This window comes from Lederbergia panacisoli, assembly GCF_024626525.1.
In the GTDB taxonomy this organism is placed as follows: domain Bacteria; phylum Bacillota; class Bacilli; order Bacillales; family Bacillaceae_C; genus Lederbergia; species Lederbergia panacisoli.
In genome coordinates this window covers 173014-288356 of sequence record NZ_JANJGU010000002.1, presented here as the reverse complement: position 1 = coordinate 288356, position 115343 = coordinate 173014, and the positions used below count along the sequence as shown (strand labels likewise).

Here is a 115343-nt window from a genome sequence, read left to right as displayed (position 1 = left end):
CATAGCGGGCTCTCTGTATGGATTGATACAAATAATTTTTGTTCCTTTTCTTTTTGCCGCATACATATATTTTGTGGAAACAGGCTGATTATTTGCCGCAACAGAACCCCAAAAAATGAGGACGTCTGTTCCAATCCAATCTTGGTAATTGCAGCTGGAAGCACCAATGCCAAGAGATCTTTTTAATGCGGTTTTACTTGGTGAATGGCAAATTCGTGAAGCGTTGTCAATATTGTTTGTACCTAAAAATCTTGCCAGTTTTCCGCCAGTATAAAAAACCTCATTTGTAATTCCTCTTGCTGTCAAGAAAAAGGCTAGCTGTTTAGGATCGATTCTTCTAATCTTACTGGCGATTTTATTTAATGCCTCATCCCACGTAATTCTACGAAACTTCTTGTCACCTGGTTTCCTTGATAAGGGATATGGTATCCTCCCTAATTGCCGCAGTTCTTTGCTTTTCATTTTTCGAAGTTCATCAATATCACTATGCAAAACTGCTTCTTCTATAGCTGGCATCGTATTTAAACGTAAGACATTAAGCCTTGTCGTACAAAGATGTGGTCCTTTTAACGTTTGGTCGTTAAGTCCAGAAACACCAAGCGCGCAACCATCGCAAACACCTTGAGTAAGAATGCGATACGCGTAAGGAAGATTGTCGCGATTCTCCATTACGACTTTCATTGTGTCGCGAATATGTTTCGGCTTTACCTTGCCAAGACCAAAAGGAATGGGACTTACCCAATGTTTTGGATCAGGGGTTTTGGGGAGTTTCATGGGTCCAGGATGCTTCGTTTTGCCCATTAAAATCATCCTTTCATTTTTTATAGCTAATTTTCGAAAGATTGTATATTATCATTCTAGCATAGTCATGACAATACCATCACCATAATTATTTATGGCCCGGTATTATCATGTTAGAATAAAGTAAAAAGTCTTTTAACTTCCTGGGGGATACTCGAATGCTGCAATTATCAATGTTTAACTTTTTTTTCTATTGGGCTATGTCAATTATTAATGCTTTTTTTCCGTTGCTATTTCGTTATAAGGGCCTAAGTCCTGGACAAATTGGGATTGTGTTGGCTGTTGGCCCTATTGTGGCAATTTTTTCTCAACCACTTTGGGGCATCATATCGGATAAAAAGCAAACAGTAAAAAAAATCATTATTCTTTTATTGGCAGCTACTTTGGTCATTGGTTTGGCTATATTTTTTAGTCCAACTATGTTACTGTTAATCTTTTTTATGCTCATATTTCATTTTTTTATGTCTCCTATTCAACCATTACTTGATAGTTTATCTACTACGTTTGCAAAAGAAAATGGAGTGAGCTACGGATCCATTCGTATATGGGGTTCCATTGGTTTTGCGACCGCATCGTTTATTATCGGGTATATTATAGGGAAAATTGGTATTCAATATTTATGGATTATTTATACGATCATCATTGTTGGTATTTTTTTAATAGCCTTAAAGCTCTCAGATTCAAAGGCTCCTAGAAAAGCAGTTACGAAAGAGGGCTTTAAGAAGGCATTTCGCAATCCGCAATTTCTTGTTTTTTTAATTGCCGTTTTATTTATTGCCATCCCTCATAGAATGAATGATGGGATGTTGGCATTGTATTTAAAATCGTTTGGGGCAAAAGAGGGACTAATTGGACTTGCATGGACATTTTCCGCTTTAAGTGAGGCCCCGGTCGTTGGCATCATGTATATATTAATGAGAAAAATTCCACTTTTAGTACTTATTAGCATAGCAGGATGTTTTTACACCGTTCGCTGGTTTTTATATAGCCTACTTTCAGAACCAATTTTGCTCGTTTCGTCGCAAGCCATGCATAGTGTAACATTCGCTATCTTTATGGTTGCATCTCTTCAATATATTGCATCGATTATTCCAAGAGAAATGATTGCAACTGGCCAAACAGCCTATTTTGCAACATTCAATGGACTTGCTCCTATTATTGGCAGCTCTGTTGGTGGTTATTTAATGGAGAAATTTGGTGGAGACTATATGTATAGAATGGGTTCAATTTCTGCATTAATTGGAACCTTCATCGTTGTTATCTTGTTTTTAAGGGAGAGAAAAGTGGAAAATGAAAAGCAATACGCTTAACAAAGGAGCAATTTTTTGTATTACTCCTTTATAATGGTATAATTTGTGAAGTTAATATCAGGATTCATTGAAAGCAGGGGATTATAAGGTGGAAGCTGGAACAGTAGTAAAACTTCGAGTCGCGAGGGAAGTGCCTTTTGGATTTTTCTTAACAGATGGCGAAGAAGATGTATTATTGCATCATACTGAAGTAAGAGAATCGATAACGGTTGACGAGGAACTTGAAGTGTTTTTATATCAGGACCATGAAGGAAGGCTTTCTGCAACCTTAACGATTCCTTCCGTTCAAACTGGGCAGTATGATTGGGCCGAAGTTGTGGAAGTTAAAAAGAACTTAGGTGTCTTCATAAATATCGGATTAAAGAAGGATATTCTTGTTTCAATGGATGATATGCCTGCTCTTTTTTCATTATGGCCAACGGTTGGGGACAAGCTTTATTGTTCATTAAAAGTAGATAATAAAGATCGATTGTACGGAAAACTTGGAACGGAAGAGGTAATGAGGCAATTAGCGGTTCCAGCCGAACCTAGTGTTTTTAATAAAAATGTAAAAGGGACAGTATACAGACTGCTTCTCGCCGGATCTTTCATAATAACCGAAGAAGGCTATATGGGATTTATTCATGAAAGTGAAAGAAAGCAAGAACCTCGTCTTGGTCAAGAGGTAGAGGGTCGGGTCATCGACGTTAAAGAAGACGGAACAATCAACGTTTCTTTACTGCCTAGAACACATGAACAAATGGATGATGACGCGAACAAAATCTATGAGTATTTGCAAGGACGCGGCGGCTCCATGCCTTACTGGGACAAAAGCTTGCCCGAAGAAATTCAAAAACGATTTAATATGAGCAAAGGTGCATTTAAAAGAGCCCTCGGAAAACTAATGAAAGAAGAAAAGATCGTTCAAAAGGATGGCTGGACACATATAAAAAATAGGGAAGAGTAAAGGGTGCTTAGGAGCATCCTTTTTTTATTTTGTAATGAATGAGATAAATAATTTACATACAAAGCGTCCGCCTGCCACCGTTGATTTCCATTCCAGGCGGACGCTTTCCGGGGGGCGTGCGGTGAGCTTCCTCGTCGCTACGCTCCTGCGGGATCTCACCTGTCACGCTAATCCCCCAGGAGGCGCCGCCTTCCATTCCAATCAACTGGATATTCTTTTGCTCATAGTAGGGCGTTTGACTATATCTTGCCCTCAAATCTCTTTCTTTATCGAAAGTCGATACGATTTAGCCTATATATAGGACTTCAACCTGCTTTCCGGCATAATTCTGTCGGTCTTATTGCCAGCGCTTTTGAATTTTTGTAACCTACTACCTTGGTAAGGCTTCAAAGTTTGTAAAGATTCGGTATATTTACTCCTTGAAATTCCTAGAGCCTTTTTTTGCTTTTTTAAGTCCATAATGAATTAAGTCGCTAAGTTGATTGTAGCGGAAGGCGCGAGACTCCTGGTCGGCCACGTCCTGTGGCCAACGTCGTCCTGTCCGTCGCGGGAAAAAGAGTCTCCGGGAGATCCCGCAGGCACGCAGTGCCGAGGAAGCTCCCGTACTCCCCGCGGAAAGCGAGCGCCTGGAGCGGAAATCAACGTTCAATGTAGAAAATCAGGTTTTTCTTCCTAAAATCAGCCTCTAGACCGAGAAAAAAATCGAGCTCTAGCTGGTTAATGGTTCTTTCGTTTTCCTTTAAAGTTAAGTCATAGAGAACGGAAGGAGGAAAAAGTAATGAAAAAGTTTTTACTTATTACAGCAGCTGTTATATTGGCGATTATCGCGCTATCTAGCGTAGGTCACATTGTGGGGTTGGCTATCAGCCTGTTTATAGTTTACTTTTCCTATAAACAATTTATGGCAACAAATTCAACAGTCGGAAAAATCATTTGGGCAATAATTGGGTTGATAGGTTTTTCAGGTCTGCTAGGAAGCCTCCCGGCATTAGCCGGCATTGCTGCAATCTATATCCTTTATACAGGATATAAAAATTGGGATAGAAATAAAGAAACACCCCCTGTTGTAAATAATGAAGAAGATCCTTTCAAGGGATTCGAACGCGAATGGGAAAAATTAAAAAATCAAAGATAAATGAAAAGAGGGAACAAGATCATGACAAACTTTTTTGAAAAAATGAAACAATCAATTGTAGAGGATTTCCAAGGTGTAACAGAAATGAAAGTAAAGCAAAATCCAATTTCACTTCTAAACAAATATGTTCGCGACAGTGAAAAAGAAGTAGAGAAGGCAGGGAAATTGGTTGAGAGACAAAGATTGCTAAAGAATGAGTTTTATAAAGAATGGAAGCTTGCAAATGCACTAGCTAATAAGCGTAAAGAACAAAGGGATCTAGCAATCCAAGCTGGTGAAGATTCATTGGCAGAGACAGCCATTCTTTATCAGGCACAGGCAGAACAGCAAGCAGATCGTCTCGGGCAGGCTTATGAAACAGCTATTCAGCAATTATCTGAATTAGAGCAGAAATACGAAGAAATGAAATTAAAAGTAAAGGATATGCATATTAAAAGACTAGAGCTGATGGGTAAAGAAAATGTCCTTTCGATGAAGGAGAAAATGAATAAATTATTAAGTGAATCGGAATTTGGCGATGCTGCTGAAAACTTTGAAACGGTAGAATCCGATATGAAACAAAAAGAAACAAATTTTGATGACGAATATGAAATTACTATTTTCGACGCCAAGATTCAAAAGCTGGCAAAAGAACTAAATAATGCAGAAAAACAAAAACAGATTCAAGAAAACGTGGTACAATAACAGTGTTTAAGAAAGGCGTTGTATGTCGCCTTTCTTTCCACTTTCATAATAGCTTTTCGGGGAAAGGAGGAGGAATAAAATGAAGAAAATGAGCAAAACGAGTCTGATGGGCTGGTTTATGTTGATTTCTGCCATTGGTATGGGATTTGAAATTCTTTTTAATTGGCAGCTTTTTATCCCTCTAGTGATTGGCTGTTTTCTATTATATACAGCAAGAAACTCTCGTAAAAAAAGCAATGTTCGTTTGATTTTTGGTTTGATTTTAATTGCAATTCCAATTCTATCTTCTGCATTTCTAAAATTTTTTATTTTTGTAGTCGTTATATATGGATTAATAGAGTACTCAAAAACTAAAAAGCAAGCCCATAAAATAGTAGTGCAAACAATTGAACCTGATCCAAAATCGACAATATTAAAGAAAAAACAACCTTTTATTAAAAACATCTTTTTCGGAAGTCAAAAAAAGGTGAATGAAGTTTTTGAATGGGATGATATAAATATTCAATGTGGACTTGGTGATACGGTAATCGATCTTGGAATGACCATGCTTCCTCCAGGTGAAAGCACGGTCGTAATTAGAAGCCTTATCGGAAATGTCCAATTACTTGTTCCTTTTGATGCTTCTGTCGTTGTGAATCATTCGGCAATAAGTGGAAAGTTGAAAGTATTTAACGAAGAGACGGACATTTTTAATTCTAATATTATTTATCACCCAGATAGTAATGAAAAAGCGGTTCGTACAATAAAAATCATCACTAATGTTGTGATAGGCAATGTTGAGGTGAGGCGAATATGAGAATCCAAATCACATTCTCAATTTACTTTGCTTCAGCTGCCTTTATCACTTCTATTTTTGTTGGTTTTGCCCTGATTTTTTTAATTGATGCCGACTGGTATACTGCGTTGCTCAAAGAAAGTATATTTTTATTGCCTAACGGAATTTTTATTTTACTCATTTGTATTATATTTGGAGCAGTAACAGGGTGGATTATTGGGTATTCTGTGCATCAGAAAAGTGATGAGGTTGCCGCTAGTTTATTAGAGATTGAACAGGGGAATTACGAGTTCAAGCCTGAAAATAGAAAGCATCATGATGATTTTTTAATAATATGGCATAGAATAGAAGGAATTTCGCGTCGTCTTAAAGAACAAGCAATTGTACAACAAAAATTGGCTAACGAAAAAGTGGAATGGAATAATCAATTAAAAGAGGAAGTATTGACGAAAGAACGAAACAGACTTGCCCGGGAACTGCATGATTCGGTAAGCCAACAATTATTTGCTGCCACTATGCTTTTATCAGCCATTAATCAAAACCCGAATCCAACAAGCGAGACTGCTGTGAAACAACGAAAACTTGTTGAAGGAATCATTAATCAAGCACAAACCGAAATGAGAGCATTGCTTTTACATCTTAGACCCATTCAACTCGAGGGGAAAAGCTTGAAATCCGGAATAGAGGAGCTTCTTTCTGAACTAACCTCTAAGTTGCCTTTAGAGGTAATTTGGAATATTCAAGATGTTACATTAGATAAAGGCGTTGAAGATCATTTATTCCGAATTGTTCAAGAAGCTGTTTCGAATACTTTGCGGCATGCGAAGGCCAGCTTACTAGAGGTAAATTTAAAGCAAATTAATCAAGTCGTATTCTTGAAAGTAATGGATAATGGCCAAGGATTTGATGTGGAAAATGCCAAATCAGGTTCATATGGTTTAACGAATATTAAAGAAAGAGCCGCAGAAATTGGTGGGAGTGTAAAACTGATTAGTATTCTTGGAAAAGGGTCTAATATCGAAGTGAAAATACCAATTTATTTAAAAGAGGATGAGGAGTATGATTAAGGTACTACTTGTGGATGATCATGAAATGGTCCGCATCGGGGTTTCGGCTTATCTTTCGATTCAAACAGATATTGAGGTAATAGGGGAAGCCGAAAATGGGGCAAAAGGCGCGGAAATGGCATTATCATTGCGGCCAGATATCATCCTTATGGATCTCGTAATGGACGAGATGGACGGGATAGAAGCAACTAAAGCGATTATTAAGGAATGGCCAAGTGCAAAAGTCATTATCGTTACGAGCTTTCTAGATGATGAAAAGGTGTATCCTGCATTAGAAGCTGGCGCGACTAGTTACATATTGAAAACATCGACAGCCAGTGAAATTGCAGATGCCGTTAGGGCGACTCATAAAGGTCAATCCGTTCTTGAACCTGAAGTTACGGGAAAGATGATGGCGAGAATGAAGCAAGGAAATAAGCCGCAACTTCACGAAAATTTAACGAATCGAGAATATGAAATATTACTTCTTATTGCAGAAGGAAAAACAAATCAAGAAATTGCTGAAGAATTATTTATAGGATTAAAAACGGTCAAAACACATGTCAGCAATATTTTAAGCAAGCTGGAAATACAGGACCGAACACAAGCGGCTATTTATGCTTTTAAAAATCAACTTGTTAATCAATCATAATCATCATTTGAATAAACGGAGGAATTACACCTGTGAAAAAACAATTTGCGGTTATCGGACTTGGGCGCTTTGGAGGAAGTATTTGCCGTGAACTCGCGGAGCAAGGTATGGAAGTACTGGCAATGGATAAAAACGAGGATCGCGTCAATGAATTTGCCTCCATTGCTACTCATGCAGTCATTGCAGATACAACAGATGAAAATATCTTAAAGAGCTTAGGAATACGAAATTTTGACCATGTTATTGTTGCAATTGGTGAAGATATCCAATCGAGCATTTTAACGACGCTTATGCTGAAGGAAATCGGAGTAAATCATATTACAGTCAAAGCGCAAAATGATTATCACGAAAAAGTGCTTTTGAAAATTGGGGCAGATTATGTCGTCCATCCTGAAAGGGATATGGGAAAACGTATTGCCCATTATATCGTTTCCAATAATATATTGGATTACCTAGAATTATCGGATGAATATAGCATCGTTGAAATAAAAGTAAATGAATTGCTTGCAGGTCGTTCATTAGTTGAAATCGATGTAAGGGCAAAATACGGATTGAATATCGTAGCAATAAAAAGGGGATCCGAGATAATTGTTTCGCCTCAAGCGGATGATCCACTTAAAAAGGATGATATCCTTATTGTAATTGGTGCAGATAGTGATATAAATCGCTTTGAAAAGAAAGTGATGGAATAAGAAAAAGGACCGTGGAAAATTGTCTCGGTCCTTTTTATAATTATTTCACACTTCCATAATAATCGGCAAAATCATCGGTTTGCGTTTTGTCTTTTCATATAAAAATGGAGTTAATGTATCAGTAATTTCATTCTTTATTTCTGACCATTGAGACGTTTTTCGCTCCATGATTTTATTTAAATGCTTACTGATCATTCTTTGTGCTTCATTAATCAAATCTCCAGATTCGCGCATATATACAAATCCACGAGAAATTATATCTGGTCCTGCCGCAATTGTGTGATTTTCCATATCTATCGAAACGACAACAATGACTAAACCTTCTTCAGATAGAATTCGTCTATCACGCAGTACAATATTTCCAATATCCCCTATGCCACTTCCATCAATATATACATTTCCGGAAGGAATCTTTCCCGTAATTTCTGCAGTTTGATCGGTTAAGGCGAGTACATCGCCATTATCCATAATAAAGCAGTTTTCTTCACGGACATCGCACTCAATTGCTAGCTGAGCATGTGTCTTTTGCATACGAAATTCTCCGTGAATAGGCATAAAGAATTTTGGTTTCATTAGTCTAAGCATTAATTTTTGTTCTTGCTGTCCACCATGACCGGATGTATGAATATCGTTTAAGGAACCAGCAATAACATCGGCACCGGCGCGGTACAATAAATTGATTGTCCGATTAACACTAATTGTATTCCCTGGAATAGGAGATGAAGAGAAAACAACTGTATCGCCCGGCTGTATTTGGATTTGACGATGTGTCCCATTTGCAATTCTCGATAATGCAGCCATCGGTTCACCTTGACTCCCAGTACAAAGGATGGTCACTTTATTGGCGGGAAGGCGATTTAACTGCTGTGTAGATATAAATGTGTCTTTTGGAGCACGAATATATCCTAGTTCTTGTCCTATTTCTATCGCGGCATCCATACTACGTCCGAAAACAGCTATTTTTCTTCCGTTTGCCACTGCTGCATCCGTTACTTGCTGAAGACGATGAATATTAGAAGCGAAAGTCGCAAATATGACACGGCCATCTACTTTGCGGAATATATCGTGAATACTATCGCCAACTCGTCTTTCAGACATTGTAAAGTGAGGAACTTCTGCATTCGTACTGTCTGATAATAGACAAAGAACACCTTCTTTTCCTATTTCAGCCATTTTAGTCAAATTGGCTGGTTCTCCAACGGGTGTAAAATCAAATTTGAAATCCCCTGTATGAACAATGTTTCCAGGTGGTGTTTTTACAACAATCCCGTATGAATCGGGAATGCTGTGAGTTGTACGGAAAAAAGTAACCGAAGTTTTTCTAAATTTAATAACATCGTCTTCTTTTATTTCAAAAAACTTTGTTTGTCGCAAAAGCCCGTGCTCTTCTAACTTGTTTTTAATTAGGCCAATCGCTAATTTTCCTGCATATATAGGGATATTCACTTGACGAAGTAAATAAGGGATCCCCCCAATATGATCTTCATGTCCATGTGTAACAAATAAACCTTTTATTTTATCAGCATTTTTAACAACATACGTATAATCGGGAATAACATAATCAATCCCAAGCAATTCATCTTCTGGAAATTTGATGCCAGCGTCAATCATGATGATTTCATCTTGAAATTGAACGGCGTATGTGTTTTTTCCTATTTCGCCTAGTCCGCCGAGAGCAAATACTGCAGTTTGGTCATTTTTTACAAATTTCATAGTGGTACATTCTCCTGTAGTTTAAAATGCTCACTTTGCTTTTCATAATCAAGATATGAGCCTTCCAGCAATTGAACAAATTCAATATTGATAAGTTGGTTTTTTAGTAAATCGCGAACAGCGCGTTCATTGTCCGCTTCCATATACATGGATTTAGTTTTTTCGCGAACGAGCATTTCATTCTTGTTATCTTGATAATAAACTTTAAAAATCATCATAATCTCTCCTTAACTCCGTTGTCATAATTTATAAATAAAAAAACATTAGCTTTTTTAGGCACAATAAACTTTATTTGTCATTAAATCAAGGGCCTTCTATTGAAATAGCCTATTATAAAGAATAAGCCCTCCGAAAAAAACAGAGGGACCTTAATTGTTCATTAAGCAATTGTTTTTTTTCTAAGTAAATCTTTCCACTGTTTCAAAAGCTTTTTTCTTAGCTTATTAAACATTGTGGATCACTCCTTAATTTCTATTTTAACCGATACTGGTCCAAAGTAAAAGCAACTTGCAAATAGAAAATGTAAATTTGTGCATATTAATCGGTTTTATTATATGCTTTTTATGTACTCTCTATCATGAATAGAAAAATTAGACGAGGAGATAAGAAATGAAAAAAATAGTTTTCTTTGATATTGATGGAACATTGCTTGACGATGAAAAAAATCTGCCGGCTTCTACTAAGGCTGCTATTAAGACATTACAAATGAATGGTATTTATACAGCGATTGCAACGGGAAGAGCACCATTTATGGTCACTAAATTGTTAAAAGAATTAGATATGGAATCATACGTAAGTTTTAATGGTCAATATGTTGTATTTGGAAATGAAGTAGTTTATGCAAATCCTTTGGATACGCTAAAATTAAAGAAATTAATACAAGCAGCAGAAAATCATCATCATCATTTAGTATTTTTGAATGAATCTACGTTAAAATCCAATGTCAAATTTGATAGCCGCGTGGAAGAAAGTCTTAGCACGCTAAAAATGGTCCATCCTGAATATGATCCAAACTTTTTTGAAAAAACAAATATATATCAAGCGCTTCTATTTGCAAAAGAGGGTGAAGATTCTTATTTAACTGATTTTGAAAAAAACCTTACTTTTATCAGATGGCATGAGGAATCTTTGGATGTCGTTCCAAAGGGAGGTTCAAAGGCTGAAGGAATAAAAAAACTGATTGCTAGGTTAGGGTTTGAGATGGAGAATACATATGCATTTGGTGATGGTCTGAATGATATAGAGATGCTGCAAACAGTAGGAACTGGAATAGCAATGGGAAATGCACATGAGGCAGTTAAAATGCACGCAGATTTAATAACAACAAATGTTGATGAAGATGGAATAGTAAACGGATTAATAGAAGTAGGATTATTGGAAGGAAATTTTGAAACGATTAAATAAAAAGCTGTCAAGATATGTTTTTTCTTGACAGCATAAAATTATCTTTCAACAGGAATAGCACTTTCTGGTACGGAAAACGGGTTATTCCCATCAATATGATCATAAAACATAATGCCATTTAAATGATCGAGCTCATGTTGGAAGACGATAGCAGGAAGTCCTTTTAATCGTAATTTTATCTCTTTCCCATCTACATCGAATCCTTTAATCGTAATTCTAGCATGTCGTAATACAAATCCCGGAACACTGCGATCTACAGATAAGCAGCCCTCGCCTGAAGTCAAATATGCTTTTTCTACTGAATGGCTAATTATTTTTGGGTTTATCAATGAATAGTGATATTTTTTACCGTTTTCATCTTCAAGCCGAACTGCGAACATTCTTTTTTGTATATTGATTTGTGGTGCAGCAAGCCCTACGCCACCCCGTAAACCATATTTTTCACTTATCTCTGGGTCCTGGCTGTTCTTTAAGTATTCTTGCATCTTATTTAAAATGTCTACATCCTCTTTTGAAGGTGGCAAAGGGACTTCTTTTGCGATTTTCCGTAATATCGGATGATCTTCGCGAACAATATCTTTCATAAGTATCATTATTATCACTCCTGTTTTAGCAAGTATCTATTTGAAAGTAATCTTAATATGGCATCAAAATCATCTTATTTTATTTTTTGCATTATTGTCAAATAGACTATATCCCGTTATAGTTAGGATGGAACAGTTAGGAGGATTTAGATGAGAAAGGTACATACGATTGTTTTTATTTTATTATTATCGGTCATTTTATCGGCTTGTTCATCGACAGAAAAGAATATTTATCAAACGTTGGAAGAAACAGCTGCGAAGGAAGCCGATTTCGAAAAACAGCAAGAACCATTAAAGAGACTTGAAACAAACGAAAAAGACATATTTGATCAAATTATGGACTTAGGAATGAAAGAATTCGATCAAATATCTAAACTCGCCGATGAAGCCCTTGCTATTTTAGATCAAAGAGAAGAACATATGAAGAAAGAAAAACAATCCCTTGAAGAATCAAAAAAGGAATTTCAGCTTGCATCAGAAGAATTTGATAAAATTAAAGACGATAAACTTAAAAAACAAGCTGATGAGTTACAAGAATTAATGAATAGCCGCTATGAATCGTATGATAAATTGTTTTCATCTTATATGAACGGACTTGCCGAAGATCGAAAAATTTATGAAATGATTAAAAATGAAGATTTAAAAATTGAGGAATTACAGGCGCAAATAGAAGCATCCAACGAAGCCTATGATAGTGTTTATGAAGCGAATAACCAATTTAATGAGCAAACAAAAAAATTCAATGAAGCTAAACTAAAATTCTACAAAGATTCTGGATTAAATATAGAAACGAATAGCTAATGTGTATAAAAAACAGAGACGTCCCTTCCGTTTCTGTTTTTTTGTCTTTCCGCATCTAATGTATAACAGTTAAGTTAAAATTTCTTTTTTATAAAACAGATACATAGTTTAATATGGTACAGTTTATTTTTATAGGTACAGGAAAATTGCCACTCAATGTTAATTCATTGACGAACAAACTGTTTTCATGTACTCTAAATGTGGTGAAACTTTGTATTAATATTTTTTCAAAAAAGATTAGTACAGTTTATTTAATAAGATGGGAAAGTTTTTCTGTTTTTCTTCGTGAGAAATGTGGAAAACCTATACTAGTATGAAAAGACGGAACATGAATAATCTCCCGCATTTGGGCAATTTATGTCCGACATCAAATATTATGATTAGAAAGGATAGGTGGCTTCAATGGCTTCCAAAACAAAGAAGACACAATTCGATGCTGTGAAAACACTCGAAAATATTGAAAGTCAATTTGAAATGGTTCAGATCTTGAATGAAAAAGGAGAGATCGTGGAAGACGCGCTTGTTCCAGATTTATCTGATGAACAACTTACGGAATTAATGCGTCGTATGGTTTATACAAGAATTTTGGATCAGCGTAGTATTTCATTGAACCGTCAAGGTCGCCTTGGTTTTTATGCTCCTACTGCAGGGCAAGAAGCTTCACAGCTTGCATCTCACTTTGCCCTTGAAAAAGAGGATTTTATTTTGCCGGGATATAGAGATGTTCCGCAAATTATTTGGCATGGACTTCCACTTTATAAAGCATTTTTATTTTCTCGAGGACATTTCGTAGGAAATCAAATTCCTGAAGGTGTAAATGTCATTCCACCGCAAATCATTATCGGTGCTCAATATGTTCAAGCTGCAGGTGTAGCTCTAGGATTTAAAAAGCGCGGCAAACAAGCAGTAGCTGTTACGTATACAGGTGACGGCGGATCTTCTCAAGGCGATTTTTACGAGGGAATCAACTTTGCAGGTGCATATGGTGCTCCAGCAATCTTTATTGTGCAAAACAATCAATTTGCTATATCCACTCCTCGTGATAAGCAAACTGCTGCTACAACTATCGCTCAAAAAGCGATTGCGGCTGGTATTCCAGGGGTGCTAGTAGACGGAATGGATCCACTTGCAGTATATAAAGTCGTAAAAGAAGCACGTGCGCGAGCCGTTAATGGTGAAGGACCAACATTAATTGAAACTATGTGCTATCGCTACGGTCCTCATACGATGGCTGGAGATGACCCAACTCGTTACCGTACATCTGATACAGATAGCGAATGGGAGAAAAAGGATCCGCTTGTAAGATTCCGCAATTACTTAGTAAATAAAGGAATTTGGAATGAAGAAAAAGAAAACGAAGTAATTGAGCAAGCAAAAGAAGATATTAAGGTAGCGATCAAAAAAGCGGATGATACTCCGAAACAAAAGGTCACTGACTTGATTTCAAACATGTATGAAGAGCTTCCTAACAATTTACAGGAACAGTATGAAATTTATAAAGAGAAGGAGTCGAAGTAAACCATGGCGCAAATGACTATGATTCAAGCTATCACGGATGCGCTTCGCACTGAATTGCGCAACGATGAAAATGTTCTCGTGTTTGGAGAAGATGTCGGTGTTAACGGAGGGGTTTTCCGAGCTACAGAAGGATTGCAAAAAGAATTCGGAGAGGACCGAGTGTTTGATACGCCACTTGCAGAGTCGGGAATCGGTGGTTTGGCCATTGGATTAACGACTCAAGGCTTCCGTCCCGTTCCTGAAATTCAGTTCTTCGGATTTTTATTTGAAGTGATGGATTCTGTGAGTGGACAAATGGCTCGTTGGAGATACCGGACAGGCGGAACATTCCATGCACCAATTACAATCCGTTCACCATTTGGAGGGGGAGTACATACTCCGGAAATGCATGCCGATAGCCTTGAAGGATTAATGGCCCAACAGCCAGGTTTGAAAGTAGTAATTCCTTCTACACCATATGATGCTAAAGGACTTTTAATTTCCGCCATTAGAGATAATGATCCAGTTATTTTCTTAGAGCATATGAAATTATATCGTTCCTTCCGCCAAGAAGTGCCTGAAGAAGAATATACAATTCCTTTAGGAAAAGCAGAAGTGAAGCGTGAAGGTTCAGATTTGACAATCGTTGCATACGGTGCAATGGTGCATGATTCTTTAAAAGCGGCTGAAGAACTTGAAAAAGAAGGTCATTCAGTTGAGGTGATCGATCTTCGTACAATAAGCCCACTTGATATAGATACAATTATTACTTCAGTTGAAAAAACAAACCGGGCAATTGTCGTTCAAGAAGCACAAAAACAAGCTGGAATCGCCGCTCAAGTGGTAGCAGAAATTAGTGATCGTGCCATTCTTAGCTTGGAAGCGCCTGTACTTCGAGTTGCAGCGCCAGATACAGTCTACCCGTTCTCACAAGCAGAACCTGTGTGGTTGCCTAACCATAAAGATATTATCGAAACTGCAAAGAAAGTATTACAATTTTAATCACTATTATCTAATAGGAGGGTGAACACATTGTCATTTCAATTTAGAATGCCAGATATCGGTGAGGGTATCCACGAAGGAGATATTGTAAAGTGGTTTGTAAAACCTGGTGACAAAGTCGCGGAAGACGATGTACTTTGTGAAGTTCAAAATGACAAAGCCGTTGTTGAAATTCCGTCTCCCGTTGCTGGTACTGTTGAGGAAATCCTTGTAGAGGAAGGTACAACAGCTACAGTAGGAGATGTATTAATAAAATTTGACGCACCTGGATATGAAGATCTCCAATTTAAAGGTGATCATGGTGAAGAAACGACTGAAGCAAATGTTCAATCTACAGCAGAAGCCGGACAAGAGATTAATAAAGAAGAAGTAAAAGCTGAAAAAGCCGGGGAAGCAAAAGCGGAAACTACAGGTGCTGGAGCACAGCCTGAAAAAGAGGCGGATCCAAATCAACGTGTAATTGCTATGCCTTCAGTACGGAAATATGCGAGAGAAAAAGGTGTAGATATTCGTTTAGTTTCTGGAACTGGAAAAAATGACCGGATCATGAAAGAAGATATCGACGCGTTCTTAAACGGCCCAACTGTATCTGAAACAGCGGAAACTGCACCTGTTCAAGAAGAAACTAAAACAGCAGCGGCTGCACCTGTTATTCCAGAAGGTGAATATCCAGAAACTCGTGAGAAAATGAGTGGAATCCGTAAAGCAATTGCAAGAGCAATGGTAAATTCAAAGCATACAGCCCCACATGTTACGTTAATGGATGAGGTAGATGTAGAAAAACTCGTAGCACATCGTAAAAAGTTCAAGGAAGTTGCAGCTGAGAAAAATATTAAGCTAACTTTCTTGCCATATGTTGTAAAAGCACTAGTAAGTGCCTTGCGTGAATTCCCTGCCTTGAACACTTCAATCGATGATAAGACAGATGAAATTATTCAGAAGCATTATTTTAATATCGGAATAGCTGCTGATACTGAAAAAGGCCTATTAGTTCCTGTCGTAAAACGTGCAGATACAAAGTCTGTTTTCGCTATTTCACAAGAAATTAATGAACTTGCAGATAAAGCGCGCAGTGGAAAACTTGCTCCAAATGAAATGAAAGGTGCTTCATGCACCATCACAAATATTGGATCGGCAGGCGGTCAGTGGTTTACTCCTGTTATCAATCATCCAGAAGTAGCTATTTTAGGAATTGGACGTATTGCTGAAAAGCCTGTAGTTCGTAATGGTGAAATTGTGGCTGCACCTGTGTTGGCATTGTCATTGAGCTTTGACCATAGAATTATTGACGGTGCTACTGCACAGCATGCACTTAACCAAATTAAACGACTACTTAACGACCCTGAACTTTTATTAATGGAGGCGTAAAACAATGGTAGTAGGAGATTTCCCTATTGAAACAGATACAATCGTCATCGGTGCTGGTCCTGGTGGATATGTTGCAGCAATTCGCGCTGCACAGCTTGGACAGAAGGTAACCATTGTAGAAAAAGGCAGCTTGGGCGGTGTTTGCTTAAATGTTGGATGTATTCCATCCAAAGCACTTATTGCAGCATCACATCGTTATGAAAATGCAAAGCATTCTGACGATCTTGGTATTAAAGCCGAAAATGTAACAATTGATTTTACAAAGGTCCAAGAATGGAAAGCTGGAGTCGTTAAGAAATTAACAAGTGGTGTAGAAGGTCTTTTAAAAGGAAATAAAGTAGACATCGTACGCGGCGAAGCTTATTTTGTAGATGACCACAGCATTCGTGTTATGGACGAAAATTCAGCTCAAACTTATACATTTAAGAATGCAATCATTGCAACAGGATCACGTCCCATTGAACTGCCTAGCTTTAAATATTCAAAACGTGTCATTGATTCTACTGGGGCTTTGAGCTTAGATGAAATTCCTAATAAGCTTATTGTCATTGGTGGCGGATATGTTGGTACAGAGCTAGGAACAGCATACGCAAACTTAGGTTCTGAAGTTACGATTCTTGAAGGTGCAGATGATATTTTAAGCGGATTTGAAAAACAAATGACAGCTTTAGTTAAACGTAACTTGAAAAAGAAAAATGTTGAAATTGTTACGAAGGCAATGGCTAAAGGTGTAGAGGAAACAGAAAATGGTGTTAAAGTAACCTTCGATGCTAAAGGTGAAGAAAAAACAATAGAAGCTGATTATGTACTTGTTACAGTAGGCCGCAAACCAAACACGGATGAGCTGGGACTTGAACAAGTCGGTGTTAAAATGACTGAACGTGGAGTCATTGAAGTTGATAAGCAATGCAGAACAAGCGTAAGCAGCATTTATGCTATCGGAGATATTGTGCCTGGTCCACCATTGGCACATAAGGCATCCTATGAAGGAAAGATTGCTGCAGAGGCTATTTCAGGCCAGCCTTCTGAAATCGACTATCTAGGCATCCCTGCTGTAGTATTCTCTGAGCCAGAACTTGCTACAGTTGGATATACAGAAGCGCAGGCGAAGGAAGAAGGTCTTGACATTACTGCTGCTAAATTCCCGTTTGCAGCTAATGGACGTGCTTTAGCTTTAAATAATACGGACGGATTTGTTAAGCTTGTTACACGCAAAGAAGATGGTTTAGTCATTGGGGCACAAATTGCGGGTCCAAGTGCATCAGATATGATTTCTGAATTAGGTCTTGCCATAGAAGCAGGAATGACTGCTGAAGATATTGCAATGACAATACATGCACATCCTACATTAGGTGAAATTACGATGGAAGCTGCAGAAGTAGCTTTAGGAACACCGATTCATATTGTAAAATAATTTATCAAAAGGCTGTCTCATTGGAAGTTTGAATTACTTTCAAAAAGGGACGGCCTTTCATTTTCGGTAATGCAAAAGCATAAAATCAATAATATCCATACGATTTATGTAAAAACATTTCCCGAAATGACGGTGATTCAGATGGTAAAAAAATATGTAGCACTCCTACTGCAGTTAATTATTTGGAGTGGTTTTACGCTTGCTGAGTGGTTTTCAGGTAAAGATCATCTATTATCAAAAGTTATATTATTTATTGTGTTTAGTTATCTTGCCGTTTTATTAGCAAGAAAAATAGTTGAATCGAAAAAAGATACCTTCATTATTACCATTACAAGTCTATTCACATATGGTTTACTGCATACAATGCTCCATATTCTCATTTGATATCATCATTCTTGGACACTATGATTGTTAAAGATTATAATATTTTAAGAAAGCCTTAGAATTTGAAAGGGGAACCAATGAAACTACTGATCACCATGGTCGCTTCTGCAATCATTTTATCTGCATGCAGCAGCCAGTCCACACCGAAGGAAGAATCTGCAAATAACGATCAAATAGTCACTGAAGAGCCAAATTCTAATTTAGCAGAGAAAGAGAACGAACAGATTTCTGAAAGTATGGTTGAAGAGGAAAAAGTTGAGGAGCAACCACAAGCTGAACTTCCTGTTCCCAAATATAAAATGAACGCTGTTTTTTCACTTGAACCTATTAATAATGCGAATCCAAAAGTAATTTTATTAACTATTGATGATGCTCCCGATAAATATGCGCTGGAGATGGCCAAAACGTTGAAAGAATTAAATGCGCCTGCTATTTTTTTCGTTAATGGCCACTTTATTAATAATCATGAAAAAGAAGAAATCGTGAAGGAAATCTACAATCTTGGTTTTGTAATTGGCAACCATACGTTTTCACATGCAAATTTGACTACATTATCTCCCGAGGAGCAAAAAAAAGAAATCTTGTCTGTTAATGATAAGATTGAGGAACTAACAGGAGAACGTCCTAAGTTCTTTCGTGCCCCATTCGGCGCAAATACAGATATTAGTAGACAGATAGCAGATGACGAAAATATGCTCGTAATGAACTGGACTTACGGGTATGATTGGGAAAATGATTATATGTCAAAAGATAAAATAGCTGATATTATGGTTAATACGGAATTGCTAGGGAACGGTGCAAATTTACTTATGCATGATCGAGAATGGACAAACGCTGGATTGGAGCAAATTGTAAAAGGTTTAAGGGATAAGGGATATGAAACATTAGATCCCAACTTAATCGAAACTCCTCAATGAGAAAAGAAGAGAGGTCCTTTAATTCGGCCTCTCTTTTTACATAATTTATTTTATTGCTTCAAATTCTTTAATTACTCTAATTGTACGCAAAGTTTCATCTTCAAGCCCCTGGACTGGCAGACCGACTTCTATGTTTTTTCTTATATACAATAGATTATCTTCTGAAATAATTTCTCCAGGTATGAAGATGGGAATGCCGGGTGGATAAACCATAATAAATTCAGCACTAATTCTCCCAGCAGATTCGTCCAAAGTAATGATTTCGGTATCAGAATAAAAGGCATCTCTAGGACTCATGGCTAAAAGAGGAATTTCAGGCAGGAATACATGATGATGGTTGGGTTCATCATCCGCTTTTCCAAATTGCTCAGACAATTTTTCTAGTGCTTCAATAAGAATGGCTGCCTCTTGTTCCGAGTCTCCCGGTGTTATAATACATAAAATATTATATAAATCAGATAGCTCAACTTCAATTTGAAATTCATCCCGAAGCCATTTTTCGGCTTCATATCCGTTTATTCCGAGATCTTTTACAGAAATAATGAGTTTCGTTGGATCGTAATCAAAAACTGCATTAGACTCTAAAATTTCTTTTCCAGGACATGATAGATGAGGAATTTCATTAACCTTTTCACGAATTGATTCAGCAATAGAAACGGCTCTTCCGATAAGATCTCTTCCTTCTGTTGCGAGTCTTTTTCTTGCAGTGTCAAGTGATGCAAGTAATATATATGATGTTGATGTTGTCGTTAGCATGCTAATAATTGATTGTACTCGCTGTGGAGATACTAGTCCTTCCCGAACATTCAGAACAGAACTTTGCGTCAAGGAGCCTCCTAGCTTATGCACGCTTGTTGCAGCCATATCAGCGCCTGCTTCCATAGCGGAAAGAGGTAATCCTTCATGGAAATGAATATGCACTCCATGAGCTTCGTCTACAAGGACTGGAACATGATATGAATGGGCAATGTCTACAATTTTCTTTAAATCGGCAGTAATTCCAAAATAAGTTGGATTTATGACTAGTAATCCTTTTGCATCAGGATGAATTTGCAATGCTTTTTCAACAGATTCAGTCGTAATTCCATGAGATATGCCTAGGTTTGGATCGATTTCCGGGTGTATAAAAATAGGAGTGGCACCAGAAAACACAATGGCTGACATTACTGATTTGTGTACATTACGCGGGACTATTATTTTATCCCCAGGCCCACAAACCGACATTACCATTGTCATAATTGCGCCACTAGTCCCTTGTACAGAGAAAAAGGTATGGTCAGCTCCAAATGCCTCTGCTGCTAATTTTTGTGCCTCTTTAATTATCCCTTTTGGATAATGCAGGTCATCTAAAGGTGCAATATTAATTAAATCAATAGACAAGGCGTTTTCCCCAATAAAATCTCTAAATTCGGGATCCATTCCTGCACCTTTTTTATGACCAGGAATATGAAATTGAACTGGATTCGATTTGGCATGTTGGACTAGCCCTGTAAATAATGGTGTTTCATATTGGGACAAAGAAATCACATCCTTTTATAACGATAGAGAGTACTTAAAACAAAAACAAATTATATCACCAATATTTTGTTTTTAAAAGAGGTTTGTATACAACAGTGTAAGTAAACTAATAATATATATAAGAGTTAAAGGAGCGGTTATAATGGAATATCAATACCCTTTTTCACTAGATTGGACTACGGATGAAATTGTGGATGTCGTTCATTTTTATCAAGCAATTGAAAAAGCTTATGAAACAGGAATTCAAAAATCAGAATTAATGAATAGGTATAGAATATTTAAAGAAATCGTAACGAGTAAAGCTGAGGAAAAAAAGTTTGATAAAGAGTTTGAAGAAGTTAGTGGATATTCTTCTTATAGAACGATAAAAAAAGCGAAAGAATCGGAAGTACATTCTTTGATTAAGATGAGAAGCTCATAATATCCGCTAATTGAAAGGACCAACTACGTTTATGAAAGTAACTAAACGGGTACAAAAAAGCTAAGCAATCATTACACATTTATTCATGCTTTTAGAGGCGATAGGTGAACACACAATTTTGTTGCATGCTTATTGCGGCAACATACAATATAATAAGTAAACCCGAAAGTTGAATAAATCTACAACCATTTCGGAAGGGGTGTTTTTCCATGAAACAAGTAATGAATGCATATAGGAAGAAAAATTTGGATAAACAAAAGCTTGCAGTACTACGTTTAGAATTAAATTACGAATTAGCTGTTCTTTTCGATGCTTTACAAGAGGATGATGATGAAATGAAAATTAAATCCAAGCGTAAACTGGAAAGAATTCGCTCAGAGTTAATAAAACTTGAAGCGTTGTGAGCTCTAAAAAATGAGGATAGTGAAATGTAAAAAAAATTGAAACGGACTCCCATATATTTAGTAGGTGGGCAGTTCGTTTTTATTCGTATCCTGCCGAAAACTTGAAAATACATATTGTTTTCTCTAAGCTAATTGTTAGGAAATGTAATGGAGGAATTATTATGGTAAATTGGACAAATGTCGACATGGCAGCTAAGAAATGGCTAAAAGAAGCCGGCCGAAACATTATTGGTTCATTTAAAACTGCTTTAAAAATAGACACAAAGGCTGATGCTAATGATTTAGTGACTAATATTGATAAAGAGATAGAACAATTCTTCATAAGTCACATCCAAGAAACATTTCCCTCTCATAAGATATTGGGAGAGGAAGGTTTTGGTGATGAAGTTAAAAACATGGATGGCGTCATCTGGATCATCGACCCAATTGATGGAACGATGAATTTTGTGCACCAACAAAGGAATTTTTTTATTTCTATTGGAATTTTTGAAAATGGAGTAGGGAAGCTCGGTTATTTATATGATGTTGTACATAATGAATTATATTATGCAAAATCAGGTGAAGGTGCTTATTGGGATGACATGAAACTTCCTCTGCTTGAAAGTGCGCAACTTAGTGAAGCGGTAATTGGATTCAGTGCCACATGGTTAACATCCGACAATCCAAAAAATTCACTTTTATCTCTTGTGAAAGATGTTAGAGGAACAAGATCTTACGGTTCTGCAGCACTGGAATTTGCTTATGTTGCAACTGGCCGGCTTGATGCTTATATTAGTATGCAGCTTTCCCCATGGGATTTTGCAGGAGGAAAAATCATTATAGAAGAAGTTGGCGGCATTGTTACAAATGTAAATGGCGAGCCGCTAAATTTACTAGAAAAAAGCCCAGTATTAGTATCAAAACCTGGACTTCATGAAACACTAGTAAATGAATATTTTCGGGTGAACTAAAGTCAAACTTTAGCTCACCTTTTTATTTATATTTGACCATTTTCTCTCATTTTTTTCTTTGTTTTAAATCCATATCCCATAATAGCTATAAATAAAATAAAGCAAACAGTCATTCCGATATAGCTTTTAACCCCTACAAAAATCCCAAAACCTACAATTGAGAATACTCCTAAAATTGCCAATAATAATAGATTCCACTTGATTCCACTCATGTATTCTGCCTCCTTAAAGGTATATTGTACAAAAAAAATTCCAAAACTTCTACAGCATGTGATATAATACTTCAGTTAATCATAATAACAAAGGCTTTTTAAATGGAGGAAACACTTTGAAACTTAGAGAAGACATCCGAAATATTGCCATTATTGCACACGTTGACCATGGAAAAACAACTTTGGTTGACCAGCTATTAAGACAATCAGGAACATTTAGAACAAATGAACAAGTGGCAGAACGTGCTATGGACTCTAATGATATTGAAAGAGAGCGTGGAATCACGATCCTAGCAAAAAATACCGCCATTCAATATAAGGATACAAAAATAAATATATTGGATACTCCTGGACATGCTGACTTTGGTGGTGAAGTCGAGCGGATATTAAAAATGGTTGATGGAGTTCTTCTTGTCGTAGACGCTTATGAAGGATGCATGCCTCAAACTAGATTTGTACTAAAAAAAGCTTTGGAACAGCAGCTGACACCGATCGTAGTTGTTAACAAAATAGATCGCGATTTCGCTCGTCCAGAAGAAGTAGTTGATGAAGTCCTTGAGCTTTTCATTGAATTGGATGCAAGTGATGACCAGCTAGAATTCCCAGTTATTTACGCTTCAGGAATTCAAGGAACAGCAAGCAGAAATATAGAGCAGGAAGATAATATGGAGGCGTTATATGAGACCATTATTGACTTTATCCCTGCTCCTTTAGATAACAAAGAAGAACCATTGCAATTTCAAGTTTCCTTACTTGATTATAATGATTACGTAGGAAGAATTGGAATCGGAAGAATTTTTAGAGGGACTATGAAAGTAGGACAGCAAGTTGCGATTCTAAAGCAGGATGGTACAACAAAACAATTTCGTGTAACAAAAATGTTTGGTTTTTTTGGCTTAAAAAGAGTTGAGATTAACGAGGCGTTTGCCGGAGATCTCATCGCAGTTTCTGGTATGGAAAATATTGATGTCGGAGATACGATTTGTCCAATTGAACATCAAGAAGCGCTTCCTCTGTTAAGAATTGATGAACCGACTTTACAGATGACTTTCTTAGTTAATAATAGTCCGTTTGCCGGTAGGGAAGGAAAATATTTGACATCACGGAAAGTGGAGGAACGCCTTCGCAGCCAACTCGAAACAGACGTAAGTCTCCGTGTAGATAACACGGATTCTCCTGACGCTTGGATTGTTTCTGGCAGGGGAGAGCTTCATCTCTCAATCCTAATTGAAAATATGCGACGCGAAGGCTTCGAGTTACAAGTATCAAAACCACAAGTCATAGTAAAAGAAATAGATGGTGTAAAATGTGAGCCGATTGAAAGGGTACAAATAGATATTCCTGAGGAACATACGGGAAGTATTATTGAATCCCTCGGAACCCGCAAAGGTGAAATGCTTGATATGGTTAATAACGGAAACGGCCAAGTGCGGCTAGTTTTCCACGTTCCTGCGCGTGGTTTAATCGGGTATACTACAGAATTTATGACATTAACAAGAGGGTACGGAATATTAAATCATACCTTTGATAGCTATCAACCAATGCAGCAAGGAAAAGTTGGCGGTAGAAGGCAAGGGGTTCTTGTATCGATGGAAACAGGAAAATCCACTACTTACGGTATCCTGCAAGTGGAAGATCGTGGGACGATTTTTGTAGAGCCTGGAACTGAAATTTATGAAGGCATGATCGTTGGAGAGCATACGAGAGAAAACGATATTACTGTAAATATAACTAAAACAAAACATGCAACTAATGTCAGGTCAGCAACGAAGGATCAAACAGCTGTCATCAAAAAGCCTCGTCTTATGTCTTTGGAGGAAGCCCTTGAATATTTAAATGATGATGAGTATTGTGAAGTGACTCCTGAATCTATTCGACTTCGTAAACAAATATTAGATAAGAGCGAACGTGAACGGGTTGCCAAAAAGAAAAAGTACGCGGAAATGGAACAATAGATGAAACAGATAGTAAACATATGCTATGCTATACTCGACCCCAGTTAAAAGGGTCGAGTTTTTCATATGGTTGAGAGAGGAACAGATTAAATGAACATATTTAATAGCTCAGACTTTGTAATAGCAGCACTTACTCGTTCAGATCTTAGGGCGATTGATAATTTTTCCCCAACATTGCGATTTTTTTATCAACTGACGAACAATGCCCAGGCAACAAATTGGTTGCTTTGGTTGACGATTACTGGACTAGCGGTCCTAGTATATAAGCTTGGTTTTGCTAAGAAATTGCCAATATTGAAATCTGCCCTTATTTATCTCTTTTTAATCGTTGGATGTTTGTTTTTTACATTTTTAGCGATATTTTTGCCAATCGCAGAAGGACTAATGGTCGCGGCGCTAATTTTAATTATTTATAAAATTAGATTGAATCGTGAGAGAAAATCAGGAGCATTAAATAAAAGCAACTAATTGAAAAACTAAAGGGTTCCGTTTTAAGCTGCTTTTCTTAAAATTCGTACCGACATAACAACTTTATTAGTGTTTAAAAAGCAAAACTCGCCATAGTAATTGGCGAGTTTCTTTATTAGGAAAACAAAACCCTTATTTATTAAGCCTCTTACTTGTGATTCGGTTCACCGTAGTACATTAAAATGAGAATCTCTTGGACTTTTTAGATAAGACTTACTTCCTTTTATCTAAAATGACTTGTTCCTAGTAGAGTAACAAAGCAAAAGTAAAATAATCGGAGATTTTCCGGTTAAATCGAGAATGAAGCTCGTTTCAGAGAAAATAAGGGAAGGTTTTCCGGTAATGCATTGAAAAATGCCCCATTTTTGCACTTTATAAGACAATAGACGGAAATTCTCCGTCTATTTTAAGCCTTTTCAATGATAGTTACTAATTAAGCGGAGATTTTCCGTCTATCTATCAGCTCGGGTACTTAACCTTAATCATCAACCGATAAGTGCTGCCCTGTACTTAGATGCGGAAATAGAATTGATTATGAAGAACAAAAGAATTGGACTTAAAATGATACTCTTTATTAAAAAACCCGTTGTTTCTGATTGATCAGAAACAACGGGTTTTAACTTAGAAATCATCATCATCTGTATTATAGCTGTACAGTTGAAAAGAACCACTTGCGAGTCTAGCTTCTGTTTTAATCTTAATACGGTCATGGCAACTTTGGCACATATACGTATGGATTGGTCTATTACGCAATTTTTTTGCCAACGAAGAATCATCTTCCAGTTGTGACAGTTGATCACATAGGACACATTGTACTCTCAATGTAAAACACCCCTGAAGAATACTACAATTAATTCTTCTTAGTATATCATGTTATGAAATGTAAATTAACTATTTTTTTCATTAGATTGTCTTTCCTGTTCTTTTTCCAGTTCTCGGTCATTTTTGTTATTCATTTGCTTTTTTGGTTTTTTAACCGCTTTTTCAGGGTTTTTCCCCATTTCTGGAGCTGGTGAATCAGGTACGATTCGCCCAACAATGTCTGATAATTCATTCATAATGCCTTGTACTGGTTTTCCTGCTCTCATATCGCTTCGTATTTCTTGTAGCCTCGCATTAATATCGGGGTCCGCTACAACAACGGCTCCAGCGCCGTGAGGATCATGTTTAAGACTTTCTGAAACCGAATACTTAATGGTTCCCACTTTTGCTCTATCTACATTAGCATCTACATCAATGCCAACAACTGCAACATTGCCGAGGACTACAGCTGTGGCTCCATTTACATTCGGAACACCAGCAGCAAGATTAGCTAGGTGGTTTGCTCGTTCCTCGTCCGTAAAGTTATTGTTTTTGTTAATGTCAACATGGCTATTTTTAACTGAAACTCCTTGCGGTATAACATCAGAATTATTATTATAGTTTGATTGTCCATTATTGTTGCTGCATGCGGAAATAAACAGCATAAGAAATATAATAAAAATTGCTTGGCGCATCAATATCCCTCCAAATATAACTTACATCTAGACTTATTTTGCTTTTATCTTCTATCTTTATTCAAGCTTTCATATATTTCATAAAATAGATTAATCCTTGTAACGTTGTTTCTCCTGACACCGGGCAATGAATATGAACATAAGATATTAAAAAGGAGCAGGAGGCATCAATTTTGACAAAAATTTACGTGTTGGATACGAATGTCTTGCTTCAGGATCCCAATGCAATCTTTTCTTTTAAAGATAATGAGATTGTGATTCCTGCTGTTGTTCTTGAAGAAGTCGATTCTAAAAAGCGATATATGAACGAAATCGGCAGAAATGCAAGACATATTGCGAAATTGATCGACAGCTTTAGAGAAAAAGGCAAGCTCCATGAACAAGTACAGCTTGAGAACGGGGGGACATTAAGGATCGAGCTAAATCATCGTTCCTTTCAGCAGCTTCAAGAAATATTTATAGAAAAAACAAATGATAATCGCATTTTAGCCGTGGCAAAAAATATAGCTCTTGAGGAAGAAACAAAGGTTGATGGCAAACCAGTCATTCTTGTTAGTAAAGATGCCCTTTTAAGAGTTAAAGCTGATGCGTTAGGATTGCATGCAGAAGATTTCCTGAATGATCGAGTGGTCGAGCTCGATCATATTTATACAGGAGTTATAGAGCATTATGTAAGTTTAGATAAAATAAGACTCTTTTATGAAAAAGGAGAAATATTACTACATGAACTTCGTGATAAGAAATTTTATCCGAATCAATTTTTAATTATTAGAGATGAACTTGGAAGTTCTGCTTCCGGAATTGGGATAATTGATTCCTCCGGTACGGTTCTTAAGAGGTTGTTAAATCAAAATGATCCGACGTGGGGAATTAAACCGAGGAACGCCCAGCAGACAATGGCGCTTGAATTACTCATTAGAACCGATATTCAACTGGTAACATTGACGGGAAAAGCCGGAACTGGAAAAACATTGCTGGCACTTGCTGCAGGATTAATGCAAACCGAGGATTTGCGTATATATAAAAAATTACTTGTTGCTCGTCCAATCGTACCGGTTGGAAAAGACATCGGTTATCTACCTGGAGAGAAAAAAGAAAAACTTAGACCGTGGATGCAACCTATTTTTGATAATTTGGAATTCCTATTTAATACAAAAAAGCCGGGTGAAATCGATGCGATTTTGGCAGGAATGAGTTCAATCGAGGTTGAAGCACTTACTTATATTAGGGGACGCAGTATTCCAGAACAGTTTATTATCATTGATGAAGCACAAAATTTAACAAAGCATGAGGCGAAAACAATTTTAACTAGAGTAGGAGAAGGCAGTAAGATTGTATTTATGGGGGATCCTGAACAAATTGATCATCCATATTTAGATGAATATAATAATGGCCTCACGTATGTGTTAGAGAGCTTCAAGGAGGAACCGACGGCAGGACATGTAAAACTCGTAAAAGGAGAAAGGTCTAGTCTTGCACAGCTGGCAGCGGACCTACTATAAAAAAATGATCCATCACAATTTCCATAGTGATGGATCATTTTTTTATTCTACTCTAAAGGCTTTTACATTTTTAATTGGGTTATCCAGGTTAGATCCATCGGGATATAAAATATGGACAGGTCCATCCTCTTTTAATGGCTTACCTTCTTTCGAATATTGAAGGATAAGATGGTAACCATCCTCCAGTGGAATTGCAATATCTTCGGTTTCTGTTTCGATTACAAGGGAACTTGCTTCCACATTTGGTTCAGCATTTTTTAAGAAGGGATCAAACATGATTCCAAACGTTCCAGTCAATATCTTTACCTTTTCAAATTGTCTTTCTGATTTTAATGTCGGGGGAGAAACAGCCCCCTCCTTGATTACTCGATCCCAATGCTTTGAAACAACAGTAAATTCTTCCTCATCTTCTTCTACTTGCTTTTCTTGAACGAAATATGTATTTAAGTCAATGCGGCGATCATCAAAAATCCAAACGCCAGCATCAAGAGTAATTGGGAACTTTACTTTCCCCTTTATGGACATGATGGTGTTCATCATTACAACTCCTTTCTTATATTGGTGTCTAGTTTCAGCGCCTATCGACTAGCAAACTTCTTGTCCTTTTCGCTTGCGTAGCCTTAATCGACTCGTCCCTAATCGTGTTTCTTTTTTTAGAAAATTGCCCTAATGCATTGCTTAAAAAATTATAACTTGAAATGATTGAAATTAAAAGTAAGAGGTCTATGAACCTATAACAAAACTACTCGTTCTACTTGCATTTTGGACATATTAGATGTAGAATTTACAGATAGTATTGTCTATTTGAATAAGTAATTGCAACAAATAGATAAGTGACCTTGATTATATTGGTATACGCGCTGTTCTAATGATAAGGGGGATTAATGTGGTGTCTGATATTCAAATTGATCATAGGGAAAAAGCCTATGCATTGCTTAAGGCGGACGCTGATAAGATTTTGCGTCTTATACAGGTGCAAATGGACAATTTAACAATGCCGCAATGCCCTTTATACGAGGAAGTGCTGGACACGCAAATGTTTGGTTTATCTCGTGAAATAGATTTTGCTGTACGTCTTGGTTTGGTTGATCAAAAGGATGGAAAAGAGCTAATGGGTTCTTTAGAAAGACAGCTTTCGGCTCTTCATGAAGCATCCTTAAAAAAATAGGGTTGTATGCAGCAACTAAAATGTATCCAAAACTCAAACAGTTTTTTTGAATTGTTTGGGTTTATTTTATAATACTGATGGTTTATCTTTAATCAAGGCCCTTTTCCCAAACATTGTTGCGATTTTTATGAAACATACATAACGAGAAATAGATATTATCCTTATAGCTGATATTAAAGTGGGAAAGAGCTATCCTTTTAATAAGAACTTCTAAACTCCTTATTAGGCGTAAAAGCCCAGTTCTAGGGCTTTTACAAGAACAAACTTTAAAAAAATAGCCTTAATCAAAGATTGGACGAGTTTTATGTTTAAAAAAATCATAAAATCCTATGACTATTCTATTATTGCCGTATACATATTACTATGTTTATTTGGACTTGTAATGGTCTACAGCTCAAGCATGGTAAGAGCAGTACAGTGGTATGAATATCCCGCCGATTTTTTTTATCAGAAGCAAAAAATAAATTTACTTATAGGATTTATTGTTTTTTTGTTCTTTGCTGTTTTTCCATACAAGGCATACCGAAATAAAACATTTCTTATGATTATGACAGGTATGGCGGTGCTGGGGCTATTTGCAGTAGCGGTAATTGGGCATACTACGAATAATGCACAAAGCTGGATTAGTGTAGGTGCTAGGAAAATACAACCATCTGAATTTGTTAAGATAAGTGTAATCATTTACCTTTCAGCTGTATATGCAAATAAACAACGCTATATCGATCATTTCAATAAAGGTGTATTTCCGCCCATTTTTTTCCTTTTATTTGTTTGTTTTTTAATAAAGATTGAGCCGGACAACGGTACAGCCTTCATTACTCTTTTAATAGGCATATCAATCATCCTTTGCTCGGGCATGAGTTTTCGTTCTATATCAAAGCTAATATTAATCGTTTTAACGATAGGGCTGGTATTTTCGCCTTTTATTGTAATGAAATTTGATAAAATTTTTACCGAGGGAAATAAGGGGCGTATAGTAGGATATTTAGATCCTTTCGGGACATATGAGAAGGAGGGGAATCAACTAGCGAACTCCTATTTGGCTATTGGTTCCGGAGGAATAACAGGACTTGGTTTAGGTCAAAGCGTTCAAAAGCTTGGATATTTACCAGAACCACATACTGATTTTATTATGGCGATCATAGCCGAAGAACTAGGGGTATTCGGTGTCGGTTTTGTCATGCTGGGACTTGGATATCTTGTATTACGAGGTATATTTATTGGGATACGAAGTCGAGATCCATTCGGGAGTATGCTTGCGATTGGAATTGCTTCGATGATTGGAATACAAGCTTTTATAAATCTTGGTGGGGTTTCAGGTTTAATCCCGATAACAGGTGTAACACTTCCTTTTATTAGTTACGGAGGTTCTTCCATCCTTGTATTATCAATTGCTATGGGCATCCTCACGAATGTAGCAATGTTCAAAAATTATGAAGAGAAATTTGGAAAGAGCAAAAATAATCCGGAACAAGCTTCCCAGCCTGTTCATCCGGCATTTCAACAAAGGTATAATCTTCGAAATTAGCATAAAAAACTTGCATAACAATTAAGTTATGCAAGTTTTTTAGTGTCTAGCTCAAATCGCCTATTGACCAACAAAATTTCTGTCCCTTTAGCCTGGGAAAGTATCCATTGACACAGACCCATATCCCATGGGCCTGTACCTCGATTATGGCGCTTGAGCATTTCTTAATGAATTATCGCCTCTGATGACTTTACCGTAGAATTGGAAGTGTTTTCGATTGTTTCTTCAGCTGTTTTATTATTATTCCGCGTAAGAAGCAATAGGAAATAGCTTAATAATCCGAATAAAAAAGAAATAAATAAAGCATGTGCAAGTGCAAAATATATATTTAAACTTGTCATTACGACAATTGCACCCGCGGCAACTTGATGTGTAACAATGACAAATGCCATTATCCAACCCCAGTACAAGACTTTTTGATGTTTGTAATGTTTTATAGATAACATCATAAGATAACCAATCCAGAGGAATATAATTCCCGCAGCTAACCGATGGCCCATTTGTATCCACTCATACATATTATTAGGAAGAGTAAAGCTTCCGTTTGTACACATTGGCCAATCCCTGCATACAAGACTAGCTTCTGTATGTCTCACCAGTGCCCCAGTATAAACGACTGCATAACTATATATGGTTAGGCTAATGATATGTTTCTTCATTCTCCCATCAATAACGAGACTCCTTGTATCGAATCTCTGATCAACTTCAAAAATAAGCAGTGTCAATAAAAAAACAGCGGCAAATGATATTAGAGATATTCCAAAATGAAGTGCCAATACAAATTTTGATTGCGGCCATAATACTGCTGCAGCCCCAATCAAAGCTTGGAGCATTAAAAATGTAATAGAGAGAATAGCAAGAGTTTTAGTTTCCTTTTTATGTCCAATAACTTTCCATGACCAAATCGCTAGAATCAAGACAAGAATTGCCGCGCTTCCTGATACGAGGCGATGAGCTAATTCAATAATGAGCTCAGAAGATATATCTTTTGGAAACCATTCTCCATTACATAGAGGCCATGACCTACCGCATCCCATTCCTGAATCCGTTTTGGTCACTAATGCACCACCCAGTAAGACGGCTAACATGACTAAAGTGGTAATGACTGAAAACCATTTTAATTTCCGGTGCAATTTTTCACCTTCTTACCTTAAAGTAATAATTTTTAAATATTAATTCCATTATCGATACTACATAAACATACTTGAAAAAACAACTGACAATATTGTTACAATAGAATTTCGCCATCTTGATTAGTTGATTAATAAGAAATTATTTGCTAAAAATGGATACATATGCACTACATGTCAATATATTGTCATTGTTTGGACATACTCTAATCACGAGGCACGTACCAAATCTATGTGAATTATGATTTAATAATTAATTGGAACGTGATAATTATCATTGCACACAGTACATTTTTTTTGCCAATATATGCTACAATATAAAGGTTAGTCTTACACTTCATACATAATGCAAATAGTGAACAAATACTGAAATTTCTGCGAAAAGTGAGAAAAGCAATGATAAATGCATTATAGTTATGTATGAACTTATATTTTTCAAAGAAAGGAGGAATAAGAATGGGAAACAGTCGTATTCTGACAACAATGGATGATACATCGAGCCCTCCAAAAATTGGCTTGAAAGATTTTACTGCACTTATTAAAATTGGTATTGTCAATTCAAATTTAATCACTACATTTACTGGTTTGTGGCTGGCCTTTTTATTTACTGGGAATCATTTTCTGCAGTCAATAGATATAGTCATATATACATTGCTGGGCTCTTCTCTCATCATTGCAGGCTCTTGTGCGATGAATAATTACATAGATCGAGATATTGATCCAATCATGAAGCGTACTCAAAATCGCCCAACAGTAACCGGTAAAATAAGTGGATCCAAAGTATTGGCACTAGGCTCTACGTTTGTAGGCACTGGGTTAATATTACTGTTTATGACGAATATCACAGCAGGTATCATTGGAATCATTGGCGTGTTTAGCTATGTTGTATTATATAGTCTATGGTCTAAACGGCTATATGTAAGCAATACTATCATAGGTAGTATATCTGGCGCAGTTCCTCCTTTAATTGGTTGGGCAGCGGTTGATCCATCATTACCGCCAATGGCATGGATGCTTTTTCTGCTTATGTTTGTTTGGCAACCTCCCCATTTTTACGCATTGGCTATGAGAAGGGTAGATGAATATAGAGCTGCCTCTATTCCAATGCTGCCGGTTGTAAAAGGATTTGCTACAACAAAGAGACATATCCTTATCTGGGTGGCTTTGCTTTTGCCTATTCCTTTTTTCATGTCCTCGCTGGGAATACCTTTTATCATCCTTGCGACTTTACTGAATATAGGCTGGCTTGTAATAGGGATTAACGGGTATAAAAACAGAGATGATAAAAAATGGGCTACCCGCATGTTTGTATATTCGATAAACTATTTGACGATTCTGTTTACAGCTATGGTAATATTGTCCGTTTTTTAGGGGAATTCTTTCTTAAATAGAAATCCATATACCGAAGACTTGGTCTTGTGACCATGAAGACACTTTATGAAAGAGGGGTTTAAATTAACTATGAAACAATGGTTGCAAAAAGGGCGTCTATTGTCAGTTTTTGCGATATTGGCGCTTGTTCTTTCTGGTTGCGGAAAGCCGTACCTGTCTGCCCTAAAACCAGCTGGTGAAGTTGCGAAAGAACAATACGATCTCATCATGTTCAGTTTAGGAATCATGACATTAGTTATTATTGTAGTGTTCGTGATTTTTACCTTGGTTATTGTGCGCTTTCGCCGTACAAAGGAAAATGAACATAAAATACCTAAACAAGTTGAAGGAAGTCACGTACTTGAACTAGTTTGGACGATCATTCCTGTTATTCTACTTATCGTTCTTGCGGTTCCAACTGTTGCTGTTACTTTTAAACAAGGGGATGTTTCTGCTATTGATAGAAAAGATGCAGATGGCAACCCGGAAGTTTTAGTTGTAGATGTTCGTGCACATCTTTATTGGTGGGAGTTTGAATATCCTGATTTAGGAATTGTGACGAGCCAGGATTTAGTGATACCAACTGATGAAAAGGTATATTTTAGATTAACATCTGCCGATATTAAGCACTCATTTTGGATTCCTCCATTAGGTGGAAAACTTGATACGAATCCTGATAACATTAATAAATTTTATCTTTCTGTAGATCAAGATAGAGCTACGGAAGTCGGAGAAATATTTTATGGGAAATGCGCTGAACTTTGTGGCCCATCTCATGCTTTTATGGACTTTAAAGTAAAAGCAGTGCCTAAAGGTGAATTTGACCAGTGGGTTGCTGACATGCAAAATGCAAAAGCACCTGCTCCGACAACAGATTTAGCAAGAAAAGGTGAAGAAGTATTTAACAATAGCTGTCTATCTTGTCACGCAATCGATCCTAGTAATGAAGCACCTGCTGCGGGAAGAATTGCTCCAAACCTTGCAAACTTTGGAGATAGGGAAAGAATTGCTGGTATTTTAGATCACAATGAAGATGAATTGAAAAGATGGATTAGAGAATCAGATACAATTAAACCAGGAAATAAAATGCCTGTATTTAATGAGGGACAGATTAGTAATGATGATTTGGATGCCCTTGCAGCATATTTAATGGAGCTAAAAGTTCAAAATAAATAATCGCTCCAAAATGAAGGAGGTTTAAATGTGAGTAGTATTGCTCAAAAAAGAGGCTTCGGTGCCACAGCTTGGGATTTTATGACGACTGTGGACCATAAGAAGATTGCGATATTATATATTGCCGCAGGTGGGTTTTTCTTCTTACTTGGTGGAATCGAAGCAATGATTATTCGTATTCAACTAGCGGTTCCAGATAGCACTTTTGTTAGTGCCGGAACTTTTAATGAAATGCTTACTATGCATGGTGTGACTATGATATTCCTTGCGGCCATGCCAATATTAATAGGTTTTATGAACTTGGTCATGCCGCTTCAGATAGGAGCACGGGACGTTGCTTTTCCATTTTTGAACTCTTTAGGTTTTTGGTTATTCTTCTTTGGAGGATTGCTTTTAAACGTTTCATGGTTCTTAGGTGGAGCACCTGATGCAGGGTGGACATCTTATGCATCATTATCACTTGAGTCAAAAACACATGGGATTGACTTTTATGCATTAGGAATACAGATATCTGGATTTGGTACGTTAATGGGAGGTATTAACTTCCTTGTTACAATTATAAACATGCGTGCCCCTGGTATGACTTATATGCGTATGCCTATGTTCTCATGGACAACTTTTGTTGCATCCGCGTTAATTCTTTTTGCTTTCCCGCCGCTTACTGTTGGATTATTCCTTCTTACATTCGATAGAATGTTTGGAGCTAACTTCTTTAATGTAGCAGCAGGAGGGAACACAATAATTTGGGAGCATTTCTTCTGGATTTTTGGTCACCCTGAAGTATATATTTTGATATTGCCTGCATTCGGTATTTTCTCAGAGATTTTCTCTACTTTTTCAAGAAAAAGATTATTCGGTTATTCTTCTATGGTGTTCGCTACTGTATTAATCGGTTTTCTTGGATTCATGGTTTGGGCTCACCATATGCTTACAGTTGGTATGGGAAATATTGCAAATGCCATTTTTGCTGTAGCATCTTTTGCGATTGGTGTTCCGACAGGTATTAAAATTTTCAACTGGTTGTTTACAATGTGGGGAGGAAGTATTAAATTTACTACTCCAATGCTTTATGCAGCCGCATTTATCCCATCTTTTGTAATGGGTGGAGTTACAGGTATCATGGTTGCTACGGCACCGGCCGATTATCAATTCCATGACACATATTTTGTAGTAGCTCACTTCCACTATGTTATTGTAGGCGGAGTTGTTTTCGCTATATTGGCGGCTACACATTTCTATTGGCCGAAGCTGTTTGGAACTATGCTTAATGAAACACTTGGAAAAATAACTTTCGTATTATTCGTTGCTGGCTTCCACTTAACTTTCTTTATTCAACATTTCTTAGGTTTAATGGGAATGCCAAGAAGAATTGCAACTTATCTTGACGGACAAGGATTAAATACTGGGAACCTTATTAGTTCCATCGGTGCCGCATTTATGGCATTGGGTGTGATTATCCTTCTATATAATATTGTTATTACTTCTATTAAAAATGTTAAAGTCGGCAATGATCCTTGGGAAGATGGAAGAACACTAGAATGGGCACTTCCTTCACCACCACCTTTTTATAACTTTAAGCAATTACCATTTGTTCGTGGTGTTGACACATATTGGATTGAAAAGATGGAAGGCAAGAAAGAAATTACACCTGCTGAGCCAGTAGGAGATATCCATATGCCTAATGGTTCTATTCTTCCAGTTTTCATTTCTTTAGGATTCTTTATCGCTTCGTTCGGCTGCATTTATCGTGTTGAAAAGCCATGGGGACTTGCAGTCTTAATCATCGGGCTTGTCGTAGCATTTGGTTCTATGTTACTAAGATCTTTAAAAGATGATCATGGTTTCCATATTCCAAAGTCGGAATTAGTGAATGATAAAGATAAGGGGGTTAGGGCATAATGCATGTTGAAGAACAATTTACACCAAAAACATGGCCTGAGGCACCCGAAAAAGCAACCTTAGAAGGTAAAAACAAATTTTTGGGTTTCTGGTTCTTCCTCGGAGGAGAAACTGTTTTATTCGCATCCTTCTTTGCCACTTATCTTGCGCTTAAAGATAAGGTACCAAAGCAAGGGGATCTTGTTTCAACGGATTTATTTGAATTGCCATTAGCTTTTATTATGACTATGGTTCTTTTAACAAGCTCAATCACAAGCGTCTATGCAATGTATCACATGAAAAACTTTCACTTTAAAAAAATGCAGACGTGGTTGTTAATTACAGTCTTACTAGGTTTAACTTTCCTTGGGTTTGAGATATATGAATTTTATCATTATACTCATGGGCTAGGGTTCGGTTACACTCATAGTGCATTTAGTTCGGCGTTTTATACGCTTGTTGGATTCCATGGTGGGCACGTAGTTTTTGGACTTAGCTGGCTCATCGCATTAATGGTGCGAAATTCCAAAAGAGGATTAAGCCTTTATAATGCACCGAAATTTTATATTGCTAGTCTTTACTGGCACTTTATCGACGTTGTATGGGTATTTATTTTCACTGTCGTATATTTAATGGGGATGGTGTGATAAAAGATGGAAAACCAACAAATTAATTCTGGTAATGCTAGAGTAGATTATGAATATCGCCGGAGAAGAAATGCAGAGGAAATGCGTCATCAAGTAATTTCTTTTGCAATCTCCATATTCTTGACACTAATAGCATTTGGTGCGGTTTTAGCTGATTTTGGTAAATGGTTTGTCATTCCGGTTATCTTATTGCTTGCTGTTGTACAGGTAATTTTCCAACTTTATTACTTCATGCATATGAGCAATAAAGGTCACGAGGCACCACAGTTATTTATATATGGAGGAGTTATTATTGGTTTTGCTACAATACTAGCCTTCATGACAGTTGTTTGGATCTAAAGAAAAGGAAAGAGCTAGCCGCTATTTGGCTAGCTTTTCTGTTTCTATAGTAAAGCTCATGCGCCTTTGCTTTTGGTTATTGTCATGAACTTGTCAATTGCCTGCATTGAAGTATGGCATATAAAAAAGGTATAATTGATGTGGGGTTTAATCCAATTCAATGAGGTGAAAGTGTTATGCCTTTAAGTATTTTTGGATTCCGGGCACTGTGGAGTCCTTATTTTATTCTATTTATTTTATTAGTAATATTTTTATATTTTTTTATTACAGTAAAGCAGCGCCATAAATTTAATGATAGTGAACCGCTTAAAGTTAGCCAAGCTATTCTATTTCTACTTGCAATGGTACTGCTTTATACGACAAAAGGGTCGCCAGTAGACTTGCTTGCCCATATTATGTTTACATTCCATATGGTGCAAATGGCTTTTTTGTATTTGATTATACCGCCAATTCTCATTTTAAGTATACCGAACTGGATATGGGTAAAAATTATTGATTTGCCGATTATTAAAGGGATCTTTAAATTTTTTACGAAGCCATTAATAGCGTTAATTCTTTTTAATGGACTGTTCTCTGTATATCACATCCCTCTTGTTATGGATGCTGTGAAAATGAATATTGTCATACATGCTGCCTATACGATTATTTTATTTATATTTGCCATTTTCCTTTGGTGGCCGTTAATTAATAAATTGCCGGGACAACACCAACTTCACGGATTAAAGAAATTAGGTTATATATTAGGGGACGGAGTGTTGTTAACTCCTGCATGCGGCCTTATCATTTTTGCACCTGTTGCGATGTATGCGACTTATACCGATGGTGAAATGTGGATGAAAGCGATGGCTCTCTGTGTACCAGGAAGCACATTGTCTGGACTATCTATAAGCGGTCCCGAATTATTTACAAATATGCCTGCAAGAGAAGACCAGCAACTCGGTGGAGTGCTTATGAAAATAATTCAGGAAATTGTATTAGGTACTATTTTAATAAAAGTACTTTTTGAATGGTTTAAAAAGGAGCAGGAAGACGCGGAGAAAATTGATGAAGCTTCATTGCTTCAAAACAACCCTCATCCTGTAGATTGATTCGGCTATCTAAATGCTTTTAGATAGCAAATACATAATATTTTTAGGGGATTGATTTAATAATATGATAGTTCCATTATTGCCGACTTTAAGTACGGCTTGTATCGTTACAAGTGCGATACTCGTAGCTATAGGATGGGGAAAAATAAGAAAGCGAGATATTAAAGGACATCAAAAGATTATGACTCTAGCTGGATTATTTGCTTTAATCTTTTTCATCATATACTCCAGCAGAACTATTTTTGTAGGAAACACTTCTTTTGGCGGGCCAGATGAATACAAGGTTTATTATACAATATTTTTAATCTTTCATGTCACGCTTGCTACCATTGGTGCGGTTTTAGGTATTATATCTCTAGTAACTGGATATAAGAAAAAACTTTCTATCCACAAAAAGCTTGGACCTTTTACTAGCATTATTTGGTTCCTTTCTGGGTTTACGGGTGTAATTGTATATTTATTGCTTTATGTGATTTACAAAGGTGGAACAACCACTTCACTTATAAAAGCGATTCTAGGAATATAAAAGGGCGCCGTTTGGCGCCCTTTTCAAATTTTAACATTTAATTTGATTAGTCCTGCTTCTTTAGCAGATTTAAATACTATGAGTATGGTTGGGCCAACAATTAATCCCAGCACTCCGAGCAATTTCAGTCCAAGGAACATGGAAATCAATGTTGCGAGTGGCGATAGTCCCATATGTTGCCCCATCACCTTAGGCTCAACTGTCCTTCTAATAACAAGTAATATAACGGCTAAGATAGCAAGCTTAGATCCAAATGCAATATTACCTGTAAAAAAGTGATACAATGACCACGGAGCTAAAATGACAATAGATCCGATAATAGGGATTAAATCAATAATCCAAATGATTAGCGTCATGATGATAGCTACCTTGGGGGCAATAAGTATAAGACCGATAAAGGCAGCAAGCATAATGATTAAGCTTACTAGAAACTGTGCTTTAAAAAAACCAAAGATAACTGAAGAGAGGCGTGTTGTCATAAATTTTACTTTTTTAGATGTTTTATCAGTCATGTACTTGTAAATACCTGCTCTAAGCCTCGGTAAATCGATCATGAACATAAATAGAGCTATCAAATAAACTAAAAAGCTTACTAAATAATTAGGAATATATGATAAGAATGCACTTATATTTTCAATCTTAAAGTGCATTTTCAAACTCAACATAAAAGACCCCAAAAAATTGTTTACTTCATCCGTAATGGCCGTTACAATTTCCTCGGGAAAGTCTTGAGCGGCATTACTGAAATATTCTTCATAATTATTCCATATTACTGTTAATTCATGAATATAACCGGGAGCATCCTCAACTAATTTAATTCCTTGAGAAATTGCTTTTGTAATGATAAAAAAAATTGCAAAGCCCAATATGAGCGTAAAGAGAGTAAAGACAATAATGATGGATAATTGCCTTTTTAGTTTCAATTTAGATTGAACCAATTTAACAATGGGCTCTAACATTAATGCGGTAATAATTGCAAAAATCAGGGGGATGGATATTGGTAGTATGTAATAAAAAAATAAGGCTATTAAAACTAGAAGTATTATCCCGATAATAAATATTCTCTTTGACATGCCTGACAAAATGAAACCCCTCTCCAAAAAACTACTTTCATACATTATAATTGGTTCTTACATAAATAAACAATTCAAAATTCACAAATATTATTTTCTCAATTATATAATATTTTAATTATTTCGGTGTCCTGGAGATAATTGCCTAAATAAAAAGACACGAACTTTATGTCCGCGCCTTTAGTTTATGTTATTCAGCAAATACTTTTGCCTCTTCATAAATTTTAGCTATCATTTTATTGCATTGTTTCACTAAATGCTCAGGGAAATATTCATCCTCTCCATATTCAACCCCGTGAGGATAATAATGTTTACCAAGAATTGGCGTCATTAATTTGATATAAGCGTCATAAGACCCTACATCTCCTTCTACCGCAAAACCTTGTATTCGCAAATAGTAAATTCCTTCTTTTATTTGGAATTTGTAATCATATGTAACACGCTCATAATCCCATTGACCTGCTCGGATCATTCCGTTATGTTCCATCACTTCATCCAAGCGAGTTAAATCGAGCGTCAATGTTTCAATACCGGTATTTTCAAATTTCACTTAGTTCTACCTCCCACTTTATTATAGGTCGATGAACGACACTATTCACTGATTTGCATAAAATTCCTCACGTATAATAATAGTCGAAAAATCACTATGTTGCAACGAAATGAAGTTATTGTTTAACACGTTCAATAAGTGTATTTTCACCATCAAATATAAAGAAAATGTATAGACTATCCTGCATTTGGTGAATATACAAATGGTGCAAGCGCCCCGTATTTAATAATAAATGGATCGGAGGATTTTTTAAATGACACAAATTCGTGATATTATGACGACGGAAGTTCAAACATGTACATTAAATGACAATGTATATGAAGTCGCTGTAAAAATGAAAGATGATGATGTTGGTGTTATACCGATCGTCAATAATGATAAACTTGTAGGTGTTATAACTGATAGAGATATTGTCCTTAGATGTATCGCGGAAAAAAATCCTCCTTCATCAAAGGTAGAAGAGGTAATGAGCAGTCATCTTGTAACAGTTACTCCAGATACAACTACACAAGAAGCAGCAAGTATTATGGCTAAAGAACAAATTCGGAGGTTACCTGTAGTTGAAGATGGAAGATTAGTCGGTATCGTAGCGCTAGCAGATTTCGCAGTAAGGGATTTAACAGATAACCAAGCTAAAATTGCTTTATCGGAAATATCCGAACCCGATGAACCCCAAGCATACCATTGACATTTAAAACCCTGAATAATCAGGGTTTTTTTAAATCTTGATTGTGGTACACAAAAGATTAAATGTTATAATGATGAAAAGTGGTTAAATTATTCAGAATCGCCATTATAGAACAAAAAGGTTGAGAAAGGAGGAATAGTACTGCGAACATTATTTCGTGCAATGGTTATTTCTGCAATTATATTTTTTATAATGATTTATTTTTATTCTGACTCGGGAACGAACGAGCCTCTGAAAGATTATAATAATGCTACTCCTCCGAAGATTGATCAATTTATAAATGATGAAATAATGGATGATACGAATCGTCCAAAAGAAGGACTTTCCGTATACATTGGAAAGTCGGTAAAGGATTTCATTGAGGATTACGGCGAACCACAAAGAAAAGATCCCTCTGCTTATGGATATGAATGGTGGATATATAAAAATTTTACCGGGACGTATATGCAGGCTGGGGTTAATAAAGGCTCTGTTGTTACTATATATGCTTTAGGTAATCAGTTAAATGTGGCTCCTTACTTGATTGGAGAGACAATTGAAGATATTTACCGCACTACCTTGCTGGAAACAGAAATTATGGTATCCGAAGATAAGAGTACGTATCGATTTGAACTTTCTGAAGAAGATTTGAATATTCGCCCTTTAGTTCAATTAGGAGATATATTTGCGCAATTATCAATTGATAAATATACGGGTACTCTTTCGAGCATTCGTTTTTTCGATAAAAAAACATTAATTACTCAGCGACCATATGAAGTTGCATACCGTGGTGATTTGATTATGCCTTCGGAAATTGATGAAGCTGATTGGAGAGAAATCGAAAAGGGAAATGAATTTCAAATCTTTGACATTACGAACGTTATTAGGAGCCGTTTTGGTATAGATGAGCTGAAATGGGATGAACAAGTAGGGCAAGTAGCATTTGGACACAGTAAAGATATGTATGAAAATGACTATTTTTCACATGATTCCCCTACGTTCGGAACACTCGATGAAAGGTTAGAGGCAGGTAATATTGAATTTCAATCTGCCGGAGAAAATATAGCCTCCGAATATATAGATGGTCCAGCGGCGGTAGAAGGATGGTTAAATTCTGAAGGTCATCGAAGGGCACTTTTAGATGGGAACTTTTCTAGATTAGGTGTCGGTGTTTATCAAAAATTTTATACACAAAACTTTATACAAACTACTGAATAATAAGACCTTTCTAGGTCTTTTTCTTATGATAAGCTATCACAATTAGCACCGTACACCCATATTCTGCATATAAGGATAAATGAATAGATGAGGTGACAAAGCTATGAAGAGTACAAGTCTACATCCGTCCGTAGAACAATTTAAGGCTTTCGTTAAAGAGCATCCAAAACTATTGCAGTTAGTTAGGAGAGAAGAATATACTTGGCAAGAATTATATGAAGATTGGTATTTACTTGGAGCGGATGACCCGAAATGGTCAAAATTTAAAAATAATATTACAGAACCAGAACAAGTTGTTACAAAACAAGAACCGGAAAAAAAATGGATGAATCAAATAACAGGAATTATTAAAAATATGGATGCAAATCAAGTGCAGCATCATATAAATCAACTAAGTCAAGCTATAGGTGCAATTCAAGGAGTGCTTACTCAATTCCAAGGAAGCAATCCGCCTCCAACAAATCAACAACCCACTAATTTAAATCCATTTTCCTTTAAAAAAGACTGAGGTTATAAAATATAAAATTTTAAGGAGGTTTAAATGATTTGAGACAAGAGATATTACAATATATATATTCAAAAAATGAGTTGAAACAATTCATTCGCGAACAGCCTTATTGGTATCGAAAACTTACTCGGGAGCCTGAAACGTTAGAACAGTTTGAAATTGCATCCTTACATTATTTTAAGAAAACCATTCCACATCAAGTTGAAAAGGTATCGAATGGGCTTCAAATGGCTTCTATGATGATGAGTATGCTACAATCTTTAAACGCGAACTAAATTTTTTTCGTATGAACCTCTTTCTTTAGTGGAAACTAGAAAAGAGGAGTGATTTTGTTGAAAAAAATAATGGTTTGCTTATTTCTTTTTGTTCTCTTAACTGGATGCAGGCATAAATTGCCCGAACCTGAATCACTGATTGCAGAAGCCTCGGATCATAGTAACCGTCCGCAAATAATGGATATTCGACATGTTGTAGAAGGGCAGAACGTAAAAATCGAATGTATTATTTCTGGTGTATCTTTTGTAAGCGGTAAGAACCAAGGTAAGGTATTGTTATATGTAGATGGGCAAAGATATGGTGAATTTAATACTGCTGCCTTTATAGTAAAAAATTTAGAACCTGGAACACATCGGTTAAAAATTGACGTTGTAAAACAAAATAACGAATCGTTTGGAATTAATCACCAATTTTTGGTTACAATCAAATAATATTGTCGCACCAATATTAAAAACATGATAAAATAACGATTGGAGGTGGGCTTATGCTTGCTACAATCGAAAGTGTCAAAATAATTGAAAAAGCTGAATGGATTAGTGAGCTTGTAATTGCTTCAGAAATTGCTGACAAGTACAGGTTTTTTTATCATAAATTAAAGAACGACAAAGAAACAAATAGGAAAATTACTGAATTTAACAAGATGAAAGAACTATATGAGGATGTACAAAGATTTGGTCGTTATCATCCTGATTATAAAGAAATTATGATTAAAACACGCGAGAGAAAAAGAGATATGGATCTCGATGAAAATGTAGCGAATTTCAGAAGGGCAGAAACGGAGCTACAGACTTTATTAGATGAAATAAGCCTTATTATTGGTAGATCGGTATCTAAAAATATTAAGGTGCCGACAGGCAATCCGTTTTTCGATTCGGGTTCTTCATGCAGCGGAGGTTGTGGAAGTGGCGGAGCCTGCGGATGTTCGGCATAATGAAGGAATGAATAAAGGGGAAAAATTATGCTTAATGGAAGACAAGGATTGATTGTTTGGCTATTTAGTTTAAAAAACGCAAAAGCACTTAGAAGATTTGGAAATGTTCACTATATTTCCAAACGAATGAAATATGTAGTCATTTACTGTGCACAAGATGAGGCTGTTTCTTTATCTGAAAAGCTGGCAGCAATGCCATTCGTTAAAAAAGTAGAACTTTCATACAAACCTTTTTTAAAAACAGAGTTTGAAAATGCCAAGCCAGATAAAGCAAAAGAATACGATTATCGAATTGGTATATAAGAAAAGCGGAAGCGCTGGAGCTGGACAATAGAAAAATGTAAAGGCTGCCTACAGCTTTTTAGGCAGCCTTTTTTCAATAAGGTACATAGTAGGAGTTATTTCATTGAAAAGAATCATTTCTTTTTTTATCATTTTAATCTGTCTTGTTGGAGCATTGCTTTTTTATCAATGGGAAGGATATTCTTCACAAACAGATGAAAAAATAAAAAATATTCAACAAACGATTAAACTAAAAACCTCGAAGGACAGACTTCAAATTGAACAATCTATAAAGGGACTTGAAGTGAAACTATATAAGATTAAGGTTCCAAAAGAAGCTATAGATATAAAGTGTATTAGTAATAAGGAGCAAGAGTGCACTATACAAAGTTCAAATCAAGTAATGCTAAAGCATGAAACAGTTACCTTTACTTATGAATTGCCTATTGTTCACAACGTTAAAAGTTTACTTTTACAAAATTATAGTGTGCAAGTTCAAGATATTGTCATTGATAAAACTAAAGTGCAATTGAGTGATTACGCATGGCGAAATGGTAATTGGATAAGTACCTCTGAAACTACAAATGTAAGAAAAATGGACTTAGTAGACTACTATGTAATGGAGGATAAAGCAAGTGAACCTGTTCTATATTGGCAACAGGAGCAACTTCATTTAACCGAACTTGATAAGAAACTCGCTATCTATTCTAATAAAAAATTACACAACGATTTATATATAAATAAAAAACAATTACCAGTTAACGGTAAAAAGCTTCATCTGCTGCTAACTGATTTACATGAAGAAATTGAAACGGACAGCTTTTTAATATTAAGCACAAAAAGACAGCCACAAGAAATAATAGAAAAATATGCATTAGCATATATTCAATCTGCATATGACTTTCCAGGTAACGAGAAATGGATAACCGCTCTCATTTCATCCTTTATCCTGAATAAGCCTATTGGTGATTCAAAATCGAGGACATTGTATAAGGAAATGAATGAAAAGTTATCAAAAGAGCAGCTCGTACAGTGGAGGGATAAAATATTAACATCTCGTCCAAAAATTAGTCATAAACAGCTTGATAAATGGCTGGAAGAGGTTACTGGCTATAGGACTTCATTTTTCACGGACAATGCTTCTAATGATAAAAAATTGGCTGCTTTAGTGTTTTTTGATTCACGGGATCTTATTGTTAAGGAAAGTAAGATAGAAAATGTGAAAATCATAATTGAAAATGGACATGCGCTGATAGAGGTTGTTCCACTATTAAAAGCGCTGCAATATGATGTAAACATTTCTGATAATGAAATATTAAAAGCAGAAAAAGGTGCGATTAAATATCGATTTTATATTGATAAACGAATTTTTGAACTAAATCAACAAAGATACGGCATGACACATGCACCCGTTGTAAGTATAGAGAAGCAGCCATTTATTCAAATGAATTTACTAAATACACTATTAAACGTACAAGTATCTGAAAAAGAAAATAAGATTGAAATCAATTGAAGAATACATAAAAAAACCCTGCATCTCCATGCAGGGCCCTTCTATTTCCGAAAAAAACGGATAGAAGGCAAAGGGAGAGGAGAAACCGGAGGAAGAACTTAAGGGGAACGTAAGTCTTCTCCGCGGTTGGCAACAACATCACTTGATGCTGTTATCGTCATTATCGCCTTAAAAGTAATTTTTATACACTCACACAATTAAGCAACATTCATTTTATTTGTTATGCCAATTTGAACTATGATAGGATGTATAGGAAAAATCTATTACAATTTGGTGACGATATGAGAGTAATTTCAGGAACTTGTAAAGGCAGGCCTTTAAAATCTGTTAGCGGAAATGGAACTAGGCCTACTACTGATAAGGTAAAGGAAACATTGTTTAATGTAATTGGGCCATACTTTTCAGAAGGATTAGGGCTGGATTTATTTGCTGGGAGTGGAGGATTAGGAATTGAAGCGTTGAGCAGGGGGCTAGATCACGTAATCTTTGTAGACAGAGATTCAAATGCAATCCAAACAATCCACCAAAACATTGCCCTTTGTAATATGGAAGAAAAATCTGAAGTATTTCGGAATACTGCTGATAGAGCACTAAAAGCATTGTTAAAAAGGGATTTACAGTTTGATTATATATTTCTAGACCCCCCATACCGGAAGCAAAAGTTAGAGGAATTGCTAAATTTCATTGAAAGTAATAAACTCATTGCATCACAAGGGACGGTTATTTGCGAACATAGTACGGATATCATACTTCCTCAAAAAATTGGTAATCTGGAAAACGCAAAAAGAGGTGAATATGGAAGTATCGGTTTAACGATTTATCATCTTAAAGAGAGTGAAATGGGGTTCTAAGTATGGCTAATATAGCGGTATGCCCAGGCAGTTTTGATCCAGTGACATTAGGACATATGGATATTATCCGTCGAGGTGCGAATGTATTTGATGAAGTATATATCGTTGTATTAAATAATTCATCTAAAAATCCTTTATTCAGCGTAGAGGAAAGAATGAACTTACTTAAAGAAGTGACAAAAGATATGCATAATGTGAAGGTTGATTCTTTTGGGGGACTGCTTGTAGATTATGCTGAAAGTGTGAATGCAAAAGCAATTATAAGGGGATTAAGAGCAGTATCAGATTTTGAATATGAAATGCAAATAACATCTATGAATAGAGTTTTAAACGAAAAGATTGAGACTTTTTTTATCATGACGAATAACCAATATTCTTTTTTAAGTTCGAGTATTGTTAAAGAAGTTGCAAAGTACCACGGAAATATATCGGAACTTGTTCCGAAAGAAGTAGAGCTAGCGTTATTAAGAAAATTTACATAAAAGGAATGGATGGATTCTACATATTATTTTGTAGAATCCATTTTTCTTATATAAAAATATATATAGGCCAATAACGATATAATGGTAACGATAGGACCCACTTTAACAAATAGATGCAATGTATTTTCCCACCATAAGTCATGCTCTTGCAAGACAACTGGGATAGCAGTATTTCCTGATACAATATGGAATTTTTCGGCAAATGGTTTCCAAAAAACATAAGTGATCCCGGCAGCAAGAAAGCCGTGAAGAATTCTGGCCATAAAAAAAGGTTTAAATTTTATATCTGTTTCAGCTATTATGCTTGCAACCTGAGCTTGAACACTAAAACCGCTAAAGCCTAAAATAAAACTTGTAATCATTACTTGCTGCATCAACGTAGCTGCACTTATTTGACTCGTCATTTGACTTCCTAACGTAAGTTCAAAAATTCCTGCTACAATTGGAACACCCAACTGTTTAGGCAAATCGAATATCATTAAAACATATTCAATAACATTGGCAAGAAGGAGTGTAATATTTAATTGATATAGCAGTTTATTTATGACAGAAAACAAGATGATAAAACCGCCGATCATGAGCAAAGTATTGATGGAAGAGATAACAGCATCCCCTAATAATTTACCGATCGGTTTTTTGTTTTTTAGCCTTGTTCTATGAAGGGCGGAAAGTGCTTGTTGGAATATCATCCATAAAGATCGTTTTTGCATATATTTCCTTGGCTCTTTTTTTCCATAAAACCTCATACAAAGCCCTACTAAAAAGTTTCCTAAATAATGAGCAATTGCTAATAAAATGCCTAGCCGTGGTTCTTTAAAAAAACCGACAGAAACTGCTGCAAAAATAAACAGGGGGCTAGATGAATTTGTAAAGGAAACTAATCGTTCCGCCTCCACCTTTGTTAGTTGTCTTTCCTGCCTTAGTCTTGTACTTAGCTTCGCTCCGGCTGGAAAGCCGGTAGCCATTCCCATCGCCCATGCAAACCCACCGACACCGGGCACTCTAAACAATGGCCTCATTAAAGGTTCCAAAAGCACCCCCATAAACTTTACGACTCCAAATCCTATCAACAACTCCGAAATGACGAAAAAAGGAAATAGGGAAGGAAAGACAATTTCCCACCACATATCTAATCCACGTATAGAAGCTTTAAAGGATTCCTCGGGGAAAAGAATCATGGAAAATGCCATTATTGTAACTCCTAATGCGAGTAAGATGGTATTGATTTTTGATAAATTCAATGATTCGACCCCCTGTCCAACATCCACATAATCAATATACTCATAGAATAGTCTTTTAGACCATAAAATGTGGTGGGGGGAGATATGTGTGAAAGCACCGAAAATTGGGCTAGCTTTAGGTTCAGGTGGAGCAAGAGGTTTCGCACATTTAGGGGTATTAAAAGCGCTCAAAGACCATTCCATACCCATCCATATGATTGCGGGAAGCAGCATGGGGGCCCTTGTTGGCTGTTTTTATGCATTTGGCCATGATTTAGATCAAATTATTAAACTCTCTACAGCATTTAAGAGAAAATATTATCTGGATTTTACAGTTCCTAAGATGGGTTTTATTGCAGGCAATAGGGTTAAAAACCTTATTGACTTATTCATGCACGGTAAAAATCTCGAAGATTTACAAATACCGGTTTGCGTCGTAGCTACTGATTTAAAAACAGGTGAAAAAATTGAATTCAAAAAAGGCCATATTGCCTCAATCGTAAGGGCGAGCATTGCCATTCCTGGTATTTTTATTCCCGAAAAGCTAAATGGGAGGCTTTTAGTTGATGGAGGAGTCGCTGACAGAGTACCGGTTTCATCCGTGAAAAAAATGGGAGCCGACCTCGTTATAAGTTCCGATGTTGCGGGAGTAAACGCAGAAGCAGAAATTTCAACTGTTTATGATGTGATTATGCAAAGTCTGGATATTTTGCAAATGGAAATTGGAACAGCAAGGGAATTTGAATCCGATATTATGATCCATCCACCTGTAGAGCTTTTCAGTGCCCGCGCTTTTAAAAATATTGATGAGATTATCAATATTGGGGAAGTGGAAACACTTAAAAAAATTCCTGAAATCAAAAAATTGATCCAGGAATTTCAATTTAAGGAGTAAATTTCACTTTTTTCCAAATAAAATTGGTGGTTGGGCAAATTCTAATTGAAGCAGCTTGGATCGTTCAGGTTCAGGCAAGGCAAGTGCATAAATATTCGTTGTCTTTAAATCAAGTAGGAACATATCATTTTGAAATCCAGATATCTTTGAAATGAGCGGCGCTTGCAGCTCTTTTTTTATGGCGCTTATATACGTTCTGCCTTGTTCATTCATCCCAAGTAATCTTATATATTGGGGAGTCCTATTTAAAGAATGGATCATTTGTTTTTTAGTATTGGTAAGAATATGTACACAAGTTCTTTGCAATCTTGTCCATGTATACCTTTTTGTTTTGACTGATTTCATAAATGATTCAAAGCTATTTGCTGACTTTGCTGCCTTAATGAGGCGATTTTCTAGCCCCTCACTGACATCATAAATATCTTTTAACTCTTCCTTTTCCATAGAGAGAAGTTTATATTGTAAAAATGGCCAGTAAAGTTCCCAAGAGTGAAAACAACCATATTGAGTAATATAATTAAGGAGTTCGATATAAGTCCCTTCTGGAACATATTCCTTGATTTTTTGTAGGTCCTTATGTAAATGAATTGATTTTCGAATAGAAGTTGCGCTTGCTATGGAGCTGCCACTTAAGAATTCATCATGGTGTTCGGCATTTTTTCTTCGGACAGTATGGAATAACATACGTGAATTTATTTTTTTTCCTGCAGCCATATAATGAAATCCAAGGATATTATTCGGTTGAGTCAGATCGATAGTCTCTCCGCCAGGTTTTAGCTCTTTATAAGCAGCTGATAAAGCGGAAGGATAGCTTATTCCCTTTTTAATATTGTTCCGTATATTACTCTCGTACTCCTCTTTGTTACGGTTGATAAATTGGACTGTTTCATCAAATTGCTCTATATCGCCGGATTCACTGCCGAAGCAAATGTTTTTGCAACCAATCGCATTTAATAATAATACGGAACCATATGCAAATATTTCCGCGTTCTGAACTGCATAAGCATACGGCAACTCTATCACAATATCTACGCCCGCTTGCAAAGCCATTTTAGTACGCGCCCATTTATTAACTAAAGCAGGTTCTCCCCTTTGGAGAAAGTTCCCGCTCATTACAGCAATCGCAATGTCAGATTGAGAAAGTTTTTTAGCCGATTGCACTTGGAATTCATGACCGTTGTGGAATGGATTATATTCAGCTACTATTCCTACACTATTCATTTGTTAATCCTCCAATTGCTACAAAGAACTTGTAGTTGATTCATTCACATCATACTTGAAAATATATAAATTGAAAATAGCTGCCTGGAATAAGAAATAGGGGCATTGCCCCCGTTTCAATGTGATTATTCACGATGCCCATGATGATGCCCATGATGATGTCCGTGATGATGGCCATGATTCCAATGGTGCCCGTGGTGGCCATGATATCCGTGATGACCATAATAGCCAGAGTGATATCCAGGATTAAACCCAACATTAATAGGGTAACCAGGATAACCGTAGGTTGGATATACCGGATATCCTACTGGATTAGGAAATACGATAGGGATTTGTCTTGAACTCTTCAAATTTTCACCCCCATGTTTGATTACTCTTACAGTGTATGCAGACGAATTGTTCAAGTATAGATACCCGCCCGAAAAGTTCTCGAAGTATTAGAATAGAAAATACGTATAATATAAAGAAGATAAAATTACGTAAAGAAGTGATAATTTATTTACCACATTTACGTAATTTATTGACAAACATATAAGTGAAAGCTATAATTACTTTTGTTGCCTAGAGGTGATCAAGATGAGATGGACAGTTTTACAACTACAAAATTTACGTGATGTTGAACTAGAAATAGACAAAAAAGTCGATGTTTCAAAGGATCTCAAACATAGGGATGCAGAAATTAGGGATGCATCGCCTATACATGTAACAGGTACAGCACATGTTGATTCACAGAAGGTTGTGTTTCAGCTTCATTTGACAGGACATTTAATATTACCATGTTCCCGTACGCTTGTAGATGTTACATATCCAATCGATATTCACTCAACGGAAACATTTATATTAAAACCGCTTGGATTTGAATATTCTCCTGGAGAAGAAGAGGACATTCATGGGCCAGATGAAGGTGTTGTAGACTTAATTCCCGTTATTGAAGAACTGATATTATTAGAAATTCCGATGCAGGTATTCTGTGAAGATGCGAAAAATAAGGAAAAACTTCAATCAGGGCAAGATTGGGAAGTCATGACGGAAGATCAGTTTAAACTTGAACAGCAAAGACCAAAGGTAGATCCCCGTCTTGCTGGTCTCGCAGCATTATTGAAAGATAAAAAAGAGTAAATAATATTTCAATCTTTTAAGGAGGTGGGAAGAATGGCCGTACCAGCTAGAAGAACATCCAAAACTGTTAAAAGAAAACGCCGCACTCATTTTAAATTACAGGTCCCAGGAATGGTAGCTTGCCCGAACTGTGGAGAAATGAAACTTGCACACCGTGTTTGCAAAGAGTGTGGAACGTATAAAGGAAAAGAAGTAGCTAAATAAACACCTAAAAAAGCGTGAAGAGTTTAAACTCTTCACGCTTTTACTATTAATTTACTAGAGCCGGATTCTATCTACCCTTATATCTGCATATACTTAGAAAAAAATAGGGGTGATACAATGACAGCTGCACGGCAGGATGCTTGGACTTCTGATGAGGATTTAGTGCTTGCGGAATTGGTGCTTGCCTATATAAGAGAAGGAAGCACACAACTTCAGGCTTTTGAGGAAGCAGGAAGAAAATTGAAAAGAACAGCTGCAGCATGCGGTTTTCGATGGAATTCTAATATTCGAAAAAAATATAAAGAAGGAATAGAGCTAGCAAAAAAGCAAAGGAATGAAAATAAAAAAGAAAAAAATGTAGAGACCGTAGAATACGTTCAACAAGATTTTAAAGAAGAAAAAACAAGTATGAATGACTCGGTTATTCTTTCAGATGCCATTCATTTTTTTCAAAAGCTCGAGAATGAACTTGCTGCGATCGAAAAATATAAGCAAGAGAACAATCGACTGAATAATGAGATTATGTTGCAAAAAGCTGATAAGGAAGAGGCTGTGAGAGCATTTACTGATATGAAAAAAGAATTTAATCAATTAAAGGATGAATATCGTTCTCTCATCACTCTTTTGGATAAAGCTAGGAAAATGGCGGGGGAATTAACAGATGCAGAGAAAATTAAAGTACCTTTTTAATTCAGGAGAAAGAGCCGTGTCGTTTCACGGCTCTTTGAAATTAGAAGTAACTTAAATATTTTCCAACTGTTCATCACTTGGTGGAGGCAGTGATGGCTTTCTGGCAAAACACATAATTCCTGCAATAAGGAAGAGTAAAGCAGGTAAGAATCCGAAGCCGATTGTTATGACACCGATTAATACGGCACCAATAATAAACATCAATCCGGCAAGCTTAGGTTTTTTATTTCCTTTGATAGCAATCACCCCGATTAGACCTAAAACAACCCCAAGGATAGCTGCAATTATTAATGCCGATCCAGCGGTTGACATCATATTAAGAATGATATTTAAATCTATACCTTCTGAATTGATTGTAGGATCGTTCAAGGATTCTTCCAATATTGGTATCATATCTTCTGATTTGCCAGCAAACATAAATAACATTCCCATTAATGCCGTTAGCGCACTTAAAATGATCCCGATAATACCTAATGTAATTTCCCCTGTTCGTTTCAAATAAAAACCTCCTGATGAAAAAATAATTGCTACAAATCATTATACGGATATACAGAAAAATAGATTCAATTTTTTTAAGTTTATCTTTAGGATAAAAGATCTAATTTAATGTTTCTGCTCCGAAACTCCAGCTGGGTACCAGACAAGCGGGTTCTCTCCCAGGTCCCGGTCCACTTCATACGTGACCGGCTTGAATCCCAGCTTTTCGAAAAACTCCCGAGAATTCATACGCGGATTTGTTTTGATTGGCATATTATAGCTCTTCGCATAATCAATTAGTTTTTGTCCATATCTTTTATTTTGATATCCTGGCAGTACTTCGAGCTTCCATATTTCTAAATAATCTTGTGGTGGTTCAAAATATTGATCGAAACGAGAATCCCTTCGATAAAGGCTCATTCGGGCGACGAGCTTATCACCAAAATATATGCCGTAAAAAGGCGAATGGGAATCATCCTCAATCATATTCGCTTCTAAATCCTCCAACATAGAAAGTTCCTGAGCACCATATTCTTTAAACTTTTTAAATTCTTCCATTGTTTTATAGTTTATTTTTAACTTTACAACCTTGGCAGTCATTATAAGCTCCCCCTTACGTATTATTTATTGATATAAGGCAATTTGAAACTTTGAAAGCAATCAATATTAGTAGAAAAAATGCAACAATCATGATGCATAACCTTAAACAATATTATATAACAAAGCACAAATTTATTCAGGGATGAAATGTATAGACAAATGGGATAGGGAGGCTAATGTTAAATGAAAACAATCGAATCACCGATCACTGGTATCGTTTTAAGGGTTATTTCCACAGTTGGCGAAGAAGTTTCAAAAGGACAGGAATTAATGGTCCTAGAATCAATGAAAATGGAAATTCCGATTGAAACGATGGAACCTGGAAAAATAAAAGAAATAAAAGTCAAAGAAGATGATTTTGTTAATGAAGGAGATATCCTTTTAGTGTTGGAATGATGATATAGACTATCGGTATTATGATTTTGTATTTCATCAAAGTCTTTTCAATAAAAGGCCGCCAAAAGAAGCTTCAGCTCTGTTATAACTGAATGTTGATTTCACTCTATTCGAAAAATAAACGGATAAATTCCGTTTAAATTAGGAAATACCCATATTTCCTTGAAAATAAAGGAAGTTTTTCCGTTTATATCATCCAAATCTTTGGATTTTGTCATATTTAGAGCAGTTAATCGGAATTTCTCCGCTTATATCTGCTTCTTTAGCTGGTTTATATACAATAGCAGGAAATTCTCCGCCTATGAATTCTCATACCTATGAGCGAAAAAATATCTCAGTTGATCTACGTTCCAGGCGGCGATTCCAGGTCGGCTAAAGACGGCCACGTCCTGTGGCCAACGCCGACACTAGGACGTCCTGTCCGTCGGGGGATTAGCGTGTCAGGTGAGACCCCGCAGGGCGCGTAGCGACCGAGGAGGCTCACCGCACGCCCCCCGGAACGCGTCCGCCTGGAACGGAAATCAACGGTAACAGGCAGACGTGATGTATGTAGATTATTTATTTCACTCAATACAGAATAAGGCAATTCTTTTATAAAAAGGAGGTCATACATTGTCTTCTGATTTTGAAAGGCTGGATGAGAGACGTAGGTTGGTTTTTAAAGGGGGAAAAGAAAAATATCATGAAAAATTAAAGCTTCAAAATAAGCTATTTGTAAGAGAGCGGCTTTCCCTTCTTTTTGAAGGTGGAGTTTATGAAGAAGACGGTCTGTTTGCCAATTTTAATTCAAATGATCTTCCCGCAGATGGCGTTGTGACAGCAATCGGAAAAGTGAATGCTCAAACTGTTTGCGTGATGGCTAATGATTCTACCGTCAAAGCAGGGTCGTGGGGTGAAAGAACAGTCGAAAAAATCATCCGCATCCAAGAAACAGCAGAAAAATTAAAGGTGCCTCTATTATATTTAGTTGATTCTGCGGGTGCAAGGATAACCGATCAACTTGACATGTTCCCAAATCGCCGAGGAGCAGGAAGGATTTTTCATAATCAAGTAAAATTATCGGGGATGATCCCTCAAGTTTGTATTTTATTTGGTCCATCTGCAGCAGGGGGTGCTTACATTCCAGCATTTTGCGATTGTGTCATTATGGTTGAGAATAATGCTTCCATGTATTTAGGCTCGCCGCGAATGGCCGAAAAAGTTATAGGTGAAAAGGTTACATTAGAAGAAATGGGCGGAGCTCGAATGCATTGTTCCATAAGCGGTTGTGGTGATATTTTAGTAGAAACAGAAGAAGAAGCCATTGTAGCAGCTAAAAGGTATCTTTCTTATTTCCCTGCAAATTATCAAGAAAAAACAGAAAAAGGAATAGTTAAACATCCTGATCAAGGAAGACCGCTTGATGCTATTATACCTTTAAACCAAAATATCCCTTTTGATATGTATGAAGGCATTAATGCGCTCGTAGATGGGGGTAGTTTTTTTGAAATCAAGAAACTTTTCGCACCGGAACTGATTACTGGTTTGGCAAGAATAGGTGGCAGAGTGATTGGCATTATTGCTAATCAACCCAAAGTAAAAGGTGGAGTCCTCTTTATTGACTCCGCTGACAAAGGAGCAAGGTTTATTCAATTATGTGACGCCTTTCATATACCACTCCTTTTTCTTGCCGATGTACCTGGATTTATGATAGGAACAAAGGTGGAGCGTGGGGGGATTATAAGACATGGGGCAAAGCTTATTGCAGCGATGAGCTCTGCAACAGTTCCCAAAATATCTGTCATTGTTAGGAAGGCATATGGTGCAGGCCTGTATGCGATGGCTGGTCCAGCATTTGAACCTGATTGTTGCATTGCATTGCCAACAGCCCAAATTGCGGTGATGGGCCCGGAAGCAGCCGTCAATGCTGTGTATTCCAATAAGATTATCGAAATTGATAATCCCAATGAACGAACAGAATTTATTAAAAATAAACAAGATGAATATAAAGAACATATTGATATTTATAAACTGGCATCTGAATTAATCGTAGATGAGATAGTAGCAGCACATGAATTAAGAGAGGTACTCATCTCTAGATTTACTCTTTATGAGACGAAAGAAATCCCGGAAATGAGACGCAAGCACCCAGTTTTTCCTGTCTGATTATTTAAAATACCCAGAATGCAAGAACTTTGCTACAATAGTCCTATATAAACAATTACTAGGTGATGATGTGAAAATTGGAATAATTGGCGGCGGCGCTGTAGGACTTCTTTTTGGGGCTTATTTTAGCCCTTATCATGATGTAACCATATTTACTAAAACGAAAAATCAGGCAATGGCATTAAATAATCAAGGCATTACATTAATACGTGAAAATACTGAAAGCAAATATGCAGTAAAAGGAAATGAGGAATTTGAAAAAGTTACAGATCAGGATTTTATTGTTGTAGCCGTGAAACAATATGATCTTAACTCTTTGGAACAAGTATTTCATATGATACCTACACATATACCACTTCTTTTTATCCAGAACGGCATGGGGCATTTGCAGCTGCTTGATACTTTGCCCCATCATTCTATTTATGTGGGGACCGTTGAACATGGAGTACTAAGAATTGATTATGGGACCATTCGGCATACGGGCATTGGAAAAACAAATATCGCCATTTTTCGAGGACTACATCACGATTTTGAAAAATTCCCAAACATGAACAAACAATATTTTCCCTTTCAAATTCAAAAAAACTATAAAAATATCCTTTATTCTAAACTAATTGCCAATGCTTTAATTAATTCTCTTACGGCCATCTTTAATGTCCAAAATGGAAGGCTTATTGAAAATCCGTATTACTATAAATGCTTCTTAATGTTATTTAATGAAATCATGCCACTTTTTCCAGAAATGAATAAAGAAGATTCATTGCATGAAGTGGAAGCGATTTGCCAAAAAACTAAGGAAAATACTTCTTCGACCCTAAAAGATTTGAAAGACGGAAGAAAAACGGAAATAGACGCAATTTTAGGATACATTATTGAGCAAGGAAATAAAAAAGGACATGCTTTACCCTTCACAAAATTGGTATTCAACATGATAAAAGGGAAGGAATTAGAAGGGGGATTAAGGGAATAATGTTAGTTTTTTTGTCCTCACTGGCGGCGCTTTTTATTATACTGCCTGTGCTTCTATATGCTCTAGTATTTTTCATCATGAAACAATGGACTAAAAGCCACCAAAAGGCTAAAAGTGCAGCCATCAACATAACTACATTTATATTAATTTTTTCGGTTCATTATTTAATTTTAGTCATTTGGTCTAAATCTTTCCTTTGGATGATTATTCTATTTATTTTATTAACAGCAATAGTATTTACATATATTTATTGGAAAGTTAAGGAAGAAATAGATTATGGGAAAGTATTTCAAGGGTTTTGGAGACTAAATTTCTTATTGTTTTCAGTCGTATACATAGGCTTGCTTTTGTACGGCGCAGCTTCACGCGCAATTGAAGCTGTAATGTTCAATTGAATATTTTTTTAAAACAACATAATATCTTTTCTTTTCAGATTTTGCTATACTAACGCTTAGAAAATACAGAAAGGAAGTACGGCTTATGAAATTTGAAAGCATAGTCATTCCAGCGACGAACGACTTTGCTTCTCTTTATATAGAACAAAAAGAACCTGTAAAAGGTTTTTTTCATTACGATATAACGGAGAACAGTGTTTACGAAAAGCGATATCGCGATCTCATGACAAAAAATATAGATAGAGCTGGTATTGCAAGAGTAATCGAGAATTATATGATGAAATTTCCGCAATCGGAAAAGACAAAGCAATCAATAGATAAGTTGAAAAGTGAGCAATCGGTTGTTGTCATTGGCGGACAGCAAGCTGGTTTATTAACCGGCCCGCTTTACACAATACATAAAATTATCTCAATTATAAAGCTTGCTGAGGAGCAGGAACATAAGCTAAATAAACCAGTCGTTCCTATTTTTTGGATTGCAGGGGAAGACCATGATTTTCTCGAAATCAATCATATCTATGCAGAAGCTGGACATTCATTAAAAAAGATTTCCTTTTCAGGCAATAACGATGAGAAAAGAATGACCTCACATATTTACTATAATAAAGACGATATGCACCACTGGATTGATACAGTTTTCATGCATTTTGGCGAAAAGGAAAATACGAAGGAATTATTATCTACATTACACACCGCAACCATGAAGTACGATTCTATTACTGATATTTTTTCATTTATCGTAATGACCCTTTTTAAAGATTACGGTTTGCTCATTATAGATTCGGCTGACCCGGGTTTACGACTTTTGGAAGAGCCATTCTTTTCTAACATAATCGAACAAAATGTAGAGATTACGCAAGCTGTATTAAGACAACAGGAAGAGATTGGGAATAACGGTTTTAAAAAGGCAATTGAGATGGATGAAAATGCCGCCAATTTATTCTATTACTTACATAATGAACGAATTTTATTGGACTATGATCCTGTAAGTAATTGCTTTTTATCGAAGAAAGCCCAACTTCAGTTAGATAAGGAAAATGTGCTTGAATTATTACAGCAATATCCCGAGAAATTCAGTAATAATGTAGTTACGAGACCATTAATGCAAGAGTGGCTATTTCCTACACTGGCCTTCATAGCTGGACCAGGTGAAATCGCTTACTGGGGTGAGTTGAAACAAGCTTTCGACATTTTAGGAAATAAAATGCCCCCTATTATTCCAAGAATGAATATGACATTTCTTGAGGCTGCTGTAGAACGGGATATAAACGATTTGGAGCTGTCTATTGATGATATCCTTAAAAATGGAGTCGCTCGAAATAAAGCTATGTTCTTGGAAAATATGGCGGATAAAGAGTTGCAAAGTATACTTGATAACGTTAAAACTTTTATGGAGGAACAGTATCATTCCATTTTCAAAAGATTAGAAGAAAGTGATCGAGGATTATTGCCTTTAGCTAGAAAAAACCTCTCGATACATTTGAATCAAATTAATTTTATGGAGCATAAGTCAAATATATCCATTGAATTGAAACATCAAACGATTTTGGACAAATACAATAGAATTGAACGTCATTTAAGGCCAAACGGCATCCCTCAAGAAAGAGTGTGGAATATTTATTATTACTTGAATGAAATGGGCGAAAGCTTTATACAGCAATTAATGGCCGAAACATATGTTTTTGATGGAACACATAAATTAATTAAAATATGAACAATTATGACTATCTTATTATTGAGCATTTCTTCAATAATAAGATAGTTTTTTTTATATTCAGATTAAAAAATGGTGGTAGAAAGTGGGGGGATGTGGTACAGTAAAATTAGAAAGTGGGGGCAAGACTATGTTCATGGGAGAATATCAACATAACATTGATACGAAGGGCCGTTTAATCGTCCCGGCTAAATTTCGTGAACATCTTGGTGAGAATTTTGTCATTACTCGCGGATTAGATCAATGTTTGTTTGGTTATCCACTCGAAGAATGGCGACTTTTGGAAGAAAAATTAAAAACTCTCCCCATGACTAAGAAAGATGCTAGAGCATTTACGAGATTTTTTTTCTCAGGTGCCGTTGAATGCGAATTGGATAAACAAGGCAGAATAAATTTGCCAACTCCACTACTTGGCTATGCTAAACTAATAAAAGAATGCGTGATTTTAGGGGTATCGAACAGAATAGAGATTTGGAGCAAGGATATTTGGGAAGACTATTTTGCAAAATCAGAAGAATCTTTTGCTGAAATCGCAGAGAATATGATTGATTTTGACATTTAGTCGATTGGTGCAGAAAGGTGACATCTAATGTTTAATCATACTACCGTGCTATTGAAGGAAACTGTCGAAGGCTTGAATATTCATCCTGATGGAATTTATGTGGACTGTACACTCGGGGGTGGGGGTCACTCTGAACTAATCCTTTCCAAACTATCCAGTGAAGGCAGATTAATTGCCTTTGATCAAGATGAGACAGCTATCGCACATGCTAAGGAAAAACTTTCGAAATACGAAAACAACTTGATTTTTGTAAAAAGTAATTTTAAATATATAGAAGAAAAAATAAACAGCCTTGGTTTACATAAAGTGGACGGGATATTATATGATTTGGGAGTTTCTTCCCCACAACTGGATACCCCGGAGAGAGGATTCAGTTACCACCACAATGCACCACTTGATATGAGGATGGATCTTCAAGGAGAAGTTTCAGCCTATGATGTTATTAACGAGTGGTCTTACGAGGATATGGTTCGGATTTTTTTCCATTATGGCGAAGAAAAATTTTCAAAGCAAATTGCTCGGAAAATTGAAGCAGCAAGGGAAAAGGCGCCGATCGAAACGACAGGTGAATTAGTAGAATTAATTAAAGAAGGAATTCCGGCACCAGCAAGAAGAAAAGGTGGACATCCCGCCAAGCGGATTTTTCAAGCAATTCGTATCGCAGTGAATGATGAACTGCACGCATTTGAAAGTTCGTTAAACCAAGCGATTGATTTGCTTAACCCTTCAGGAAGAATTAGTGTCATTACTTTTCATTCATTAGAAGATCGAATTTGTAAAACTGTGTTTAAAGAAGCGAGCGCAGGACCCAAATTGCCTCCTGGAATGCCTGTCATACCCGAAGGCTATGAACCCAAGTTGAAGCTTATTAATCGAAAACCAATCATTCCTTCTGAGCAGGAATTAAGTGAGAACAATCGGTCACGTTCAGCAAAATTAAGAATTGCAGAAAAAACATAAACCCATTTTGGCAATTTGATGTAGGGGGAAGACATTTTGAGTAATTTAGCACGGAAACAATATCAACAACATATTGAAACTGGGCAACAAACCCAAGTTCAAGTTAAGACCATTAGACGTCACGCGAAAATAACTCCCGGAGAAAAATTTTTAGCGATGCTGCTCGTTGCTTTCGTTTGTATAATGGCCGTTCAAATTATTTCCGCTCAATCGAAAATATATGAAGTGAATAAAAATATCGAAGATGTGAAATCTGCCATTTTTGAGCAACAAAAAGTAAATGGTGATTTGGAATCACAAGTAAAAGAATTAAGCAGTAATGAAAGAGTAATGAAAATAGCGAGAAAATCAGGATTAGATTTGGATGAGAATAACGTCAGGGTTGTTGAGAAAAAATGAAAAATACAAAAAAGAATATGAACATAGGAGCAGCTTTTTTCTTTATTTTCTTTAGCCTGCTCTTTTTTGTCTTGATTGTCAGATTTGTTACCATTCAGTATACGGGCGAAGCGGAAGGAAAGGTACTTTCAGCAAAAGCCGCCCAACTATATTTGCGCCAAGAAAAGATTCCTGCAAAAAGGGGAGCGATCTACGACCATACTGGTGAGGTTATTGCGGAAGATTCTGCATCATATACATTGGTCGCTATCCTTGATAAGGATTTAACGATGGATCCTGAACACCCAAGGCATGTCGTAGATCCGCAAATGACGGCCACAAAGCTTGCTGAAGAAATTGATATGAGCGAACAGGAGATTTACGAGAGACTTACGATAGAAGAAAGAAAACAAGTAGAGTTCGGAAATGCGGGAAAAGATTTGTCCCTTACTGTTAAGAAAAAAGTCGAAAATCTTAAATTGCCTGGGATTTCTTTCTTAAAAGAATCTAAACGATTTTATCCAAATGGAATCTTCTCTTCCCATTTGATTGGTTATGCTCAAAAAGAAATAAATAAAAAAGATAAGACATCTGAAATTGTTGGAAAGACAGGTCTCGAAAATAGCTACGATGAATTATTGAAGGGCAAAGACGGCTCTATTCAATATGAGGGAGATATTTGGAATTACATCTTGCCAAATTCACGTAAGCATGTTGTGGAACCTGTTAATGGGCATGAAATATATTTAACACTTGATAAAAAAATTCAAACTTTCCTTGAAGATGCAATGAATAAGGTAGATGAGCAATACCAGCCAAAAAAAATTATGGCTGTTGTAGCAGATCCGAAAACTGGAAAAATCCTTGCAATGGGACAGAGACCGACATATCATCCTGCAACTAGGGTAGGGATTGACAAATCATGGCATAACGAGATTATTGAAACTTCGTATGAACCGGGATCAACGATGAAAATATTTTCATTAGCTGCAGCGATTGAGGAGAAGTCATTTAACCCAAATGATACATTTCCTTCAGGTGAATACCGTGTGGACAACAAAAGTAAACCTATTAGGGACCATAATTACGGGCAGGGTTGGGGACGTATTACCTACCTTGAAGGGGTGCAGCGCTCATCAAACGTAGGATTTGCTTATTTGCTTGAAAAGATGGGAACTAAAGCTTGGCGAGAATATATGGATAAGTTTAAATTTGGCACTCCTACAGGAATCGATCTCCCTAACGAGGTCTCAGGGAAAATCTTATATGATTGGCCAATAGAAAAGGTAACGAGTGTCTTTGGGCAAGGAACAACTGTAACAGCTATGCAAATGGTACAAGCGATGACAGCAGTTGCTAATAATGGGAAAATGATGAAACCTTATGTAGTCGAAAAAATAGTTGATCCTAACGATGGTACAGTGAAGGAGACAAAGCCTGAAGTGGCGGGGCAGCCAATAAGTAAAAAAACTGCGAAGGAAGTACGAAACATATTGGAAACTGTTCTTACTTCTGAACACGGAACGGGAGCGAGGTATAAAATCGAAGGCTATAAAGTAGCTGGTAAAACGGGAACTGCCCAAATTCCTGATCCTAAAGGCGGCTATTTATATGGGCATAACGATTATATTTTCTCCTTTCTCGGTATGGCTCCCGCTGATAATCCGAATTTAATTATGTATGTTGCCATTGTACAACCTAATTTAAAAGAAGATGAGAATGGTTATCCGGAAAATGGAAGTGTTCCCGTTTCAATGATTTTTAATACTGTCATGAAAAGCAGTTTACAGTATTTGAATATTCAACCTGAGGAAATACCAGATACTAAAATTGCTAGCCTCCCTGATTTTTCAAAAATGAAAGTAAATGAAACGGTTGATTATTTAAAGGAAAATGCATTAGTTCCGATTATTTTAGGAAATGGTGAAAAGATAATTGGCCAATCTCCAAAAGCAGGAGTTTCTCTAATTGAAGGAGAAAAAATCGTCCTTAAAACGAATGGCAATCTCACGTTGCCGAATATGTCTGGATGGTCGAAACGTGATGTACTAAACGTCGCACAATTAGCTGATTTAAACGTGAATATAGTTGGGGACGGTTTTGCTGCAAAACAAAATATCAAAGCTGATACACCAATTAGAGAAGGTGATCATCTTGTCGTAAACTTTGAAACTCCTAAGCAAAAAATTGAACGGGAAAAAGCTAAAAAAAATAAAGAAGATGAAGATGAACCATTAGATTAAGCAGCGGCATTAGCCGCTGCTTTTCTTCGTTCTACTTAAGGAGGACAAGGCATAAGCTTAAACGAGCCAGAAAATGAGGGGGTCCTTTTTTTGAAGCGTGTTTCAACGGTTACAGTAAGAAAAAGACTGTCGTTCATTCTAGCAGCAGGTTTGTTCATCTTCTTTATCATAGATGTAAGATTAGGATATGTTCAGTTTGGGATGAGTAATGTATTAACCGAGCGTGCAAGGGATTCTTGGAGCAGAAATATTCCTTTTGAACCAGAGCGCGGAAAAATCGTTGACCGGAATGGAGTTCCAATTGCAACCAATCAAAGTGCTCCAACTGTCTTTGTGATCCCTAGGCAGATTGAAGATCCTGCTGTGGCTGCGGAAAAACTTGCAGCTACATTAAATATGTCTAAAGAAAAGCTTTATAAACAAATGGTAAAAAATTCATCGATCGAAAGAATACGTGAAGGTAGAAAAATCACCTTTGAAAAGGCAATGGAAGTACGAGAATTAAACTTAAAAGGTGTTTATATTGCAGAGGATTCGAAACGTCATTATCCATTTGGCCGTTACCTTTCACACGTTCTTGGATTTACGGGGATTGATAATCAAGGATTGATGGGGCTTGAGCTATACTACGATAAAGAATTGAGTGGAAAGAAAGGCTCAGTACAATTTTTCTCAGATGCAAAAGGTAGAAGAATGCCTGATATGTCGGATGAGTATGATCCACCAATTGATGGATATGATCTGAAATTGACAATAGACACAAAAATTGAATCAATTGTTGAACGAGAACTAGATAATGCTGAAGCTTTATATAATCCAGATGGTATTGTTACGATTGCCATGAATCCAAAAAATGGTGAGATATTAGCAATGTCAAGTAGACCATCTTTTAATCCAGCAGATTTTAGAGAGGTTCCACAAGAAGTATATAATCGTAATCTACCGATTTGGAGCACATATGAGCCTGGATCTACATTTAAGATTATTACACTGGCGGCTGCACTAGAAGAAGGGAAAGTTGATCTTGAACATGATCATTTCCATGATCCTGGATCGGTAAGAGTCGGGGGAGCTACATTAAAATGCTGGAAAAGAGGTGGGCATGGAAGCCAATCGTTTCTAGAGGTCGTTGAAAACTCCTGTAACCCGGGTTTTGTTGAACTCGGAGATCGACTTGGTAAAGAAAAGTTATTCAAATATATTAAGGATTTTGGATTTGGACAAAAAACAGGAATTGATCTTGCGGGCGAAGGGACAGGAATTCTTTTTAAAATGGATCAGGTAGGTCCTGTTGAACAAGCAACAACTGCATTTGGCCAAGGTGTTTCCGTCACTCCGATTCAACAAGTTGCTGCTGTGGCAGCGGCAGTGAATGGTGGTATATTATATCAGCCTTATATTGCAAAAGAATTAATCGATCCGATTACTGGGGAAGTTGCTATGAGGAAGACTCCAGTGGCAAAACGGAGGGTTATATCTGAATCAACTTCAAAGGAAATCCGCCACGCTCTCGAGAGTGTCGTAGCCCAGGGAACTGGGGGAAATGCATTTATTGATTCATATCGTGTAGGAGGAAAAACGGGGACTGCACAGAAGGCGAAGGATGGAAGATATTTGGAAAATAATCATATCGTATCATTTATAGGTTTTGCCCCAGCAGATGACCCACAAATCGTCGTATATACAGCAGTCGATAATCCAAAGGGAATCGTTCAATTTGGAGGAACCGTTGCAGCGCCTATTGTTGGTAAAATTATGGAGGATTCTTTAAGGGCAATGGGGGTTAAGCCGAGAAAAAATCAAATTGAAAAAGAAAAGAAATGGACAGATCCCGTTATGGTGGAAGTACCAGATTTAAAAGGAATGACGATTAAAGATATTCAACAGCAAATGTTTAACTTAAAGCTTAAAACAAGTGGCGAAGGATCAGAAGTAGTTCAACAAGTTCCAGAGCCGGGTGTTAAGGTGGAAGAAGGTTCTGTTATAAGGATATACATGAAATAGCTTCCGCAGGCGGCATGAGACTCTCATGGCCGCCTATTGTATGAATATATTTATAAAAAATTTATAAACGATGATGGCTTCATTTACAATAATTTTGTAGAATAGAAAAGAATGCTTTTATTGAAGTAAACTTGTCATCTCTTTAGAGAGGTGCCCGAAAGGACTGAATAAATTGAGATTACATACACTTTTACAATCCATTCCATTTATAAAGATGCCGGATGATAATCCCGAAATCACTAGTATTGTGAACAATAATAGAAAAGTGACCCCCGGATGTTTATTTATTTGTATAACTGGCCATGTGTTTGATGGGCATACTTTTGCAAAGGAAGCCGTTGAAAACGGGGCTGCAGCAATATTGTCCGAAAGAAACTTGGATTTAAATGTTCCAGTCATTGTTGTAAAAGATACTAAAAGAGCAATGGCAATACTGGCAGATGCTTTTTATGGGCACCCAACCAAACAGTTACATTTGATTGGTATTACCGGTACAAATGGAAAGACTACGACCAGCCATTTAATTGAATCTATATTCCGGGAATATAAGAAAGTTACTGGATTAATTGGAACTATTTATATGAAAATAGGAGATAAGACAATCGAAACAAAGAATACGACTCCTGATAGTCTTGTCCTTCAATCTGTTTTTCATAACATGGTTAATGAAAAGGTTGATACTGCTATTATGGAGGTATCGTCCCATGCTTTAGTGCAAGGAAGAGTGAATGGCTGCGACTATGATGTAGCTATTTTTACAAACTTATCACAGGATCATCTTGATTATCACCATACTATGGAAGAGTATAGACTTGCAAAGAGCCTTTTATTTTCTAAACTTGGAAACTCCTATGATAAAAATAAAAAGTTTGCTGTATTAAATGCAGATGATGAAGCCAGCAAGAAATTTATAGTCGAAACATCGGCTCATATTGTAACATATGGGATAGATTCACCGTCAGATTTTATGGCAAGTAATATTATTCTTGAAAATGGCGGTACTAGCTTTTCCCTTCACACGCCTGAAGGGGAAAAGAAAGTTACCCTTAAATTAATGGGTAGGTTTAATATATATAATGCGCTTGCTTCTATTGCAGCTGCATACGCATCGAATATTCCTCTAGATCTTATCGTTCAAGCGATTGAAAAGGCAACTGGAGTACCAGGAAGATTTGAATCAGTAAACGGCGGGCAAGATTTTTCAGTCATCGTAGATTATGCGCATACACCTGAAGCTCTCGAAAATGTACTAAAGACAATCCAACAATTTGCTAATAAGCGAATATTTGCAATCGTAGGCTGTGGAGGAGATAGAGATCCTTCCAAGCGTCAGTTGATGGCTAATATTGCCTGTAAGTATTCAACTGATCCAATTTTCACTTCTGATAACCCAAGGAGTGAAGATCCGTTAGCGATTTTAAATGATATGGAAACAGGAGCGGTAGGAAATTATCTAATGATTCCAGATCGTGCGGAAGCCATTAAGGCGGCTATTGAAACAGCAAGTAATGGCGATGTCGTATTAATCGCTGGAAAAGGACATGAAACATATCAAATTATTGGTGATCAAGTATTTGATTTTGATGATCGGATTATCGCATTAAAGGCAATAAAGGAGCGATAATTGCATGCTCACGTATCGTGATGTGGTGAAGCTTTATCCCAATACTAAAGGCGTTAAAGTAAGTACATTAATATATAGAAGCTTATCTTTTGACAGCTCGATTGAACAAGAAAAAGGATTGTTTATAGCATCAAATACGGATAGCAATCTTTTAAAAGCGATTGGAAATGGGGCTGTTTCTACAATTTGGCCCAGAAACATTCCAATCCCTGCTTATACACCTAACGATTTTCCTGTTATATATGTAGATGATTCAGTTGAAGCAATGGTAAAGCTAGTCCGCAAATATACAGGAAAAATTACTTTAAATAAATGTGGAGAAAGAGCGATAATGATGTTTTCTGAACAAAATTTACAAAAAGATAGTATTTATTATGAGATTTATTGTTTATTGAAGGAAAATGAAGTTAGTAAGGAAATGAGGAATGAGGGTCAATGATGGAAAAGGTTATATTATTTGCACTTATAATGGGTTTTCTGATTACGGTTTTACTATCACCCCTCTTTATCCCATTTCTTAGAAGGTTAAAATTCGGTCAAAGCATTCGTATAGAAGGGCCTAAATCCCATCAAAAAAAGAGTGGCACGCCTACAATGGGTGGTATTTTAATTGTAATATCTGTTATTATTACCTCTCTCGTCATGACGTGGAAATACTCGGAGCCGAGTTTGGAAATTTATTTGCTGTTATTCGTTTTATTCGGATACGGTTTACTCGGTTTTCTAGATGATTTTATTAAAATCGCCCTAAAAAGAAATCTAGGATTGACATCGAAGCAAAAACTGTTTGGTCAAATAGTTATAGCTCTCGTTTTTTATATTGTCTTAAAGATAAATGATTTCTCTACATCAATTTCTATTCCTTTTACTGATTTCTCATTAGAACTAGGTTGGGTTTATCCATTATTTGTCATTTTCTGGCTTGTTGGGTTTTCAAATGCTGTCAATTTAACAGATGGACTTGATGGTTTGTTGTCGGGTACTGCTGCAATTGCATTTGGGGCTTTTGCTATTTTAGCTTGGAGCGTGTCGCAATATGATATATCTGTATTTGCAGTAGCAGTTGTTGGAGCTGTTCTTGGCTTCCTTGTATTTAATGCTCATCCAGCAAAAGTTTTTATGGGGGATACAGGATCCCTTGCACTTGGTGGAGCTATAGCAGCAATTGCCATTTTAATAAAAATGGAATTGATACTTATTATCATCGGGGGAATTTTTGTTATCGAGACATTGTCGGTTATATTACAAGTAGCTTCCTTTAAAACTACTGGTAAACGTATATTTAAAATGAGCCCTTTGCATCACCATTATGAATTATCTGGCTGGTCTGAATGGCGTGTAGTTGTTACTTTTTGGACGGTCGGTCTTCTTTGTTCAATTTTAGGAATATATATTGAGGTGTGGATGTAGCATGTTAACAGTAAATGATTATCATTATAAAAAAGTACTTGTATTAGGGCTTGCGAAAAGTGGAGTCGTAGCTGCATCTCTTTTGCATCAACTTGGAGCTTTTGTGACCGTTAATGATTATAAACCTTTCGAAGAGAATCCCGATGCTCAGGGGCTGCTTGAACAGGGAATAAAGGTTGTTTGCGGCAGCCATCCAGTTGAACTGCTTGATGAAGGATTTGAACTAATCGTGAAAAATCCTGGGATTCCTTATTCGAATCCACTCGTTCAAGGAGCAGTGGAACTTGGAATACCGATTTTGACAGAAGTTGAATTGGCTTATCAAATATCTGAAGCAGATATTATTGGGATTACAGGGACAAATGGTAAAACAACGACTACGACTTTAATTTATGAAATGTTAGGCAAAGCAAGTCGTAATCCTTTAATCGCTGGAAATATTGGTACAGTTGCTTCTGAAGTTGCCCAGAAAGCGACTCCCGACAATACGATGGTCGTTGAATTATCATCCTTTCAATTAATGGGAATTAATACGTTTAGGCCTCATATTGCCATTGTTACAAATTTATATGAGGCTCATCTTGACTACCATGAGAGCTGGAATGAGTATGCATGCGCTAAAATGAACATTACTAAAAATCAACTTGAAACTGATTACGTTATCGTAAATGCTGATCAAAAGGAACTGATGGAGTTGATTAGCTTCACGAAAGCAAAAATCATTCCTTTTTCAACAAAGAACTATTTACAAGAAGGTGCTTCAATTAGGAACGGAATGCTTAACTTTAAGGGAGAAGATATTATAAGCTTGGATGAGATCGTTTTGCCCGGTGCTCATAATTTAGAAAATATTTTATCCGCCACAGCTGCGGTTAAGCTTCTCGATGTGGATAATGAGTCTATATGCAAGGTATTAACTACGTTTACAGGTGTTAAGCATAGAACTCAGTTTGTTGAAGAAATCAACGGAAGAAAATTTTATAATGATTCAAAGGCAACGAATATACTGGCTGCATCGAGTGCCTTAAACGCATTCGAAGAACCGGTTATACTCCTAGCAGGCGGACTTGATCGCGGTAATACATTCGAGGATTTGATCCCTGCTTTACATGGTGTAAAAGCACTCATCCTTTTTGGTGAAACAGCAGAAAAAATTGAAAAAGCCGGGACGGCGGCGGGAATAGAAACAATTCTTCGTGTCAACAATGTAGAAGATGCAGTACCTGCCGCATATGAAATATCAAATACCGGAGATGTTGTTTTGCTTTCGCCTGCATGTGCAAGTTGGGATCAATATAGAACATTTGAAGTTCGCGGTGATATTTTTATCGAGGCAGTGCATAAACTTAAAAAGAGCAGTTAATAAAAGAGCATGCAAATTGGACAAAACACCTAGAATGCTCAAATAACTCTCAAATATTGAGTATGCAGAGGTGTTAGAATTGCCCGTAAAAAAAACAGCCCCTGATTTTATATTGATTTTCTCAACGCTTTTATTATTAGCTATTGGACTTATCATGGTTTACAGTGCAAGTGCCATATGGGCTAATTATAAATTCGCCGACTCTTTTTTCTTTGCGAAAAGGCAGCTTCTTTTCGCTGGTCTTGGTTTTGCAGCAATGTTTATGGTGATGAATATAGACTACTGGGTTATTAAAAAATGGGCCAAGCCCTTATTGATCATCTGTTTTATATTGCTGGTAGCTGTATTGATCCCTGGAATTGGGATGGAAAGAAATGGGTCTCAAAGCTGGATTGGCGTCGGAGCTTTTTCTATACAGCCTTCTGAATTTATCAAACTCGCAATGATTGCTTTTTTAGCGAAGTTTCTTTCTGAACATCAACGTTATATCACAACTGTTAAAAAGGGTTTATTTCCTACGTTAGGCTTGGTTTTCTTAGCTTTTGGAATGATTATGCTTCAACCGGATTTGGGAACTGGAACAGTAATGGTTGGGACATGCGTGATAATGATATTTATCGCAGGAGCGAGAATAGCACATTTTGTTGTTCTCGGTTTTCTTGGCATAACAGGTTTTGTTGCTCTTGTAATTTCTGCTCCGTACAGGATTGCAAGAATCACTTCATTTCTTGATCCATGGCAGGATCCGCAAAATACTGGATTTCAAATCATCCAGTCCTTGTACGCAATTGGTCCAGGTGGATTATTTGGATTGGGACTTGGAGAAAGCAGGCAGAAATTTTTCTACTTGCCCGAACCTCAAACCGATTTTATTTTTGCTATCCTCGCGGAAGAACTTGGTTTTATCGGTGGAAGTCTCGTTCTGCTTTTATTTGCTCTCCTTTTATGGAGGGGAATAAGAATTGCACTCGGTGCCCCTGATCTGTTTGGAAGTTTTCTTGCTGTCGGGATTATATCGATGATTGCGATACAGGTGATGATTAATATCGGGGTTGTAACAGGGCTAATGCCTGTAACAGGAATAACATTGCCATTTCTAAGCTACGGCGGATCTTCACTGACTTTAATGCTGATGGCTATAGGGATACTTCTAAACATAAGCCGATATTCAAAAATATGATTGATTACTGAACCTTCATTAGGTTCTTTTTTTTATTCTTTTTTTATTACAATTACGTTAAGAACACTTCTTTATAGTGAAAAATATAGTAAGATAATAATTAAGTTTATTTTTTATAGATTACTGCTGATAGAGGTGGCAAAATGAAGGTCGTTGTAAGTGGCGGCGGTACAGGAGGGCATATATATCCTGCACTTGCCTTAATAAAAACAATTAAAAAACAAAACCCAAATGTTGAATTTTTATATATTGGAACAGAAAAAGGTCTTGAAGCGAAAATTATTGGACGTGAAAACATTGCTTTTAAGGCGATTAATATTACGGGTTTTCGTCGTGCATTATCATTTGAAAATGTAAAAACTATTTTTCGATTTTTAAAGGGTGTACGAGATAGTAAAAAAATCTTAAAAAGCTTTAAACCAGATGTTGTCATAGGGACGGGAGGATACGTTTGTGGTCCCGTAGTTTATGCAGCAGCAAAAAGAAAAATTCCGACAGTCATACATGAGCAAAATAGTGTGCCAGGCTTGACCAATAGGTTTTTAAGCCGATATGTAAATAAAGTGGCTATTTGTTTCGAAGAAGTTCGTCCGTTTTTTCCGGATGATAAAGTAGTGATGACAGGAAATCCACGTGCCCAAGAAGTACTAAATTCTAAATCATCTAGCATCTTACAATCTTTTGGATTAAAGGAAAATGTAAATACTGCCCTAGTTGTTGGTGGGAGTAGAGGTGCAAGACCTATTAATGAGGTTGTAATTAAATCACTATCACGACTTTCAAATAAACCATATCAAATCATCTATGCAACAGGCGAAGTCCATTATGAAGAAGTCTTGAAGGAAGCCACTTTATTAGGGACAAATGAAAATGTCGCTATCGTCCCATTTATCCATAATATGGAGGAAGTTCTTGCATCGATTGATGTTGTTGTTGGACGTGCTGGAGCGACATCACTTGCTGAAATAACTGCACTTGGAATACCTTCCATTTTAATCCCAAGTCCTTATGTAACAAATAACCATCAAGTAAAAAATGCAACTGCTCTAGTCAATAATGGTGCAGCCATAATGCTCGAAGAAAGTGATTTATCTTGCAATAGATTTATCGAAGCTCTAGATTCCATTTTATTGGACGATAATAAAAAAATAACAATGGGGGAAGCAGCAAAGAAGCTGGGCATCCCTGATTCCGCTAATAAACTATTTACTTTATTATTAGAACTTGTAAAGCATGAACGGTAATTATAAAGATATATGAGGCATAAAAGGGGTAGTGTGTATGGAAAAAGGGAAAGTTCTATCCCTAGAAGACAGGATTCCTAAAATAAAAGAACATCGAAGACGAAAGGCAAATAGGCGGCTAATTTTTTTGCTTACTTTATTCTTTCTTCTTATTGCCTGTGTAGTATATATTCAATCCCCACTCAGTCAAATCAATAAAATTGATGTGAACGGAATTGAACTAGTAACAAAAGAGGACGCCATAAATAGCTCAGCCCTACAAAAGGGTCAAAATATTTGGAAAATAAATAAGAAACAAGTTGCGAAAAAATTAATGTCTATTCCTGAGATAAAGCATGCAGAGGTTCTTATGGAATTTCCTAATAATATTGTCATCAATATTAAGGAATATTCACCAATTGCCCTCCTTAAGTCAGAAAAAGATTTTCATCCAGTGTTGGAAAACGGGACGATTCTTAAGAATAATACTAATCTTACCGATGCACCTTTACTATTTAGTTTCAAAGAAGGGGCAATTTTGGAAGACCTTGCAGCACAATTAAAAATGTTCCCATCAGAAATATTAAATTCCGTCTCTGAAGTTCATTATGATCCAAAAGAAACGGACAAGTATCATGTTTATTTATTTATGAACGATGGCTTTGAAGTAAATGCAACAATCACCACACTTGCAGCAAAAATGATTCATTATCCTTCGATTGTCAGTCAATTAGACCCTAAAGTAAAAGGGGTAATAGATTTAGAAGTTGGTTCTTTTTTCAAAGCGTATGATCTTGAAGAGGAGGAAATTAATGCAGCGGAAGAAGAAAGGTAAATATGTTGTTTTTTCTTTAGTCTTCTTAGTTTTTGGCTTCATTATTGCCTTCTCCTACAGTCAATCAAGTAAAGAAGATGCTAACTCCCATAAAATTACAGATAGACAATATGTAATGCAAAACAATTTACGAAAACAAATTATACTAGCCCAAGATAAAAACAGAGAACTCCAAAAAGATTTAAATGAAAAACAAATATCTGTTCGTAATTACGAAAAAGATTTATCTAAGGAAGAAGAAATGTTTTCCGGTTTGGCCGAAGATGCAGAAAAATATCGGATGTTTCTTGGAAAGATGAAGGTAAAAGGTTCTGGCATTGAAGTTAGTCTCGAGGATGGAGAATACAATCAAAGCGAAGATGCGAACAATTATATTGTTCATGAACACCATGTTTTCAAAGTAGTAAATGAACTGTACATAGCTGGTGCTTCCGCAATATCAATTAATGGACAACGCCTAAATCATAATTCATACATTTATTGCAACGGTCCTGTCATAACGGTTGATGGTAATCCATATCCTGCCCCGTTTAAAATTGTGGCCATTGGAGATCCCAATAATCTAATATCTGCTCTTAATATTTCGGGTGGTGTTCGGGATCAGATTGTCAATGATAACATTATTTTTTCAATAGAAAAGAAAAAGCAAATTTTATTTGAACCGGTATTAGGAGAATCATCATGATGGGTAATCAAGCTAAAATTTATATTACAGTTATAACCATAATTATTGGTTTTATGATTGCCATCCAATTTAAAACGGTTCATGAACCTACGACAAGAGATACAAGGGATTTATGGGAGCTTCGTGAAACTTTATCCAATGAAATGAAGCTTCAGTCTAGGTTGCTGGAAGAAATTCGTCTCCATGATAAAAGAATAAATGATTATGCTTCTGAAATTGAAGGAAGCAAAGAACAAGCACTAAAACAGACATTAGAGCAATTAAAAAAAGAAATAGGGCTGACAGAAGTAGAAGGACCTGGAATTGTATTAACAATTGACTCCATTGATAAGGCTTTGCTTTTAGGTCAAAGGGTAAATTCAGTATCACCTATGAATTTAAAACGCCTGATTAATGAAATAAATATGTATGGGGCAAAGGATATATCAATAGATGGTGAAAGACTAATTAATACAACGGTAATACGAGATATTAACGGTGAAACAAAGGTCGGAACCCATTCTTTAAAAACACTTCCCTTTCATATTCATATTACGACAGAAAATATGGGAGTAGCTGAGAAAATGTATAATAGAATGCAGATTTCCGCAATAAAGGATGACTTTTTTATTGATAATTTAAAGGTTGAAATATCCAAACCAAATAAATCCGTCGTTGTTCCCGCCTATGTTGATCCAATAAAAATACATGGGATGACACCAGTCGAAGAAAAAGAGGATAGCTAATATGTGGCTGCCCGTTGTAGGATTATTATTAGGAGTATTATTAGGATTAATGACAGATGTAAAAATTCCGGAAGAATATGCAAATTATTTATCCATCGCAGTATTGGCTGCCTTAGATACATTATTTGGTGGAATTAGAGCATATTTACAAAATATTTACGATAATCGTGTTTTTGTTTCGGGATTTTTCTTTAATATTATACTTGCTGCAAGTTTAGCTTTTCTAGGTGTTCATCTTGGTGTAGACTTGTACTTAGCAGCTGTTTTTGCATTTGGGGTTAGGTTATTTCAAAATATAGCTGTCATCCGCAGAATTTTAATAAATAAATGGGCTAATACTAGAGAAAATTCTAAATAAATATTATTATTAAACAGGAAAATAAAATTAGATGACGAATAATTCTTAATAAGTAAACTCAAGGATGATATGAATGGAAATTATATGCATTAGAATAAGTAATAGCAAGGTAAAAGGGGGTGCCAAAGAATGAATAACAACGAAGTGTATGTCAGCTTAGATATAGGTACGTCCACTGTTAAAGTAATCATCGGGGAAATGTCCAATCATTCGCTGAATATTATTGGAGTTGGGACCGCCAAGGCGGAAGGGATTAGAAGAGGTGCTATTGTCGATATAGACGAGACCGTTCATTCTATTAAAAAGGCAGTAGAGCAGGCTGAAAGAATGATTGGAATGCAAATACGGCAATGTATTGTCGGAATTGCAGGAAATCATATAGGATTGCAACCATGCCATGGTGTTGTGGCTGTTTCAAGTGAGAATAGAGAAATAGGTGACGATGACGTTGCAAGAGTTATCGATGCAGCTGAGGTTATATCTATTCCACCAGACAGAGAGATTATTAATATCATACCGCTTCAGTTTATTGTTGATGGTCTTGAGGAAATTACAGACCCTCGGGGTATGATTGGTGTCAGGCTTGAAATGGAAGGTATCCTCATTACTGGGTCAAAGACGGTCTTACATAACACGCTCCGTTGTGTTGAGCGCTCTGGACTTGAAATTGTCGACATTGTTCTCCAGCCATTGGCATCAGCTTCTTGTGCCCTATCAAAAGATGAACAAAATCTCGGTACAGCTCTAATTGATATGGGTGGTGGATCCACTACATTGACAGTATTTGACCAAGGACACATACTTGATACAGTCGTCATACCAGTAGGCGGGGATCATATCACGAAAGATTTGTCGATAGGACTAAGAACCGCAACAGAAGATGCTGAAAAAATTAAGCTTAAATATGGACATGCCTATTATGATCATGCTTCAGAAGATGAGGTTTTCAGCGTTCCTATAATAGGCAGTGATCAACATCAACAGTTTAATCAGGTTGAGATATCTGATATTATTGAAGCTAGAATGGAAGAAATATTTGAACTCATTCAAAAAGAATTAAGAAGAATGGGAGTATCCGATTTACCGGGAGGGTTTGTATTAACAGGCGGAGTTTCAAACATGCCTGGAGTGATGGAATTAGCGCAAGTTATTTTTCAAAATAGAGTACGTGTTGCGATTCCAGATTATATTGGAGTCAGAGAACCTCAATATACAACAGCTATTGGACTTATAAAACATTCATATAAGAATGCTAGATTACAAGGACGAAATGTTAGTGCTGTGCCTCATCAGTATTCTGATGAACCAAATGAAAAACGCCTAGTCAAGGCATCATCTCAAAACCAAAGAAAAGAGAAGCATCCGGATGAAAAAATCTCCTCAAAAGTAAAGAAGTTTTTTGGATATTTTTTCGAGTAAAAGCATCCCGGTAATTAAACAAAACAGGAGGACTTGCCATGTTGGACTTTGATACAAATTTAGATTCATTAGCAACGATAAAAGTAATAGGCGTTGGTGGTGGCGGTAATAATGCAGTGAACAGAATGATAGAACATGACGTTCAAGGAGTAGAATTTATTGCAGTTAATACCGATGCGCAAGCGCTAAATCTTTCAAAAGCTGAAATTAAAATGCAAATTGGTGCCAAACTAACGAGAGGGCTCGGTGCTGGAGCGAATCCAGAGGTTGGAAAAAAAGCTGCTGAAGAAAGCAAGGAGCAAATCGAAGAGGCACTTAGAGGTGCTGATATGGTATTTGTAACTGCAGGTATGGGTGGCGGAACTGGAACTGGTGCTGCTCCTGTTATTGCCCAAATTGCCAAGGATTTAGGAGCTTTGACAGTAGGAATTGTTACAAGACCATTTACATTTGAAGGCCGTAAACGTGCAAATCAAGCTAGTGGTGGAATTGGAGCAATGAAAGAAGCGGTCGACACACTTATTGTTATTCCAAATGATAGATTGTTGGAAATTGTCGATAAGAGTACGCCGATGCTTGAAGCATTCCGTGAAGCTGATAATGTTTTAAGACAAGGTGTTCAAGGTATTTCTGAGTTGATTGCCGTTCCGGGACTTATCAACCTTGACTTTGCTGATGTTAAAACCATTATGACGAATAAAGGATCTGCCTTGATGGGAATCGGTGTTGCAACGGGTGAAAACCGTGCGGCTGAAGCAGCTAAAAAAGCCATTTCCTCTCCATTGCTTGAGACATCTATCGATGGCGCTCAAGGTGTCTTGATGAATATTTCTGGGGGAACAAATATTAGTTTGTATGAAGTACAAGAAGCTGCGGATATCGTAGCATCGGCTTCGGATCAAGAAGTAAATATGATCTTTGGTTCGGTCATAAACGAAAACTTAAAAGACGAAATTATTGTAACTGTAATTGCAACAGGCTTTAATGAAGCTTCTCCTCAACCTGTTCCACAAAGGTCAACTTTTGGGCAGAGTAAACAAAATACTCAAGCGCAAAGTGTAACTCGTGAACCTAGAAGAGAAGAGGTTCAGGAACAAACAAGATCGAATCAATCTGTTGAAGATACGCTAGACATTCCGACATTTCTACGAAATAGAAATAGAAGAAGATAGATAGGGCGGGAGCTAGACTAAGTAAATATACCTTGAGGTGAAAAAGTAGACCTCTTTATAAGGTATTGTGTTAAAACCTAGCTGTTGGTTTCCGTTCCAGGCGGCTTCGCTTTCCGCGGGCGTGACGGGGAGCCTCCTCGGCGCATTAGCGCCTGTGGGGTCTCCTCAGCCCTGTACTCCCGCGACGGACAGGACGTCCTAGTGTCGGCGTTGGCCACAGGACGTGGCCGTCTTTAGCCGACCAGGAGTCTTCGCCGCCTCCCACTCCAATCAACGGATTTCTTACTTAGGCTCAATTTCAATAGGTATAGTTCCTTATTATTAAAGGGGCTATACCTTTTTTGCTGTTAAGTTTTTACTTTAATTTCAAACCAGTGCGTACTATGACCAAATCTTTCATTTGATGGAATAGATGGATTTTTTTACTACGACTTAGTCATAAATAGCCGTAAATGGACTTAAATATATTTAATTTATATTGTATGCAGGAGGTTGTAACTTGATTTTTAGCAGTTGCATTGATTGAAGCGGAAGGCGGCGACTCCTGAGGGATTAGCGTGACAGGTGAGATCCCGCAGGAGCGTAGCGACGAGGAAGCTCACCGCACGCCCTCCGGAAAGCGTCCGCCTGTAGCGGAAATCAACAGTATTCATGGAATTCCTTTATTAATAGAACCTTTTCAGTGACCTCCTAATGATTTTAAGGGGTATTTTTTTTGACAATTATCGAATAAAATAGTGAAAACTTCTATTTATTCCGTTACAGAAACTGACACATTCCAAAAGATATCTAATTTATACTTTTCATTAAAGCCCTTATCCTATATTTTTAACGCAAATCGGTTTGCTGGAGGAGGTATGCTTGTTTGTATATTTAGATATTATTTTAATGTTAAATTTGCTTATAGATAGCCTTTTACTATGGACTACCTCCATTTTTTTAAAAAGATCGGCACATCCTATTCGAATTATTTTAGGTGGAATATTAGGTTCTCTGCTAATTGTAATGGCAATCACTCCATATTCAACATTTGCAGCTCATCCTCTAGTTAAATTGGCAGTATCAGTCGGAATGATATTAGCAACATTTGGCTATAAAAGGTTTTCTACTTTTTTTTCAAGCCTATTAACCTTTTATTTTGCAACTTTCTTAATGGGTGGTATTTTGATTGGAGCCCATTATTTCCTTACATTTGATTTGGAACTGAAATCCGCTGTAATCATTCAAAGTATACGCGGATATGGCGACCCCGTAAGTTGGCTTTTTTTATTGATTGCTTTCCCAATTGCTTGGCATTTCTCAAAAAGAAGAATAACTGCTATGACCATTTCTAATATCCAATATGATGTACTGATTGATGTTACTATTAAAATTAACGGAATTATTTTGCATTTAAAAGGTTTGATTGATAGCGGTAATCAATTGTACGATCCCATTACAAAGACTCCGGTAATGATTATCTCTATTCATTCTATTAAAAATGAGCTGCCGGCAGAAATTATTGCTATCGCTGAGGATAAAAATAATTTTTATGAATCTGCCTCGTCCCTTCCTCCTGAATGGAGCAGTATCATGAGGTTAATACCTGCAAAGTCTATTGGCAAAAATAATCATCTTCTTTGCGGGTATAAACCAGAGGAAATAGTGTTCCATTCTGAAAACGGGAGTTCATCTATAAAAAAAGCACTCATTGTTTTTGAAAACCAAATATTATCTAAGGATGATAGTTTCCATTGTATTATCCATCCTTATATGATAGCTGGAGCGGTGGATCATCCAGCATCTTAATTTATTTATCTTCTTAGTGTGAAAGGAGGACAATGTTTTTGAAATTATTTCGATTACGTATACAGTATTATTGGTATCGATTTCTTAATAAAATTGGTATAAAATCAGATGAAATTTACTATATTGGTGGAAGTGAAGCACTGCCTCCTCCACTATCCAAAGATGAGGAAGAAGTCCTCTTAAAAAAACTGCCTAATGGAGATAAAACAGCAAGGTCCTTATTAATCGAAAGAAATTTGCGATTAGTTGTATATATTGCTAGAAAATTTGAGAATACGGGCATCAATATAGAGGATTTAATAAGTATCGGAACGATAGGTTTAATAAAAGCAGTAAACACATTTAATCCCGAGAAAAAAATAAAACTTGCTACATATGCATCAAGATGTATAGAAAATGAAATTCTTATGTATTTGCGTAGAAACAATAAAACGAGATCTGAAGTATCATTCGATGAGCCATTGAATATCGATTGGGATGGAAACGAGCTATTATTATCCGATGTATTGGGAACAGACGATGATATTATTACAAAAAATCTTGAGGCAAACGTAGATAAAAAATTACTTTTTACGGCACTTCATAAGTTGTCAGATCGCGAAAAACAAATAATGGAACTAAGATTTGGCCTTACTGGTGGAGAAGAAAAAACACAAAAAGACGTAGCAGATATGCTGGGAATTTCTCAATCATATATTTCCCGTCTTGAAAAACGGATTATCAAAAGACTGCGAAAAGAATTTAATAAAATGGTGTAAGAAAAGCGGAAGCGCCTTGCCCATCGACGTACAAACTTCAGGGCCTTCGACTGAGATAAAGGAAACACGGCGAGGAACGAGCAAGTGAAATTGGCATTTCAAATTTCACCTGATGTTGACTTACGCAAAAGAGAAGGACAAGAAGTTTGCTAGTCGATAGGCGCTGTAGCTAGACAAAGAAAAGCGGAAGCGCCTGTTCAACAGAAAAATAATTTTTAAAGAAAAAAACCAATATCAGTATTGGTTTTTTTCTCTTTTTAGGCATCTTATCTAAAAATGCAAATGCATAGATTTTCCTCCTTCGGAAATACTTAATTTTGTATCAGCTCCTGCAAGGAGGGAATAAGTTGAAGCGAAATAAAGTTGAAATATGCGGTGTGGATACTTCTAAGCTCCCTGTCCTGAAAAATGAAGAAATGCGGGAACTTTTAAGGCAAATGCATCAAGGAGATCGATCTGCAAGAGAAAAATTAGTAAACGGAAATTTAAGACTTGTGTTAAGTGTCATACAAAGGTTTAATAATCGCGGTGAATATGTTGATGATCTTTTTCAGGTAGGCTGTATTGGGTTGATGAAATCAATCGACAACTTTGATCTCAGCCAAAATGTACGATTTTCAACATATGCGGTGCCGATGATAATTGGAGAAATTCGAAGGTACCTAAGAGATAACAACCCTATTAGGGTGTCGCGGTCATTAAGGGACATAGCGTATAAAGCATTACATGTCAGGGAGCGCTTGATGGCGAAAACATCCAGGGAGCCTACATCGGAAGAAATCGCAAAAGAATTGGATATCCCCCATGAAGAGGTTGTATTTGCTTTAGATGCAATTCAAGATCCTGTGTCCTTATTTGAACCGATTTACAATGATGGCGGAGATCCGATTTTTGTAATGGATCAATTAAGTGATGAACGAAGTCGTGACAGTCACTGGATTGAAGAAATAGCACTTCATGATGGATTACAACGATTAAACGAAAGGGAAAAAATGATCATCCGTAAGCGATTTTTCCAAGGCAAGACACAAATGGAAGTTGCTGAGGAAATCGGCATTTCCCAAGCCCAAGTTTCAAGGTTGGAAAAAGCGGCAATTAAGCAAATGAATAAAAATATTCAGTGAATAAGAAAGCATGGTTTCCTATATATGGGAATCATGCTCTTATTTATTTTCGGCATTGTAAAACAGATTTTCCTCGCATACATATAGAATAAATGAAAGAAGGCGAGGAATCGAAATGGTTAGAATTTCTGAATTTCAAACTAAAGATGTTGTAAATATTTCCGACGGCCGCAAACTTGGAAATATTGGAGATATTGAAATTAACCTCGAAACTGGGAAAATTGAAACCATCATAATTGGTTATTCCGGAAAGTTACTCGGATTTTTTGGGAAAGATGAAGAAATCATTATCCCGTGGAATCATATCGTAAAAGTTGGGGAAGATGTGATTCTTGTTAGACATCAGAATCAACAGTATGTTCAACAACAATTAGAAGTACCTAAAAATTGATATTTCATTATCCGACAGGCGGCTTTTGTGGTACACTAAAGGAAAATATCTTTTCGTGAATTTTTGACAAGATCAGAAACGAAAAAGTAGGAGCTATCATTCATGAAAGTGGAAAAGAAGTTCGCTCTTATTAAAGAGAATATTGAATCAGCATGTAAAAGAGCGAATAGAAAACCTGAAGATGTTACTGTTGTGGCAGTTACAAAATATGTATCTACGGAAAGAGCCATTGAAGCATTCAATGCAGGGATTGAACATTTCGGAGAAAATAGAGAAGAGGGCCTGACTTCTAAATGGGAGATACTGGAAGGCAGGCCGATATGGCATTTTATTGGGACTCTTCAATCACGTAAGGTAAAAAATATCATTGATAAAGTTACATATATCCACTCGCTGGACAGGCTATCTTTAGCTAAAGAAATCCAAAGGCGGGCGAAAACTCGCATTAAATGCTTTGTCCAAGTCAATGTTTCGGGTGAAGATACAAAACATGGGATCAATCCAGATGAAGTTATTCCGTTTATACGCCAATTAGATTCATACACAAATATTCAAATCGTAGGGCTCATGACGATGGCGCCCAATACTAGCGATGAAGACGCGCTTCGGAACTGTTTTCGCAGCTTGAAGGAAATACAAGAAGAGGTAAAGAAAATAAATCTTGATTATGCTCCATGTAACGAATTATCGATGGGGATGTCAAATGATTATATGATTGCAATAGAGGAAGGAGCCACATTCGTCCGAATTGGAACCGCTCTTGTCGGTGAATAAAGAAGGAGGTTAAACTCGTGGGAATAAAGTCAAAATTTAAAAATTTTTTTCTGCTTGAAGATGAATATGATGACTATATTGAAGAAGAAAAAATTGTAAAGGAGAATCCGAAAGTGCCCGAACAGGAACTAAGCTCTCCAAAAACACGGAAGCAAAATGTTGTAAGCCTTCAAAGTGTACAAAACTCTTCAAAAATGATTCTTATTGAGCCAAGAGTCTATGCAGAAGCCCAGGAAGTGGCAGACCATCTTGTAAACAGGCGTGCTGTAGTTGTTAATTTGCAACGAATTCAACATGACCAAGCTGTTAGAATTGTTGATTTTCTTAGTGGTGCAGTATACGCCATTGGTGGAGATATTCAAAGAGTAGGAAAAGATATATTTTTATGTACTCCTGATAATGTTGAGGTATCGGGAAATATATCAGAGCTGATAGAAGAAAAAGATTATCATGATTCGAGGTGGACATAAGTAAAATGGATGTGATCATTAATCTCATTAGTACAGCAATTTCTTTATATTCATGGGTTTTAATTATTTATATATTGATGAGTTGGTTTCCAAACTCACGAGAAACTTCATTTGGGCAGCTTTTAGCTAAAATATGTGAACCTTATCTTGAACCTTTTAGAAGGTTTGTTCCTCCAATCGGAATGATTGATATATCACCACTTGTAGCTTTTTTTGTTTTGAACCTTGCATCAAGAGGGTTAGTCCAAGTAAGTGGATGGTTTTAACAATACGGAGTGTGAACAATGTCTGTCATTTACCAGCATTTTAGACCAGAAGAAAAAGAATTTATTGATCAAGTTGTGAGCATGCAGCATTATGTTGAAAATACATATGCGGAGAAACTGACTGACTTTCTTGACCCGCGCCAACAATATATTCTTAAATCAATTATTGGGGAGAACAATGAAATTAAGTACCTTTTTTTCGGAGGCACTGAAAATTGTGAAAGAAAAAGAGCATTAATCTTCCCCACTTATTTACAACCAAGCGATGACGATTTCACAATTACTTTATTTGAAATAGACTATCCTAAAAAGTTTGTGCAAATTGACCATCGTATGGTCTTAGGTTCGCTTATGTCCCTCGGTTTAAAAAGAGAGAAATTTGGCGATATTATCATTAATGGAGACCGTGTCCAGTTTTTTATGGCAAATGAAGTGGAGGACTATGTTATCCATCAGCTGAATTCAATCGGCAAAGCGAAAGTAAGCGTAACAAAACAAGATATGCAGAATGCGATTATTTCAGATGAAAACTGGAAAGAAAAAGAAACAACAGCAAGTTCGTTACGCTTAGATGTCATTTTGGCTGCAACTTTTAATATTTCCAGACAAAAAGCTCAAAGCTTAGTTCAGCAAGGACATACGAAGGTAAATTGGGAAACTGTGGAGCGAACAGCTTTTGAATGTGGAGAAGGAGATGTCCTTTCTGCACGAGGATATGGAAGATGTAGTTTATTATCGATTCAAGGAAAGACGAAAAAAGACAAATTACGAATAAAAGTCGGTTTATTAAAATAAATTTTTAAAAAATGAAAAGATTCTACCCATATATAGTCGGAATTTTGTATAATATAAATAAATATGTGGAAGAAAGACCGTCGTGGAGGTGGCATAATGTCGTTAACGCCAGTTGATATACATAATAAAGAGTTCAGTAGAGGTTTTCGTGGTTATGATGAAGATGAAGTAAACGAGTTTTTAGATCAAGTCATTAAAGAATTTGAACTTATTATTCGTGAGAAAAAAGAATTGGAAGATAAATTAGTTTCTTTGAATGAACGTTTAGGGCATTTCAGCACAATTGAAGATACTTTGCATAAGTCAATTGTCGTAGCTCAGGAAGCAGCCGAAGAAGTTAGAGGAAATGCACAAAAAGAGGCAAAGCTAATCATTCGTGAAGCAGAAAAAAATGCTGATAGAATCGTGAATGAATCTTTATCAAAAGCACGTAAAGTTGCACTGGAAATTGAGGATTTGAAAAAACAATCCAAAGTGTTTAGAACAAGATTTAAATTATTGATCGAGGCTCAACTCGATCTCCTCGGCAGTGATGACTGGGAACATTTAATGGAGTATGAAATCGATGCTTCAGAATTAAAATCTCTTCAAGAAGTTGAAGATTGACTTCCAATAGTTGTGAGCATATAATAATGAATACCTATTTTATAAAAACGATGACAGGGACAGTACAATTCTTGTAAACCTATAACAGCGATTCAGGGATAGTGTAAGCCTGGAATAGGAGAGAAATGGAAAATCACCCTTGAGTTCTTAATTCGAAAGCATGATGTTAGTAGATGAAAGCGGCCAATCCACGATACGGAAAATTGAGTGGGCAATAATAATTTGCTTATTTGGGTGGTACCGCGGGAAATATACCTTCTCGTCCCTTTATTGGGATGAGAAGGTTTTTTATTTTTATACTGGAGGTTTTAAACATGGAATATAAAGACACGTTATTAATGCCGAAAACAGAATTTCCGATGCGAGGAAACTTGCCTAAAAAAGAGCCGGAAATCCAAGCCCGTTGGGAAGAATTGAATATTTACAATAAAGTACAGGAACGTACGAAAGGCAGACCTCTATTTGTTTTACATGATGGGCCTCCTTATGCAAACGGAGATCTCCATATGGGGCATGCTTTGAATAAAACATTAAAGGATTTTATTGTTCGTTATAAATCAATGAGCGGATATTGCGCTCCATATGTACCGGGGTGGGATACGCACGGTTTGCCAATTGAACAGGCATTAACGAATAAAGGCGTCAAGCGCAAAGAAATGACGGTTGCTGAATTCAGAGAGCTTTGTACCAAATATGCATATGAACAAATTGATAACCAAAGGCGGGAGTTTAAGCGTCTCGGTGTAAGGGGAGATTGGGAAAATCCTTATATTACTTTAAAACCAGAATATGAAGCACAGCAAATTCAAGTATTTGGAGAAATGGCCAAAAAAGGCTATATTTACAAAGGGAAAAAGCCGGTGTACTGGTCTCCATCTAGTGAATCTGCACTTGCAGAAGCAGAAATTGAATATCAGGATAAACGTTCCCCTTCTGTTTACGTTTCCTTTCAAGTTACAGATGGGAAGAACGTAGTACCTGAAAAATCTAAATTTATCATTTGGACGACAACTCCTTGGACAATTCCAGCAAATCTAGCTATTGCCGTAAACCCAGATTTGGACTATGTTGTTGTTCAAGTGAATGAGAATCAATATATTGTTGCTAAAGACCTTTTAGAGTCCGTAAATTCTGTCCTAAAATGGGAAAATGCAGAAACGGTTCAAACTGTAAAAGGAGCAGAATTAGAAAAAGTAGTTGCTAAACATCCATTTTATGATAGGGAATCCCTTGTCGTTTTAGGTGACCACGTAACGACTGATTCCGGTACAGGATGTGTTCATACAGCTCCTGGGCATGGGGAAGATGACTTTTATGTTGGACAAAAATATAATCTGGACGTGCTTTGCCCAGTGGATGATAAAGGCCATATGACAGAAGAGGCACCGGGTTTTGAAGGATTATTTTACGATGCGGCGAATAAGCCAATTACTGAAAAACTTGAAGAGGCTGGAGCACTACTTAAATTAGAGTTTATCACGCACTCATATCCACATGATTGGAGAACGAAAAAACCGGTTATTTTCAGAGCTACTTCGCAATGGTTTGCATCGATCAAGGATTTCCGTCCGGAACTACTTGAAGCCATTAAAGAAGTAAAATGGGTTCCGAATTGGGGAGAAACAAGGCTTTATAATATGGTTAGAGACCGTGGCGATTGGTGTATTTCTAGACAGCGCGTATGGGGAGTTCCGATTCCTGTGTTCTATGCTGAAAATGGTGATATTATCATCACAGATGAGACAATTTCCCATGTTTCAACATTATTTAGAGAGCATGGATCAAATATTTGGTTTGAAAAAGAAGCTGTGGACCTTTTGCCTGACAGTTTTACACATCCTGGAAGTCCTAATGGGATCTTCACTAAAGAAACCGACATTATGGATGTTTGGTTTGACTCAGGCTCTTCACATCAAAGCGTGCTTGTAGAAAGAGATGATCTAAAGCGCCCTGCTGATCTATATTTGGAAGGATCTGACCAATATAGAGGCTGGTTTAACTCATCGCTTACAACCTCTGTTGCCGTAACAGGCAAAGCTCCTTATAAAGGTGTTTTGAGCCATGGATTTGTTCTTGATGGTGAAGGCAGAAAAATGAGTAAATCTTTAGGAAATGTTATTGTTCCCGCGAAGGTGACGAACCAACTTGGAGCGGAAATTGTTCGTCTTTGGGTTTCATCCGTTGATTATCAAGCAGATGTACGCGTATCTGATGCAATTTTGAAACAAGTAAGCGAGGTATACCGTAAAATCCGTAACACCTTCCGTTTCTTACTTGGGAATCTTGCTGATTTCAATCCTGAAGTAGATGCGATTGAATATAGTAAGCTTAGAGAAGTAGATCAATTTATTTTAGTAAGATTGAACCAATTAATTAAAGACGTGCGGAATTCCTATGAAAACTATGAGTTCATGAACATCTACCATGCAGTGAATAATTTCTGTACATTGGATTTAAGCTCTTTCTATATGGACTTTGCAAAAGATGTATTATATATCGAATCTAAAAACCATTATGAGCGCAGAGCTATGCAGACGGTTATGTATGAAAGTGTTGTTACTCTAACTAAATTACTGTCACCTATTTTACCTCATACTGCGGACGAAGTTTATGCGTTTATTCCAGGTGTAAATGAAGAAAGTGTTCAGCTGACAGATATGCCTGAGTTTAGAGAACTAGATGGTGCCGATAAACTTGAAGATAAATGGTCAGAGTTTTTAAAGCTGCGTGATGACGTCTTAAAAGCATTAGAAGAAGCAAGAAATGAGAAAGTTATTGGAAAATCTTTGACGGCTAAAGTTACTTTATATGTTAATGATGATGTAAAAGCTCTATTGGATAGTCTGTCAGAGAGCATGAATCAATTATTTATCGTTTCTGGTTTTGAAGTAGCTGGATCAGTGGAAGAAGCCCCAAGTAATGCTCTAAAACTCAAGTCCGCTGCGATTATAGTAGAAAAAGCTGAAGGGGAAACATGCGAAAGATGCTGGGTTGTTACACCTGAAGTTGGAAAGGTTCATGAGCACCCAACACTTTGCCTACGTTGTGCATCCGTTGTAAAAGCAGACTATTGATAGAAATAGATTGCCTTCCGTATTTTTGGCGGAAGGCTTTTAAAATCCTGTTTTAAATGCTTTATTTATGCTAAAATTCACAAAGGGCATCTTACTAGGAATCGGGGGAAGTATAATGATATATTATGCAATAGCATTATTTTTGATCGCTATTGATCAGCTCACTAAATGGATTATTGTACATAATATGGATTTGGGACAAAGAATTACAGTCATTGATAACATTTTTTATATTACTTCACATCGTAATCAAGGAGCCGCTTGGGGAATATTACAAGGACAAATGTGGTTATTTTATATCATTACTGTCATCGTAATTGCGGCAGTTATTTATTATTTAGAAAAACATGCAAAAGGAAAGCCATTATTTCAGTTGAGTTTGGCTTTTATATTAGGTGGGGCAATCGGGAACTTTTTAGATCGTCTATTTAGAAAAGAAGTAGTCGATTTTCTAGATACTTATATTTTTACGTATGATTTTCCAATTTTCAATATTGCGGATTCCGCGTTAACAATCGGAGTCATTTTAATTTTCATCCAGATGATAAAAGAGGGGCGCGAAGAAAAGGTGAAACCTCATGAACAAAATTGAACATGTAATAGTTGAAGCTGAAAAAGGTGAGCGTCTTGATAAGGTCATTACAGGACTAAACTCTGAATGGTCACGCTCACAAGTTCAGCAATGGATTCGGGACGGGCATATAGACGTAAATGGGGGAAATGAAAAGGCAAATTATAAATGTAACGTGAATGATATAATCGTTATATCAATTCCTGAACCGGAACCTTTGAACGTCGAACCCGAACATATGGAGCTAGATATATATTTTGAAGATGCTGATGTACTTGTTGTCAATAAGCCTAAGGGAATGGTAGTCCATCCTGCTCCAGGTCATTATACCGGAACACTTGTAAATGGAATAATGGCACACTGTAATGACTTATCCGGAATAAATGGGATCATGCGCCCAGGCATCGTACATCGAATTGATAAAGATACTTCAGGATTATTAATGGTCGCAAAAAATGACGCTGCCCATGTTAGTCTTGTTAACCAACTTGTGGAAAAATCTGTTACGCGGAAATACTTTGCACTTGTACACGGTGTGATTCCGCATGATCATGGAACGATTGATGCACCTATCGGAAGAGATAAGGATGATCGTCAAAGTATGACAGTCGTAGATGGTGGAAAACATGCCGTCACTCATTTTAGTGTTCTTGAGAGATTTAGCGACTATACATATGTTGAATGTGTATTAGAGACTGGAAGAACACATCAAATTCGGGTTCATATGAAATATATTGGTTACTCTCTTGTGGGAGATCCTAAATATGGACCTAGAAAAACAATGGATATGGATGGTCAAGTTTTGCATGCTGGAATCCTTGGATTTGTCCACCCTCGGACAAATGAATACATGGAATTTTCCGCACCAATACCTGATTATTTTGGAGAACTTCTAGGAAAATTGCGAGATGGCAATTGACAAAGGTAATTAAAAGTAATATAGTGTTTATAGTTTAATAAGCACCTTTAATTTAGTCCAGAGAGGCTGAGAAGGATACGACCTAATGCTATCGGTAATTTTTAGCCGTGCGCAAATTTGTTTTGGGATTAGTATACCCTCTTGCCTTTTGGCGAGAGGGTTTTTTACTTTGAACAAATAAGAGGTGAAATGTAATGGTACAAAAAACAATTGTCCTAGACGAAAAATCAATTCAAAGAGCACTAACTCGAATTGCTCATGAAATTATCGAACGGAATAAAGGTATCAGTGATTGCATCCTCGTTGGAATAAAAACAAGGGGAATTTATCTTGCGGATAGACTGGCAAAGCGAATTGAAAAAATTGAAGGGCAATCTATTTCGGTCGGGGAACTGGATATCACATTATACCGGGATGACCTGACAACAAAAACAAAAGATGCAGAGCCAGAAGTAAAAGGATCCCACCTTCCAACTAATATCAATAATAAAAGAGTCATTTTAGTTGATGACGTCTTGTATACAGGTAGAACTGTACGGGCCGCAATGGATGCTCTTGTGGACGTCGGAAGACCATCTGCAATACAGCTTGCCGTATTAGTTGACCGAGGCCACAGGGAACTGCCGATACGTGCGGATTTTATCGGAAAAAACATTCCCACTGCAAGTCTTGAAAGAATTGTTGTAGAACTTGCGGAATCGGATGGAAGCGATCAAGTAAGTATTTATAAAAATGAATAATTCCCTTTTAAAAACAGTCCTGTGAGGCTGGCAAAGGGAGGATGCATGGAAGCTAAGTAAAGCTTCTTCTTCACTGTACCCCTCTTTGTCGAATTAGGACATGGAGGGGTTTTTAATTTGATTAATATGGAGGATGAACAAATGAAACAGCATCTTGTGTCAATGAATGATTTATCCACGGAAGAAATAATGGATTTATTGAATTTGGCTGAATCATTTTCAAAAGGTGATCATTGGTCTCCAAATAAGAAAACATTTGCAGCTAATTTATTTTTTGAGCCTAGTACAAGGACAAAGACGAGTTTTGAAGTAGCGGAACGTAGACTTGGTTTGGATGTCATTCCTTTTGAAACAGGGTCCTCCAGCTTGTTAAAGGGTGAATCCTTATATGACACTGTTAAAACATTAGAAGCGATTGGAATCGATGTGGCGGTGATCCGTCATGAAAAAGATCATTATTATGATGAACTAATTAATAAGGTAAACGTTAAAATAATAAACGGCGGAGATGGCTGCGGCCAACACCCAACCCAATCACTTTTGGACTTACATACAATTAAGCAGGAATTTGGAACATTTAATGGGCTTAAAGTGGCGATAGTAGGGGATTTAAGGCATAGCAGAGTGGCAAAATCAAATCGTGATGCTTTAAGAGCCTTAGGTGCTGATGTCGTTTTTTCTGGACCATCAGAGTGGTTTATCGATTCAGATACAGATATTAAATGTAATTTTAATATAGATGAAGTAGTAGAAACAGTTGACGTCTTAATGCTTCTAAGAATCCAACACGAAAGGCATTTCAGTCTTACAGCCATATCGGCCGATCAATATCATCAAAAATTCGGTTTAACTGAAGCTAGAGAAAAAAGAATGAAAAAATCGAGTATTATCATGCATCCGGCCCCGGTAAATAGAAACGTAGAAATCGCAGATAGTTTAGTAGAATGCAGTCGATCAAGAATCTTCAAGCAAATGGAAAATGGTGTGTATATAAGAATGGCTGTATTTAAAAAATTACTAGAACAATAGGAGGGCTACAAAATGAATTGGCTAATAAAAAACGCACGTACCATTAAAGGAACTTTAGAAACAACAGACCTTAGAATAAAGAACGGAAAAATAGCCGAAATCGGTGAAAATCTTGAAAATCTCGGTGAAGAAGAATTCGATGCAACAGGTTTTACGCTAGCACCTGGTTTTGTCGATCTTCACATCCATTTACGTGAACCTGGCGGCGAACATAAAGAGACAATTGAAACGGGTACTCTTGCTGCAGCAAAAGGCGGGTTTACGACAGTAGCAGCAATGCCAAATACAAAGCCTGTACCTGATACCCATGAGCAAATGAGCTGGCTAGTTAATGAATGCAAAGAACGCGGGTCTGTAAAGGTTTTGCCATATGCAGCCATTACGAAAAATCAAGAAGGAAATGAACTTGTTGATTTTGCAGCTCTTAAGGATGCAGGGGCGTTTGCTTTTACAGATGATGGGGTCGGTGTTCAAACAGCAGGCATGATGTATGAAGCAATGAAAAAAGCCGCTGAAGTAAATATGGCAATCGTCGCTCATTGTGAAGATAATTCATTAATATACGGTGGAGCCATTCACGAAGGAGAATATTCGAGGCAATCAGGTATACCTGGTATCCCATCCATTTGTGAGTCTGTTCATATTGCAAGGGATGTTCTTCTAGCTGAAGCCGCTGGTTGCCACTACCATGTATGCCACATCAGTACGAAAGAGTCGGTAAGAGCCGTTAGAGATGCTAAAAGAGCAGGTATACGTGTGACCGCAGAAGTTTCGCCACACCATTTACTTCTTTCAGATGAAGACTTAAATGGTAAAGATACAAACTTTAAAATGAACCCACCTTTAAGAGGACTAGATGATCGTAAAGCTTTAATCGAAGGACTGCTTGATGGAACAATTGATTTTATAGCAACCGATCATGCACCACATACAGCGGAAGAAAAAGCGAAAGGAATGAAATTTGCGCCATTCGGTATCGTTGGTTTAGAAACAGCTTTCCCGCTATTAAATACACATTTTGTCGAAAAAGGCATCTGTACCTTGGAGCAACTCATCGATTGGCTAACAAGCATACCTTCAAAAACCTTTGGGCTAAAAAGTGGAACTTTACAAATCGGTCAGGATGCAGATATAACATTGCTTGACTTAAATCTTGAGAAAGAAATTACACCTGAGAACTTTGCTTCAAAAGGGAAAAATACACCTTTTGGAGGGTGGAAATGCAAAGGGTGGCCGGCCACAACTTTCGTGAATGGCAAATTAATTTGGTCAGAAGGGATTGAAGGATAATGAAACGGAAACTTGTGTTAGAAGATGGAACAGTATTCGTAGGGAAAGCATTCGGCAGCAACGTAGATTCTATTGGAGAGGTTGTTTTCCATACAGGAATGACTGGATATCAAGAAGTAATATCAGATCCGTCTAATTATGGGCAAATCATTACGTTTAGTTATCCATTAATAGGAAATTACGGCATTAACCGCGATGATTTTGAAAGTATACAACCAGGCATTAAAGGGGTCGTCGTTAAAGAAGCAAGTGACTTTCCTTCCAATTGGCGCAGCAATATGTCGCTTGATGAATTTTTATCATTAAAGAATATACCCGGCATTGCGGGAATCGATACTAGAATGCTCACAAGATTAATTAGGGATAAAGGAACGTTAAAGGGTGCGATTTGTACTTTTGAAGAGAATACAGATATGATACTTTCGCGGTTACAGTCCGATTCATTCTCCGATACGCCGGTGAAAAAAGTTTCCGCAACAAAACCTTTTCCAAGCCCCGGACGAGGAAAAAGTGTTGTCGTGGTTGATTTCGGAGTCAAACACGGAATATTACGTGAGTTAACGGAGCGAGGTTGTGATATAAAAGTCGTACCTTATCATACATCGGCGGAAGAAATAAAATCATTAAACCCTGATGGGGTATTGCTTTCCAACGGACCAGGCAATCCGGAGATAATTCAAGAAGTTTGTGAAATGATCCAAGAGATTCAACAATATTTCCCTTTATTTGGAATTGGCCTAGGTCATCAATTATTTGCTCTTGCAAATGGCTGTAACACTGAGAAAATGACTTCTGGACATCGAGGAACAAGTTATCCCGTTAAGGAACTGGAAACAGGAAAAATCATTTTCACATCGCAAAATCATGGATACGAAGTAAGCGAATCATCGATTGATACCAGCATTCTTACAATTACACACAAAGCATTAAACGGAGATTCAGTTGAAGGAATCAAGCATAATCAACATCCAGCATTTTCACTTCAATACGAACCAGAAGCTTCTCCAGGGTCTGAGGATGGAAAAAAAGCATTTGATCAATTCTTAAATATCATGAATGAACAAATTGAAGGGGTGGAGTAACATGCCAAAACGTACTGATATAGAAAGTATTTTAGTCATAGGGTCAGGACCAATCGTAATAGGACAGGCAGCAGAATTTGATTATTCAGGTACGCAAGCATGTCTAGCCTTAAAAGAAGAAGGGTATCGTGTTATCTTAATTAACTCGAACCCCGCCACCATTATGACGGATACTGAAATTGCAGACGCAGTATATATCGAACCAATAACTCTAGAATTTGTATCAAGAATCATCCGTAAAGAAAGACCAGATGCCATCCTGCCAACTTTGGGCGGACAAACGGGATTAAATATGGCAATGCAGCTTGCAAAAGCCGGAGTTTTGGAAGAGTGTGAAGTGGAAATCCTCGGCACGAGGCTATCTGCCATTGAGCAGGCAGAAGACCGTGACCAATTTAGAGAACTGATGAATGCATTAAATGAGCCGGTTCCAGATAGTGATATCGTCCATACGCTGGAAGAGGCGATTGCTTTTACCGAGCAAGTAGGATTCCCAATCATTGTGCGACCTGCCTATACATTGGGCGGTACAGGCGGAGGAATCTGTGAAAATCTTGATGAATTAACGGAAATTGTTTCTAGTGGATTAAAGAACAGTCCAGTTGGCCAATGTTTAATCGAAAAAAGTATTGCAGGATATAAAGAAATAGAATTTGAAGTTATGCGTGACAGTAATGATAATGCCATCGTTGTTTGTAATATGGAAAATGTAGATCCCGTTGGAATTCATACTGGTGACTCTATAGTCGTCGCACCATGCCAAACATTAAGCGATAGAGAAGTTCAAATGATGAGAAATGCATCATTGAAAATTATTCGTGCCCTTGGAATTGAAGGTGGATGCAATGTACAGCTTGCACTAGATCCATATAGCTTTAATTATTATCTAATTGAAGTAAATCCACGTGTGAGTCGTTCCTCCGCACTTGCATCGAAAGCAACTGGCTTCCCGATAGCGAAGCTTGCAGCGAAAATTGCGGCTGGCTATACATTAGATGAAATTATGAACCCTGTCACAGGAAAAACATTTGCATGCTTTGAGCCGGGCATTGACTATGTCGTTACAAAGATTCCAAGATGGCCATTTGATAAATTTGAATCTGCGAATCGCAGGCTTGGAACACAAATGAAGGCGACTGGGGAAGTAATGGCGATAGGACGAACGTTTGAAGAATCATTATTAAAAGCTGTCAGATCGCTAGAGAGTAATGTCTTCCATTTGCAACACCCAGACGGTGGTCATTATACATCCGATTTCTTGCAAAAAAAGATTGAAAAAGCAACAGATGAACGCTTATTTTATATCGGGGATGCGCTAAGACAAGGAATTTCTATCGAAGAAATTCACGAATGGAGCAAAATTGATCTTTTCTTCCTATATAAAATGGAAAAGATTATAAAACTAGAAAACACTATAAGGGAAGAACCATTCAACATTGCACTTGGAAGAAAAGCTAAAGAATACGGTTTTTCAGATAAAACTGTAGCGGCATTATGGGAAGCAGATGAGAAAACAGTATATGAATGGCGTAAAACGAATGGAATCATTCCAGTTTATAAAAAAGTTGACACATGTGCCGGAGAATTTGAATCGGATACTCCATATTTTTACGGAACGTATGAAACTGAAAACGAATCGGTCAAGACTGATAAAAAGAGTGTTGTAGTAATAGGATCCGGTCCAATTAGAATTGGGCAAGGAATTGAATTCGATTATGCGACTGTTCATAGCGTATGGGCGATTCAAGAAGCTGGATATGAAGCGATTATTATTAACAGCAATCCTGAGACTGTATCAACAGATTTCAGCATCTCCGATAAACTTTATTTTGAGCCGCTAACTATTGAAGATGTGATGCATATCATCGATTTAGAGGAGCCAGAAGGTGTTGTCGTTCAATTTGGGGGTCAAACAGCAATAAATCTCGCAGCTGCTTTGGAAGATCGAGGAGTAAAAATTCTCGGAACATCACTTGAAAGCTTAGATCGCGCAGAAAATCGAGATAAGTTTGAAAATGCATTATCAGTACTTGGCATTCCGCAGCCAAAAGGAAAAACAGCATTCTCTGTCGAAGAAGCAGCGAAAATTGCGACAGAAATTGGCTACCCTGTGCTTGTTAGACCATCTTATGTACTCGGTGGTCGTGCGATGGAAATCGTCTATGAGGAGGGTGAACTGCTTCATTATATGGAGAACGCCGTAAAGGTGAATCCTGAACAACCCGTACTCGTCGATCGCTATTTAGTCGGTAAAGAAATTGAAGTAGATGCGATTTCAGATGGAGAAAACGTGCTAATCCCAGGGATTATGGAACATATTGAAAGAGCCGGGGTCCATTCAGGAGACTCGATCGCTGTTTACCCACCGCAAAATATAAGTGAAGAAATGAAAGGAAAAATAGTTGACTATACGATAAGACTTGCAAAGGGTCTCGAGATTGTCGGACTTTTAAACATCCAATATGTCATATCACAAAATGAACTATACGTTATTGAAGTAAATCCTAGATCAAGCCGGACAGTACCATTTTTAAGCAAAATAACCGGGATTCCTATGGCAAATGTAGCGACGAAAGTGATTTTAGGAGAGTCCTTATCATCATTAGGATATGAAACAGGAATTGCACCGGAACAAAAAGGAGTCTATGTGAAAGTACCAGTTTTCTCCTTTGCCAAATTAAGAAGAGTAGATATCACGCTCGGACCTGAAATGAAATCAACAGGTGAAGTAATGGGTAAGGATAAAACGATGGAAAAAGCATTATATAAAGGGCTTGTTGCGTCTGGTATGAACATAAAAACATATGGAACTGTTTTAATAACAGTCGCTGATAAAGATAAAAATGAAGCATTAGAGCTTGCGAAAAGATTTTCCGCCATCGGATACCGCATTATCGCAACGAGCGGAACTGCCGCAGCCATAGAAAAAGCAGGAATAAAAGTTGAAGTCGTCGATAAGATTGGTTCAACTGGTCCGACACTTATTGATGTCATCAGACAAGGAAAAGCACAAATTGTCATCAACACTCTTACAAAAGGAAAGCAACCAGAGCGGGACGGATTTAGAATTAGAAGAGAGTCCGTAGAAAATGGTGTGGCTTGTTTAACATCGTTAGATACCGCAGAAGCAATTCTTGGAGTTCTGGAATCAATGGTCTTCTCTGCAGAGGCGATGGGAAAAGATAAAGAGGCGGTGTATCAATGATACAGCAAGAAAAAATGCTTGTCGTGTCCCAAAACCAAATAGCAAAAGATATATTTGAGCTGACTTTAGAAGGTAGCCTTGTGGATGAAATGGAGAATCCGGGACAATTTGTTCATATTAGAACAAATCCCGGACTCGATCCCCTTTTGCGTAGACCGATTAGTATTGCATCAATTGATAGAGCAAAGAATCAGTTCACTGTTATATATCGAGCCGAAGGGAAAGGGACAAGACTTCTTTCCATGAATGTAGACGGAACTCGGATTGATGTATTAGGTCCGCTGGGAAATGGCTTTCCTACTGATGAAATCCATTCGGGCGAAACAGCCTTGCTAATTGGGGGAGGTATCGGTGTCCCTCCTTTATATGAACTTGCAAAACAATTAAACAAACAAGGTACTAAAACAATTCATATACTCGGTTTTGAAACAGCTGATAAGGCTTTTTATGAAGAAAAATTTAGCGAACTTGGGGAAACTTATATTGCAACAGTTGATGGTTCAATAGGTACACGTGGTTTTGTAACTAATGTTATTGATGACAACGAAATAGATTTTGATGTGCTTTATTCTTGCGGACCTACTCCTATGCTTAAAGCATTGGAAGAACGATATAAAGGAAGAAAAGCGTATCTATCACTTGAACAAAGAATGGGCTGTGGGATCGGAGCTTGCTTTGCATGTGTCTGTCATCTAGCAGATGATCCAACTGGTTCGAAATATGTAAAAATTTGCAGTGATGGCCCTGTTTTTCCAATCGGGAAGGTGGTTTTAACGTGAATCGACTACAGATAGAATTACCTGGCTTGTCACTAAAAAATCCGGTTATGCCAGCATCTGGCTGTTTCGGTTTCGGAAAAGAATATAGTCAGTTTTATGATTTATCCATTCTCGGGGCGATCATGATCAAGGCGACAACATTAGAGCCGAGGTATGGAAACCCAACACCTCGAGTAGCTGAGACGTCAGCTGGAATGTTAAATGCGATTGGCTTGCAAAACCCAGGATTAAATGGAGTTTTGGCAAACGAACTTCCGTGGCTGGAACAATATGATGTTCCCATTATCGCGAATGTAGCTGGATCAGAAACAGAAGATTATGTAGAAGTTGCAGAAAAAATCTCAGTTGCTCCAAATGTGAAAGCTTTAGAATTAAACATCTCTTGCCCGAACGTAAAAAAAGGTGGAATTGCATTTGGAACAATCCCAGGAGTGGCGGCGGAGTTAACGAAACGAGTAAAAGAAGTTTCATCTGTTCCTGTTTATGTAAAGTTATCACCAAATGTTGCAGATATAGTAGGGATGGCTCAAGCTGTAGAAGAAGCAGGAGCAGATGGTCTTACAATGATCAATACATTACTCGGTATGCGGCTTGATAGTAAAACCGGGAAACCAATTTTAGCGAATAAAAGCGGTGGGTTATCGGGTCCGGCTATTAAACCTGTTGCCATCAGAATGATTTACGAAGTAAGCCAGAAAGTAAATATTCCGATTATTGGTATGGGCGGTATCGAATCTACTGATGATATTATCGAATATTTTTATGCTGGGGCTAGTGCAGTGGCTATTGGAACGATGAATTTTACAGATCCATTCATTTGTCCTCGGCTAATTGAAGAACTCCCGAGCAAACTGGACGAACTTCAAGTTACACATATCAGTGAATTAACCGGAAGGAGCTGGAAAACATATGGTACAAAAGCCAATCATTGCTCTTGATTTTCCGGATCGAGAATCTGCCGAACAATTTTTATATCACTTCAAAGATGAACAACTTTTTGTAAAAGTGGGGATGGAGTTATTTTACAGGGAAGGCTCATCCTTCATTAATTGGTTAAAATCTCAAGGACATCATATTTTTCTTGATTTAAAATTACATGATATCCCGAATACCGTTTATAGTGCGATGAAAGTATTGGCTATTCTTGGTGTAGATATGGTCAACGTTCATTCTGCGGGTGGCTATAAAATGATGGAATATGCGTTAAAGGGCTTAAAAGAAGGAACACCAGAAGGAATGAAAAGACCAAAATTGATTGCAGTTACTCAATTGACAAGTACGAGTGAAGAACAAATGCAGCGTGAACAATTGATTGATCGAGAATTAAAGGATTCAGTTTTACATTATGCAAAACTTGCATTTGCAGCTGGTCTTGATGGGGTTGTCTGCTCGGCTCTTGAAGCGGGGGAGATATCAGAAGTAACAAATCAAGAGTTTTTAAAAGTTACTCCTGGGATTCGTATGGTGGGGGATAATTCTCATGATCAGACACGGATTGTGACACCATCGGACGCTAGAAAACTAGGATCTTCCCATATAGTAGTAGGGCGATCCATCACACAAGCTGACGAACCTTTACAAGGATACGAACGGGTAAAACTAGAATGGGAGTTGAGATAAGTGATTTCAGAAAAAATTGCGGAAAAACTATTAGAAATAGAAGCAGTATTTTTACGTCCAAATGATCCATTTATATGGTCTTCTGGCATCAAATCTCCAATCTATTGTGATAATAGAATGACACTATCATATCCAACACTTAGAAAAGAAATAGCAGGTGGACTTGTAGACATAATAAAAAACGAATTTCCGGATGTAGAGTTGATCGCTGGAACAGCAACAGCCGGAATTCCTCATGCAGCATGGGTCAGTGACCTATTAGAATTGCCGATGTGCTACGTAAGATCGTCAGCGAAAAGTCATGGAAAAGGGAACCAAATCGAAGGTAAGATCACAAATGGGCAAAAGGCTGTTGTAGTTGAGGATCTTATTTCAACTGGGGGCAGTGCCATAGCGGCTGCTGAAGCTCTTAGTTCGGCCGGTATTGAAGTTCTAGGCATTGTGTCCATTTTTACATACGAACTGGAAAAAGGCAGACAGCGATTGCACGAAGCAAATGTAAAAGCCGTTTCCTTGACGGACTATAGCAATTTAATAAATGTAGCTTTGAAAAATGGCATAATTGAAGAAAAAGATGTGGCTCTTTTAGAAAGCTTTAGGGAAAATCCTGAAGGTTGGATTAAGTAGGAGAATTGAAGCTCTGTTAAGCTTATATGAAACAAAAATATCACAAACGACTCAAGATATTAGTAAGTTACATTATTTTCATCCTGAATCAAGTATTGAGTCAACATGAAAACCCATTGAGGCATTGAGTCCAGCAAAAACCAATGATGAATATCTCAATCAAGTTGGTTAAGACTAATGTTACAGCAAAAAACCAACGATAACTGCCACAATCACGCAGATTGGGAGTTTATGTAAGACCTAGAGCTTTTAAAAATATTTCTAAATTATTATTAATCAAACAAAAAAACTGTCCTGTTCACGGGACAGTTTTGTACTTCAAATTAAGTTCTCTGCATTTCCTTCACTCTATCCTCATTCGGTGTTACATACACCGTCTGCTGATTGTCGTAAATAACAAATCCAGGTTTAGATCCATTGGGCTTTTTTACATGTCTAATTTTAGTGAAGTCGACCGGTACGGAAGCTGAGTTTTTGGCCTTGCTGAAATAGGCTGCTAACATAGCGGCTTCAAGTATGGTTTCTTCCGTCGGCTCCTTACTGCGGATGACGACATGAGAACCGGGGATATCTTTCGTATGGAACCAGATTTCGTCGCGAGCAGCCAGTTTATTCGTTAAATAATCATTTTGTTTATTATTTTTACCAACGAGAATTTCGCTGCCGTCTGAAGCTTCGTATCGGTCAATAACTGGTTTGGCGTTTGGATTTTTCCTTTGTCCTTTTTTATGCCTTAGCCTTAAGTATCCCTGTTCTGCCAGTTCCTCACGAATTTCTTCAATGTCTCTAGTCGATGCTGATGTAAGTTGTTGCAGCAATCCGTCAAAATAGGCAATTTCATTTTCGGCTTTTCTAATTTGTTCCTCAACAACTTGTACGGAATTTTTCGCTTTTTGATATTTCGTATAATAGCTTTGGGCGTTTTCCGATGGACTTTTTCTCGGATCTAGCACAATGGACATTTGTCCACCGTTTTCATCATAATAATTAATAACGGAAATTTCCTTCATCCCTCTTTTAAGCAGGTGCATATTTGCAGTGAGTAATTCTCCAAGTAATTGATACTCATCTGCTTTTTCTGCAGCTTCCAAAGTCGCTTGCAGTTTTTTCACTTTCGATTCATTCTTATTTTTTTCATTTTTCATCAATCTTTCAAGATCAAACGCTTGCTGCTTCACGCGGTCGCGATCAGCTTTACCAAAATAAAAGCGATCGAGCATTTCGCTTAATGAAGCAAACTGCTTATTCTCTCCTTTTAAATGAGAAAAAAGGAATAAATAAAACTGCTCTTTATCATCCGCAATTGTAATTGCAGGCTCATATTGATGGTCTTTTAACACATCCATGAGGCGAACAAACGTCATTGGAACGGTTTCTCTGTTCGCAAGACCTGCTTTAAAAATCAATTCTTTTGCATAAATAGGTGAAAATCCAGAAAATCGTTCGACTATTTGTTTATCGAGCTTCCCACTATTAAAATCAATTTCTTTTAAGACGTCCTCTTCCGATGAAGAAAACGGATTTACCTTATCCTGATCAGGCGGATAAATATAAGTAGAACCTGGCAAAATTGTTCGATAACTATTTAATGACATTGGAATATGCTTAATGCTGTCGATAATTCTTTCCTTTTCTTTATCAACTAAAACAATATTGCTATGTCTTCCCATAATTTCTATCGTCAATTGTTTATAAGACTCATCACCAAGCTCATCTCGACCACGTATCTCGAAAATAATAATCCGGTCCATGCCAACCTGTTTAATATCTTGTAGAATAGCGCCTTCCAAATGTTTTCTTAAAATCATACAAAACATCGGCGGTTCGTTCGGATTATCAAATGTATCCTCTGTTATTTGCACTCTTGCATAACTTGGATGAGCGGAAAGGAGGAGCTTATGATTCTGTCTTCCGGCTCTTACAACCATTACTAGCTCATTTTTATAAGGCTGATGAATTTTACTAATTCTTCCACCTGTAAGGGTGGTTTTTAGTTCATGTACCATTGCCCGTGTGAAAAAACCATCAAATGGCATTTAAAACATCCTCTTCCTAATTAAAATCGTTCCTTTATATTCCTTTAGCGAAAATTATATCATGAAATAGTAAGACACTGAATAAACTTCCTACTATAATAGGACAACTTCTGTTTGTCGAGGAGGAAGAGAGTGATGGCCGCGTGTTGTATCATGGGATGAAAGAATCCGAAGTAGAACAATCTCTAAATACGAGTATTAAAAAAGGACTATCAGAAAAAGCAGTCGATGCGCGCAGAAAAAGATTCGGGTGGAATGAATTATCAGAAGGTGAAAAACAATCAGCTATCCTGCTTTTCTTTAGTCAATTTAAGGATTTCATGGTGCTCGTTTTACTAGGAGCTACCCTTCTTTCTGGACTTCTTGGTGAATATGTAGACGCCATTGCTATTATGGCGATTGTCCTAATCAATGGTTTATTAGGATTTTTTCAAGAAAGAAAAGCGGAGAAATCTTTGCAGGCATTAAAAAATTTATCGGCGCCCCAAGTAAACGTACTTCGAGATGGAAAATGGATGAAAATCAATTCCCGTGAAGTCGTGCCCGGCGATATTTTAAAATTTACGAGCGGGGACCGGATGGGGGCAGACGTCAGAATCATTATCTCCAATAATTTAGAAATAGAAGAGTCGGCTCTAACGGGAGAATCGATTCCAACAGTAAAACATACGTATCCATTAGAAGATGAGTCTCCTAATTTAGGAGATATGAATAATATGGGTTTCATGGGGACGCTTATTACTCGTGGAAACGGAATTGGAATCGTTACATCGACTGGAATGTCTACTGCAATGGGAAGAATTGCCGATATGATTCAGTCAACTACGTCTATGATGACACCATTGCAAAGAAGATTAGAACAGCTTGGGAAAATACTGATTACTGTAGCTTTGTTTTTAACATTACTTGTTGTTGCAGCAGGAATCGTCCATGGACATGATGTTTATACAATGTTCCTTGCAGGAGTATCATTGGCAGTAGCGGCTATACCCGAAGGCTTGCCAGCAATTGTGACAGTAGCCTTATCGCTAGGGGTACAGAGGATGATCAAAAAAAATGCGATTGTCCGCAAACTGCCTGCTGTTGAGACATTAGGCTGCGCTTCCGTTATTTGTTCAGATAAGACGGGAACGATGACGTTAAATAAAATGACTGTTACTCACCTTTGGAGCGGAGGAAAAACTTGGTTTGTAAAAGATGATGATCAAGAAAAAACATCAGGGAAATTTTTTGAAAAAGATAAACTAGTAGATCCTCATAAAGAAAAGTCAATTTCTCAGCTGCTTTCCTTCGGAGTTCTTTGTAATGATACTGAATTGGTTATTCAAGGCAATTCTTTAGCAATAGATGGTGATCCAACTGAAGGCGCATTGCTTTTCTCTGCTATGAAAGCAGATATGCATAAGGATGAACTGACTAAACAATTTACAATTGAAAAAGAGTTCCCTTTTGATTCGTCAAGAAAAATGATGACTGTAATTGTAAAGGATGCCAACGGAAAAAGATTTTCGATTACTAAAGGTGCTCCTGATGTATTAATCGAAAAATGTGAATCTATATTATGGGAAGGGAAGCAACGTTTATTAAATATTCAACTAGTAAATGAAGCGAAAGGGGCAGTGAATAATCTTGCCGCCCAAGCTTTACGAACAATAGCGATCGCTTTTAAGCCATTACACTCGAATCACATTCCGCAAAAGGAAGAAGAAGTAGAAAAAGGTTTAACGTTTATAGGGTTGCAAGGTATGATTGATCCACCTCGCCCTGAAGTGAGAGCAGCAGTAGCCGAATGTAAAACGGCAGGAATTAAAACAGTCATGATTACGGGAGACCATAAAGCGACAGCTTGTGCCATTGCTGAACAGCTCGGAATTCTCGGGCCTAATGATCAAGTGATGGATGGCCAGCTGTTAAATGAGTTATCTGTTGAGGAATTAGAAAATGTTGTAGAAGATGTCGCTGTTTTTGCTAGGGTCACACCAGAACATAAATTAAAAATAGTGAAAGCTTTTCAAAACCGGGGACATGTCGTTGCCATGACAGGCGATGGCATTAACGATGCGCCTGCCATTAAAGCGGCAGATATTGGGATAGCAATGGGGATCACAGGAACAGATGTCGCAAAAGAGGCTTCCTCTCTCATTTTACTTGACGATAATTTTGCAACGATTAAAGCGGCTATAAAAGAAGGCAGAAATATTTACGAAAATATCCGGAAGTTTATTCGTTATTTACTTGCTTCAAACGTCGGGGAAATTTTAGTTATGCTATTTGCGATGCTTATGTCACTGCCATTACCGTTAGTTCCGATTCAAATACTTTGGGTGAACCTCGTGACGGATGGTTTGCCGGCGATGGCATTAGGTCTAGACCAACCAGAAGAAAATGTGATGAAAAGAAAACCGCGCCATGTTAAAGAAGGGGTCTTCGCCAGGAAATTAGGCTGGAAAATCATTTCAAGGGGCTTTTTAATTGGGATTGCCACCTTGATTGCCTTTATCGTCATCTACCATAGAAACCCTAATGACTTGCCATATGCACAGACAGTTGCATTTGCTACACTCGTTATGGCTCAGCTTATTCATGTATTTGATTGTAGAAGTGAAATTTCCGTCTTTTCAAGGAATCCATTTGAAAATAAATACTTAGTATGGTCGGTTATTTCCTCTGCGGCCCTCATGGTTGCTGTTATTTATGTACCAATGCTCCAGCCAATTTTTCATACGGTCTCCATAGAAGCGATTGATTGGTTATTAATAGTAGGAATGAGCGCCTTACCAACTTTTTTACTAGCAGGATCATTTTTTATAAGAAAAAAGAAATGACTTATGATATAATTCTAAAGGTGATAGAGGATTCTCTATTGCCTTTTCTTTATTGATAAATTAGAAATGATAAATTTGATACTTTGTGGATAACTTTCCAGGAAAAATTTTCCGTACGTCTGCGCCTTTGTTCTGAACGTCAAAAAATCTTAATCAAGAGTATAGAAATAAAGAAAAAAACCGATAGTTAGATTGGGGGAGCAATATGTCAATTAAGCTCTTAAACATAGGGTTTGGGAATATCGTTTCAGCAAATCGTATTATATCAATTGTACGACCTGAATCTGCACCTATCAAGAGGATCATTCAAGATGCGCGTGATCGTGCTACATTAATAGATGCTACATATGGAAGACGGACGAGGGCAGTTATTATAATGGATAGTGAACATGTCATACTCTCTGCAGTGCAGCCGGAAACGGTCGCTCAGCGCTTGTTTGGGAAGGATGACAATGAAGAAGGGTAGGAACAAAGCACAATGAAAGAAAAAGGATTGCTTATTGTACTTTCTGGCCCATCAGGTGTTGGAAAAGGGACAGTGAGGCAGGCGGTATTTTCTCGTCCAGACGCAAAATTTGAATATTCCATTTCGATGACAACGAGAAAACCTCGTGAAGGGGAAATTGATGGTGTTGATTACTTCTTCAGAAGTCGCGGGGAATTTGAACAATTAATCAAAGAAGGCAAATTATTGGAGTACGCTGAATATGTCGGCAATTATTATGGGACACCCCTTGATTATGTTAATGAAACACTTGCATCAGGGAAGGATGTCTTCCTGGAAATAGAAGTGCAAGGTGCTAGGCAAGTTCGCGAAAAAGTTCCTGATGGTTTATTTATTTTTCTCATGCCGCCTAGTCTTAATGAACTTGAAAGCAGAATTGTTGGAAGAGGAACAGAATCTATGGAATTAATACATAATCGTATGGAAGCAGCAAAAAAGGAGATTGAATTAATGAGCCTATACGATTATATCGTTGTAAATGATCATGTAGATTCAGCAGTTGACCGCATAAATGCAATCGTCCTTGCTGAGCATTGCCGCAGTGAGAGAGCAGCTTCGAAATACATAAAAATGCTGGAGGGAAAATAAATGCTATATCCATCAATTGATAAACTAATGAATGTCATTGATTCTAAATATTCACTCGTAACAATTTCCGCTCGCCGTGCCCGAAATTTTCAAGAAGAAGAAAATCCAAAGTTGGATAAATATCGCTCATATAAATATGTAGGTAAAGCGCTTGAAGAAATATATGACGGCGTACTGCAACTAAAACAAACAGAAGAAGACAAATCATAACAACAATTTTGATGGCAACCTATTATTGGTTGTCTTTTCTATTATTTTGAGTCAATAATAATATATAAATGAAAATGTTAAATATATTTTCGGAATTTCGAGCGGCAAATTTGCTTAGACACCAAAGAAGCGTAACATATATATTTTTTAAAAAGGTTGTTTTATTATCATGGTTCTTACCAAGATAGTGCCTGGTTGATTTCCGCTACAGTTGCTCGCTTTCCCCCCGGAAAGCGTCCGCCTGGAACGGAAATCAACGGTGGTTAGCTCTTACGTTGTATGTAGATTATTATCTCGTTCAAAATAGAACGGGTAACTTTACTAATAAAAAGTGAAATATCCCCCTATTTAATATAGGAGGAAAACCTTGTACCATCTGACTCGGTGAATGCCGAGAATCTATTTAAGAGATAGGGGTTTAAAAAATGAGCGGGAAAAATATATTATTATGTGTAAGTGGGGGAATTGCGGTTTATAAGGCTTGTGCACTTACTAGTAAGCTCGTGCAAAGTGGCTTTAATGTGAAAGTCATAATGAGTGAATCAGCCATAAAATTTGTATCTCCTCTCACCTTCCAAGCATTGTCAAGAAATGAAGTATATACTGATACATTTATTGAAAATAACCCTAAGGTGATTGCTCATATAGATGTTGCTGATTGGGCAGATCTGATTATAGTTGCACCAGCAACAGCAAACATGATCGGAAAATTAGCAAATGGTATAGCGGATGATATGATTTCAACCACAATGCTTGCGGCAACAGCACCAGTTTGGATTGCTCCCGCTATGAATGTTCATATGTATAATCATCCTGCTGTGCAAAAAAACATCAACACACTTTTTAATTTCGGATACCGATTCATAGAGCCGGGTGAAGGATATTTAGCTTGCGGCTATGTTGGAAAAGGAAGATTGGAAGAACCGGAAGCAATAGTAGAGTTAATTATTTCACATTTCGGACCGCAGTTTTTACCGTTTAAAGGCAAAAACATTTTAATAACAGCGGGTCCTACGAAAGAAAAAATTGATCCTGTACGGTATCTTACTAATCATTCAAGTGGAAAAATGGGATATGCGTTTGCAGAGGAAGCAGTAAAAATGGGGGCGAATGTTATCCTAGTTTCCGGAGCGGATCATCTTCCGGTTCCAAATGGTGTTACTTTTATCAAAATCGAAAGTGCAGATGACATGTATAATGCTGTGATGAAATATTTTCCCGACGTTGATGTCGTTATTAAAAGTGCCGCTGTGGCAGATTACAGGCCTAGTCAAGTTTCCGATAAGAAAGTGAAAAAAAAGGATGGAAACTTAATGATAGAATTTGAGAGAACAAAAGACATTTTACAGGAATTAGGGAAAAATAAGAAGCATCAATTTCTCGTTGGGTTCGCTGCTGAGACACATGATATGGAACAATTTGCTCTACAAAAGTTGGAAAGAAAAAATCTAGATATGGTTGTTGCCAATAATGTTCTTGAATCAGGTGCAGGATTTTCAGGTGATACAAATATCGTTACGATTTTCCATAAAGATCATTCTATTAAAAAGCTACCTTTGTTAAGTAAGCATGAAACAGCGAAAGAAATTTTAGGAGAAATACTCACTAAAATCGGAGACTTGAAATAATGAACATAGCTACAGTCATTGTTGACGTACCTGCCCTTGGGACAGATAAGGAATTTGATTACCTTGTTCCTAAAAAATGGCTTGGGGTCATCGAACCAGGGATGAGGGTGGCGGTTCCTTTTGGCCCAAGAACGATTCAAGGATTTGTTACTGGATTAAAAATAGATAGTCCTTTTTCGAATAAATTAAAAGAATTGAAAGAGCCGCTTGATTTAACACCTGTACTGAACGAAGAGTTGCTTGCACTTGGAGAGTGGTTGGCAACCGATACACTTTCTTTTAAAATCTCATGTTTTCAAGCGATGCTTCCAGCAGCCATGAAAGCAAAATACGAAAAAAGATTTCGGCGAATTAATATGGAAGATAATCCATTTCTAGATGAACTATTTAAAGGACAAACGGAAATATCTTGGAAAACGGCAGAGGAACAGAATATCCTTCAAGCCATTCGTGAAGAAATAACAAAAGGCAATGCCGAAGTAATATACGATGTTAAAAGTCGGGCACGGAAAAAAACAGTTAAAGTCTATCAAACTATAATGGACAATGAGAATATTTTAGCTTTATTCAATTCACTGCCATCAAATGCAAGTAATCAAAAGAAGATTTTGGAATACGTCTTAAAGGTACAGTCTGATCAATATACTGCAAAAGAACTATCGGAAACTGGAGCACCGCAGTCATCCATTCAGGGGTTGGTAAAAAAAGGTGTCTTTCATGAAAAGAGTGAGGAAGTTTATCGTGATCCGTTTGAACATAAGCAATTTGCACGGACGTCGCCACTTCCATTAACGATAGAGCAAAATGAAGCTATTACCCCCATTTTATCTACAATTGAATCAGAACAATATGAGACATTCCTTTTATATGGGGTAACTGGAAGTGGGAAAACGGAAATTTACTTACAATCCATTCAAAAAGTACTAGATAAAGGACAAGAAGCAATTGTTCTTGTACCCGAAATCTCGCTAACGCCGCAAATGGTTGATCGATTTAAAAGTAGATTCGGCGATGATGTAGCCGTGCTGCATAGCGGGCTTTCTATTGGAGAGAAATATGATGAATGGAGGAAGGTGCAAAGGAAGGAGGCGAAAGTTGTAGTCGGAGCACGTTCAGCCGTATTCGCCCCTTTTGAAAACTTAGGCATCATTATCATCGATGAAGAACATGAGACAAGTTATAAGCAGGAGGAATTGCCCCGGTATCATGCAAGAGATGTTGCAATCTACAGGGCAAAGCACCATGATTGCCCTGTCATTCTCGGTAGTGCTACCCCTTCTCTAGAGACATTTGCCAGAGCGCAAAAAAAGGTTTATCACCAACTTACCTTATCAAAAAGAATGAATAATAGAGAACTCCCATATGTTTCAATCGTTGATATGCGCGAGGAAATGAGAGATGGGAATCGATCTATGTTCTCAAGAGAATTGCATGAAAAACTTGAAGAACGTCTTGAGAAAAAAGAACAAACGATATTATTCCTAAATAAGAGAGGCCACTCATCATTTATGATGTGCAGAGACTGTGGCTACGTCATGCAATGTCCTCATTGTGATATTTCTTTAACCTATCATCAATATACAAACGAAATGAAGTGTCATTACTGTGGATATAATACGCTCGTCCCAGACACTTGTCCGGAATGTTCAAGCAATCATATCCGGTATTTTGGAACAGGTACTCAGAAAGTAGAAGAAGAATTATATAAAATATTTCCAGAAGCAAGAGTTGTTCGTATGGATGTCGATACAACAGGAAGAAAAGGCGCACATGAAAAGCTTTTAGAACATTTTCAATCTGGAAATGCGGATATTTTACTTGGGACTCAGATGATTGCTAAAGGACTAGACTTTCCAAATATTACTCTCGTTGGAGTTCTAAGTGCTGATACAATGCTTCATTTACCTGATTTTAGAGCAAGTGAAAAAACATTTCAGCTCCTTACCCAAGTAAGTGGGAGGGCGGGGCGCCATGAGTTAAAAGGAGAAGTAGTCATTCAAACATATACTCCGGAACATTACAGTGTTGAATACTCGGGAATGCAAGATTATAATCGTTTTTATCATCAAGAGATGGTGATGCGCAAAGTTGGTTCTTATCCACCATTTTACTATTTAACACTTATTACGATTAGCCATGAAGATTTAATGAAAACAGTTTCGACGACCGAGAAGATTACAAAATATGTTCAGTCGAGAATTTCCGATGAAGCCATTATTCTTGGCCCAGTTGCTTCGCCGATTCCACGCATCAATAATAGATATCGATATCAATGTTTGATAAAATACAAGCATGAACCAGAATTAAAACCAACATTACAAAAAGTATTGGAACATTACGGACAACAGTTCATAAAAGAAGGTTTGGCTATTTCGATAGATGTAAATCCTTATATGATGATGTAACCATATAGAAAAGAGTGAATAGATTGGCGATTCTCACCATTGTTGAACATCCATCCGATATATTGGAGGAAAAATGCAAGCGAGTAACTAATTTTGGAGTCGAGTTGCATGAATTACTAGATAATATGTATGAAACAATGATAGAAGCAGATGGGGTAGGTCTTGCCGCGCCACAAATTGGCATAGGCGAAAAAATTGCGGTCATAGAACTTGATGAAGATGAAGGAAGACTTGAGCTGATTAATCCTAAAATCACGGAACAAAGTGGTGAACAAACGGATATTGAGGGATGTTTAAGTTTTCCTGGTCTTTACGGCACCGTTTCACGGTTCTATACAATTACGCTAAAAGCAAAGGATCGTTATGGCCGTGATTTTACTTTAACAGCAGAAGATTATTTAGCTCGTGTAATTCAACATGAACTCGATCATTTAGAAGGAGTATTATTCACTTCTAAAGTAATAGAGTATGTGAAAGAAGAAGATTTAGAAAGTAGTGAAGATGAATGACGAAAATCGTATTTATGGGTACGCCTGATTTTTCGGTACCTGTGCTAAGAAGCCTAATAGAAAATGGATTTGATATTTTAGCGGTTGTCACCCAGCCCGATCGGCCTGTAGGTCGAAAAAAAGTATTGACTCCACCACCTGTTAAAGTGGAAGCAGAACGACATGGTATACATGTCCTGCAGCCGGAAAGAATTCGCGATGAACAATCAGCAAATGAAATTATAAACCTAAATCCAGACTTGATTGTTACTGCAGCATATGGACAAATATTGCCAACTTCAATTCTTGAAGCACCTAAATACGGCTGTATTAACGTTCATGCTTCCCTACTGCCTGAATTAAGAGGTGGGGCTCCAATTCATTATTCCATTTTACAAGGTAAAGAAAAAACGGGCATTACAATCATGTATATGGTAGATAAGCTAGATGCAGGCGATATAATAAGCCAAGTCGAGGTTCCCATTAGTGAAGATGATAATGTCGGTACACTGCATGATAAGTTAAGCATTGCGGGTTCCGATTTACTTATGGATACTATTCCTAAATTAATATTAGGTGAAATCAAGGCAAGGCCCCAAGATCATGATAAAGCTACGTTCGCCCATAACATTAAACGTGAACAAGAAAAAATTAATTGGCAAGACGATGGGGAAAAAATTTATAACCAAATAAGGGGCCTATGTCCATGGCCAGTTGCCTATACAACATTTCAAGGGCAAGTTTGGAAAGTGTGGAAAGCGGAGAAAATAACTGTATCTGCTGGGCATCGCCCAGGGGAAATTATATTAATGGAGCAGGATGGTTTCATTATTTCTACTGGAAATAATATAGGCATTAGAATTTTAGAGCTTCAACCAGCCGGTAAGAAGAAAATGTCTGCACAACAGTTCTTGCACGGGGCTGGAAACGATATACATATAGGCTCCAGATTGGACAGTCACGATGAATAAGCAGAAAAAAACTGTAAGAGAAGCGGCGCTGGATGTTTTAGAAGCCATTGATAAACATCAATCATATAGTAACTTACTTTTAAATCAGGCCATTAAAAAATATCATATTACAGGTCCAGATACAGGATTGTTGACTGAAATAGTGTATGGCACGATCCAGAGGAAAATGACTTTAGATTTTTATTTGCAGCCTTTTATAAAGAAAAAACTTGAGCATTGGGTACTTATTTTGCTTCGTCTTTCCCTATATCAAATGGTCTATTTAGATAAAGTTCCAGACCGGGCCATTATTTTTGAGGCTGTTGAAATAGCAAAAAAGCGCGGTCATAAAGGAATTGTCGGCGTTGTGAATGGGATTTTAAGGTCAGTTCAAAGGGAAGGAATCCGCTCGCTTGATATAATAACGGACCCGTTAGAGAGACTCGCGATTGAGACAAGCCATCCACTATGGCTTGTACAGAGATGGACGGAGCAATTCGGTTTTGATAAAACAAAAGCAATGTGTGAAGAAAATCTGTTAGCACCAGTTCAAACCGCAAGAATCAATGAGACAAAGACTACTAGAGAAGAAGTGTGTGCGTTGCTTCAAACAGAAGGGTTCTCTGTTGAAGCGAGTCCGATCATTCCTGAATCTATCCGTATTTTGAAAGGAAATGCTGCTCATTCAGACCTTTATAAAAAAGGATATTTTAGTATTCAAGATGAGAGCTCGATGGTAGTTGCTTATGCGCTTGACCTTTTTCCAAATATGAATATATTGGATGCTTGTGCAGCACCAGGGGGAAAAACCGGCCATATTGCCGAATTACTTAAAGGATCTGGAAATGTGACAGCACTTGACCTCCATCCACATAAAATTAAGCTTATTAAAGAAAATGCATTGCGTTTAAACTTAGATAATATCGATGCAATGGTTATGGATAGTCGGCATTCAAGTGATTCATTCAGGCCAGAATCATTTGATCGTGTGCTTGTCGATGCACCGTGTTCAGGTCTTGGTGTGTTAAGGAAGAAACCAGATATTAAATATACAAAAACAGATCAAGATATCCAATCATTAAGGGAAGTCCAGCTACGTATTTTGGATGAAACTGCTTCTTTGTTAAAAAAGGGTGGACTTCTTGTCTACAGTACTTGTACAGTAGATTTAGAGGAAAACTTTGGCACTGCTGCTGCTTTTCTTGAACAACATGAAGATTTTGAGCCTTATCCACTTTCTTTACCTAAGGCACTTTCAACTTTAATTGAAGAAGGCTCGAACACCATTCAAATATTTCCGCAAGATTTTGGTGGAGATGGTTTTTTCATTTCTTGTTTTAGAAAAAAGTAGCAAGAAGAGGGGACGAGAGTATGATAGCTTTTTTTAAAACAGACAAAGGCAAAGTCCGGCATCATAATGAAGATAATGGCGGGATTTTTTATAATAAGACCGGGAACTTTCTTGCGATTGTTGCAGACGGAATGGGCGGCCATCAAGCAGGGGAAGTGGCTAGTTCCATAGCTGTCAATAAACTACAGGAATTATGGTCCAATGCAGATGGTATATCTACTCCTGAATCTGCGGAAAAATGGTTTATGGAAAAAGTGACAATTGTGAATAGGGAAATATATGATCATTCACGGAATCATAAAGAATGCGAAGGGATGGGTACAACATTAGTTGCAGCCATTTGTACTGATACATTTGCCACAATCGTTAATATTGGGGATAGCCGTTGCTATCTTTTAAATGAAAGTGGATTTAATCAGTTGACAGAGGACCATTCCCTTGTTAATGAATTAATTAAAGCGGGTCAAATATCTCCAGAGGACGCTGAATTGCATCCGCGAAAAAATGTACTTTTAAATGTAATGGGAACGGAATCTAATATAGATATGGATATTACGTCAATTACATTTGAAGAAGGGAATAAGCTTCTCTTATGTTCCGACGGGTTATCTAATAAAGTAACAAGCGCTGAGATGTTAACAATTTTAACGGATGATACGGATTTGAATGAAATGGCCGATGCATTAGTACAACTCGCAAATCATTATGGTGGAGAGGATAATATATCACTTGCCATTGTTACAGCATGTCCTGAAAGCGGGTGCGATTAATGTTATTGGGAAAAAGAATCAGCGGCCGCTATAAATTGCTGCAAATGATAGGCGGCGGCGGAATGGCAAATGTCTATCTTGCACATGATATGATTTTAGATCGTGATGTAGCGATTAAAATTTTGCGGTTAGATTTTGCACATGAGGATGAATTTATCCGCCGTTTTCAAAGAGAGGCCCAATCAGCAACTAGCTTGACCCATGAAAATATTGTAAGTATTTACGATGTAGGGGAAGAAAATGATATTTATTATATTGTAATGGAATATGTTGACGGAATGACGTTAAAACAATACATACAGTATTATCATCCAATTCCGCTTGAGCAAACAATAGACATAATGAAGCAATTAACATCCGCCATTTCCCATGCCCACCAAAATCATATTGTTCATCGTGATATTAAACCTCAAAATATATTAATCGATCACCACGGACATGTAATGATAACCGACTTTGGCATAGCGATGGCTTTGTCTGCTACATCAATTACACAAACAAATGCAGTGCTTGGCTCTGTTCATTATTTATCGCCTGAGCAAGCTAGGGGGGGGATGGCGACAAAAAAATCTGATATTTACTCTTTAGGAATTGTCATGTTTGAACTATTGACAGGAAGGCTTCCTTTTTCGGGAGAATCGGCTGTATCGATAGCATTAAAACATTTGCAATCCGAAACACCTTCGCCAAGACGCTGGAATCCAGATATCCCCCAAAGTGTTGAAAATATAGTCCTGAAAGCGACTGCGAAGGATCCGTTTATTCGCTATGAGAGTATGGATGAAATGACCAGTGGGCTTGAAACCGCATTGAATTCCAATAGAATAAATGAGCCTAAATTTACAATACCTGAAGACGTTGATGCAACTAAAGCTATACCAGTCATAACGGTAGAAAACAATCCAAGTATAAACGATAAAACCATTCATCATCAAAAGGAACAAGTTAAACATTCGAAGGAAAATGTCAGCAAACCTAAGCGAAAGAAAAAATGGCCATGGGTCATCGGTATCTTTGTAATGTTAATGTTTTTATCGCTTATTTCTGTGATGTATGTATTACCTGCTATCCAAAATGCGAAAAATGTCAAAATTCCTGATGTCAGCGGTGAAGAATACAATGATGCAGTAGTTCATCTTGTCGACGAAGGTCTAAAAATTGGAGACAAAATAGAAACCCCAAGTGATGAAGTTCCAGAAGGGGTGGTCATTAAGACTAGTCCGAAGGCAGACAGAGTAGTAAAAAAAGGCTCTACAGTGGATATTTATATCAGTTCTGGAAAGGATAGATTTACTTTACAAGACTATACAGGAAAACAAATTTCGGAAGTAGAAAAACTTTTAAGAAATGAAGGCTTTAATATTGACGATTTTACCATTACTAAAAGGCATGATGAGTCACAAGAAGGTACTATTTTAGAACAATCTCCAGGTCCAGAAACATCTGTTATTCCGGAGGAAACGCCTTTAACTTTTGTCGTAAGCCTCGGTGAAGAAAAAATCACGTTAAAAGATTTGCGAAGGTACGATATAAAAAGCTTGGAGCTTTACGAAGAATATACTAGATTATATATTGATGTTGCAGAGGAACAATACTCAGAAGAAATTGATAAAGGACTCGTAATCTCGCAGGAACCTGCTCCAGGGGCAAAGCTTTCTAAAGGTGAAAGAGTAGCCGTCATTATCTCTAAAGGTCCGGAAGAAATCCCACCTCGAAGTACGACTAAAAAAGTAGTGATTAAATACGAACCGACAGAGGAAGGTGTACCACAACAAGTCGCCATTTTTATTGAGGATTTCAATCATTCTATGTCCGATGGGCCGGTGGAAACCTTTGAAATTACTGAGACGGTTGAGAAAGAATTGGAATTCACGATTGAAAAAGGGAAAATCGCAAAATATAGAATAATGAGAGATAATGATGCTGTAGAAGAGGATAAAGTTGATTATCCGGGTGAATAACATTACTCGGATACTCTAAATAACCTCTTGTAGTTAATTGGGCAGAATATAGGAAAAGTAAAGGTTCTTGATTCTAATATTTTGAAAGGAACGGTGCTATGACTAAAGGGAAAATTATTAAAGCATTAAGCGGATTTTATTATGTTTTATCGGATGAAAAGATGATCCAATGCAGGGGAAGGGGAGTTTTTCGGAAAAACAAAATAACTCCCTTAGTTGGTGATCATGTAATCTTTCAAGCAGAGAATGATAAAGAAGGTTATATTATGGAGGTGTTGCCT

118 protein-coding genes and 1 other annotated feature (2 of these 119 only partly in view) are annotated in these 115343 nt (G+C 37.1%); of the genes, 100 read left to right on the top strand and 18 right to left on the bottom strand.

Annotated features, from left to right (window positions below):
- Positions 1 to 801, bottom strand: partial view of an FdhF/YdeP family oxidoreductase gene (locus tag NQ185_RS04340; protein WP_257580334.1) — the 5' portion only. The gene continues 1551 nt to the left of window position 1, outside the view; only the first 801 of its 2352 coding nucleotides appear in the window; it begins with the start codon at positions 799 to 801; its stop codon lies beyond the left edge, outside the window.
- A gap of 158 nt (positions 802 to 959) precedes the next feature.
- On the opposite strand from NQ185_RS04340, the gene NQ185_RS04335 reads away from it, so the two are divergent.
- From NQ185_RS04335 to NQ185_RS04300, 8 genes are all read left to right on the top strand, one after another.
- The gene (locus tag NQ185_RS04335) at positions 960 to 2111 is read left to right on the top strand and encodes an MFS transporter (RefSeq protein WP_257580333.1); all 1152 of its coding nucleotides are present in this window, start codon (positions 960 to 962) and stop codon (positions 2109 to 2111) included.
- An 88-nt stretch (positions 2112 to 2199) separates the two neighbouring features.
- Positions 2200 to 3057: a CvfB family protein gene (locus NQ185_RS04330; RefSeq protein WP_257580332.1), complete on the top strand. Its 858-nt coding sequence runs from the start codon at positions 2200 to 2202 to the stop codon at positions 3055 to 3057.
- A 778-nt stretch (positions 3058 to 3835) separates the two neighbouring features.
- A complete protein-coding gene (locus NQ185_RS04325; RefSeq protein ID WP_257580331.1) occupies positions 3836 to 4192 on the top strand; it encodes a lmo0954 family membrane protein in 357 nt (118 codons plus the stop codon).
- A 21-nt stretch (positions 4193 to 4213) separates the two neighbouring features.
- Entirely contained in the window at positions 4214 to 4876 is a 663-nt protein-coding gene (locus tag NQ185_RS04320) for a PspA/IM30 family protein (RefSeq protein ID WP_257580329.1), read from the top strand.
- Positions 4877 to 4955: 79 nt separating this feature from the next.
- Positions 4956 to 5672: a cell wall-active antibiotics response protein LiaF gene (gene liaF, locus NQ185_RS04315; RefSeq protein WP_257580327.1), complete on the top strand. Its 717-nt coding sequence runs from the start codon at positions 4956 to 4958 to the stop codon at positions 5670 to 5672.
- The gene (locus tag NQ185_RS04310) at positions 5669 to 6718 is read left to right on the top strand and encodes a sensor histidine kinase (protein ID WP_257580325.1); all 1050 of its coding nucleotides are present in this window, start codon (positions 5669 to 5671) and stop codon (positions 6716 to 6718) included. The genes liaF and NQ185_RS04310 overlap by 4 nt, the downstream gene beginning before the upstream one ends.
- Positions 6711 to 7349, top strand: a complete 639-nt coding sequence (locus tag NQ185_RS04305; RefSeq protein ID WP_257580324.1) for a response regulator — start codon at positions 6711 to 6713, stop codon at positions 7347 to 7349. The genes NQ185_RS04310 and NQ185_RS04305 overlap by 8 nt, the downstream gene beginning before the upstream one ends.
- A gap of 32 nt (positions 7350 to 7381) precedes the next feature.
- Positions 7382 to 8041 carry a potassium channel family protein gene (locus NQ185_RS04300; protein ID WP_257580323.1) on the top strand — a complete coding sequence of 220 codons (660 nt, stop codon included), beginning with the start codon at positions 7382 to 7384 and terminating at the stop codon, positions 8039 to 8041.
- A 45-nt stretch (positions 8042 to 8086) separates the two neighbouring features.
- Here the strand turns inward: NQ185_RS04300 and rnjA are convergent, their stop codons facing one another.
- The gene (gene rnjA / locus NQ185_RS04295) at positions 8087 to 9754 is read right to left on the bottom strand and encodes a ribonuclease J1 (protein ID WP_257580321.1); all 1668 of its coding nucleotides are present in this window, start codon (positions 9752 to 9754) and stop codon (positions 8087 to 8089) included.
- Positions 9751 to 9969 carry a DNA-dependent RNA polymerase subunit epsilon gene (locus NQ185_RS04290; protein ID WP_257580319.1) on the bottom strand — a complete coding sequence of 73 codons (219 nt, stop codon included), beginning with the start codon at positions 9967 to 9969 and terminating at the stop codon, positions 9751 to 9753. Before NQ185_RS04290 ends, rnjA begins: the two co-directional genes overlap by 4 nt.
- A gap of 394 nt (positions 9970 to 10363) precedes the next feature.
- Between NQ185_RS04290 and NQ185_RS04285 the strand changes: the two genes are divergently transcribed.
- Complete coding sequence (locus NQ185_RS04285; RefSeq protein WP_257580318.1) at positions 10364 to 11158, top strand: Cof-type HAD-IIB family hydrolase; 795 nt, start codon at positions 10364 to 10366, stop codon at positions 11156 to 11158.
- A gap of 38 nt (positions 11159 to 11196) precedes the next feature.
- Here the strand turns inward: NQ185_RS04285 and def (NQ185_RS04280) are convergent, their stop codons facing one another.
- Positions 11197 to 11751 carry a peptide deformylase gene (gene def, locus NQ185_RS04280; protein WP_257580317.1) on the bottom strand — a complete coding sequence of 185 codons (555 nt, stop codon included), beginning with the start codon at positions 11749 to 11751 and terminating at the stop codon, positions 11197 to 11199.
- A gap of 141 nt (positions 11752 to 11892) precedes the next feature.
- Here def (NQ185_RS04280) and NQ185_RS04275 point away from each other — a divergent pair, with 141 nt between their 5' ends.
- The 7 genes from NQ185_RS04275 (at position 11893) to NQ185_RS04245 (ending at position 19125) form a co-directional block, all read left to right on the top strand.
- Positions 11893 to 12543 carry a YkyA family protein gene (locus NQ185_RS04275; protein WP_257580315.1) on the top strand — a complete coding sequence of 217 codons (651 nt, stop codon included), beginning with the start codon at positions 11893 to 11895 and terminating at the stop codon, positions 12541 to 12543.
- A 402-nt stretch (positions 12544 to 12945) separates the two neighbouring features.
- A complete protein-coding gene (pdhA, locus tag NQ185_RS04270; protein WP_257580314.1) occupies positions 12946 to 14061 on the top strand; it encodes a pyruvate dehydrogenase (acetyl-transferring) E1 component subunit alpha in 1116 nt (371 codons plus the stop codon).
- Positions 14062 to 14064: 3 nt separating this feature from the next.
- Positions 14065 to 15042: an alpha-ketoacid dehydrogenase subunit beta gene (locus NQ185_RS04265; protein WP_257580313.1), complete on the top strand. Its 978-nt coding sequence runs from the start codon at positions 14065 to 14067 to the stop codon at positions 15040 to 15042.
- A gap of 48 nt (positions 15043 to 15090) precedes the next feature.
- Positions 15091 to 16410 carry a dihydrolipoamide acetyltransferase family protein gene (locus tag NQ185_RS04260; RefSeq protein WP_373370779.1) on the top strand — a complete coding sequence of 440 codons (1320 nt, stop codon included), beginning with the start codon at positions 15091 to 15093 and terminating at the stop codon, positions 16408 to 16410.
- 4 nt (positions 16411 to 16414) lie between these two features.
- On the top strand, positions 16415 to 17824 hold the full coding sequence (gene lpdA, locus NQ185_RS04255; protein ID WP_257580310.1) for a dihydrolipoyl dehydrogenase: 1410 nt from the start codon (positions 16415 to 16417) through the stop codon (positions 17822 to 17824).
- Between the two features lie 141 nt (positions 17825 to 17965).
- Positions 17966 to 18208, top strand: coding sequence for a hypothetical protein (locus NQ185_RS04250; protein ID WP_257580308.1), 243 nt, complete (start codon positions 17966 to 17968; stop codon positions 18206 to 18208).
- A gap of 77 nt (positions 18209 to 18285) precedes the next feature.
- On the top strand, positions 18286 to 19125 hold the full coding sequence (locus tag NQ185_RS04245) for a polysaccharide deacetylase family protein (protein WP_257580306.1): 840 nt from the start codon (positions 18286 to 18288) through the stop codon (positions 19123 to 19125).
- A gap of 45 nt (positions 19126 to 19170) precedes the next feature.
- Here NQ185_RS04245 and NQ185_RS04240 read toward each other — a convergent pair whose 3' ends face one another.
- Positions 19171 to 20643 carry an aminotransferase class I/II-fold pyridoxal phosphate-dependent enzyme gene (locus NQ185_RS04240; protein ID WP_257580305.1) on the bottom strand — a complete coding sequence of 491 codons (1473 nt, stop codon included), beginning with the start codon at positions 20641 to 20643 and terminating at the stop codon, positions 19171 to 19173.
- A 142-nt stretch (positions 20644 to 20785) separates the two neighbouring features.
- Between NQ185_RS04240 and NQ185_RS04235 the strand changes: the two genes are divergently transcribed.
- The 3 genes from NQ185_RS04235 (at position 20786) to NQ185_RS04225 (ending at position 22418) form a co-directional block, all read left to right on the top strand.
- The gene (locus NQ185_RS04235) at positions 20786 to 21064 is read left to right on the top strand and encodes a UPF0223 family protein (RefSeq protein WP_257580303.1); all 279 of its coding nucleotides are present in this window, start codon (positions 20786 to 20788) and stop codon (positions 21062 to 21064) included.
- A gap of 209 nt (positions 21065 to 21273) precedes the next feature.
- The gene (locus NQ185_RS04230; protein WP_257580302.1) at positions 21274 to 21468 is read left to right on the top strand and encodes a YkzI domain-containing protein; all 195 of its coding nucleotides are present in this window, start codon (positions 21274 to 21276) and stop codon (positions 21466 to 21468) included.
- 161 nt (positions 21469 to 21629) lie between these two features.
- The gene (locus tag NQ185_RS04225) at positions 21630 to 22418 is read left to right on the top strand and encodes an inositol monophosphatase family protein (protein WP_257580301.1); all 789 of its coding nucleotides are present in this window, start codon (positions 21630 to 21632) and stop codon (positions 22416 to 22418) included.
- Between the two features lie 26 nt (positions 22419 to 22444).
- On the opposite strand, the gene NQ185_RS04220 is transcribed toward NQ185_RS04225, so the two are convergent.
- Positions 22445 to 22630 carry a YlaF family protein gene (locus tag NQ185_RS04220; RefSeq protein WP_257580300.1) on the bottom strand — a complete coding sequence of 62 codons (186 nt, stop codon included), beginning with the start codon at positions 22628 to 22630 and terminating at the stop codon, positions 22445 to 22447.
- 116 nt (positions 22631 to 22746) lie between these two features.
- Here NQ185_RS04220 and typA point away from each other — a divergent pair, with 116 nt between their 5' ends.
- Complete coding sequence (gene typA / locus NQ185_RS04215) at positions 22747 to 24585, top strand: translational GTPase TypA (RefSeq protein WP_257580299.1); 1839 nt, start codon at positions 22747 to 22749, stop codon at positions 24583 to 24585.
- Positions 24586 to 24675: 90 nt separating this feature from the next.
- Positions 24676 to 25053, top strand: coding sequence for a YlaH-like family protein (locus NQ185_RS04210; RefSeq protein WP_257580298.1), 378 nt, complete (start codon positions 24676 to 24678; stop codon positions 25051 to 25053).
- Positions 25054 to 25674: 621 nt separating this feature from the next.
- Here the strand turns inward: NQ185_RS04210 and NQ185_RS04205 are convergent.
- A complete protein-coding gene (locus tag NQ185_RS04205) occupies positions 25675 to 25875 on the bottom strand; it encodes a YlaI family protein (protein ID WP_257580297.1) in 201 nt (66 codons plus the stop codon).
- Positions 25876 to 25940: 65 nt separating this feature from the next.
- Positions 25941 to 26549 carry a YhcN/YlaJ family sporulation lipoprotein gene (locus NQ185_RS04200; protein WP_257580296.1) on the bottom strand — a complete coding sequence of 203 codons (609 nt, stop codon included), beginning with the start codon at positions 26547 to 26549 and terminating at the stop codon, positions 25941 to 25943.
- 173 nt (positions 26550 to 26722) lie between these two features.
- Between NQ185_RS04200 and NQ185_RS04195 the strand changes: the two genes are divergently transcribed.
- Positions 26723 to 28051: a PhoH family protein gene (locus NQ185_RS04195; protein ID WP_307000048.1), complete on the top strand. Its 1329-nt coding sequence runs from the start codon at positions 26723 to 26725 to the stop codon at positions 28049 to 28051.
- Positions 28052 to 28093: 42 nt separating this feature from the next.
- Here NQ185_RS04195 and NQ185_RS04190 read toward each other — a convergent pair whose 3' ends face one another.
- On the bottom strand, positions 28094 to 28588 hold the full coding sequence (locus tag NQ185_RS04190) for a peptidyl-prolyl cis-trans isomerase (RefSeq protein WP_257580295.1): 495 nt from the start codon (positions 28586 to 28588) through the stop codon (positions 28094 to 28096).
- A gap of 331 nt (positions 28589 to 28919) precedes the next feature.
- Between NQ185_RS04190 and NQ185_RS04185 the strand changes: the two genes are divergently transcribed.
- Positions 28920 to 29219: an Fpa/YlaN family protein gene (locus tag NQ185_RS04185; protein ID WP_307000045.1), complete on the top strand. Its 300-nt coding sequence runs from the start codon at positions 28920 to 28922 to the stop codon at positions 29217 to 29219.
- A 304-nt stretch (positions 29220 to 29523) separates the two neighbouring features.
- Positions 29524 to 30747 carry an FtsW/RodA/SpoVE family cell cycle protein gene (locus NQ185_RS04180; protein ID WP_257580294.1) on the top strand — a complete coding sequence of 408 codons (1224 nt, stop codon included), beginning with the start codon at positions 29524 to 29526 and terminating at the stop codon, positions 30745 to 30747.
- Positions 30748 to 30911: 164 nt separating this feature from the next.
- On the opposite strand, the gene NQ185_RS04175 is transcribed toward NQ185_RS04180, so the two are convergent.
- On the bottom strand, positions 30912 to 31880 hold the full coding sequence (locus NQ185_RS04175) for a COX15/CtaA family protein (protein ID WP_257580293.1): 969 nt from the start codon (positions 31878 to 31880) through the stop codon (positions 30912 to 30914).
- A gap of 453 nt (positions 31881 to 32333) precedes the next feature.
- On the opposite strand from NQ185_RS04175, the gene cyoE reads away from it, so the two are divergent.
- From cyoE to NQ185_RS04140, 7 genes are all read left to right on the top strand, one after another.
- On the top strand, positions 32334 to 33248 hold the full coding sequence (gene cyoE, locus NQ185_RS04170; RefSeq protein ID WP_257580292.1) for a heme o synthase: 915 nt from the start codon (positions 32334 to 32336) through the stop codon (positions 33246 to 33248).
- A gap of 90 nt (positions 33249 to 33338) precedes the next feature.
- Positions 33339 to 34424, top strand: a complete 1086-nt coding sequence (gene coxB, locus NQ185_RS04165) for a cytochrome c oxidase subunit II (protein ID WP_257580291.1) — start codon at positions 33339 to 33341, stop codon at positions 34422 to 34424.
- A 27-nt stretch (positions 34425 to 34451) separates the two neighbouring features.
- The gene (locus NQ185_RS04160) at positions 34452 to 36320 is read left to right on the top strand and encodes a cytochrome c oxidase subunit I (protein WP_257580290.1); all 1869 of its coding nucleotides are present in this window, start codon (positions 34452 to 34454) and stop codon (positions 36318 to 36320) included.
- Positions 36320 to 36946, top strand: coding sequence for a cytochrome (ubi)quinol oxidase subunit III (locus tag NQ185_RS04155; RefSeq protein ID WP_257580289.1), 627 nt, complete (start codon positions 36320 to 36322; stop codon positions 36944 to 36946). Before NQ185_RS04160 ends, NQ185_RS04155 begins: the two co-directional genes overlap by 1 nt.
- A gap of 6 nt (positions 36947 to 36952) precedes the next feature.
- Positions 36953 to 37285 carry a cytochrome c oxidase subunit IVB gene (ctaF, locus tag NQ185_RS04150; protein ID WP_257580288.1) on the top strand — a complete coding sequence of 111 codons (333 nt, stop codon included), beginning with the start codon at positions 36953 to 36955 and terminating at the stop codon, positions 37283 to 37285.
- Between the two features lie 176 nt (positions 37286 to 37461).
- Positions 37462 to 38373 carry a cytochrome c oxidase assembly factor CtaG gene (ctaG, locus tag NQ185_RS04145; RefSeq protein ID WP_257580287.1) on the top strand — a complete coding sequence of 304 codons (912 nt, stop codon included), beginning with the start codon at positions 37462 to 37464 and terminating at the stop codon, positions 38371 to 38373.
- Between the two features lie 64 nt (positions 38374 to 38437).
- A complete protein-coding gene (locus NQ185_RS04140; RefSeq protein ID WP_257580286.1) occupies positions 38438 to 38899 on the top strand; it encodes a DUF420 domain-containing protein in 462 nt (153 codons plus the stop codon).
- Positions 38900 to 38922: 23 nt separating this feature from the next.
- Here NQ185_RS04140 and ytvI read toward each other — a convergent pair whose 3' ends face one another.
- A complete protein-coding gene (gene ytvI, locus NQ185_RS04135) occupies positions 38923 to 39972 on the bottom strand; it encodes a sporulation integral membrane protein YtvI (protein WP_307000202.1) in 1050 nt (349 codons plus the stop codon).
- Between the two features lie 190 nt (positions 39973 to 40162).
- Complete coding sequence (locus NQ185_RS04130) at positions 40163 to 40522, bottom strand: YugN family protein (RefSeq protein ID WP_257580284.1); 360 nt, start codon at positions 40520 to 40522, stop codon at positions 40163 to 40165.
- A gap of 253 nt (positions 40523 to 40775) precedes the next feature.
- On the opposite strand from NQ185_RS04130, the gene NQ185_RS04125 reads away from it, so the two are divergent.
- The 10 genes from NQ185_RS04125 to coaD all read left to right on the top strand — a co-directional run bounded on the left by NQ185_RS04125 (position 40776) and on the right by coaD (position 47250).
- On the top strand, positions 40776 to 41210 hold the full coding sequence (locus NQ185_RS04125) for a CBS domain-containing protein (protein ID WP_257580282.1): 435 nt from the start codon (positions 40776 to 40778) through the stop codon (positions 41208 to 41210).
- A gap of 291 nt (positions 41211 to 41501) precedes the next feature.
- Positions 41502 to 42407, top strand: coding sequence for a CAP domain-containing protein (locus tag NQ185_RS04120; RefSeq protein WP_307000038.1), 906 nt, complete (start codon positions 41502 to 41504; stop codon positions 42405 to 42407).
- Positions 42408 to 42510: 103 nt separating this feature from the next.
- Positions 42511 to 42915: a YlbD family protein gene (locus NQ185_RS04115; protein ID WP_257580281.1), complete on the top strand. Its 405-nt coding sequence runs from the start codon at positions 42511 to 42513 to the stop codon at positions 42913 to 42915.
- 38 nt (positions 42916 to 42953) lie between these two features.
- Positions 42954 to 43190, top strand: coding sequence for a YlbE-like family protein (locus tag NQ185_RS04110; protein ID WP_257580280.1), 237 nt, complete (start codon positions 42954 to 42956; stop codon positions 43188 to 43190).
- A 57-nt stretch (positions 43191 to 43247) separates the two neighbouring features.
- Positions 43248 to 43622: a DUF2846 domain-containing protein gene (locus NQ185_RS04105; RefSeq protein ID WP_257580279.1), complete on the top strand. Its 375-nt coding sequence runs from the start codon at positions 43248 to 43250 to the stop codon at positions 43620 to 43622.
- Positions 43623 to 43675: 53 nt separating this feature from the next.
- On the top strand, positions 43676 to 44122 hold the full coding sequence (locus NQ185_RS04100; protein ID WP_257580278.1) for a YlbF/YmcA family competence regulator: 447 nt from the start codon (positions 43676 to 43678) through the stop codon (positions 44120 to 44122).
- Positions 44123 to 44149: 27 nt separating this feature from the next.
- The gene (locus tag NQ185_RS04095; protein ID WP_257580277.1) at positions 44150 to 44425 is read left to right on the top strand and encodes a YlbG family protein; all 276 of its coding nucleotides are present in this window, start codon (positions 44150 to 44152) and stop codon (positions 44423 to 44425) included.
- 103 nt (positions 44426 to 44528) lie between these two features.
- Positions 44529 to 45917 carry a stalk domain-containing protein gene (locus tag NQ185_RS04090; protein ID WP_257580276.1) on the top strand — a complete coding sequence of 463 codons (1389 nt, stop codon included), beginning with the start codon at positions 44529 to 44531 and terminating at the stop codon, positions 45915 to 45917.
- A gap of 245 nt (positions 45918 to 46162) precedes the next feature.
- On the top strand, positions 46163 to 46768 hold the full coding sequence (gene rsmD / locus NQ185_RS04085) for a 16S rRNA (guanine(966)-N(2))-methyltransferase RsmD (protein ID WP_257580275.1): 606 nt from the start codon (positions 46163 to 46165) through the stop codon (positions 46766 to 46768).
- A gap of 2 nt (positions 46769 to 46770) precedes the next feature.
- On the top strand, positions 46771 to 47250 hold the full coding sequence (gene coaD / locus NQ185_RS04080; RefSeq protein ID WP_257580274.1) for a pantetheine-phosphate adenylyltransferase: 480 nt from the start codon (positions 46771 to 46773) through the stop codon (positions 47248 to 47250).
- A gap of 23 nt (positions 47251 to 47273) precedes the next feature.
- Here the strand turns inward: coaD and spoVV are convergent, their stop codons facing one another.
- Positions 47274 to 48491, bottom strand: coding sequence for a dipicolinic acid transporter SpoVV (gene spoVV, locus NQ185_RS04075; RefSeq protein WP_257580273.1), 1218 nt, complete (start codon positions 48489 to 48491; stop codon positions 47274 to 47276).
- Positions 48492 to 48579: 88 nt separating this feature from the next.
- Between spoVV and NQ185_RS04070 the strand changes: the two genes are divergently transcribed.
- Complete coding sequence (locus NQ185_RS04070) at positions 48580 to 49365, top strand: patatin-like phospholipase family protein (protein ID WP_257580272.1); 786 nt, start codon at positions 48580 to 48582, stop codon at positions 49363 to 49365.
- 3 nt (positions 49366 to 49368) lie between these two features.
- On the opposite strand, the gene NQ185_RS04065 is transcribed toward NQ185_RS04070, so the two are convergent.
- The gene (locus tag NQ185_RS04065; protein ID WP_257580271.1) at positions 49369 to 50586 is read right to left on the bottom strand and encodes a nucleotidyltransferase; all 1218 of its coding nucleotides are present in this window, start codon (positions 50584 to 50586) and stop codon (positions 49369 to 49371) included.
- A gap of 125 nt (positions 50587 to 50711) precedes the next feature.
- Positions 50712 to 50936 (bottom strand): hypothetical protein, encoded by a 225-nt coding sequence (locus NQ185_RS04060; RefSeq protein ID WP_257580270.1) that lies wholly within the window; start codon positions 50934 to 50936, stop codon positions 50712 to 50714.
- 226 nt (positions 50937 to 51162) lie between these two features.
- Between NQ185_RS04060 and NQ185_RS04055 the strand changes: the two genes are divergently transcribed.
- From NQ185_RS04055 to NQ185_RS20125, 3 genes are all read left to right on the top strand, one after another.
- Positions 51163 to 51705, top strand: coding sequence for a YceD family protein (locus NQ185_RS04055; RefSeq protein WP_257580269.1), 543 nt, complete (start codon positions 51163 to 51165; stop codon positions 51703 to 51705).
- 33 nt (positions 51706 to 51738) lie between these two features.
- Positions 51739 to 51909, top strand: a complete 171-nt coding sequence (gene rpmF, locus NQ185_RS04050) for a 50S ribosomal protein L32 (protein WP_062105173.1) — start codon at positions 51739 to 51741, stop codon at positions 51907 to 51909.
- 117 nt (positions 51910 to 52026) lie between these two features.
- A complete protein-coding gene (locus NQ185_RS20125; RefSeq protein ID WP_307000028.1) occupies positions 52027 to 52599 on the top strand; it encodes an RsfA family transcriptional regulator in 573 nt (190 codons plus the stop codon).
- A gap of 51 nt (positions 52600 to 52650) precedes the next feature.
- Here the strand turns inward: NQ185_RS20125 and NQ185_RS04040 are convergent, their stop codons facing one another.
- Positions 52651 to 53097: a DUF4064 domain-containing protein gene (locus tag NQ185_RS04040; protein WP_257580268.1), complete on the bottom strand. Its 447-nt coding sequence runs from the start codon at positions 53095 to 53097 to the stop codon at positions 52651 to 52653.
- 105 nt (positions 53098 to 53202) lie between these two features.
- Positions 53203 to 53676 (bottom strand): N-acetyltransferase, encoded by a 474-nt coding sequence (locus NQ185_RS04035; protein ID WP_257580267.1) that lies wholly within the window; start codon positions 53674 to 53676, stop codon positions 53203 to 53205.
- Positions 53677 to 53859: 183 nt separating this feature from the next.
- Between NQ185_RS04035 and NQ185_RS04030 the strand changes: the two genes are divergently transcribed.
- From NQ185_RS04030 to pyrE, 43 genes are all read left to right on the top strand, one after another.
- On the top strand, positions 53860 to 54072 hold the full coding sequence (locus NQ185_RS04030) for an acyl-CoA carboxylase biotin carboxyl carrier protein subunit (protein WP_257580265.1): 213 nt from the start codon (positions 53860 to 53862) through the stop codon (positions 54070 to 54072).
- A 612-nt stretch (positions 54073 to 54684) separates the two neighbouring features.
- The gene (locus tag NQ185_RS04025) at positions 54685 to 56217 is read left to right on the top strand and encodes an acyl-CoA carboxylase subunit beta (RefSeq protein ID WP_257580264.1); all 1533 of its coding nucleotides are present in this window, start codon (positions 54685 to 54687) and stop codon (positions 56215 to 56217) included.
- A 70-nt stretch (positions 56218 to 56287) separates the two neighbouring features.
- Positions 56288 to 57187, top strand: coding sequence for a 2-dehydropantoate 2-reductase (locus NQ185_RS04020; protein WP_257580263.1), 900 nt, complete (start codon positions 56288 to 56290; stop codon positions 57185 to 57187).
- Positions 57187 to 57582, top strand: a complete 396-nt coding sequence (locus NQ185_RS04015; protein WP_257580261.1) for a DUF3397 domain-containing protein — start codon at positions 57187 to 57189, stop codon at positions 57580 to 57582. Before NQ185_RS04020 ends, NQ185_RS04015 begins: the two co-directional genes overlap by 1 nt.
- A gap of 85 nt (positions 57583 to 57667) precedes the next feature.
- Positions 57668 to 59296, top strand: a complete 1629-nt coding sequence (gene bshC, locus NQ185_RS04010) for a bacillithiol biosynthesis cysteine-adding enzyme BshC (RefSeq protein WP_257580260.1) — start codon at positions 57668 to 57670, stop codon at positions 59294 to 59296.
- Positions 59297 to 59426: 130 nt separating this feature from the next.
- Positions 59427 to 59858 carry a division/cell wall cluster transcriptional repressor MraZ gene (gene mraZ / locus NQ185_RS04005; RefSeq protein ID WP_213128703.1) on the top strand — a complete coding sequence of 144 codons (432 nt, stop codon included), beginning with the start codon at positions 59427 to 59429 and terminating at the stop codon, positions 59856 to 59858.
- Between the two features lie 27 nt (positions 59859 to 59885).
- Entirely contained in the window at positions 59886 to 60818 is a 933-nt protein-coding gene (gene rsmH / locus NQ185_RS04000) for a 16S rRNA (cytosine(1402)-N(4))-methyltransferase RsmH (RefSeq protein ID WP_257580259.1), read from the top strand.
- A gap of 36 nt (positions 60819 to 60854) precedes the next feature.
- On the top strand, positions 60855 to 61217 hold the full coding sequence (gene ftsL, locus NQ185_RS03995; protein ID WP_257580258.1) for a cell division protein FtsL: 363 nt from the start codon (positions 60855 to 60857) through the stop codon (positions 61215 to 61217).
- Entirely contained in the window at positions 61214 to 63439 is a 2226-nt protein-coding gene (locus tag NQ185_RS03990; protein WP_257580257.1) for a penicillin-binding protein, read from the top strand. Before ftsL ends, NQ185_RS03990 begins: the two co-directional genes overlap by 4 nt.
- 90 nt (positions 63440 to 63529) lie before the next feature.
- Complete coding sequence (locus tag NQ185_RS03985; protein WP_257580256.1) at positions 63530 to 65443, top strand: stage V sporulation protein D; 1914 nt, start codon at positions 63530 to 63532, stop codon at positions 65441 to 65443.
- A 172-nt stretch (positions 65444 to 65615) separates the two neighbouring features.
- Positions 65616 to 67067: a UDP-N-acetylmuramoyl-L-alanyl-D-glutamate--2,6-diaminopimelate ligase gene (locus NQ185_RS03980; RefSeq protein ID WP_257580255.1), complete on the top strand. Its 1452-nt coding sequence runs from the start codon at positions 65616 to 65618 to the stop codon at positions 67065 to 67067.
- Between the two features lie 4 nt (positions 67068 to 67071).
- On the top strand, positions 67072 to 67506 hold the full coding sequence (locus NQ185_RS03975) for a hypothetical protein (protein WP_257580254.1): 435 nt from the start codon (positions 67072 to 67074) through the stop codon (positions 67504 to 67506).
- Positions 67503 to 68477, top strand: coding sequence for a phospho-N-acetylmuramoyl-pentapeptide-transferase (gene mraY, locus NQ185_RS03970; protein ID WP_257580253.1), 975 nt, complete (start codon positions 67503 to 67505; stop codon positions 68475 to 68477). Before NQ185_RS03975 ends, mraY begins: the two co-directional genes overlap by 4 nt.
- Position 68478: 1 nt before the next feature.
- A complete protein-coding gene (gene murD, locus NQ185_RS03965; RefSeq protein WP_257580252.1) occupies positions 68479 to 69840 on the top strand; it encodes a UDP-N-acetylmuramoyl-L-alanine--D-glutamate ligase in 1362 nt (453 codons plus the stop codon).
- A 79-nt stretch (positions 69841 to 69919) separates the two neighbouring features.
- Positions 69920 to 71020 (top strand): stage V sporulation protein E, encoded by a 1101-nt coding sequence (gene spoVE / locus NQ185_RS03960; protein WP_257580250.1) that lies wholly within the window; start codon positions 69920 to 69922, stop codon positions 71018 to 71020.
- A gap of 143 nt (positions 71021 to 71163) precedes the next feature.
- Positions 71164 to 72264 (top strand): undecaprenyldiphospho-muramoylpentapeptide beta-N-acetylglucosaminyltransferase, encoded by a 1101-nt coding sequence (gene murG / locus NQ185_RS03955; RefSeq protein ID WP_257580249.1) that lies wholly within the window; start codon positions 71164 to 71166, stop codon positions 72262 to 72264.
- Between the two features lie 37 nt (positions 72265 to 72301).
- A complete protein-coding gene (locus tag NQ185_RS03950; RefSeq protein ID WP_257580248.1) occupies positions 72302 to 73078 on the top strand; it encodes a cell division protein FtsQ/DivIB in 777 nt (258 codons plus the stop codon).
- Positions 73056 to 73763 carry a DUF881 domain-containing protein gene (locus tag NQ185_RS03945; RefSeq protein WP_257580247.1) on the top strand — a complete coding sequence of 236 codons (708 nt, stop codon included), beginning with the start codon at positions 73056 to 73058 and terminating at the stop codon, positions 73761 to 73763. Before NQ185_RS03950 ends, NQ185_RS03945 begins: the two co-directional genes overlap by 23 nt.
- The gene (locus NQ185_RS03940; RefSeq protein WP_307000016.1) at positions 73760 to 74488 is read left to right on the top strand and encodes a DUF881 domain-containing protein; all 729 of its coding nucleotides are present in this window, start codon (positions 73760 to 73762) and stop codon (positions 74486 to 74488) included. Before NQ185_RS03945 ends, NQ185_RS03940 begins: the two co-directional genes overlap by 4 nt.
- Position 74489: 1 nt before the next feature.
- Positions 74490 to 74846 carry a small basic family protein gene (locus NQ185_RS03935; RefSeq protein WP_257580246.1) on the top strand — a complete coding sequence of 119 codons (357 nt, stop codon included), beginning with the start codon at positions 74490 to 74492 and terminating at the stop codon, positions 74844 to 74846.
- A 129-nt stretch (positions 74847 to 74975) separates the two neighbouring features.
- Positions 74976 to 76265, top strand: a complete 1290-nt coding sequence (gene ftsA / locus NQ185_RS03930) for a cell division protein FtsA (protein WP_257580245.1) — start codon at positions 74976 to 74978, stop codon at positions 76263 to 76265.
- 38 nt (positions 76266 to 76303) lie between these two features.
- Positions 76304 to 77437: a cell division protein FtsZ gene (gene ftsZ, locus NQ185_RS03925; protein ID WP_257580243.1), complete on the top strand. Its 1134-nt coding sequence runs from the start codon at positions 76304 to 76306 to the stop codon at positions 77435 to 77437.
- Between the two features lie 861 nt (positions 77438 to 78298).
- Positions 78299 to 79225 carry a sigma-E processing peptidase SpoIIGA gene (gene spoIIGA / locus NQ185_RS03920; protein WP_257580242.1) on the top strand — a complete coding sequence of 309 codons (927 nt, stop codon included), beginning with the start codon at positions 78299 to 78301 and terminating at the stop codon, positions 79223 to 79225.
- Between the two features lie 32 nt (positions 79226 to 79257).
- The gene (gene sigE / locus NQ185_RS03915; protein ID WP_373370770.1) at positions 79258 to 79983 is read left to right on the top strand and encodes an RNA polymerase sporulation sigma factor SigE; all 726 of its coding nucleotides are present in this window, start codon (positions 79258 to 79260) and stop codon (positions 79981 to 79983) included.
- A gap of 347 nt (positions 79984 to 80330) precedes the next feature.
- Entirely contained in the window at positions 80331 to 81107 is a 777-nt protein-coding gene (gene sigG / locus NQ185_RS03910) for an RNA polymerase sporulation sigma factor SigG (RefSeq protein ID WP_257580240.1), read from the top strand.
- A gap of 115 nt (positions 81108 to 81222) precedes the next feature.
- Complete coding sequence (locus NQ185_RS03905) at positions 81223 to 81498, top strand: YlmC/YmxH family sporulation protein (protein WP_213123140.1); 276 nt, start codon at positions 81223 to 81225, stop codon at positions 81496 to 81498.
- Between the two features lie 102 nt (positions 81499 to 81600).
- Complete coding sequence (locus NQ185_RS03900) at positions 81601 to 82272, top strand: YggS family pyridoxal phosphate-dependent enzyme (protein ID WP_257580239.1); 672 nt, start codon at positions 81601 to 81603, stop codon at positions 82270 to 82272.
- A gap of 17 nt (positions 82273 to 82289) precedes the next feature.
- Positions 82290 to 82742 (top strand): cell division protein SepF, encoded by a 453-nt coding sequence (locus tag NQ185_RS03895; RefSeq protein ID WP_257580238.1) that lies wholly within the window; start codon positions 82290 to 82292, stop codon positions 82740 to 82742.
- A gap of 5 nt (positions 82743 to 82747) precedes the next feature.
- A complete protein-coding gene (locus NQ185_RS03890; RefSeq protein WP_257580237.1) occupies positions 82748 to 83008 on the top strand; it encodes a YggT family protein in 261 nt (86 codons plus the stop codon).
- 18 nt (positions 83009 to 83026) lie between these two features.
- Positions 83027 to 83803, top strand: a complete 777-nt coding sequence (locus tag NQ185_RS03885) for a YlmH family RNA-binding protein (RefSeq protein ID WP_257580236.1) — start codon at positions 83027 to 83029, stop codon at positions 83801 to 83803.
- A 96-nt stretch (positions 83804 to 83899) separates the two neighbouring features.
- Complete coding sequence (locus tag NQ185_RS03880; protein WP_257580235.1) at positions 83900 to 84409, top strand: DivIVA domain-containing protein; 510 nt, start codon at positions 83900 to 83902, stop codon at positions 84407 to 84409.
- Between the two features lie 41 nt (positions 84410 to 84450).
- Positions 84451 to 84679, top strand: a binding site (T-box leader).
- A gap of 44 nt (positions 84680 to 84723) precedes the next feature.
- On the top strand, positions 84724 to 87483 hold the full coding sequence (ileS, locus tag NQ185_RS03875) for an isoleucine--tRNA ligase (RefSeq protein WP_257580234.1): 2760 nt from the start codon (positions 84724 to 84726) through the stop codon (positions 87481 to 87483).
- 115 nt (positions 87484 to 87598) lie between these two features.
- Positions 87599 to 88075 (top strand): signal peptidase II, encoded by a 477-nt coding sequence (lspA, locus tag NQ185_RS03870; protein WP_257580233.1) that lies wholly within the window; start codon positions 87599 to 87601, stop codon positions 88073 to 88075.
- Positions 88062 to 88973: an RluA family pseudouridine synthase gene (locus NQ185_RS03865; RefSeq protein ID WP_257580232.1), complete on the top strand. Its 912-nt coding sequence runs from the start codon at positions 88062 to 88064 to the stop codon at positions 88971 to 88973. Before lspA ends, NQ185_RS03865 begins: the two co-directional genes overlap by 14 nt.
- A gap of 194 nt (positions 88974 to 89167) precedes the next feature.
- Complete coding sequence (pyrR, locus tag NQ185_RS03860) at positions 89168 to 89713, top strand: bifunctional pyr operon transcriptional regulator/uracil phosphoribosyltransferase PyrR (RefSeq protein WP_257580231.1); 546 nt, start codon at positions 89168 to 89170, stop codon at positions 89711 to 89713.
- Between the two features lie 126 nt (positions 89714 to 89839).
- On the top strand, positions 89840 to 90742 hold the full coding sequence (locus tag NQ185_RS03855) for an aspartate carbamoyltransferase catalytic subunit (RefSeq protein WP_307000194.1): 903 nt from the start codon (positions 89840 to 89842) through the stop codon (positions 90740 to 90742).
- Positions 90743 to 90754: 12 nt separating this feature from the next.
- Positions 90755 to 92032, top strand: a complete 1278-nt coding sequence (gene pyrC, locus NQ185_RS03850) for a dihydroorotase (RefSeq protein ID WP_257580230.1) — start codon at positions 90755 to 90757, stop codon at positions 92030 to 92032.
- Entirely contained in the window at positions 92032 to 93114 is a 1083-nt protein-coding gene (locus NQ185_RS03845; protein WP_257580229.1) for a carbamoyl phosphate synthase small subunit, read from the top strand. The genes pyrC and NQ185_RS03845 overlap by 1 nt, the downstream gene beginning before the upstream one ends.
- A 1-nt stretch (position 93115) precedes the next feature.
- Entirely contained in the window at positions 93116 to 96319 is a 3204-nt protein-coding gene (gene carB / locus NQ185_RS03840; RefSeq protein ID WP_257580228.1) for a carbamoyl-phosphate synthase large subunit, read from the top strand.
- Positions 96316 to 97098 (top strand): dihydroorotate dehydrogenase electron transfer subunit, encoded by a 783-nt coding sequence (locus tag NQ185_RS03835; RefSeq protein ID WP_257580227.1) that lies wholly within the window; start codon positions 96316 to 96318, stop codon positions 97096 to 97098. Before carB ends, NQ185_RS03835 begins: the two co-directional genes overlap by 4 nt.
- On the top strand, positions 97095 to 98036 hold the full coding sequence (locus NQ185_RS03830; protein WP_257580226.1) for a dihydroorotate dehydrogenase: 942 nt from the start codon (positions 97095 to 97097) through the stop codon (positions 98034 to 98036). Before NQ185_RS03835 ends, NQ185_RS03830 begins: the two co-directional genes overlap by 4 nt.
- Positions 98008 to 98718, top strand: a complete 711-nt coding sequence (pyrF, locus tag NQ185_RS03825) for an orotidine-5'-phosphate decarboxylase (RefSeq protein ID WP_257580225.1) — start codon at positions 98008 to 98010, stop codon at positions 98716 to 98718. The genes NQ185_RS03830 and pyrF overlap by 29 nt, the downstream gene beginning before the upstream one ends.
- Before the next feature lie 3 nt (positions 98719 to 98721).
- A complete protein-coding gene (gene pyrE / locus NQ185_RS03820; protein WP_257580602.1) occupies positions 98722 to 99345 on the top strand; it encodes an orotate phosphoribosyltransferase in 624 nt (207 codons plus the stop codon).
- A gap of 323 nt (positions 99346 to 99668) precedes the next feature.
- Here pyrE and NQ185_RS03815 read toward each other — a convergent pair whose 3' ends face one another.
- A complete protein-coding gene (locus tag NQ185_RS03815; RefSeq protein ID WP_257580224.1) occupies positions 99669 to 101381 on the bottom strand; it encodes an Rqc2 family fibronectin-binding protein in 1713 nt (570 codons plus the stop codon).
- 143 nt (positions 101382 to 101524) lie between these two features.
- Here NQ185_RS03815 and NQ185_RS03810 point away from each other — a divergent pair, with 143 nt between their 5' ends.
- The 12 genes from NQ185_RS03810 to rsgA form a co-directional block, all read left to right on the top strand.
- Positions 101525 to 104206 carry a cation-translocating P-type ATPase gene (locus tag NQ185_RS03810; RefSeq protein ID WP_257580223.1) on the top strand — a complete coding sequence of 894 codons (2682 nt, stop codon included), beginning with the start codon at positions 101525 to 101527 and terminating at the stop codon, positions 104204 to 104206.
- A gap of 205 nt (positions 104207 to 104411) precedes the next feature.
- Positions 104412 to 104672: an extracellular matrix/biofilm regulator RemA gene (remA, locus tag NQ185_RS03805; RefSeq protein WP_213123159.1), complete on the top strand. Its 261-nt coding sequence runs from the start codon at positions 104412 to 104414 to the stop codon at positions 104670 to 104672.
- Between the two features lie 12 nt (positions 104673 to 104684).
- On the top strand, positions 104685 to 105299 hold the full coding sequence (gmk, locus tag NQ185_RS03800; protein WP_257580222.1) for a guanylate kinase: 615 nt from the start codon (positions 104685 to 104687) through the stop codon (positions 105297 to 105299).
- Positions 105300 to 105509 (top strand): DNA-directed RNA polymerase subunit omega, encoded by a 210-nt coding sequence (rpoZ, locus tag NQ185_RS03795; RefSeq protein WP_257580221.1) that lies wholly within the window; start codon positions 105300 to 105302, stop codon positions 105507 to 105509.
- A gap of 425 nt (positions 105510 to 105934) precedes the next feature.
- Positions 105935 to 107137, top strand: coding sequence for a bifunctional phosphopantothenoylcysteine decarboxylase/phosphopantothenate--cysteine ligase CoaBC (gene coaBC / locus NQ185_RS03790; RefSeq protein ID WP_257580220.1), 1203 nt, complete (start codon positions 105935 to 105937; stop codon positions 107135 to 107137).
- Positions 107137 to 109542 (top strand): primosomal protein N', encoded by a 2406-nt coding sequence (gene priA, locus NQ185_RS03785; RefSeq protein WP_257580218.1) that lies wholly within the window; start codon positions 107137 to 107139, stop codon positions 109540 to 109542. Before coaBC ends, priA begins: the two co-directional genes overlap by 1 nt.
- Before the next feature lie 29 nt (positions 109543 to 109571).
- Positions 109572 to 110051 (top strand): peptide deformylase, encoded by a 480-nt coding sequence (gene def, locus NQ185_RS03780; protein WP_257580601.1) that lies wholly within the window; start codon positions 109572 to 109574, stop codon positions 110049 to 110051.
- On the top strand, positions 110048 to 111001 hold the full coding sequence (gene fmt / locus NQ185_RS03775) for a methionyl-tRNA formyltransferase (protein ID WP_257580216.1): 954 nt from the start codon (positions 110048 to 110050) through the stop codon (positions 110999 to 111001). The genes def (NQ185_RS03780) and fmt overlap by 4 nt, the downstream gene beginning before the upstream one ends.
- On the top strand, positions 110994 to 112331 hold the full coding sequence (gene rsmB / locus NQ185_RS03770) for a 16S rRNA (cytosine(967)-C(5))-methyltransferase RsmB (RefSeq protein WP_257580215.1): 1338 nt from the start codon (positions 110994 to 110996) through the stop codon (positions 112329 to 112331). The genes fmt and rsmB overlap by 8 nt, the downstream gene beginning before the upstream one ends.
- A 20-nt stretch (positions 112332 to 112351) precedes the next feature.
- Positions 112352 to 113101 (top strand): Stp1/IreP family PP2C-type Ser/Thr phosphatase, encoded by a 750-nt coding sequence (locus tag NQ185_RS03765; RefSeq protein WP_257580213.1) that lies wholly within the window; start codon positions 112352 to 112354, stop codon positions 113099 to 113101.
- On the top strand, positions 113101 to 115062 hold the full coding sequence (pknB, locus tag NQ185_RS03760) for a Stk1 family PASTA domain-containing Ser/Thr kinase (RefSeq protein ID WP_257580212.1): 1962 nt from the start codon (positions 113101 to 113103) through the stop codon (positions 115060 to 115062). Before NQ185_RS03765 ends, pknB begins: the two co-directional genes overlap by 1 nt.
- Before the next feature lie 98 nt (positions 115063 to 115160).
- On the top strand, positions 115161 to 115343 hold the beginning of the coding sequence (rsgA, locus tag NQ185_RS03755; protein ID WP_257580211.1) for a ribosome small subunit-dependent GTPase A. 699 nt of this gene lie beyond the right edge of the window; 183 of the gene's 882 nt are visible here — the first part of the coding sequence; it begins with the start codon at positions 115161 to 115163; its stop codon lies off the right edge, out of view.

What these genes read in the sequence shown, in the direction of transcription:
- NQ185_RS03815 (WP_257580224.1), bottom strand. Translation starts at nt 101,381, where the DNA reads ATGCCATTTGATGGTTTTTTCACACGGGCAATGGTACATGAACTAAAA.
- NQ185_RS04290 (WP_257580319.1), bottom strand. Translation starts at nt 9,969, where the DNA reads ATGATTTTTAAAGTTTATTATCAAGATAACAAGAATGAAATGCTCGTT.
- NQ185_RS03945 (WP_257580247.1), top strand. Translation starts at nt 73,056, where the DNA reads ATGCAGCGGAAGAAGAAAGGTAAATATGTTGTTTTTTCTTTAGTCTTC.
- NQ185_RS04065 (WP_257580271.1), bottom strand. Translation starts at nt 50,586, where the DNA reads ATGAATAGTGTAGGAATAGTAGCTGAATATAATCCATTCCACAACGGT.
- NQ185_RS04210 (WP_257580298.1), top strand. Translation starts at nt 24,676, where the DNA reads ATGAACATATTTAATAGCTCAGACTTTGTAATAGCAGCACTTACTCGT.
- NQ185_RS03845 (WP_257580229.1), top strand. Translation starts at nt 92,032, where the DNA reads ATGAAACGGAAACTTGTGTTAGAAGATGGAACAGTATTCGTAGGGAAA.
- mraZ (WP_213128703.1), top strand. Translation starts at nt 59,427, where the DNA reads ATGTTCATGGGAGAATATCAACATAACATTGATACGAAGGGCCGTTTA.
- NQ185_RS04120 (WP_307000038.1), top strand. Translation starts at nt 41,502, where the DNA reads ATGGATGATACGAATCGTCCAAAAGAAGGACTTTCCGTATACATTGGA.
- NQ185_RS04250 (WP_257580308.1), top strand. Translation starts at nt 17,966, where the DNA reads ATGGTAAAAAAATATGTAGCACTCCTACTGCAGTTAATTATTTGGAGT.
- pyrR (WP_257580231.1), top strand. Translation starts at nt 89,168, where the DNA reads ATGGTACAAAAAACAATTGTCCTAGACGAAAAATCAATTCAAAGAGCA.
- NQ185_RS20125 (WP_307000028.1), top strand. Translation starts at nt 52,027, where the DNA reads ATGACAGCTGCACGGCAGGATGCTTGGACTTCTGATGAGGATTTAGTG.
- NQ185_RS03880 (WP_257580235.1), top strand. Translation starts at nt 83,900, where the DNA reads ATGTCGTTAACGCCAGTTGATATACATAATAAAGAGTTCAGTAGAGGT.
- pknB (WP_257580212.1), top strand. Translation starts at nt 113,101, where the DNA reads ATGTTATTGGGAAAAAGAATCAGCGGCCGCTATAAATTGCTGCAAATG.
- NQ185_RS04275 (WP_257580315.1), top strand. Translation starts at nt 11,893, where the DNA reads ATGAGAAAGGTACATACGATTGTTTTTATTTTATTATTATCGGTCATT.
- pdhA (WP_257580314.1), top strand. Translation starts at nt 12,946, where the DNA reads ATGGCTTCCAAAACAAAGAAGACACAATTCGATGCTGTGAAAACACTC.
- NQ185_RS03890 (WP_257580237.1), top strand. Translation starts at nt 82,748, where the DNA reads ATGGATGTGATCATTAATCTCATTAGTACAGCAATTTCTTTATATTCA.
- priA (WP_257580218.1), top strand. Translation starts at nt 107,137, where the DNA reads ATGAACATAGCTACAGTCATTGTTGACGTACCTGCCCTTGGGACAGAT.
- ftsZ (WP_257580243.1), top strand. Translation starts at nt 76,304, where the DNA reads ATGTTGGACTTTGATACAAATTTAGATTCATTAGCAACGATAAAAGTA.
- mraY (WP_257580253.1), top strand. Translation starts at nt 67,503, where the DNA reads ATGATGGAAAAGGTTATATTATTTGCACTTATAATGGGTTTTCTGATT.
- NQ185_RS04310 (WP_257580325.1), top strand. Translation starts at nt 5,669, where the DNA reads ATGAGAATCCAAATCACATTCTCAATTTACTTTGCTTCAGCTGCCTTT.
- pyrC (WP_257580230.1), top strand. Translation starts at nt 90,755, where the DNA reads ATGAATTGGCTAATAAAAAACGCACGTACCATTAAAGGAACTTTAGAA.
- NQ185_RS03990 (WP_257580257.1), top strand. Translation starts at nt 61,214, where the DNA reads ATGAAAAATACAAAAAAGAATATGAACATAGGAGCAGCTTTTTTCTTT.
- NQ185_RS03935 (WP_257580246.1), top strand. Translation starts at nt 74,490, where the DNA reads ATGTGGCTGCCCGTTGTAGGATTATTATTAGGAGTATTATTAGGATTA.
- fmt (WP_257580216.1), top strand. Translation starts at nt 110,048, where the DNA reads ATGACGAAAATCGTATTTATGGGTACGCCTGATTTTTCGGTACCTGTG.
- NQ185_RS04190 (WP_257580295.1), bottom strand. Translation starts at nt 28,588, where the DNA reads ATGAACACCATCATGTCCATAAAGGGGAAAGTAAAGTTCCCAATTACT.
- NQ185_RS04230 (WP_257580302.1), top strand. Translation starts at nt 21,274, where the DNA reads ATGAAACAAGTAATGAATGCATATAGGAAGAAAAATTTGGATAAACAA.
- coaD (WP_257580274.1), top strand. Translation starts at nt 46,771, where the DNA reads ATGGCTAATATAGCGGTATGCCCAGGCAGTTTTGATCCAGTGACATTA.
- NQ185_RS04325 (WP_257580331.1), top strand. Translation starts at nt 3,836, where the DNA reads ATGAAAAAGTTTTTACTTATTACAGCAGCTGTTATATTGGCGATTATC.
- NQ185_RS04055 (WP_257580269.1), top strand. Translation starts at nt 51,163, where the DNA reads ATGAGATGGACAGTTTTACAACTACAAAATTTACGTGATGTTGAACTA.
- lspA (WP_257580233.1), top strand. Translation starts at nt 87,599, where the DNA reads ATGATATATTATGCAATAGCATTATTTTTGATCGCTATTGATCAGCTC.
- lpdA (WP_257580310.1), top strand. Translation starts at nt 16,415, where the DNA reads ATGGTAGTAGGAGATTTCCCTATTGAAACAGATACAATCGTCATCGGT.
- rpmF (WP_062105173.1), top strand. Translation starts at nt 51,739, where the DNA reads ATGGCCGTACCAGCTAGAAGAACATCCAAAACTGTTAAAAGAAAACGC.
- NQ185_RS03950 (WP_257580248.1), top strand. Translation starts at nt 72,302, where the DNA reads ATGGAAAAAGGGAAAGTTCTATCCCTAGAAGACAGGATTCCTAAAATA.
- NQ185_RS03885 (WP_257580236.1), top strand. Translation starts at nt 83,027, where the DNA reads ATGTCTGTCATTTACCAGCATTTTAGACCAGAAGAAAAAGAATTTATT.
- murG (WP_257580249.1), top strand. Translation starts at nt 71,164, where the DNA reads ATGAAGGTCGTTGTAAGTGGCGGCGGTACAGGAGGGCATATATATCCT.
- NQ185_RS04245 (WP_257580306.1), top strand. Translation starts at nt 18,286, where the DNA reads ATGAAACTACTGATCACCATGGTCGCTTCTGCAATCATTTTATCTGCA.
- NQ185_RS03855 (WP_307000194.1), top strand. Translation starts at nt 89,840, where the DNA reads ATGGAGGATGAACAAATGAAACAGCATCTTGTGTCAATGAATGATTTA.
- remA (WP_213123159.1), top strand. Translation starts at nt 104,412, where the DNA reads ATGTCAATTAAGCTCTTAAACATAGGGTTTGGGAATATCGTTTCAGCA.
- NQ185_RS04115 (WP_257580281.1), top strand. Translation starts at nt 42,511, where the DNA reads ATGAAGAGTACAAGTCTACATCCGTCCGTAGAACAATTTAAGGCTTTC.
- ileS (WP_257580234.1), top strand. Translation starts at nt 84,724, where the DNA reads ATGGAATATAAAGACACGTTATTAATGCCGAAAACAGAATTTCCGATG.
- NQ185_RS04015 (WP_257580261.1), top strand. Translation starts at nt 57,187, where the DNA reads ATGTTAGTTTTTTTGTCCTCACTGGCGGCGCTTTTTATTATACTGCCT.
- carB (WP_257580228.1), top strand. Translation starts at nt 93,116, where the DNA reads ATGCCAAAACGTACTGATATAGAAAGTATTTTAGTCATAGGGTCAGGA.
- NQ185_RS04125 (WP_257580282.1), top strand. Translation starts at nt 40,776, where the DNA reads ATGACACAAATTCGTGATATTATGACGACGGAAGTTCAAACATGTACA.
- NQ185_RS04320 (WP_257580329.1), top strand. Translation starts at nt 4,214, where the DNA reads ATGACAAACTTTTTTGAAAAAATGAAACAATCAATTGTAGAGGATTTC.
- NQ185_RS03865 (WP_257580232.1), top strand. Translation starts at nt 88,062, where the DNA reads ATGAACAAAATTGAACATGTAATAGTTGAAGCTGAAAAAGGTGAGCGT.
- NQ185_RS04305 (WP_257580324.1), top strand. Translation starts at nt 6,711, where the DNA reads ATGATTAAGGTACTACTTGTGGATGATCATGAAATGGTCCGCATCGGG.
- sigE (WP_373370770.1), top strand. Translation starts at nt 79,258, where the DNA reads ATGTTTTTGAAATTATTTCGATTACGTATACAGTATTATTGGTATCGA.
- NQ185_RS04155 (WP_257580289.1), top strand. Translation starts at nt 36,320, where the DNA reads ATGCATGTTGAAGAACAATTTACACCAAAAACATGGCCTGAGGCACCC.
- liaF (WP_257580327.1), top strand. Translation starts at nt 4,956, where the DNA reads ATGAAGAAAATGAGCAAAACGAGTCTGATGGGCTGGTTTATGTTGATT.
- NQ185_RS04140 (WP_257580286.1), top strand. Translation starts at nt 38,438, where the DNA reads ATGATAGTTCCATTATTGCCGACTTTAAGTACGGCTTGTATCGTTACA.
- rsmB (WP_257580215.1), top strand. Translation starts at nt 110,994, where the DNA reads ATGAATAAGCAGAAAAAAACTGTAAGAGAAGCGGCGCTGGATGTTTTA.
- NQ185_RS04265 (WP_257580313.1), top strand. Translation starts at nt 14,065, where the DNA reads ATGGCGCAAATGACTATGATTCAAGCTATCACGGATGCGCTTCGCACT.
- ytvI (WP_307000202.1), bottom strand. Translation starts at nt 39,972, where the DNA reads ATGTCAAAGAGAATATTTATTATCGGGATAATACTTCTAGTTTTAATA.
- NQ185_RS04035 (WP_257580267.1), bottom strand. Translation starts at nt 53,676, where the DNA reads ATGACTGCCAAGGTTGTAAAGTTAAAAATAAACTATAAAACAATGGAA.
- NQ185_RS03940 (WP_307000016.1), top strand. Translation starts at nt 73,760, where the DNA reads ATGATGGGTAATCAAGCTAAAATTTATATTACAGTTATAACCATAATT.
- NQ185_RS04225 (WP_257580301.1), top strand. Translation starts at nt 21,630, where the DNA reads ATGGTAAATTGGACAAATGTCGACATGGCAGCTAAGAAATGGCTAAAA.
- coaBC (WP_257580220.1), top strand. Translation starts at nt 105,935, where the DNA reads ATGAGCGGGAAAAATATATTATTATGTGTAAGTGGGGGAATTGCGGTT.
- NQ185_RS04220 (WP_257580300.1), bottom strand. Translation starts at nt 22,630, where the DNA reads ATGAGTGGAATCAAGTGGAATCTATTATTATTGGCAATTTTAGGAGTA.
- NQ185_RS03765 (WP_257580213.1), top strand. Translation starts at nt 112,352, where the DNA reads ATGATAGCTTTTTTTAAAACAGACAAAGGCAAAGTCCGGCATCATAAT.
- ctaG (WP_257580287.1), top strand. Translation starts at nt 37,462, where the DNA reads ATGCCTTTAAGTATTTTTGGATTCCGGGCACTGTGGAGTCCTTATTTT.
- pyrF (WP_257580225.1), top strand. Translation starts at nt 98,008, where the DNA reads ATGGTACAAAAGCCAATCATTGCTCTTGATTTTCCGGATCGAGAATCT.
- rnjA (WP_257580321.1), bottom strand. Translation starts at nt 9,754, where the DNA reads ATGAAATTTGTAAAAAATGACCAAACTGCAGTATTTGCTCTCGGCGGA.
- def (WP_257580317.1), bottom strand. Translation starts at nt 11,751, where the DNA reads ATGATACTTATGAAAGATATTGTTCGCGAAGATCATCCGATATTACGG.
- ctaF (WP_257580288.1), top strand. Translation starts at nt 36,953, where the DNA reads ATGGAAAACCAACAAATTAATTCTGGTAATGCTAGAGTAGATTATGAA.
- NQ185_RS04100 (WP_257580278.1), top strand. Translation starts at nt 43,676, where the DNA reads ATGCTTGCTACAATCGAAAGTGTCAAAATAATTGAAAAAGCTGAATGG.
- rpoZ (WP_257580221.1), top strand. Translation starts at nt 105,300, where the DNA reads ATGCTATATCCATCAATTGATAAACTAATGAATGTCATTGATTCTAAA.
- NQ185_RS04200 (WP_257580296.1), bottom strand. Translation starts at nt 26,549, where the DNA reads ATGCGCCAAGCAATTTTTATTATATTTCTTATGCTGTTTATTTCCGCA.
- NQ185_RS04180 (WP_257580294.1), top strand. Translation starts at nt 29,524, where the DNA reads ATGTTTAAAAAAATCATAAAATCCTATGACTATTCTATTATTGCCGTA.
- NQ185_RS04260 (WP_373370779.1), top strand. Translation starts at nt 15,091, where the DNA reads ATGCCAGATATCGGTGAGGGTATCCACGAAGGAGATATTGTAAAGTGG.
- NQ185_RS03975 (WP_257580254.1), top strand. Translation starts at nt 67,072, where the DNA reads ATGCTCACGTATCGTGATGTGGTGAAGCTTTATCCCAATACTAAAGGC.
- bshC (WP_257580260.1), top strand. Translation starts at nt 57,668, where the DNA reads ATGAAATTTGAAAGCATAGTCATTCCAGCGACGAACGACTTTGCTTCT.
- NQ185_RS04185 (WP_307000045.1), top strand. Translation starts at nt 28,920, where the DNA reads ATGATAAGGGGGATTAATGTGGTGTCTGATATTCAAATTGATCATAGG.
- rsmH (WP_257580259.1), top strand. Translation starts at nt 59,886, where the DNA reads ATGTTTAATCATACTACCGTGCTATTGAAGGAAACTGTCGAAGGCTTG.
- cyoE (WP_257580292.1), top strand. Translation starts at nt 32,334, where the DNA reads ATGGGAAACAGTCGTATTCTGACAACAATGGATGATACATCGAGCCCT.
- NQ185_RS04095 (WP_257580277.1), top strand. Translation starts at nt 44,150, where the DNA reads ATGCTTAATGGAAGACAAGGATTGATTGTTTGGCTATTTAGTTTAAAA.
- ftsA (WP_257580245.1), top strand. Translation starts at nt 74,976, where the DNA reads ATGAATAACAACGAAGTGTATGTCAGCTTAGATATAGGTACGTCCACT.
- NQ185_RS04030 (WP_257580265.1), top strand. Translation starts at nt 53,860, where the DNA reads ATGAAAACAATCGAATCACCGATCACTGGTATCGTTTTAAGGGTTATT.
- NQ185_RS04235 (WP_257580303.1), top strand. Translation starts at nt 20,786, where the DNA reads ATGGAATATCAATACCCTTTTTCACTAGATTGGACTACGGATGAAATT.
- gmk (WP_257580222.1), top strand. Translation starts at nt 104,685, where the DNA reads ATGAAAGAAAAAGGATTGCTTATTGTACTTTCTGGCCCATCAGGTGTT.
- NQ185_RS03835 (WP_257580227.1), top strand. Translation starts at nt 96,316, where the DNA reads ATGATACAGCAAGAAAAAATGCTTGTCGTGTCCCAAAACCAAATAGCA.
- NQ185_RS03900 (WP_257580239.1), top strand. Translation starts at nt 81,601, where the DNA reads ATGAAAGTGGAAAAGAAGTTCGCTCTTATTAAAGAGAATATTGAATCA.
- murD (WP_257580252.1), top strand. Translation starts at nt 68,479, where the DNA reads ATGTTAACAGTAAATGATTATCATTATAAAAAAGTACTTGTATTAGGG.
- NQ185_RS04285 (WP_257580318.1), top strand. Translation starts at nt 10,364, where the DNA reads ATGAAAAAAATAGTTTTCTTTGATATTGATGGAACATTGCTTGACGAT.
- rsmD (WP_257580275.1), top strand. Translation starts at nt 46,163, where the DNA reads ATGTATAGGAAAAATCTATTACAATTTGGTGACGATATGAGAGTAATT.
- NQ185_RS03905 (WP_213123140.1), top strand. Translation starts at nt 81,223, where the DNA reads ATGGTTAGAATTTCTGAATTTCAAACTAAAGATGTTGTAAATATTTCC.
- NQ185_RS04335 (WP_257580333.1), top strand. Translation starts at nt 960, where the DNA reads ATGCTGCAATTATCAATGTTTAACTTTTTTTTCTATTGGGCTATGTCA.
- coxB (WP_257580291.1), top strand. Translation starts at nt 33,339, where the DNA reads ATGAAACAATGGTTGCAAAAAGGGCGTCTATTGTCAGTTTTTGCGATA.